Below are 115,343 nucleotides of genomic sequence, written 5' to 3'. Positions count from 1 at the left end.
TCAGGCGACGCGCACATGGGTTTCAGGCGTCGGCGACGACGTCAATCCCTGCAGCCGCACCGCCCCGTGCAAGACCTTCGCCGGCGCCATCTCGAAGACCGCGGCCGGCGGCGAGATCGATTGTCTCGATCCGGGCGGATTCGGCGGCGTCACGATCACCAAGGCCATCACTTTGCAGTGCGATATCGCCGCCAATGGAGGGGTTCTCGTTGCCGCCACGAACGCGATCACCGTCAACGCCGGACCCAATGACCAAATCGTCCTACGCGGCCTCGATATCGAGGGAGTCTCGGGCAACTCTGTTGCGATCGGTGGACTCAATGCGATCAATTTCTTGGCAGGCAAGTCGCTGACCGTGCAAAAAACCAACATTCGCAATTTCGTGCAGAACGGAATCAATTTCGCGCCGAGCGGGGCGTCGCAGCTCAACGTTGTGGATACTATGATCAACAATGCGGGCGCATCCGCCACATTCGCCGGAATCCAGATCAGGCCGACGGGAACCGGCGCCGCCAAGGTCGACATCGAGAAGACGCAGGTGTTCGGGGGCCTCTTCGGAATCGTCGCCGACGGATCCGCCACCACCGGCAAGATCAGCGGCGGAGTGCGCGACAGCATTGTCAGCAACAACGGGCAAAACGGCATCACCGTGAGCAATGGCACCGCGGCCAATATAACCTTGCTCATCGATAATGTGCTCGTTTCCGGAAATGGCAATAATGGCTTGGTGGCCAATGGCGCCAACGCTGGCATGCTGGTGGGACGCACGTCGGTCATCGGCAATGGAGGCGGTCTCTTCACCTCGAATGGGGGCGCGCTCGTCTCCTATGGCACCAACCAAGTCAACGGGAACAACGGCAATGACGGCGCATTCTCGAGCACGACATCGATGAAATAGCGAACCGTCCACCCGGCGCCGGCGACAATCCTTGCGGCTTTTCGCCGGCCGCCTGAGTGACCACGCAGACGGATCGAGGCCAAGAATGCAGGTAATGGGACACGATGCACGCCTCCTCGATTGAAAACATGCGTCGGTGCGTCCAGTGGTATCTGCCGACTGGAAAGGCCCGGGTCGTCGACCTGGGGGCGATGAATGTCAACGGCTCGTATCGCGAGCTGCTGCCGTCGACGATGGACTATGTCGGCGTCGACCTCGAGCCGGGACCAGGCGTCGATGTCGTGCTCACCGATGTTTATCGGCTTCCTTTCGAGGACGGCTCGGTCGATGTCGTCCTGTCCGGTCAGATGCTCGAGCATTGCGGCCAGTTCTGGCGGATATTCAGCGAAATACATAGGGTTCTCAAGCCCGACGGCTTGGCCTTCTTGATTGCGCCGTCCTCTGGACCGGTCCACCGCTACCCAGTCGACTGCTATCGCTTTTTCGTCGATTCCTTCGCGGCTCTCGCTGATTGGTCGGGACTTCGCCTCGTCCACGCGTGGACAGACGAGCGCGGGCCTTGGCGTGATGTCGTTGGCGTTTTCCAAAAAGGCGCGGGCCTGCAGCCGGTCACGGCGCCGTTTCCGATGGAAGTGGCCGCAAACGCCCGACAGGAAGCGCATTCAGACCCGGCCGTGGAAGTCCAGGCCGGCGCGCGTCCTTATCTCGACGTGTTGCGTGATCTGCATGCGCTGGTCGATCCGGGCCTATATCTGGAGATCGGCGTGCGCAGGGGCGCGAGTCTCGCCCTCGCCGCTTGCCCGGCGATCGCTGTCGATCCCGACCCGCATCCCGATTTCGGGATAGCGAATGAGGCAGTGAAGTTCTATCGCTGCACGAGCGATGACTTCTTCTTCTTCTTTGGCGGACAAGCCGTCTGCGCCCCGGTCGATTTGGCCTTCATCGATGGAATGCACTTGGCCGAATATGTCTATCGCGACTTCATGAACATAGAGCGGGTGATGAGTCCTGGCGGGGTCGTGGTCATCGACGACATAATGCCCAATCATCCCATTCAGGCGAGCCGCGAGCGGCTCTCGCAAGTCTGGACCGGCGATGTCTGGCGCTTTGCCGACCGCCTCGCTATCGAGCGTCCCGATCTTCGGCTGACCCGGCTCGACACTGCGCCGACCGGGCTGCTCATAATCTCGGGCCTCGATCCGAAGAACAGAGTTTTGTGGAACGACTACAACCCCAAAATGCGGCGGCTCTCCGATGAAGCGGGAACGCCGGCGCCGGATCATGTGATCGCCCGTAGGGACGCGCTTCCTCCGACGCTTGAGACTCTGCGCATGGCGATCGGTCGGTGAAGAGCGTTCCCGACCTCAGCATCCTCGTCTGCGTCTATAATATGGCGCGTGAATTGCCGCGCACGCTTCACACGCTGTCGGCCGCCTACCAGCGCGGCGCCGCGGCGATCGAGTGGGAAGTCGTCGTCCTGGACAATGGATCCGAACCGCCCATCGACGAAGATGCGCTGCAATCGATCTTGCCTGGCGTAAAAGTGGTGCTGCCCGATGTGGTCAAGCGTTCTCCGGCCGCTGCGATAAACCAGGCGATGGGCCGCCTGACTGGGCGTGTCCTGGGGTTGTGGGTCGACGGTGCGCGCATGGCCTCACCCGGCGTCGTTTGCCGAGCGCTGGAGGCGTGGCGCGCCGACCCCACACGCGCGATCGGCACGCTCGCCTTTCATCTGGGGCCCGACGTGCAGATGCGGACGATGGCTCAGGGCTACGACGCGGCCGCCGAGGACGCCCTGCTCGCCTCGGTTCCATGGCGGGACGATGGCTACGCCCTGTTCGACATTTCGGTGCTCGCAGGATCGTCCGAGGCCGGATGGTTCGGCTGCATCAACGAGACCAACGGCTTGTTCGTGGACCGTGAGCGGTGGGACGCGCTCGGGGGGCTAGACGAAAGATTCGAGGCGCCGGGAGGAGGTTTCGTCAACCTCGACCTTTGGGAGCGGGTGATCGCACAATCCGGCGGCCATCCCTGGATGATTCTCGGCGAAGGCACCTTCCATCAAGCGCATGGCGGCGCGGCCACCAATGGTTCGGCCGAGGATCGCGGGGCGATGCACGCCGAATATATCTCCGTCCGCGGGCGGCCGTTTTCCCCGCCGAGCTATCACCCGCATTTCGTCGGGACACTCGACGCGGCGCGCCATCACAGGGGTTTCGCGCGCCCGCTCGATTCTCTGCGCCACGTCCATTCGGTTCGCGGCCGCCATTTCCGAGTCGATCTGCCGACAGAAGCGCTCGGCGCGATCCAGAAGGGCGTCTTGCGCACGCGCTATAGGGGGTTGCTGCTCACGAAGACTCCGTTCGACCTCGCGCTCTACATGCAGGCGATCGAGCAATTACGCCCCGCGACGATCATCGAAATTGGGACTTGCGAGGGTGGAAGCGCCGCATGGCTGATCGACCAATGCCGAAACCACGGTCTGGCGGAAACGAGGCTGATCACGATCGACAGCGCTCCACCATCACTCGAACTGGCGGGGGTCGGCTTCCACCGGGGCGATAGCCTCTCTCCCGACGCGACCTTTCCGACCGATGCGATCGCTGCAGCGCCGCACCCCTGGATCGTTATCGAAGACGGCGCCCATGCTTTCGAAAGCACGATTGCCGTGCTCGATTACTTCGACCGCTATCTTCGGGCAGGCGACTTGCTCGTTGTCGCGGATGGATCGGTCGCCGATCTCGAGGGCGAAATCTACCGCAAGCTCGACGACGGCCCCAACCGGGCGGTTGCCGAGTTTCTCGGCCGGACAGGCGGCCGCTATACGATCGATGCGGCGTTTTGCGATTTCTACGGCCGCAATCTCACCCATGCGCCCAATGCATGGCTCCGGCGCAAATAGGGCGCGCCCGCGAATAACCGAATCGCAGAGGATGGCTGGCTGCCACTGGGGGAGTTGACCTCGAACAGGATCCACGCCGGCCGCGGCGCTTTGAGATGCCGCCGCCAGATCGAGTTCGAGACGATCGGCGTCGCAGCGACATGTTCGCGGCGACGCCCAGGCGATCGCTTCGGTGATCTCACCCGCCGTCTCGTCGACGTGGCGCAGGATTCGATCATCACCACGGTCGATTGCGGCACTGACCTGCCCCCGAAGTTTCATCCAGCGGCGAGTTGAGTCCCGGCGGTTGATACGCCCGCGGGCGTGGGGTGAGCAACAGGCGATCGGCGGAGCTGGTCCGGGTTGCGCAGCCGATCGCCTGTTGCGGTGAGCGCGGCTGCGTAGTCCGCCGGCGTCGCATAGCCGAGGGAAGAGTGTGGGCGCTGGTGGTTATAATCGTGAACCCAAGAGCGAACTTTCTCTCTCGCATGGTCGAGGCCGAAGAACAGCGTCTCGTTGAGCAGCTCGTCCCGCATGCGGCCGTTGAAGCTCTCGCAGAAGCCGTTCTGCATCGGCTTGCCCGGCATGATGATACGGTTTCCGGCTGATTACTTCGGCTTGGCGATTTTTGGCCACCAATGGAAGCCGGCGCGGCTTTTGATGATGTCGCGCTCGCTCGCGAGCGCGGCGCATCTTTCGCCGATGATCGCGTCGAGTTCCTCTATCGTTCCGATGTGCTTGTTGACGATCGGCTCGTCGACGAGAGCCCATAAGGTCTCGGCGGGTTGCAGCTCCGGCGTATAGGGCGGCAGAAAAACCAGTCGCACGCCATCCGGCACGCTCAGACCAGCCTCGCCGTGCCAGCCGGCGTTGTCGATGACGAGCACGATCGTGCGATCGACGCCGGCCTTGGCTTCGCGCGCGAAGGTCTCGAGCAGCGCCGCGAAAAACGGCTTCGAGACGCCGTCGTGCACGTACCAGAAGGTCTCGCCGCTCGCCGGCGAGACGAAGGCGGTCACATAGAGCCAGTCGAAGCGATGATGGCCATGCGCGATCGGCCGCTCGCCGACGGGCGCCCAGACGCGCCGCGTGACCGGTTTCAGGCCGGCCTGTGCTCGTCGCTGGCGAAGACCTCGACCGATCGCTCTGGATGCTTCGCGGCTTCCTCCGCGACGGCGTCTTCGAGGTTTTTTTGAACGCCGCCGCCTCCTCGGGCGAAGCCACCTTCGGATTTTTGGGGCGTGGAGCCTGGATCGACATGCCGCAGGCTTTCAGCGCTTCCCAGCCGCGCTGAACCGCAACTTTCTCCAGCCCCAATTCGCGCGCGAGAAAAGCCGCGACTTTCGCGCTCGTCCACAAGCCTCCGTCGTCGGGGGGCTCGTTCAGCCGAACGCGCAGCTCGGCGAGCAGATCGGGCTTCAACACCGTCGCCGTCGAGCCGTTGCGCCGGCGCAAGTCGCCGAGAGACTCCGGTCCTTCTGCGTTGTAGCGCGCCGCGAGTTGCTCGATCCAGCGCTGGGCAAAGGACGTCATCTCGGCGACTTCGCCGAGCGTGTGGCCCTTGGCGAGCAGCCAGATCGCATGGAAATGCCGCGCCTCGCGCGCGTTCGAACTCGAAACATACCGTTCACGCAACGCATCGACGCTCAAATGCGCAGCTATCGTCGCCATGACCCGCCTCCAGCGATTCATGGCGATACAGCTTAGCTACTTCGATTCGCCCCGGGAATCCCCGTCGCCGAGTCAATCAGCCGGAACCCGTATGAAATGCCATTCGACCTTGTTCGCCTCCGACCAGGACAGGACGGCGTTCGAGGTGAACTCCGTCCCATTGTCGGAAACGATTATGCCGGGCTTGCCGCGCCTTTCGATCAGCGCCGACAGCTCGCGCGCCACCCGCTTGCCGGAGATCGACGTGTCCGGGATCGCCGCCAGGCATTCACGCGTTACGTCGTCGACGATGTTGAGGATGCGGAATCGTCGTCCGCTGGCGAGCTGGTCGTGCATGAAGTCGAGAGACCATCGGGCATTCGGCTTCGCCTCGACGACAATCGGCGCCCTTGTTCCCACGGCGCGGCGGCGCGCGTGGCGCTTCCTCACCGTCAGCCCTTCCTCGCGGTAGAGCCGATAGATGCGGTTCTTGCCCGAGCGCTCGCCCCGATGCCGAAGCAAGACGAACAGCCGCCGGTAGCCGAAGCGCCGACGCGCATTGGCGAGATCGCGCAGCTCGGCGCGAAGCTCGGCGTCGGCCGGACGCTTCGACGTGTAGCGCGCCGTCTTGCGATCGATGGCGACGATCCGGCAGGCCCGACGTTCCGACAGGCCCGACGTTCCGACAGGCCCATGACGGCCCGAAGGTGCGCGACGGCTTCGCGCTCGAGGCGGGCCCTACCATTTTTTCCCAGGAGCTCGCGAAGCGCCGCCGCATCGAGCATCTGATCGGCCAAGAGCTTCTTCAGACGCGCGTTTTCCTCCTCCAGCGCCTTCAGCCGCTTGGCCTCGGAAACGTCCATGCCGCCGAATTTGGCCTTCCAATTGTAGAGCGTCGTCTCCGAAACCGCGTATTTGCGCGCGAGGTCCGCCGCCTTCGCGCCGGCTTCCTGCTCCCGCAAAATCCCGATGATCTGCTCTTCCGTGAACCGTTTCTTCTTCATCGTGTCCGTCCTGCAATCGGCCGGACTCTAATCGATACTGGTGGGATTTTTCAGGGGCACGTCAGCACCGAGAAGGGCATTCGCATGCGGGCGATCATCGACGCCGGCCAGGTCGTCGCCTCGCTCACCGTCGGCAATTCGATCGACAGAGCGCGTATGCCGGATGCCGGGTCGCCTCGGCGCTCGACATGGGGGTCACGCGAGATCGTATTCGTAGCGCAAATAGCCCGCATCCTCTCGCGTCGTGGCGCGCAGGCCGGGCGTTTCGGCGAGGCGACGGACGGCCGCTGGCGCGGAGTCGAAGGCGATGGTGACGCGCCGACCGAGCGGCGCGAAGGACCAGGGTCTCGCGTCCGGAATGGCGCCGCCCCTGCGCAGGAAGCGCTCGACGGCGTCGCGATTGGAATCCGGGGCGCGCAGCACGACGCTTCTTCCGTCGAGACCAGGAAACTTGCCTCCGCCGTCAGCGCGGTAATTATTCGTCACGACGATGAATTCTTGCGCGGGGTCGACTGCGCTGCCACCGTAGCGCAGATCGACGATGCGCGCGGCGTCCGGGCGGAGATTGCCGCTCGCGTCGTAGCGCGCCGGCGCCGAGAGGTCGATGCGATATTGGAGGCCGGCTATGACATCGAAATGATAGGAAGGTGTGCGGCGATCGATCAGGAGTTGCGGCCCCGTTGCATCGCGATCGACGCGGCGGAAGACGCGCGCCGCGCATTCCAGCCACTCGCGCAGCGCGGCGCCGGTAACGCGCACGGCGACCAGCGCATTGGGATAGGGGTAGATATCGGCGACATCGCGCAGCGCCACGGGCCCGGGGCCGAGATCTATATAGGAGTCGGGTGTGTAGCCCGCCCGAAACGGCGCGATCGCGGAGAGCAATGGAAGCCCCGCATGAGGCGTTCCCTCGAGCAGCGGGCGCACATAGGCGAGCTGCGCGGCATTGACGAGCGCGCCGACGGGATCGATCCCGATCCAGACGAAATAAGAGAAAAGCGGAGTCGCGATCTCGCCGATCGGCTCGTCGACCCAACGTCGCGTCGCGTCATGCTCGGCCGCGACGATCGTCGCGATCGTGGGATCGGCGTCAGCGAGCGCGATGACTTTGCCCGTCTCCCGCTGATAGATCGGCCGTGCCTCTGTCCGAAATCGGTCGACGGTCCAACGGTCGCCGTCGCGCGCGAGCGTCAGATCGATGACGCCGAGATGGCTGCCCCAGAAGCCCGGCATCACCGCCGGGACTCCGGCGAGCGTCCCGCGCTCGGCGTCGACGCCCTCGACGCCGGTGTAATCTGGTCCAGGAAAAACGCGGTGGGCGTGTCCCATCATGATCGCGTCGACGCCGGGAATAGCGGCAATCTGAAGACAGGCGTTCTCGGCGCCGGCCGCGGCGCGGGCGTCGATTCCGGAATGGCAGAGCGCGACCAGAATATCGCATTGCGCGCGCAAAATGGGCACATGCCGGCGCGCCGCAGCGACCATGTCGCCGCAGCGCAGGCGCCCTTCGAGGTGGGCCTTGTCCCAGATCATGATCTGCGGCGGCGCGAAGCCGATGACGCCGATCCGCAATTCGCGCGAGACGCCGCCGTCATCCATGAGCCGCCGCGTGAGAATGCGGAAGGGCGGCAGAAAGGCCGAGCCATCGGCGCGTTCGATATTGGCGCCGACATAGGGGAAGGCGGCTCCGGAGAGCGCGCGCTCGAGAAAGTCCAATCCGAAGTTGAATTCGTGATTGCCCGGCGTCGCCACGTCATAGCGCATGTGATTCATCGCGCGGAAGACGGGATGCGCGCCCGGGCCCAGTCCCCCCAGCCGCGCGACATAATCGCCGAGCGGGCTGCCCTGAAGAAGATCGCCATTGTCGAAAAGCAGCGCATCTTGCGTTTGCGCGCGCGCCTCGGCGACGAGGCTCGCGATCTTGTTCAGCCCGACGGTCGGGTCGGGCCGCGCGTGATAATAATCCCAGTCCAGCACGAACATATGCAGGTCGGAGGTCTCGAGCAGACGCAGCTGGACGCGCGTCGCCGCGCGCGCAATGGTGGGAAAATTCGCGGTGAGCGCCGCACCCCCTGCAAGAAGCTCGCGTCGCGTGATGGGCATGAGCGTTTCCCCACGGGCTTGCGCGTTCCTATTCCGCCGCTGCCGGCAATCTGTCGCGCGTCGCGGCGAGCAGCGCGCATTTGAAGCCGTCGATGATGACGTCGGCTTGGCGATGCAGCAGATTATGCGCGATCAGCCCGATGAGCGCCGTGCCGATGCCGACCGCCGTAGCGACGAGGGCGGCGGCGATGCCGCGGCTGACCGCCGCCGGATCGGAGACGCCGCCCGACGACAGCGCGTTGAACGTGTCCATGATGCCGAGGATCGTGCCGAGCAGACCGAGAAGCGGCGCCGCGGTGACGATGGTGTCGAGCATCCACAGACGCGCGCTGACTTTGGCGTCGACACGGATGAATAGCGCCGAGGACAGATCCTCGACGCGGGCGCGCGTGCAGCCGGGCTCGTTCTGCGCGGCGACATATTCGGCGAAGCTGCGGCTCAACTCGTCGGGGCCGAAGGGCTTCGGCGTCGTCGAGGTTCCGAGCGCATGGGCTTTTATCGCGGCGCTGATCCTGCGGGAGCGCAACGCCAGCAAAGCATAATAGACGAGCCGCTCGATGAGCACGAAGGCGAGCAGAGCCAGGCATCCGTAGAGAATGTCGATGCAGATTTCGTGAAAGAAGGCGTGATCGATCTGCATGGTCAAAAGCCCATCGAGAAGGTCGCCGTCGCCGAGAAGCCCTGGCCGACGTAGTAGGTCGGCGCGCTGGTCGGTATGACATTGCCGTAGCGGCCGATCGTCGGCCGTGCATTGGCCTGGACGCCGTTTATACCGGAAAGCGAGTGAGTGCTGGTGATATTGTAGAAATTCACGCGCAGCTCTGGGCGCTTGCCGAAGGCGATGTCGTCGAAGCGATAGCCGATCGCCGCATCGAGACGACCATAGGCCGGGATCGATTCGTCATTGGTGAACGTCGAATATTGCCGGCTGATGACCTTGACGCCGAGATTGCCGAACAGATGATCGTCATCATAGTCGAGGCCGAAGGCGGCCGTCCATTGAGGCGCGCGCGGCAGGTGCTTGCCCTTCGTCGGCAGAATGTCCGCGACCGAGGGAAGGCCCGCGCCGACCGGGGCCGTCGCCGTCGTGGAGAGGTCGTCGAGCAGGCGGGTTTGCAGATAATTGGCCGACATATAGGGACGGAAATTATAGATGCGCCGCGTGCCCGCCTCGAAGGAGACGCCCCAGAGATCGACCGCGCCAGCGTTGATCGTCGTCGATTGCGAGGCGGTGGAGCCTGGAAAGAGCGCGAAGGTCGAGACTTGGCGGTTGACGTAATGCGCGCCATAGAGCGCGAGCGCGGTGGCGAAATCCTTGCCCTGGTAGCGATGGCCGACCTCGACCGTGACGCTCTGTTCCGGCGCGAGCCGATTATAGGGCGTGATGCGGCCATTGGAGTTGGAGGCCGAGTCGGCCAGCGCGAAATTGGGCGTCGCTTTGAACGATGTGCCGACCGACGCGTAGATCTGATGATCGTCCCAAAAGCGATAACGGAAGCCGGCCTGCGGCAAGGCGACGAGATCGCTCTGCGTGACGAGCGGTGTGACGCCGGGTAGGAAATTATAGACGGAGCGATGGATCGAAGAGACCTTCACGCCCGATTCGATCGAGAGCTTGTCGTCGAGCAGGGACCAGTTGTCGCCGACGAAGCCCATATTGGTGACAGTCTGCGTGAGCTGGTCGCGCCGTTCCAGCGTTCCGACGCCGGGCAGCGAGATCGCGCCGGAATCGACATAGGGATCGACGACGCCGCCGCTCGCATTGAGAAACGCATAGGGCGCGGTCTGGCGGTGGTTGGCGTATTCGAACCAGTAGCCGAGCTGCAGCTTGTGATTTTCGAATTGGAAAGTGAGCTTGTTGATGAGGCCGGGCCGTAGCGTCTCGGTGACAGAAGGATTGTAGAGGAGGCCGCGATCATTGGCGATCACCGCGCCATTGCCATTGTAATCCGCTGCGCCGACATTGAAGCGACCGTAGAAGAAATTATTCTCCGTCGCGCTGGCGGTGCCGCCGCCATTGCCGTAGCCATACCAGAAATAGGGAATGGCGTCATAAGTGATGTTGTTGTCGACCGCAAAGGTCGACGGCGCGCTGACGATGAGATTTTTGAACGGATTTATGCGCAGCTTGTAATAGAGGCCCGCCTGATTGGCGGTGCGGTCCCAGCTCGCCGGCGGCGAAGCGGCGGAGGGCGCAAAGAAGCTGAGAGGAAGCGCGGAGTTGAAGCCGGCGGATTTCGCGCCCAGCAGATTATAGGAGCCCATTGTCGGGTTCTGATAGAAATTGTTGATCGCGTCATTGTAGATCACCGATAGGCTGACGCGATTGCCTTGGCCCGGCTCCCATACGCCCTTGAACTCGACATTGTGCCGGTTGTTGGCGCCGGGTCCGACCCAGTGATTCTCGCTGTAATGCGAGTAGGACAGATAGGAGCGGAAGTCGCCGATCTGGCCTGTCTCGACGCGCGCGAACTCCCTGCCGAGATTGTGCATGCCGTAGGAGAAATCGACGAAGCCGCCGCGGCGCTTCGAGGGATCGCGCATATAGATGTTGATGACGCCGCCCGAGGCGCCGATATGCGGGCTGTCGAGATCGGGCGAGCCTTGCGCGATCGATATCTGCTCGATGTTCTCGCTGTCGACATATTCCTGCGGGAACAGCGCGTAATTGCCCGAGTCGTTGACGGGCATGCCTTCGATGGTGAGACCGATCTGATCGCTATTGAAGCCGCGAATGGTGATGTTGCCGCCATTGAGGCCGGAATTATCCGGGCTCGACACATTGACGCCTGGCAGCATGTTGATGAGCTGATAGGGATTGGACGTTGGCGACATCTTCGCGATGGCGTCGCGCGTCACCGTGGAGCGCGATTTGACCGCCTCTTCCTCGATCATGAAGCCGCCGCCGAGATCATTGCGCGTGACGCCGTCCGGAGCCGCCTCCGCGGCGCCATTGCCATAGATGTCGACGCGGCCGAAGTCGGTGGGCGCCGCGGTGAGGCCGCTCTGAGAGCGGCTGTCATGCGCCGGCTTTTGCGGCTGAGGAGCCGATTGCGCGAGAACGAGGGTCGGCGTCGAGGCGCCGGCGAGCAGGGCGAGCGTAAGGACACGGAACTTCATCGGTGGACCTCTGTTTCGACTATCTCGGATGGAAGACGACGACGCCGCTGAGCGACCCTCCGCCCGCTGCAGAGGCGCAGGCGACGGCGCGCGAGCGCGCCGCAGAATCGAGGATTGCGGAGCCGGAACTGCTGGTGACGGAGGCCGAGCCGCCCGAGACCGCGATGCCGACCGAGCCCGAGGGCTTCTGCAGCCGCGCGTCCTTGGTCGCCGGATAGGGCGCGCCGGCGAGACAGGCGCGGAAGGCGGAGACATTGCCGGAAGCGCGCGAGCTTCGCTCGGCCGCGGCGACTTCTCCCCGCCGCGCGGCGGCGGTCTTCTCGCGCGCTTCTCTTTTCGAATCGGCCTTGGAGTCGTCGCTGTGCTCCTTGCGCGGGCGCTCTTCCGTTTTCGGCTTTGGTTTTTCAGGCTTTTGCGGCTTTGGACGCGCGGCGACTGGCGCGGGCGCATCGCTTGGCTGCGGCATCTCCTCGAGCGTCTGCGGCTGCGGCGCGTCAATGGGCGTCTCTTGAAGTGGCTCCGGCGGAGGCGGCTCGGACGCTTCCGCCTCGACCGGCAGATCGAGCGCGATCTCCATCGTCTGCGCGCCCGGATCGGCCGGCGCGACGAGAGTCGCCTCGGGCGCCATCGTCAGCGCCAGAGCGAACAACGCCAGCGCGCCGGCGAGGCCGGCGGCGTTGCTCGCGACGTCGAGTCCGTCGAGCGCCTGTCCGGGCCGCACTATTTCGGCCTCGTGACGATGGAGGCGCTCGCGACCTTCGCCGCCTTGAGGGCGTCCAGGACGGAGACGAGATTTTGAAGTCCCGCGCCTTCGTCGCCGCTGATGATGACGGCGAGCGGCTTGTCCTCGCTCGCAAGGCCGCGCAGGCGCTCTGGAAGCTCGGCGAGCGAGATCGGCTTGCCGTCGAGATAGGTTTCGCCGGCGCGATCGATGCCGATCGTCACGCGTTGGCGCTCGACGACCTTGTCTGGATGAGCAGAGCTCGGCGGTGTGACTTTTAGCCCGAGTGCTGGAAGCACATTTATGCTGATCAATACGAAAAAGACCAACAGGAACATCATCACGTCGATCATCGGAATAATTTCGATGCGCGCGTGTCTTTCGCGGCGCTCCGGCCAATTCCGCATCGACGGACTCCCTGGGCAGTGATCGACTTCGAACTACTCATGAGGGAGGGTTTGATTCAGATTCATGACTATAAACGTCATCTAATATTCAAAAAGCTGACGTCTTTTCGCCTTAAATCATGCAGACCCGAGCCTTACCTAAGGAACAACCCGTATCCGCGCGATTGTTGCGCTTTTGCCACAGGCGCCGAGAAATCGAATCTGCGCGCATGCGTCACGCTCGACGCACCGCTTCGAATGCCGACGGCGGCGCGAAGCTCGGACGATGGGCGGGCGAAAAATCTCGCGAGCCCGGCTCGATCAGGACGGGTCTATCCTGAATTCCAACGATGAAAATTACTCGGTGCGGGTCGAGCAACCCCGGGTCCGGGGCGCGTTTCGGAATCGAGACGGCGCCGCGCGTCATCAAACCGTATCGAAGCGACGATACGCACGGCTTTTTACGGGCTTGCGAGTGGTTGTGACGACGCGAACACAAATCGATCCGGCGCCCCGGACGCGGATCGAAGCAAATGCATTTCCGGCGCTGATCGCAATCGTCGTCGCGTCCGGTTTCGCGGGGCTCGGTTACGAGATCGTCTGGACCCGCATGTTGAGCCTGACGCTCGGCACCGAGATGCTGGCGGTGCTCGGCGTCATCGCGGGTTTTTTCGCGGGCGTCGCCCTCGGCGCGTTCCTCCTCGACCGACTCATCCGCGCCGCGCGTTCGCCTTTTCTCGCATTTGCGTTGTTAGAAGGGACCATCGGACTCTGGGGTGTGGCGAGTGTCGCATTGCTTCGCGAGGCCACGCAGTTCGCGCCGCCCTTGCTCGGCGTCGACCCGAATCCTGCCGCGCTCTGGGGCGTCGGCTTCGCTCTGCCGGCCCTGCTTCTTCTGCCTGCGACGACCGCGATGGGCGGAACGTTGATTGCGCTCGTGCGCATGACCGACGCCCTTTCGGGCGATCCGCGGTCCTCCGCCGGCGTCTATGGCGCCAACACCGCCGGCGCCGTGATCGGCGCGCTCGCCTCGGCATTTGTCCTAATGCCGAATTTCGGCCTGTCGAAGACGCTGCTCGTCCTCGCTTGCGTGAACGCCGCATGCGCCATCGGCGCGCTCGTCCTGCACCGAAATGTCGGGAAATTTGCGTCTCCGCCGCCGACCCGACCGCCGACTGAGACGCCCGCCCGTCTGCTCGCGACGCTCTTTGCGACTGGCTTCCTCGGCATTGCCTTCGAAATGATCGTCGTGCGGCTCGCCGCGCAAGCGCTCGAGGACACGATCTACACTTTTGCGAGCCTGCTCGCAGCCTATCTCTCGGGCTCCGCTCTGGGCGGATTGTCGTGGCAGAAATTTGGACGGCGGCTCGGCGAATCGAGCGCCGCCTGGCTCCTGGCGGCGACGGCGGCGGCCTGCCTTTCGACCACCATCCTCGCGCCGCACGTCCTGCGCGCGGCGGAAAAGGCCGGCGAATTCGGCGCCTCCGGGGAGTTTGTTGTTGCATTCGTCCTTTTCGCCGTTCCGTCTTTCGCAATGGGCGCGTTGTTCGGCCATCTGGCGCAACAGGCGCAGGATCTGCGCGGCTCGCTCGGCTGGGCCGTCGGGGTCAATAGTCTCGGAGCGGCGCTCGCGCCCTATGTGACCGCACAAATTCTGATCCCCGCATTCGGCGCATGGCAGGCGTCGATACCGATCGCGCTCGGCTATCTACTCCTGATGCGTCCTCGTCGAACGTCGCTCGCGCTTGTCGCCGCGCCGATGATCATCGGCGCGCTGCTGCTCGTCATCCCTGCGCCATCCTTCGTCCATCCGCCCCAGGGCGGACGGATACTCGCGACGCGCGAAGGGCCGACAGTCACGGCGAGCGTCGTCGACGACGACGCCGGCGTGCGTTACCTCGACGTCAATGGGCGCTTTCGCATGGGCGGCACGAGCTCGGCGCGCTCCGATTTTCGACAGGCGATGCTGCCACTTCTTCTGCATCCGGCGCCGCGCCGGGCGCTGTTTCTCGGCGTCGGCACCGGCGCGACGCTCATAGGCGGCGCAATGACGCCCGGCGTCGAAGCGCAGGGGGTCGAGCTGTCGCCCGAAGTCGTGGAGCTCATGCCGTGGTTCGCGAATGAAACGCAGCGTGCGCCGACGCCGAGAGTGACCGTCGCAGATGCGCGTCGTTACATTCTCGCCGATCGCGCCCATTATGATGTGATCGTCGCCGATCTGTTCCATCCGGCGCTGGACGGGAGCGGCGCTCTCTACACTACGGAGCATTTTGCGGCGATCCACGAGAGACTGGCGCCGGGCGGGCTGTTCTGCCAGTGGCTGCCGCTATATCAGCTCGACCTTCCGTCTCTGCGCGCGATCATTCGCAGCTTCCTCGCCACCTATCCGAGCGCCTCCGCCTGGCTCAATCATTACAGCGTGCGCACGCCCATGCTCGCTCTCGTCGCACGCCGCGACAATGAAGCATTCGACGTCGACGCTCTGTCCGCGCGGCTCGATCAGCCGGCGACGGCCGCTGTGGCGAGGCCGCTCGGCTTCACCGGATCGGTCGATTTGCTCGGACAATATCTGGGCGGCGCGCGAGCGCTCACGGCCTTTGCCGGCGAGGGACCGCTCAATGTCGACGACGCCCCTTTCGTGACCTTCGACGCGCGCCGCAATGTCCGCGCCACGACGGCGCCCCCTTGGACCACGCTGCTCGCGGTCATACGCGAAATCTTGCCCGACGCCGGCGAATTATCTCTGGCGAGGCGAGACGAGCCGCTCGATGACCGTCTCCTCGCCTATTGGCGCGCGCGAAATCACTTTCTGGAGGTCGGCGCCGCTCTGCCCGGCGAGCCTCGCGGGCGTGCGCTCGTCGAGGCCGCGGCGCCAGGACTGCTAGAGACTCTTCGAATAAGCCCGGAATTCGATCCCGCCTATGCGCCGCTGATCGGCATGGCGCGACTTTTATACGCATCGAACAGCGAAGAGGCGACGCGTTTGCTGCACGAGATTGACGCCGCCGCGCCGCATCGACCGATCGCGCGCGAATTGCTGGAGCAGGCGAGCGGCGGAAAATAAGCAGGCGCCGTTCTACGGAGCGAATTTGATCCGGTAGCCCCAGCAGTCGAGACTGTCGGGGATTGCGTTGAACGCTACGGTCACTCTCACTCCGCCCTGGTTTCGCGGCACTTCATGATAGAGATAGCTCGGGAAGAGAATGAGATCGCCCGGTTCCGCCTCTGGAACCACATATTTTCCCGCATTGAACGGCCCCATCGCCGCCGAACGTGTGTGATGCCGAAAATTGAATTCGAATCCGCCGGGAGGCCGCACGAAAGCGGTGCGGCTGCCGGGATGCGAGGGCGTCAGATAAAATACGCCGGACGCAAAACTATTGGCGTGCGAATGCAAGGCCTGACTACCGCCGGGCTCGAGGACATTCGTCCACATTTCTTTGACTGTCCATTCGAGTCTCTCTCCGAAGAGGAGCGCGCCGAAATCGACGAGCTTGGGAGTGGCGAGCTCCGACATTCGCCGGAACAGCTCATCGCCGCGCGGATCGGCGATCTCCGTATGAAAGAGCTGATCCGAGCGGAGATTCTTCTCTATGCGCGAATTGCGGATCGCATCGACGGCGGCCTCGACGAGAAGCGGATCGAGGAGACCAGGGCAGCGCATGAGCGGAATGGGAAAAAGCGGCTCGATCTCGTCCATGCCGTCACACTCCGCTCATCTCCGCGCTCTTTCCCGCGCGGGCTTTTTTTCGGCGCTCTTGCCGGGCGTCTCCGCTTTCTCAGGCGTCTCGTCCGGCCGAAGAACCTCGATCGCTTCTCCCGGCCGCAGCGCGTGCCGCAATTCCGTCACCTCGTCGCTCGCGCGCGCCGCCCAATAGAGGCAGTCGTCGAACTCGCCATTGCCGGCCTCGACCATGGACTGATGCAGATGCCGCTCCGCAATGTAGCGCGAGGGATGATCGGCAGGCAGAGCGCTCGCCAGAGCCCGTACCTTGTCCACCGCGGAGACGCAATCCTCTTTCGTCGGCTCGGCGTCCGCTGGCTCCGTCGAAGCCTCGGCGACTGCCGCGACGGGCGTCGGAGGCGCGATCGGATCGGCGGCCCGCTCCGGTCGGCCGTCCATGTTCGGGCGCGCCGGAAAGAGCAGAGCGGCGACGCCCGCGCATGAGAGAACGACTACGACGAGGAGAAGCAGAGGCCGCATCGAGTGAGAACCAATGAGCGAAACGAGAAAGCCGGCGGCGAAGTTTCGCCGCCGGCGCTTTGGCTACGGTAGGGCCGAGCTCAGTCGCGCTCGGCGTGATGCTCATGCTCCCAATGATGACCGGCGAGGCGCCGCGCGAGCTCGGCGTTCTGCTCGACGAGCAGTTTCGGCGAGCCGATGGGGCGCAGGAAAATCGGATTCGCATAGAACCAGAGATTCGACCAGGCCTGAACGTCATGGGTCACTTTCTTGACCCCATTGACGGATTCGAGATGCGCCGGGCAGGAGCTGTCCGTGCAGCTGACCGTCGCATTGTTGGCGTCCAGCAGAGGATTGCCCGCGCTGTCCGTCACATTGGGGGTCGCGACCGGGATATTGGCGCCGCGGGCGCGAATATAGCCGGGCTCGGAGCCCATGGTGAAGCTCGTCACGAAGGACAGGCGCGTCGAGCCGTCATGCTGCTTCTTGACCTTCATATTCCGCCAATTGACCTGCTTTGCGATTGCCGCGGTGGAATTATAGACGATCGACGCGCCGGCGACGCCCGCGGCGTTGGCGACCGCGTAATTGGGCGAGGTCGGAGGAACGACGCCAGTGATCTTGCCGGTGATGAGATCGACGTGATCGATCGACGGCTTGTTGAGCGGCTGATGCTGGCCGATCTGCGCCAGCAGCGGATTGTCGAAGCTATAGGGGCTGTTGTTCGTCGCCGGCACCGTCAACTCTACTTCGAGAAGGATGGTCTCGCCTGGCCGCGCGACGAGCGTCTCGCCCATCGTCTTCCAGTCGCCATGCGCGCGCGCACGGAACACGAGATCCGGACCGATGACGTCGCCATTCACCGAATAGCTATTGCCGGAGCGCATTCCGTCGATGATCGACTGATTGCGGAAGCCTTCGGTTCTCGGAACATAGAGCTTGGTGTATTCGCCCGGAATGAAGTCGGCAGTGGTGTAGCGGTCACGCGCGCCGAAGGCGCCGCGCTGATGCCAGTCCGAGCTGATGAACATGAAGAAGTTGCGGCCCTCTCCGAGCAAGCCGTCCCAGAGTCCGCCGACTTTCGCCGTGTAGACGCCGACCATGCCATAGGTGCCGCCGCCGACCGCGTTGGAGCCGTAGGAGCCCGAGCCGCCCGTCAATCCGCCCTCGGCCATATGGCCGGGCGATTCTATGCCGAAGGCGACAGTCGGCGCCGCATTGTTGAAGTCGCGGAAATGCTCGATATTGTAACCCTTGTTGCCGGAGGCCGCGAAGGGCCCCTGGCGCTCCGTGTGCGTCGGGATCGCATAGGATTGCAGCGGATAATTCGCCTGCAGCCATTTGACGCCTTCGAGCGCCTTGCCGTGCCCGGCGGTTCCCGAGTTGTTGACATTGTCCTTGCCCGGCCACAGCGGGCTGTTGCCGGCGTCGATGGGTCCGATGCTGTCGGTGTCGGCGCGATCGAAGCGGAATTCGAACTCCGCCATCTTGTCGGCATTGCCTCCATGACGCGGATGCTGTCCGGCGATCACCGCGACATCCGTGTGCTCATGGCCCGGCACGACCCATTCGAGACCTTCGACGAGCACCTTGTCGTATAGCGCCGAGCGATTGACGATAATCGGATATTCGACCTCGCCGATCGACTGCCAACGCCACATCTGCGCGTTGGAGCCACTCCCATTCGCCGAGCCTTTCAGGCTGCTGATGGTGATGCCCTGGATCGTCTGGCCGAGCGTCTGCGACCAGGTGGTCGTTGTGTCGCCGGGGAGATTGGCGCTGGCGTCGCTGAAGCGGCAATCGCGATTGCCGGAGCCGCCATGATTGCCGAGCGTGAACCAGTCGAGATCGAAATTGGTCCCGCCGGCCGCCGCTGCTCCGGTTCCGACCGCGCGATCGATCGTGTAGCCGGCGGCGATGGAGCCGTCTGTGCAGGTGTTGTGATTATGCATGTCGCCCGCGACATACGGATTGCCCCTGCGCGCACCCTCGCCATGTTCTCCGGCGGCTGCCGAATGACCGAAAGCGAGCGAAACAGACGCGGCAGTCAACAAAACAGCTGATTTCGAACGGTGCATGCCAATCCCCCGCAAAAACCTAGCCGCGATTATGCAGCGCTTGACCGGCTCGCGCGGTGAAGTGGAAGATTTTTGGGTTCGAGATAACCGCGCGCGCAGCGCCAGCGGCTCTGGCGGCGGGCCGGAGTTTCGAACGGCGAAGGCTTGCGGGTTGAGGGAAAAGGGTTCGGATTTCGGGGGCGCTCGCCCCGCGCTTCATGTCGCGAGGCGCGGGATGCGCGCGAGCGCAATGCGGAGGAATTGCCGGTCGGGACAGCTGGTCGGCAGATGGATTTTGATGGCGGTCTTCATCTCGACGACGCGCGCGGCGATCTTCACGAGGCGCAGACGAAGAGTATCGAACTGAGCCGTGCGCCAAGACGAGCGCTTGGGCGCGGCCATGCGCAGGCCCCACATGATCCAATAGGCGCCGGCGTGCAGGAACAGGCGAAGCTGATTGGCCGTCGCTTTCATGCATGAGGTTCGGTCGGCGCAAAGATGCGTCTTCCAGGATTTTATATGGTTCTCGGCCTGGCCGCGCCGGCAGTAGACATCTTCATAGAGACGGCGGGCGTTGCGGGCCTCGAGATTGGTGACGACGAAGCGCGTGTCGACGCCGTCGGGCCCGGCTTCGGTTCGCGCGATGATACGCTCGACGCGGCTCCAGCTCTGCGCGCCGTCGAGGAATTCCTTGTAGCGCCGCGCCTTGCCGGCCGAAGGCGCCGCTTCGAACACGGCCTTGGTTTTGGCTTCGAGCCCGAGGATATGCGACCTCAGCGTCGTCGTCGGGGCGACGCCGAAGATGAAGTCGAGGCCATTGGCGCGGCAGAAGTCGATCGTCTCGGGCGTGCAATAATGGCTGTCGGCGCGCAGCAGAATTTTCGTTCTCGGCCAATTGGCGCGGATGCTGCGCAGCAGGCGGCGCAGGAAGCGTTCGGCCTCTTTTCCGCTGGGGCGCTTGGCCGGCCGCAGCATGGCGGACACGAAGCGGCCGGAGCCGTCGAACACGACGATCGGCTGAAAGCCATATTCGTCATGATGCGCATTGAAGAGGCGGAGTTGCTGGCCTCCATGGACGGCGTCGAAAGTGTCGTCGATGTCGAGCGTGATGCGCTCTGGAACGCGATGGAACGACTCGCAATAGAGATCGGCCATGGCGCGGCCCATGCGCAGCAGAGCGCGAGCGTCCGGCAGATTCTCGAAGCGCGAGATCGTTGATTGCGAGGCGAGCTCGCGCTCGGAAGGCGCGAGCCCTTGCGCCATCTTGAACATCGGATCGCCGCGCAGCGCCGAGGCGTCGTTGCCGTCCTCATAGCCGGCGCCGATCATGAGGAGGCGAAAGCGAATGATGTCGGCGAGCGTATGGGTGACGAGATCGGGATCGCGCGGATCACGGATGCAGCCGGCGAGCCGCTCCGCGACGCGCAGGCGCTGCTCGATCTCACGCAGCAGCAGCACGCCGCCATCGGATGACAGCAGGCCGCCGTCGAATTTGGCGACGACAGCCTTGCCGGAAACAGGTGACAGGCCGGAAAGCGGCAGGGTAAAATCGTTCATGGCGGGGCGTGGCGGCTTCGAAATGGCGCGAGTTGGATTCGACACCCGAACTCTACGCCAAATCAAAAGGCTGTACCACCCCCGCCAACCTACGCTGAATTTTCCGGGCTAGACGAGCCCCCCGGCGTCACGAGACGCATCGGCGCGCGGAATATGGGAGAACGACAACGACAGTCGTGTGACCATTTGATTACAGAGACGCGCTTTTCGAGTGAGTCGAAAAGACTTTTTTTTCGTCGACGCGCGGATGACAAAACGCATGAGCCGATGCATAAGGCGCCAATGGCGTATTCGGGAAACGTATGGCTTCGATGGTGAAGACTCTTTCGTTTGCTCTCGTTCGGCGTTGGTTCGACGACGGGGATCGCGCTAGCCAGGCGGCCGCTCGCGATCCGGGATCGGCCGGCCGGACGTCTCCGAGGCGACTTCGAAGTGAACCTCTCGTGCATTTCATGATGATCGGCGGGCTCGTCTTCGCCGCCGACGCCGCGCTGCATCCGCCGCCAAAAGACGAGCGCGTCATCACCGTCGGCAAAGCGCTGCGTCAGTCCTTCATCGACAATTTCGACGAGGACAAGGCGCGCACGCCGTCGGACGTCGAGCTCCAGAAGATGATCGACAGTTGGGTCGCGAGCGAGATTCTCTATCGAGAGGGCAAGGCGCTCGGCGTCGATCGTGGCGACGATATGATACGCGATCGTATCGCCTATAAACTTCAATTGCTCATCTTCGACCAAGTTCGCCTGCCACAGCCGACCGAAGAACGATTGCGCGCCTGGTTCGAGCAAAATCGCGCGCGCTTCGACGAACCGGAGCGTGTCGGCTTCTACCTCACGCCCGCGACCGACGCCGTCGAGGCGACGCGCTGGCTCGAAGACATCGTCGGCGGCCGTGAATCGGAAGAGCTTCGTGATCGCACGCGCGCCATTCTCGCGCGCCCCGTCACCAGTCTCGGGCCCGCCTTCGGCGAAAAATTTCGCGACGCCCTGCTCGCGCTACCTCAGGAAACATGGGCAAAGCTCGAATCCAAAGAAGGATGGCATGTCGTCCGCATCGACTCTCGGCATCCGGGCGAGCCGGCGATTTTCGAGAATGTCCGCGACGAGATCCTGCGGCTGTGGCGCACGGATGAAGCGCGCGCGCGCGCATGGGAGGCGGTGAACCGGCTGAAGGCGTCCTACACAGTGCGGATGGAGCCGTGAGACGCTCGATAATATTGCTGGCGGCTTGGGTCGTCGCTGCGACATTGCTCGCGCCCGTCGCGCTCTACGCGCACGAATCCTCGCTCGGCGTGCTCGAATTGCGCGAGGTGCGCCAGGGCGCCTATGTCGGCCGTTGGACAATGGAGCCGACGATCGGCGGCGCTCGCGTAGATCTGCGCGCGCCGCCACATTGCTTCTTGCGCATACCGGAGCTCGATTGCGGCCAAAAAGGCCTCGTCGGCGCATTGACGATCGGCAATCTCGGCTCGCGCATGTCGGCGGCGCTGATTAAGATCATCCCGATTCAAGGCGAGACGCGCAGCTACACCATCACCACCGCCAATCCCACCGTGTCGATTCTCGGTCCCGAGGCTCCGACGCTCGAGAGCTGGATCGAACTCGGCGTGACCTATCTGAACTACGGCGTCGACCATATTCTGCTCGGCGCGGATCATCTGCTGTTTGTATTTGGACTGATCTGGATCGTGGGGCCAAGCCGTCGACTCGTCACGACGATCACCGCATTCACCATTGGCCACAGCGCATCACTCGCTGCCGCCGCCTTCGGGCTGATCGGCGTGCCGGAACGGCCGCTCAACGCCTGCATCGCGCTCAGCATCGTCTTCGTCGGCGTCGAGATCGTGAAGCAGCGCCATAGCGAAGCCGGATTGACGGCCCGCTACCCTTGGGCCGTCGCTGGCGGCTTCGGCCTCGTCCATGGCGTCGGCTTCGCCAGCGCGCTCGCCGGTCTCGGGATCGAACGACGGCTGCTGCCGGCCGCGCTCGCTTTCTTCAATGTCGGCGTCGAGATTGGACAACTCGCTTTCGTGCTTTTGACGCTGGCGCTCATCTGGGCGCATCGTCGCCTCGGCGCCGTACTCCCTGGTTCGCGCGATCTCCTTCCCGGCTATGCGATCGGTTCGATCGCAGCCTTCTGGTTCATCGGCAGACTTCTCCGCGTTCTCGCAATCGATTGAGGACAGCCCTCGCCATGTCGCTTCGCCTCCGATCCTTCGCATTCAGCCTGCTCGCCGGATTCGCGCTCGCATCGCCCGCTCTCGCGCATGATGGAGAGGGATTGGCCGGCGGCCTCGCGAGCGGCTTTCTGCATCCACTGAGCGGCGGGGATCATCTGATCGCTATGGTCGCCGTCGGGCTCTGGGGCGCGCAACTCGGCGCTCCGGCAATCTGGCTGCTTCCGATCGCCTTTCCTCTGATCATGGCGGTTGGAGGCGTGCTCGGCGTCATGCATATTCCCTTGCCGGCGCCGGAGATGATGATCGCACTATCGGCCATACTATTGGGCGCTGCGGTCGCGACACGCCTTCGACCGCCGACCGTCATCGCGGCGCTCGTCGTCAGCCTGTTCGCGATATTTCATGGCCATGCACATGGCGCGGAGCTCCCCGGCGCGACCGATCCGATGGCCTATGGCGTCGGATTCGTCACCGCGACAGGCTTTCTGCATGGCTGCGGGATCGTCATTGGCGCCGTGTCGCAATGGCCGCTCGGCGCGCGTCTCATCCAAGGCCTCGGGGCGATGATCGCCCTTCTCGGCGGCTATTTTCTGACGCTCGGCTCAGGCGGCGCAGGATGAGCGGCCAGTCGAAGTCGGCCGTCGCCGGCGCCCTCTTCTTCCTTCTGTATGCGAAGACGGCGAGTGCGCATATCATCGGCGCGCGGCTCGGCGACTTCTACGCGGGCGCCGTGCATCCGTTGACCGATTTGAAAGATGTGATCCTCTGGTTCGCATTGGGCATTCTGGCAGGATCGCTCGGCGCGTCCAACGCGAGGTCGGTTCTCTTGCTTTTTCCGTTCGGCCTCCTGGCCGGACTGACGACAGGAATGACGATGAACGCGACATCCGAGGGCGCGCTCGTCGCCGCTGGCGCGCTCGTTCTACTCGGACTGTTGCTGGCGTTGGAGCTGCGCATTCACGGCGGGCTGCTGTGTGCGATCGCATTGGGCTTAGCGGCGGCGCGCGGCGCGGCCAATGCCGGCGCGGTCGGACCGGAGACCAATCGCTTGCTATTTGCAGCGGGCCTCGCGGTCGCCGGCTATGTCATCATCGCGCTCGTCATGGCGTCGACGCTCGCGTTTCGAGGTGCCGGAACCGCCACGCAGACATGGCGGCGCGTCGCCATTCGCGTGCTCGGAAGCTGGATCGCCGCGCTCGGACTGATGATGGGCGGTCTGACCTTGGCGTCGTGACTCATGACGCCTCGATTCGACAATTCGTGAATTTTGCGTGGCTGGAGCCCGAGCTAGGAACCGCTGAAAGCGGAGCCGGCGGGCAAAGGTGATGAACGAGCCATGTGCAGCCCTTTTGAACGGCCGGCAATAGTGGCCTCTCCCTAAATCATGTCGTCCAGACCATAGATGCGCTGCGGCGCAAACCGGATATCTCAATTCGGTCCTTCGCCACTCGTCGTCCTCGGACAGCCATTCGCAGATTTTCCTGGCGGCTCGTCGGCGTCCGCGCGCCCGTCGCCTGAAGAGGAATGAGCGTCTGGGGCGGCGATGGTAGAAAAATAAAGCAAGGGACACGGATAATCCGCATGATTAGATGCGATATTTCCGAGACTGCATCAAATCGATTGGCGCAGGAGGTATTGCAACGCGATGCGATACTCGAGGGAAGTCAGCGAGACGGCATCGTATTGCTTGCCGTGAGGGCGCAAAGCGTGGCGACGTTGCCGCCCGAGTCAGCATCTTCTTCCCGAGGGCAGCGGGCTTTGTGCATGGCGAGAGCCGCCCGACATTCCGGATATCGCTCTCGCCCATCCGCCTATCCGCCGAACCCGCGCGTCACGTCCAGGCGATCGTCGAGCAGGCGCTGATCGCGCACCGCTGGGTGAAGCTCAGCCGCCGATCGACGAAACGATCGATTTCGTCGATGTTGGCTGGCGCCTCGTTGCAGCGCGCGCGCCTCTCGTGATCGTCAGCGGCAATCGACGTGCTTTGGAGTCGGTCGTCGCCGATCTCGTCGACGATGCCATTCGCGCAGTCCCACAAGGCGGGACAATTTAGAAAGCCGGGGGCGGCCGTAGTCGGCGCTGGATGCGCGACAGCGCGGTTGACACATTCAAAATTTAATGTAAAACGTTAATCACGTAACCCATAACATGCAGGATCATGTCACGCTTGATTGTTGCCCCACTCCTCGCGTCATTGGCGGCCTGCGGTCATATGCCCGTATCGACACTATGGGCGCTCCGCAGTTTCGACGCCGCCAACGTAGATTCGAAAACTTTGCGCGCCGCTATCCGCATGCCCGAGGCGCTGGAGCCGCGTCCTGGCGGCGTGACTTTGACGGTAGGCTGGTGGCGCGATGGAGAAGAGAACAATAGGCATGAAGCGAAATTCGCTCTCTTGGAAACGACGGCGCCAGAGGACATAGCGCCGTTGACCGGCGAGAAGACGGCTGGAACACGTCTTTACGCCTATCGAGTCGACCCGGCGGATCACGCTCGAATCCGAGCGCTCCAACAACGATCCCTAGAGGAGAAGGCGCGCAATCCTGGCGCGACGCATGGATCTTTCGGAGTTGGCGCGGACTCCTGCCGGCGCGGCGAATTGCCGGATGGGCCCTTGCTGACGACGAGCTATCTACGAACGCGATCGTCAGGAGACTATCTCACCTTGCTGAAGGACGTCGATCTGCGAACGGCCGTCACGACGGAGAAGCCGCTCGCCGCGCTTCTCCCACCTTGCGAGAAATTCGCATTGAGGGCGACGCCGAGCATCCCCGCGAATTGACCGCGAATATCGACATACGCGCGCGGCCGGCGTCGGACGCGCCGTAACTCTCGAGCCAATTCGGCAAAGGGCGACGTCGAAGCGATCCTGCTTCGACGAACATTCGAGCTTTGTCATTTTCAGGAGAACCGCATGAAACGCCAGGCCTTCACGATCGCAACCTCTTTGATCGCCGCTTTCGGAGCGCGGGCCGCTGATCTGCCAATCCACCACGGCGCGCCGACCTACGTCCCGCCTCCGGCCTTTCTTTTCGAAGGCGGCTACATCGGAGCCCATGTCGGCGCGCTCGGCTTCGCGGATCGGTCGGCTCCGCTATTGCCGACGACCAGTGGTGCGCTGGCTTACAATACGTCCCATGGGGGCAGTTTCCTCGGAGGCGCGCACGCCGGCTACGACTGGCATGTCAACTCCCTGGTCTTCGGACTGCGGGTCGATGTCTCCGGCGCTCATGCGACAAATTCAGGAATTCTTCCATTCGGAATCGGCGTCAGGAATATGGTCGACGTCGATGGGGTTGTGCGCGGACGTCTCGGCTACGCGTTCGACAGGCTGCTGCTCTATGTGAGCGGGGGCCTGAATCTCGCCCATGTCCGACACGAGCATTTTTCAGGTTTCGCTCTTTCACGCAAGGATCACATCGTCGGCGCGCCGACGATCGGCGTCGGCGCCGAATACGCATTCGACGACCATTGGCGCGGGAACGTCGAATTCCGTGTTTCGGATCTCTCCACAGGGAAAAGCGCTTCGCTTCCGTTCAATCCGGCCCTGGGGATACGTCATGATGCAGCGACCGGCGCCGTGACTGTCGGTGTGAGCTATCGATTCGGCAGGTAGGCGATCTGCGCGAACGCTCCCGGTCATGCGCCTCCGACATTGGCCGGGAGTTCATCGTCGAAGCTGTGGGCGATCGGCGCGCGGCGGTCGCCGATATCTTCTCCGCGGTCCGCAGACGCTTTGTTCCCGCGCCGATTTTCCTGCCGTTCGGCCGTCGCCATCCGCATGGAAGGGTTCGGCGACACGGCGCTGGGCATGGTTTTGCTTGCTATCGTCAGCAATGGCGCAGTGTCACACGGTCGCCGATGATTCGAGCGTTGCGCTTGCGGAGGCGCCCTGGGCCTTGCGGAACCGCCGCGCTTTGCGTTTCTTCCACCAGATGGACGCTTCCGCGCAATGTCAATTATTGGGAGGACGACAAAGAAGTTCTGGCTATGAGTCAGATCGACGAATGAGCCATAGGGCGCGCCATTGTTCTCATAGGACGTATCCACCCTATAGAGCACGGACTTGTCCGCGCTGAGCGGGCCGGTGGCGCCGATGGTGGTGCGATAGAGCGCGAGCGAGCCGATCTGCTGGGTGATGGAATAATGCGGCTGCTCTTGCGGTCCCTTGGTGGTGATGTTGACGATGCCGCCCGGTTCCGAGAGTCCATAGAGAATGGCGGCCGGACCCTTGAGCACCTCTATGCTCGCCACATTGCCGAGTTGTGTCGAGGAAAATATATCGATGTTGCCGACGTTGTCGACGCGAAAGCCGTCTCGATAGATGCTCCCGGCGTTGAAGCCGCGAAGCAATATTCCATTGGCCCGCGAGAAGCCCGAGGAGGCGCCGGGGCTACCGACAGAGACCCCGCTTACGTTGCGCAACGCCTCGGCGAGCGTGATCGCCTGCTGATCCTTGAGCACCTCTGTGTGATCGCCTGCACATTGACCGGCGTGTTCATGACTGGCGTGTCGGTCTTGGTGCCGACCGACACGACCGACACGACCGGCGTGACGTAGCTGTTCTGCGGCGTGAGGCTCGGCTTGCCGGAGCCGCGAGTCGCCCGGCCGCGCCGCGCCGATGTCGATCGACGGCAGCTCTTCCGCCCCCGCGTCATTGCGCATGCTATCGTTCTGCGCCAGCACGATCGACACATCCTCGCCGTCGCGGGAGAAGCGATAGGAGAGGCTCGTGCCAATGAGGAGGCGATCCAATGCTTCTCGCGTCGAAAAAATTCCAACCAGTCCCGGAGAGCGCAGGCTCTCGGTGAGCCAGGCGTCATAGAGGAGTTGCAGGCCGTTTTTACCGGCCACGGCGTTGAGCGCTTTGGACATGGCGCCGGGCGGAATCTGGTAGGTCTGCACCACGTCGGCGCGCTGCTCGGCGGAAATGGCGGCGCGGGCGGGTGAGCCCGGCGCCCCCGCTGCGATGGTCGCGATCGCCGCCGCGATCGCGTCGTTGTCCCCATTCCGCGCTCGCCCTGAACCATTCTGCCCGCCATTGCCGCATCCCCGTTTCGACCGAGTGGCGAAATGCCCCTCCACTTTGAAACACGTGATCGCCGGTGCAAAGAGGAGGTCGAGAACGAAAAAAAATCCAGTTATATTCTTTGATTATAATCATATACTTAGTTAGATAGACCGCATGCAGGCCGAGCGAGATTTCGATCTGCCGCAAGGCGGCGAGCGGATCGTCGATGCGGAAGACGCCCGTCACCCGACGTGCCCTCAGCGCCGGATTCACGAAATAGACGAGGCCGCGGCGATAGCGTCCGAGCGCGTCGACGACCTCGCCCAGCGTTTCGTTTTCGAACATCAGCTGGCCCCGGCGCCAAGCCGAGACGCGGTCGAGATCGGCCTCCGTCGGCGCCCGAGCCGCGGCGCCTGTCGCATAGGCGCTCTGCTGTCCTTCCTCGACGAGCACGGAGCGTCCGCCGCTCGCGATCGCGACGCTCTGCTGTCCGACCACGACTTGCGCGGCGTTCCGGTCCAGCGAGGCGTCGAAGGCGGTGCCGAGCGCCGTGACCGTCCCGCCTGCCGCTTCGACGACGAAAGGGCGTGAGGCGTCGGGAGCCACGTCGAACCAGGCCTCTCCTTCCAGCAGGAGGATGCGCCGTTCCGCGCCGGAGAAGCGCAGGGCGACCGCGGTCCTGGAATTGAGCTCGATCCTGGAGCCGTCGCCGAGCGTGATCCGCTGGGATGCGCCGACTCCGGCGTAATGATCCGAAATCAGATAGAGCGGCGCGTCTCCGAGCAGCAGCAGGGCGAAGATCGTCGCCACAACGGCTGCGCCCGCGAGCTTGCGCTTCGTCCGGCGCTTCTTTCGAATCGGCCCGGCGCCGGGGTAGCGCTGCGCCATATGGCCGAAAAGCCCGCCACTTCGTCGAAGGCCGCGCGATGCGCGTCATCGACCGCGAGCCACTGATCCAGCGCGGCCTTTTCTTTTTTCGTGAGCGGCGGGCCGTCGTTTTGTCGCAGCCACCAGTCGATGGCGGCGTCTTGGACGCTTCGCCGCCCGTCGTCATACGTCTCTTCCGTCATGCTTCGGCCATCCCCCCTCGCCCGTGTCGAGACGCCGGAACTCGCCCGATAGATCGTTTCATCTATCATCACGCGCGAGCAGGTCGAAACGGGAGGTCGTCCGAGCCGAAATTCATCGCAACGCCGCGAGGCAGCGCTGGACGGCGAGCCGCATGTGTTTTTGCGCCATATTCTGCGACATGCCGAGCGACAGGCTCTCGAATAGATAGAGAAGGAAGACTTCGCGGCAGCGTGGCGGCAGCGCGTCGATCGCCGCATGGAGAAGCCGCCATTTCTCGTCGGTTTCGACGCTCTCGTCGGGGCGCGCCTTGTCGCAGGGCGCATCCAGGGGGAAGTCGCCGAACTCGATGTGCTTTGCCTCGGTTCGGCGTCGGCGCGTCAGATCCCGTGCGAGATTGAGCGCGATCCGCCGCTGCCAGGACGGGGGATCGGCCATTGTCTCGAATCGCTCATGACGCAGGACGCGAATGAAGGTCTCCTAGAGGATGTCGCTCGCATCCTCGGGGCAGACCTTCCGCAACAGAAAATTCGTGAGTTGACGCCGATTGCGCTCGAAGAGCGCGCCCATCGACGGGCGTTGGGACTTGAACATGCGGGAATCCGATCGGACACGTCGCCGAGATAAAGCCGTTCTCGGCAGAGCTGGCGGCGCCCCCCCTTCCTCGCCCGGGAGGCAAAGCTGCCTGTCCGTCCCGATTGTCCAGAGCCCGTGCGGATTGCCGGCGCTCGGCGCCCCCACGGACGCCGGGAGAACGCCGTTCAGCACGAAAAACAAGGCGGCGACCGCTGCGATGATCGCGCGACGTCGACTGGTCGGTCATATCCAAAGGCTAGACATGCGACAATGTGTGATAGGTCGAGCCCGCGTGTCAATATTCGCCGCAAACCGGCGAAGACAACCGTGAATTCAGCGTCCTCGCCGAAAATAGAGGGCGGGCTTCGAAACAAGACCCGCGCTCGCGCGCGGCCGAATTCTTTCGCCGGATATTGCGATTTCGGTTCGATGCGCCGCTGTGCGCTGTGGGGCGGCGGTAGATCACGCAGCGCTCCGGCCTCGATGCGGGGGGAAGACGCCCCGGATCGGTCGCGATGCCGCTCTCGATGGCGAGCTTGTCGCATATTGCGCGGATATCGGAGATCGGCTCGCGGACCGCCGACGGAAAAACGCTCCGACTATGCTCTTTCGCGCCGAGTAGACGGAGAACGTCGACGGTATGGCGTTGGCGGGTCGAATGAAGTAAGGCTGCTATCCGATCGCGGAAATCGCTGTCGACGAACATTTCGTCACCTGCGCCTGCGGGAAAGAGCAACCAGCACTGATGTCCTTCTTCGAAACAAGCCCAGCACTGGCTCGAGCCCTCGCCGAACGGCAGTATATCGATCCCACGCCGGTTCAGTCCGCGGTTCTGGCCGGCGACGCCGCGGGGCGGGACATCCTCGTATCAGCACAGACTGGTTCCGGTAAAACAGTCGCTTATGGATTGGCGATCGCCTCGACCATTCTCGACGACGTCGGGATGGTCGAAGCCACTCTTCCGCTCGCGCTGGTCATTGCGCCGACGCGCGAGCTCGCTCTACAAGTCGCGCATGAGCTCGAATGGCTCTACCACTACGCCGACGCGCGGCTCGTGACTTGCGTCGGCGGCATGGACGCTCGGCTCGAGCGCCGGAAGCTCGCCGAAGGAGCGCATATCGTCGTCGGCACGCCCGGGCGCTTGCGCGATCACATCGAGCGAGGGGGACTGAATACTTCCGGCTTGGCCGCGGTGGTGCTCGACGAAGCCGATGAAATGCTCGACCTCGGTTTCCGCGAGGATCTGGAGTTCATTCTCGATTCCGCGCCGGCCGGCCGCCGCACGTTGATGTTTTCGGCGACCATGCCGAAGGGCATCGCCAATCTCGCCCGACGCTATCAGAGCAATGCGCTGCGGATCGAGGTCGCCGGCGGTGAGCGCGGCCATGCCGACATAGAATATCGCGCGATCAGCGTGGCGCCGAAGGACACGGAACACGCCGTGGTCAATCTGCTGCGCTTCGTCGAAGCGCAGACGGCGATCGTGTTCTGCAACACGCGCGAGTCCGTCCGGCACTTGCAGGCGACATTGCTCGAGCGGGGGTTCTCGACGGTGCTGCTGTCTGGCGAACTCAGCCAGCACGAGCGCAACCAATCGATGCAGGCGCTGCGTGATGGCCGCGCGCGCGTTTGCGTCGCGACCGACGTTGCTGCGCGCGGCATCGATCTGCCCAACCTCGGGCTGGTCGTCCACGCCGAGCTGCCGAACGACGCCGAAACCCTGCAGCATCGCAGCGGGCGAACCGGCCGCGCCGGCCGCAAGGGCGTGAGCGCGCTGCTGGTGCCGGCGTCGCGGCGCAGCCGCGCCGAACGATTGCTGCGCGACGCTGGCGTGCGGGCTCGGTGGACTCGGCCGCCGACTATGGACGATATACGCCAGCTCGATCAGGAGCGGCTGTTGAGCGATCCGCTGCTGACCGCGCCGCCCGACGAAGAAGATCTGCGAATGGCGAGACTTTTGCTCGCAGAGCGTTCGGCGGAACAAATCGCCGCGGCTCTCGTCAAGGTGTGCCGGTCTCGCCTTCCCGCTGTGGAAGATGTGATCGACCCCGGCGAGGAGCCCGAACGCCCGGACGCGCGCGAGAAACCGGCCAAGGCTCGGCGCGAAAGACCGACGCGCTCGGTTCTGGCTGGCGGCAAGGCGTGGTTCCGGCTCGATATCGGTCGTTCCAGGAACGCCGATCCGAAATGGCTGCTGCCGATGCTCTGCCGGAAAGGCAATATCACGCGGCAGGACATAGGGGCCATCCGAATCTTCGAGCACGAAACGAAGGTCGAGGTCGCAGAATCGGTGGCGCCGAATTTTCTTCGCGATATGCGGCGCCCAGGCGGGGACAATATCCGCGTCGAGCGGCTGGCGGGCGATGCGGAGCCGTCGAGCTTCGATCCGCCAGCGAAGAAAGCCGGAAAGGCCAAGAAACGCCCGGCCGCCGAGCGTCGCACCCGATCATAGCCTCGCGCCGGCAGCCGAGGCGCTCTCGCCGGAGTCATCGAGCCTCGGGGCTCGATGCGAGGGGTCGGCGCACTTCTGAGCCGACACTGTGTCCCGTCGAGCCGGTCATCGGCGACCTGGCGTGACCAATGCTACCCTGGAGCCGAGTCTCCGCTATCATCGGAATTTTCCGATTGCTTTCGCGGAGGCGATACCCCTGAAGGTATGAAAATTCGCGCTTGCCCCTGTGTCCCGGCAATAACGCAGAAAGTCGTCTGCGCTGACGTCGATCAAGATGACCGTCCATCCGCTCTTCTGCCAATTCACGATCTCCTTCGCTTGGAGAGCCTGCCATTTTTCGTAAGAATCGGCTGGGTAGTTGTCGACCAGGCGCCGTAAGGCCTCGTGATCCGCCGCAGTGACGCGAGCGAGATAGGTCGTTGGCATGTCGTTTCTCACATTCGGGTGCGAATATCCGCCTATAATGCGCTCCAACCGCCCGGGAACGCAAATAAATGCCGGATTCTACCGACCCTTCATCGAGCCGGCGTCGGTTGTTTGAAATGCGGGGTTTCACGATTTATCGCGGCGGCGGGCTGGCCCGAGTGGTTCCCAAAAAGCTAGCGCCGGCGGCGTCTTGTCGATGAGCAAAAAGATCGCGCTCGGTAATTTCCTGGCGCTTTCAGGCCAGCTCGAACGTCTTACCGACAGAGATGCAGTATCCGATCGGATGCAAGGTAGACTCGTCACCGAGAGATGACGATGCCTCGGATCCGACCACTTCCAAGCACGACATCACCGTGATGGGGCGTGCTGACGGAGAGCATCGGGTTCGGGGACGTAACGGGGATGAGTGAATCCGCAAATCAACGAGAAGCGAGCCGAATGACCGTTGCGTCGACTGCCGAGTCGCAATGGCGCCGGCGCCCTCTATGCCCGCGATTATGGAGCCGGATTCGGTCCGCCGTAGCAGACGGTCTTCCAAACTGATCATGGCATGGACGTTGAGCGCCGTCGATCGATGGTGCGGCGCCCCAGCATTCACGAAACGTCTACCGCTATGCGATGCGGCTGTTCATGCGGCGCGGCAACGACGTTTTCGTCGACGGAATTCTAGCGGAGCATGCGAGGATCCCGTTTTTTGAACAGCTGCTCTCTTACGTAGCTATGCGCCGAGCTTTTCATCCGCGTGATTTGGCGATCTGATCGAGAGGGAACTCATGATATCGAGCCAACAGTCGGTCGGATTTCGTCTGTCGCGTCAGCAAGAGCGGTTATGGCGCGCCCGAACACACGACGAGGCGCCGGTATGCGGACGTGTCCGTGTCGAGGGACCAATCGATCCGATGCGTATGCGTGAACAATTGCGCAAATTGGTGACGCGTCACGAAATTCTACGCACCCGAATAGAATTATTGCCGGGAACGACCCAACCGATCCAGATTATCGAGGAGACGCGGATCGACGTCGACATCCACGATTTCGGTTCCGTTTCACGAAAGGACCGGCTTCGAGTCTTGGCTCGCGTCCAGAAGGGGCGCGCTTTCGACGCCTTGACGGAAATGCGCTCCATATGGAGATTATTCGATTTTCCGATGTTCTGCATTACGTGTTCATAGCCGTTTCGCCTCTTTGCTGTGACATGGTCGGTCTCCAGAACATCGTTCACGAATTGGCGACAAGCTATGACGAGCCGTGCGAAGCCGTCGTCGGGGCCTCCGAGCCATTTCAATACGCCGATTATTCCGCTTGGCAGGAGGAGTTGCAGTCCATCGATGACGACGCGGGAATTCGCTATTTGCGTCTTCGCGAGAGTTCGAATTCTTCGCCGATGCGATTGCCCTTGGAGAACGCGCTTCGGGACGATGGGACGCTCGAGCCGAAGTCCGTGGAGCTGCGATTGCCGAGGCCGCTGGTCAATGCGGTGTCGCGGCTCGCGGAGCGTGCTCTGGTATCCGCCCACGGCCGTTCTCTTGGGCGCCTGGATTGCTTTGCTTCATCGGCACGCCGATACGCGGGAAATCTCCCTCCATTATTCAAGCGAGGGACGCAGCGGTCCCATGGCGCAGGCGATCGGAGCCTATGCCCTCGATCTTCCTCTGACAATTCACGTCGAGCCTCAAGAGGAATTCGAGCAATTTTTATCACGGCTGCAAGCTGTTCTCGACGAAGACCGCGAATGGCTCGATTACGCCCCTGTCGTCGATACAGGAGCGAGCGGGGCGTCGATCGAAAGGCTCGGATTCGAATATGTGAGCGCTTTGGCGCTTCTGCAGGCTGGTCCCGTTTCAATGGCCTTGGAAGCGGCGACGACGCCTTCTCCCCCCTTCCGGCTCCGTCTGAAATGCCGGGCCGAGAAGGACAAGCTCGAAGTCGAGTTGCATTACAATGCAGCCCAATTTGTCGCGGCCGCGATCGAGCGCTTGATCGAGCAGTGGTCGGATTGCTCGAAGATGCTTCGAGAGCTCCCCGCTGCGACAATCGCGCGATTGAAGTTGATGAGTTCCGCCGAACAGGAGCGCTCAACGCACGAATTGCGCTCAGCTGTGGGAACGCAATCTTTGCAAGCGCCAGGGCTTCATTCGCTGATGGGACGGCAAGCCAAGCTCGTTCCTGACGCGCCTGCGCTCACCTGCGGAGACGAGTCCTGGACCTCATGGCCTTGTTGTCGCGGCGCGATCGATCCCGGAAGCCTGCGTTCTCGCCGTGCAATGCGAGCGGGCGGCTCGGTTGCAACTCCTCGCCGAGAGCGTGGGAGAAATTCAGGACATCGACGCCGAGCGCGGCCGAGAGGCGCATGATTGGATTCTCGAAAGCGTCGCGCTCGCAGGCGACGTTCTATTACTATGCGGGACAAATCCTGCGCGCGGCTCCGCTCGACGAAGATCATCCGTTGAGTTGAGCGGTCCTGCCGAGAAATCGCGTTCCGCTTCGGCCAGGATGATCGTTGCTGGCGGAGCGATTTTGGCGCGATCCCCGAGGCTATTCGGCGTTCCGTGTCGCTTTGGACCATAGCCTCGCTGCGATCGGCGCCAGCGCCGTGACGATTGGACTCGACGACCGAAAAGCGTTGCAGTCCAGCCGCGCGACGTAGTACGTGCCTTCATCATCGGGATGAGCTCTCTCCTGCATCGAGACTATCTCATTCGATTGCAGACAGCGCAGAGCTATTCGAATAGAACCGAGCGAAGGAACGAGAGTGACGCCAGGGGCAAGCTAGCACGCATAGATTTGCGCCGGAGCCCTTGCGATTTATTGCGAGATAAGCCTGAACGAAGCAGGGAGGCCGACATATGGAAAATCGACAGATATTCGGCTTGATCCTGCTCGCCGGCATGATCGGGCTGGGCATCGTCGTCATCAGCCCCTTCTGGGCGCCGCTCGCCTGGGCCGCCATTCTCGCTCACGCTACCGACTCCGTCTATCGGCGCAGCCTTCACCTCTGCGGACAGCGGCGGAATCTCGCGGCCGCGGTCACGACGATCCTGTTGATCGTCCTCATCGTCGTTCCGGTGTCGCTGCTGCTGGTCGATCTGCAGCGCGAGCTCGTCGGCGCCTATCGTGACCTGTCCACGAAATATGCGGATGAGCCGCTGGTTTTGCCCGAGGCGATCGTGCGCGTGCCGGTGATCGGCCCTGTCCTGACCGACCTGCTGAATGAGGTCGTCAACAATCCCGAGTTTCGCAAGCAGCAGCTCAACGAATGGCTGGAGCCTTGGACTCGTCAGCTCGCGGGAATCGTCGGCGCGGTCGGCCGTAGCATCGCGCAATTCGGCGTCACGGCGATCGCGCTGTTCTTCTTCTATCGCGACGGCGACCTCATGCTCGAGCAGATCCGCGCGGCGCTTCGAAAAGTGGTGGGGGAAACAGCTGATCGATATTTCCGAGCGGTCGAGACGACGTCCAATGCGGTCGTCTCGGGCCTGATCGTCAGCGCGCTGGCGCAAGGTTTAATCGCCGGCGTCGGCTATGCGTTCATCGGCGCCGGACCGCCGGTTCTGCTCGGCGCGCTGACCACTCTGACCGCGCTGATTCCCTTCGTCGGAACGGTGGCGATCTGGGGACCGCTCGGCGTTTGGCTCCTTCTCACGAACCAGATCGGCGCCGGCCTGGGGCTGCTCGCCTGGGGCGCGCTCATCGTCAATCCGGCCGACAATATTCTCAAGCCTCTGCTCATCAGCAACGCCGCCGACATTCCTCTCGTCGTCGTCTTTCTCGGCGTGATGGGCGGCCTGCTCACCTTCGGCTTTGTCGGATTGTTCCTCGGCCCGCTGATTCTCGCCGTGCTGCTCGCCATATGGCGGGAATGGCTGGAAGCTGAAGTTCCGGAAACGGAACGCTGACCTCCGCTACCGCCGTGCTCGTCGATTCTCGCAACGAATGGAATCCGATGGGGGAGCGCGCCTCCGGCGTCGAATGGGCTTCGGCGCCATTTTGGGGACGCCTGTCATCGAGAGCCGATACCCGACACCGATGCATGTCACGCCGGCGCGGCGTTCTGGAAAGCCGGCCCACCGCGACGGCGGGGCGAGAATTTGGATTCCGCGATATTGAAGGCGCTCGTGTCGACGGCTATGTTTTGAAGGGCTCCTCGGGTCGACGAGCTGGCGCGCCCCGCGCAATGATCGCCTCGCACCGACGAATCGCTCGAGCCCGCTCGATCCGTTTCCGACATCCAGAGCCTCCGCTCGCGAGAGCGCACTCGAGGCGAGCCTGCCAGCTGGAGAGCCGACCGATGACGAATGGTCACGAAACCGGGCGAGACGCCGAGACGAAGCGCGACTCCGGAGTTGCCGAAGGCGGATGGCTCCAGACGGTCGAGCATGAGGTCGAGGAGGTCGCTCACGAGGTCGAGGAGCTCGCCCAGCAGCCGCCGCCGGCCGTGTTCCTACGGGTTCTGAGACTCGACCTTCCCTATATTGTGATGCTGCTGGCCGCCATCCTCGGGATCGGCATGGCGACCTTCACTGGAGAGATGACCCCGATCTATTGGGAAATCTTGACGCCCCTCTACGCCGCCATTTGCATCCACACCGGCTGGCGTCGGGTGGAGGATCGCGAGGCGCGAATCAAGCTGGTTTGGACTCAGGCTGCGCATTGGCTGTCGGTTCTCGTCGCGATGTATGTGGTCTATCTACCGCGCGTGCAGGATGTGATGAACAACAATGCCGCTGGCATCACGCTGATGACCATTCTGGCGCTCGCCACCGTGCTCGCCGGCATTCATGCCTCGGCGTGGCAGATTTTCGCCGTCGGCCTCGTGCTGGCGATCTCGGTTCCAATCGTCGCTTGGATTCAGCAGTCGGCGCTGATTCTGACCATCGTCATCATCGTGCTCGTCTTCGTGCTTCTCGTCGGCGCCTCGCTGTGGTGGACGACGCACAAGGAGAAGCGCAAACTATCGGATACGGCGAGCTGAGAAGGCGGCGGCGCGCTGCGCCTCGTCCAATTTGGTCTCGCGGAATGCGAAGCGATCACGCGGAAATAATATCATTTCAAAGAGCGAGACGGATCGGCCGCAATTTCGATCGTCGCGGTCATTCCAGGCTCTAAGGCGATTTCCGGATTGGCCACATCCACGGCGATCTCGGCGGTTTCGAGATCGCCCGCTTCCGCCGGCCTGCGCCGCACGGCGCGCACGACGCCCGAGAAGCGGCGATCGGGAACAGCTTTTGCCGTGACGGTCGCGGCGTCTCCTTCACGGATGAAATCGGCGCTTTTCTCGGCGGCTCGAATGTCGATGCGCAGGACGGAAAGATTCACGCCTATGACGAAGGGCGGAGCGCCGCCGGGCGCGACGTCTCGACCGACCTCGATATTGCGAGCGACAATGACGCCGTCCGCCGGCGCGACGATCGCCGCTTCGCTCAGCGCGTTTTCGGCGGCCGTCATCGCCGAGCGACGCGCCGCGAGCATGGCTTGCGCGCGCCGAGCCGCTTCCTCCGCCCGCTCGAGAGACGCGCGAGACATGGCCAGCGCCTTGCGCGAGACGCGCCGCCCGGCTGTCTTGCGATCGAGATCGTCGCGCGCGGTGGCGAGCTGCGCATCGCGCTGTCGAAGCGCCTTTTCCGCCGCGACGACCGCGGTCCGCTTCGCGTCGACGGCTGTCTCCAAGGGACGCGCGTCGAGCTTCGCGCAGATTTGCCCGGCCGCGACCTTCGTTCCTCGATCACAAAGGATCGTTTCGACGACGCCAGCCACGCGCGCCGACGCCGGAACGATCGACGCCGGCTGGACCACGCCCGACGCCGTCACGACAGGCGCCGTCTCGCGTGGCGCGAGACGCAGGGCGCGATAGGCCAGTCCGCCGCCTGCCGCGAGAAGCGCAAGCAGGCCGACGGCCGCCATCCGCCGCCAACCGCTTCGGACTGCGCCACTGGTTGGGGCGAAGGCGGCGCGCGCCCAGCGACGCAAAATCGTCGAGCCGAAGGCCGCCTTCTCGATCTCGACCACGAGGAACAGCGCGGCGCTCGCCGCGAGGATGCGCGCCCATGTCGCAAGATCGAGCGCCTCGGTGGCAAACCAATCCTGCATGAAGGGCGCATAGGTGAACAGCGCCTGGAGCGCGATCGTCAGACCGACGGCGACGAGCACGGCGCGGCTGCCGAACAAGCCGCGCCAGCATATGGAGGGCTCCGACAGAAAGCGAGCGTTGAAGAGATAGGTCGCCTCGCAAGCGACGAGCGTGTTGACCGCGACCGTTCGCGCGCGGTCGAGCCCCATGCCTGCCGCTTTGGCGTATTCGTAGAGTCCCAGAGTGGCGATGAGCATCAGGATCGAGACCAGCACGATCCTCCATACATAGTAGCGCGACAGGATCGGCTCCGTCGCGGCGCGCGGCCGACGCGTCATGATTCCACGCGACGGCGGCTCGAAGGCGAGCGCTATGCCGAGCGTCACGGCGGTGACGAGATTGACCCAGAGAATCTGCACTGGCGTCACCGGCGGCATGTCGCCGATCGCGATCGCGAAAATGACCGTCAGAGCCTGGCCCCCATTGGTGGGGAGGAGGTAGAGGATCGTCTTCCGCAAATTCTCGTAGACGACGCGCCCCTCGCTGACCGCGTCGACGATCGAGGCGAAATTATCGTCCGCCAGCACCATCTCCGCCGCCTCCTTGGCCGCTTCGGTCCCCTTCACGCCCATGGCGATGCCGATGTCGGCGCGCTTGAGGGCCGGCGCGTCATTGACGCCGTCTCCTGTCATGGCGACGATCTGGCCCTGGCTCTGCAGCGCCTTCACGAGGCGCAGCTTGTGCTCCGGGCTGGTGCGGGCGAAGATCGTCGTGCTCGCGACCACTTCGCGCAGTTGAACATCGGACAGCGCGTCGAGATCATGTCCGGTCAGCGCCGCCTCGGCGCGCTCGAGCCCGAGCTCCCGTCCGATGGCGACCGCCGTCGCGGCATGGTCGCCGGTGATCATCTTCACGCCGACGCCGGCCTGCGCGCATAGCCTCACCGCCTCCAGTGTTTCTTGGCGCGGCGGATCGATCAGGCCGATGAGCCCGAGAAAGACGAGGCCCTTGTCCACATCGTCGAAGGCGAGCTGCTGTCGGCCAGCCTCGGCGCGCTTCTGCGCGACGCCCAGCACACGCTGGCCTTTCGCCGCGATCTCGTGAATGCGCGCGATCCAGAACGCCGCGTCGAGCTGCTGCTGGCCGCTCTCGGCGTCGCATTGCCAGAAGCACATCTCGAGAAGGCGCTCCGGCGCCCCTTTCACGAAGATCGAGCCTTCGCCCCGATGGTCGTGATGCAGCGTCGCCATGAAGCGATGCTGCGATTCGAAAGGGATCTCGTCGGTCCGCGGCAGCTCGAGCGCTTGGGCGCGCAGCTCGACGCCCGCCTTGACCGCCGCTGTCAGCAGAGCGCCTTCCGTCGGATCGCCTTCGACAGTCCAGACCTCCCTCTCCTCGCGCAGCACCGCATCATTGCAGAGCGAGGCGGCGCGCAGCGTCGCCAGCAGATCGGCGGCGTCCTCGCAAGAGACGTCCCGCCCGACGTCCTGCCCGCCCCCCTGCCCGGGCCGCGCGAAGCCGCCGTGAGGATCATAGCCGGAGCCGGACGCCTCATAGGTCGCGCCCGCGGTCGCGACAGTGCGGACAGTGAGCTCGTTGCGCGTCAGCGTGCCGGTCTTGTCGGAGCAGATCGTCGTCACCGCGCCGAGCGTCTCGACCGCCGGCAGCCGGCGGATGATGGCGTGGCGGCGCGCCATGCGCTCGACGCCGATCGCCAGCGTGATGGTGATGATCGCCGGCAAGCCTTCCGGAATGGCCGCCACGGTGAGGCTGACCGCCGCCATGAACATCTCGGCGGCCGAGAAGCCCCAGGCCAGAGTCCCGATCAGATAGACGGCGAAGGCGACGACGAGAATGATGAGGGTGAGCCATCGCGCGAACTCGGCCATGCGCTGCAATAGCGGCGTCGTCAGCTCCTCGACCTCCGAGAGCATCGCGCTGATCCGGCCGATCTCCGTCGCGGCGCCCGTCGCCACGACGACCCCGGAGCCTTGGCCATAGGTCACCACCGTGCCCGAATAGGCCATCGACGACCGATCGCCGAGCAGCGCATCCGGCGCGACGGGCGCGACGTCCTTGTCGACCGGCAACGACTCTCCCGTCAGCGCCGCCTCTTGTATCTGCAGCGACTTCACACGGATAAGGCGCAGGTCCGCCGGCGCCTTGTCGCCCGACTGGACGAACACGACATCGCCCGGAACCAAAGTCTCGGCGTCGACGACATGCCGATGGCCGTCGCGAATGACCGTCGCGTGAAACGACAGCATCCCGCGAACCGCCTCCATCGCCCGCTCGGCCTTTCCTTCCTGAATGAAGCCGATGATCGCATTGATGACCACCACGGCGACGATGACGGCGGTGTCCACCCAATGTCCCAGAAAGGCGGTGACGACGGCGGCGGCGATGAGCACATAGATGAGGATATTGTGGAATTGCAGCGCGAAACGGACGAACGCGCCGCGCCGTCGGCCGGTCGGCAGACGATTTGGTCCATATTGAGCGAGCCGCTGCTTCGCCTCCGCGTCGCTCAGCCCCGTGCTGGACGATTCGAGCCGCGCCAGAGCTGTCTCGAACGAGACGGCCGGCCAATCGACTTGACGATCGACGGCGCTCATCTGCCGAGAGCCATGAGATCGAGGAAGAAAAGCCGAGCCGTGTCGAGCGGGGTCGCGCACGGACAGAAGCGGCGAGACATAATTTTCCTCCCGATCTCGAATATTCAGCGAGGGCCTCGACGTGACGAAGGTCGACGAGGACGAGATGGGGCTGACGCCCTCGAGCGTCAACGCCGCCACGCCTCGATCGGAAGATCGATCGCCTGAAGCGCAGGAAACGAGACCGCGCAACGTCTGGCGTCGAACCAAATCGTCGTCTGCATCAATGACGACAAGCGCTATCTCTGGCGCGCCGCCTGAACCAAAGAACGCCCGAATCCAAATTCGTGGCCGTTTGCGCTCGGATCAGCCAAGCGCCGCGCGGCCAGCTGCATTCGCCAGAGATAAGTAAAGCGATCGGCCGCACCAATCGCGAAGCCACAGCGTATGAGGCAAGCTCCTCTAGGGGCCCGAGCATGGGCAGGATGACCATGTAACAGCATCAGGGCGCGGGAACCGAATGCACGGTCATTCGCGGACCAGTTGGTCGGAGGTCGGTGGCGCCGAGCTTCGCTCCCATCCCATTTGTCAATCGGCCGAAACACCCGGCTGGCGTCGATTTTTGCGAAGGCGCGGTCTCGAACGTCGGCTAGCAATTTCGAGATGAATGGCAAAAAGCGCGACAGCGAGAAGCTGCGTTTTCTCTATTGATCGAGTGATTATTCTCGCCAATGCAACAACGGCTTTAAGAAAGTGCATGTTCCCGGCGGCTGTAAGAAGCTCTATCGACTCTGACGCCGAGCGTCCACGCCCACTCCTCATTTGCTTCGTGAGGAAAGGGATCGTCAATTTTCCTGAAAGGGAGCGTTCCAATGAACTATCGCAATGTTCGTCATCATCCCGTCACGGATTTCGTCGCGTGCGGGATCGCTGTGATCATATCTGCTACGCCGGTGTCCGCCGAGCCAGCTCATGCGCCGGTCACCGCGTATCTCCAGTCATCCGGCACGCCCTATCGGGCCGCCAAAATCGACGGCGTCGACATGTTTTTATCGAGAGGCCAGTCCCACAGATGCGCCCGGCCATCTGCAATTCGACACGGCGATGCGGGCCTTCTGTGGGGCCTCGCAGATTTCCACTCGATCGCCCACTCCCGTCGCACCGGTGTCGTCGACACCATTACCTGGGCGGTCGCAGTAATGACGCTCTATCTCGACGTCCATGCTCCGCAAGGCGCCAATGCCGGCAAGATCGTCGCGGTCTGCGCGGAAGGAGGGCTCGGGGGCGGGGCCGTGGTGCGCAATGCGATCACCTTCCTGCATCAGGGAGGGATGATCGCAGTGGACGTTCCCCCGGGGCCGGCCGAGCGCATCGCCTGCTCGTCGAAATGTAACTTAGAGGTCCGGGTTCGTGCGGCGGCTATGAAGGCGACGCCGACGCGTGGCGCGGCTCTGAGCGTTCCGTTGTAAGCGCCTCATTAAGCGCGGGAAGCGGCGCCAATATCGGCTTGGTTATGCAGCGAGCGCAGCATTCGAGATATTGGTCGCATGGTTCTCTTTGATGCGGAGGCTTCCGCATTTGAACTGGCCTTTCCGGTGCGGGAGCTCGCTATCGGCGATAGTGAACGAGGCGGCTCGGTACCGCTTCAATCCGAGCGTTGGACCCAAGCGGCGCTTGATCGCTCGATGATCCTGTCGTTCCTCGTATCGAGCAAATATGCCGGTCTCCCGCCGTTTGCACCAGGGCAGAGGCCGCTACTGCAGACAAAGACTTCATGCGCTTTGCTCGTCTCGCGGGGCAGTCACGCGCTTGCCCATATTCAGCCATAACGTAGCCACTCCTCCGCACACTATAGCGCTGTTTTGCCTGTCGCCGCGCAATGGCGCGCGATTCGTTCGATAGATTGACAAACGCCCGATCGCTGCACACCGCACCGAGGTGGCTGCCGAAAGGAGAGTGACGATGACTTACGTGCGCATCACGGGAGCCCCGATCCAGAATTTCGGTCGTAATCCGCTGGAAATGCGTGACACGGACCACTACGAGCAGGAGTACGTCGAGGCGTTCGTCGAAAAATGGGATGAACTTATTGATTGGGATGCGCGCGCGGAGAGCGAAGGCGGATTTTTCATCCAAGTGCTCCAGGCTGCGGGCAAGCAACGCATCCTCGATGTCTCTACCGGCACGGGATTTCACTCTGTCCAGCTGATACGAGCGGGATTCGACGTTACAAGTGTCGACGGCAGCGCGAATATGCTCATCAAGGCATTTGACAATGCGAAACGTCGCAACTTGATCTTAAATACGATCCAGGCCGATTGGCGTTGGCTCAACAAGGCTATCCAGGGTAAATACGACGCCATTGTCTGTCTCGGCAATTCGTTCACTCATCTTTTCGACGAGATGGATCGTCGCCGCGTGCTCGCGGAATTTTATGCGGCTCTGAGATATGACGGCTTGCTGATTCTCGACCAGCGCAACTACGACGCCATGCTCGACGTCGGTTACGACTGCGCCCATAAGTTTTATTATTGCGGCGATCGAGTGGTCGCAGAGCCAGAACATGTCGACCCGGCGCTCGCGCGATTCCGATATGTATTTCCGGATGGGCTCGAATTTCACCTCAACATGTTCCCGCTCCGCAAGAACTACGTCCGCAAGCTGATCACCGAAGCCGGATTTCCGCGAGTGCGCACCTACGGCGACTTTCAGGAACAGTATGGTGAGCATGACCCGGATTTCTTCATCCACGTCGCGGCAAAAGACGCCGCCAATGCGAATGGGAGTGGCTCCGGTGAATAATGTGCAAAGAGTCGCGCGAGCCGTCGAGGCCTACTATGATAGCAAGGACGCAGACGAATTCTACCTTCACATATGGGGAGGCGAGGACATTCATATCGGCCTCTACGAATCTGCAGCCGACACGATCACGGACGCCAGTCGTCGGATAGTCGCGGCGATGGCGGACAGAATCATCATGCCACTCGACGAGACGCATGTGGTGCTCGATATCGGCTCCGGATTTGGCGGCGCCGCTCGTTACCTCGCGAAGCGGGTCGGATGCCGCGTTGTCTGTCTGAATATCAGTGGGGTCGAAAATGAGAGGAACCGCACGACCAATTGTGAGAGAGGCGTCGACCATCTGATCTCCGTTCTCCATGGCGCCTTCGAGAATATCCCAGCAGACGACGCCAGCATCGATCTCGTCTGGTCGCAGGATGCAATTTTACACAGCGCTGACCGCGACCGGGTGATCGCCGAGGTCTCTCGCGTTCTAAAACCTGGCGGCGAATTTGTGTTCACGGATCCTTTGCAGGTTGACGGCAGTCCGCCGAACGTCCTGCGAGCGGTCTATGATCGCATCCTTCTCGACTCGCTCGCGTCACTGAGCTTCTATCGCGCCACGACCTTGCGGCACGGGCTCGCAGAAGTGTCGATCGAGCTGATGCCATGCCAGCTTCTCAAACATTATGTGGCAGTGCAAGCGCAGCTGAAGGCGCGCTATCAGGAGATGATCGACGTTGCATCGCGAGAGTATGTTGATCGCATGCTCGTCGGCTTGCAGAATTGGGTCGAGGCGGCCGAACTCGGCTATCTCGATTGGGGAATTATGCACTTCCAGAAGAGGTGAGCGGCGCGCATTCGCTGGGCCGAGTCGATTCCACGGGGACCATGATGGCCACCATTGCCTGCGACCGTCGGCCATCCGCTTATCGACTGGCGATTGGATAGCGCGAAACCCGTCGGAGTGCCGTTGAAATGCCCCCCAATTATCTCGCACCAGAGCCGACGACGAATCTCAACTCGTCGAGGATCGACCCGGAAGATGCGCCACTCAATCGTTTCCATTGGCGCCTGACATTCTACTCAGGTGGCGGCCCGTTTCTGGATGGCTACATTTTAAGCATCATCGGCGTAGCAATGGTCCAAGCTACGCCGGAGTTGGGGTTGTCGACGTCCTGGCAAGGGCTGATAGGGGCCTCCGCTTTGATAGGTATCTTCTTTGGAGGCTTTCTTGGTGGTTGGCTGACCGACAAATTTGGCCGCCAAGTTTTGTACACTTTAGATCTGATTCTCATCATAGCCTGTTCGATAGCGCAGTTTTGGGTTCAAAGCGCATTCGCGCTTTTCATCCTGCGTTTGCTCATCGGTGTCGCGGTGGGCGCAGATTATCCTATCGCTACTGCGCTGCTGGCAGAGTTTGCGCCGCGACGCTACCGTGGACCTCTGCTCGGCGGCCTGATTGCGATTTGGTTCGCAGGCGCAGCGGTTGCATATGTGATCGGAGAAACATTGCTCCATTCGGGTTCTGATGGATGGCGCTGGATGCTGGCGAGCGCCGCTCTACCTGCGACGATGTTCGTTATCATGCGCCACGGCACACCCGAATCTCCACGTTGGCTGTCGCAGAAAGGTCGTCATGCGGAGGCGATCGACGTGATTCGAGGAGTGTATGGAACTGATATAAAATCATACCAGATCCCTTCGAGTAGAGAAGGTGAGCCTTCCGACGTGCGGGCGCTTTTTCGTTCTGGTTACGGCACGCGTCTGTTTTTTGTAACCGCCTTCTGGACCTGTTCGATCATTCCACTATTCGCAGTCTATGCGTTCGGTCCGATGATCCTCGAGTCCCTTGGGCTCGGTGGGGCGATGGCGAATTTCGGATCGGCTTTCATCACGGCCCTATTCTTGGTCGGCTGTCTCGTTGCCCTTCTCGTCGTGAATAAGCTCGGTCGCCGCAAATTGATGCTCCACAGTTTTCTGTGGTCCGGCGTAGCTCTTTTGCTGCTGAGCATTTCGTCGGGAAGTCTGCCATTCGTGGTCTTATGCTTCTTTTCTGCGTACGCACTATTCATTGGCGGCGCACAGGTGCTCACGTGGATTTATCCTAACGAGCTGTTCCCCACGGAGATCCGTGGCACTGCCGTCGGATTGGCGTCGTCATTGAGCCGCATCGGCGCCGCTGTCGGAACGTATTTGGCGCCATTTTCAGTCGACGCGCTTGGAATAGGCGCCACAATGCTGATTGCGGCAATCATCACTCTCGTCGGATTTGCAGTGAGTCTGCGGTGGGCGCCTGAAACCGCGAGCTTGGGCCTCGACCAAAGTGCGACTCTATGAGGCGTTGCGCTGTAATGAGGCGAGGTGTCGCGTGCGTAGGTTCGTGATGTTGTTGAGGCGTCCATCGATACGTCGTGCATCGGACGAGCTATCGTCAACTCGAGGAAATCACGCCAGCGTCTTGATCGGTAACCCTCCGCCGGCGGCCGCCTGGCGCTGAGGATTTCGTGCGGAGTAGTCTTGCGCTGTGGCCCTTTGGCCATCCGTGATAGTGTCCATTATCGATAGTGGACACGATCGCCGCTTGGCGACGGCAGTTTGCGTCGGCGCCTTCTGAGCCGGCGATCTTGCCCGTCACGATCGTTCCGTCCGAACAGCCAGCGCTTCTGGAGGCGCTGGGACGCATGGAGATCATGCTTCTCTCTGGCGAGAAGATCGTGGTCGGCGCGGATGTCGAGGCTCACGCGCTTGCGCGCGTCATCAAGACGCTGCGGCGATGATCCCGGTCTCGGCCGATGCGCGCGTGTGGCTGGTCACGGGCCACACCGACATGCGCAAGGGCTATGCGAGCCTGTCGCTGATCGTTCAGGAGACGCTGCGGCGCAATCCCAACGGCGGCCATCTATTCGTCTTTCGGGGCCGCCGCGGCGATTTGATCAAGGTGCTCTGGCATGACGGCCAGGGCCAATGCCTGTTCGTGAAGCGCCTTGAGCGCGGACGTTTTCTGTGGCCTCAACCATCGACGGGCGCGGTGACGATCAGCGCGGCGCATCTCGGCTATCTTCTGTCGGGGATCGATTGGCGCGCGCCGTAGTACACTTGGCGCCCCGAGGCGCCGGGCCGAAGATTTTCACGCGCGCGAACGCAGCTACGCCTTGCCTGCGCGCCGTTTTATGATTTGATCATTGATGATGAGCTCCGCTGATTCTCTTCCCGACGACGTCGAGGCCTTGAAGTCGCTGCTTCGCGAGAGAGACGCGGAGCTTGTGCAAGCGAGAGCTACGGCGTCAAACGCGGACGCGCTGATCGCGCATTTGCAGCTCGCGATCGAGAAGCTGCGACGCGAACTCTACGGCGTGCGCAGCGAGCGCAAGGCGCGGCTCATCGAGCAGATGGAGCTAGAGCTGGAAGAACTCGAGGCCGACGCGAGCGAGGACGAACTCGCGGCCGAGAAGGAGGCTTTGAGGACGACCGCGGTCCGCGCCTTTTCCAGGAAGAAGCCGTCGCGCTAGCCTTTCCCGGCGCATTTGCCGCGCGAGCGCGTCGTATTGCCGGGACCGACCTCATGCGCCTGCTGCGGCTCGACGCGTCTCCATAAGCTCGGCGAGGATGTGACCGAGACGCTCGACCTCTTGGTGATGATCCTGTTTGAGAAGTATGGACAGCACCAGCCACTGAACCGGCAATCCGTGCGCTACGCGCATGAGGGCGTTGACTTGAGCCTCTCGACGCTCGCCGATCAGGTCGGCGGCTGCGCGCAGTTGCTGCGTCCGCTCTGCGACCTCATCCGCGACCACGTCTTCGCCGGCGCCAGAGTGCATGGCGACGACACGACCGTGCCGGTGCTGGCCAAGGGCAAGACGCGCACCGGGCGGCTGTGGCCTATGTGCGCGACGATCATCCGTTCGGCGGCGCCGATCCGCCGGCGGCGATGTTCTTCTATTCGCGCGATCACACCGTTGAGCATCCCGAGCGCCACTTGGCGCGCTTTGCCGGCATCCTGCAAGCCGACGCCTATGCCGGGTTTAATCGGCTTTACGCGCCGGACAGGCCGCCGAGATCAATCGTCGAGGCGGCATGCTGGAGCCATAGCAGGCGCAAGTTCTTCGTGCTCGCGGACATCGCCGCTCATGCGCGGAACAAGGCGCTTGGCAAGCAGACGGCGATCGCGCCGCTCGCCTTGGAAGCGGTCAAGCGCATCGACGCGATCTTCGACATCGAGCGCGAGATCAACGGGTTTGCCGCCCACGAGCGCTTGGCCGTGCGCCGCGAGCGCGTTGCGCCTCTGGTCTGCGATCTCGAAGCCTGGATGCGGGCCGAGCGGGCGCGGCTGTCGCGTCATGCCGATGTCGCCAAGGCGATGGACTACATGCTCGAGCGCTGGGACGCCTTCGCGCGCTTCCTCGACGATGGGCGCGTCTGCCTGACCAACAATTGCGCCGAGCGCAGCCTGCGCGGCGTCGCGCTGGGCAGAAAATCCTGGCTCTTCGCGGGGTCCGATCGCGGCGGCGAGCGGGCGGCGGCAATATATACGCTCATCGCGACCGCAAAGCTCAACGGCGTCGACCCGCAGGACTGGCTCGCCGACGTGCTGGCGCGCATCAACGATCACAAGATCACCGATCTCGCCGCGCTGCTGCCTTGGCGGTGGGCGCAAGCGCGGGAAAGCCGTAAACTGGCGGCATGACCGCCATCGCCCGTCTCAAAATCACCCTCGATGACGTGGACCCAAAAGTCCTGCGGCGCATCGAGGTTCCGCTCGGCATAAAGCTCGATCGCTTGCATCTTGTCTTGCAAGCCGCGCTCGGCTGGACCAACAGTCATCTCTACGAGATCCGAGCCGGCGGCGCCGGATGGGGCTTGCCCGATCCAAACTGGCCCGACGGACCGCTCGACGCACGCAAGGCGAAGCTCATCGACATTCTCGAGGACGCGGGCGTCAAGACGCTCCGCTATCTCTACGACTTCGGCGACGGCTGGGAGCACACGATCAAGATCGAACGCCTCGTCGATGCAGAACCCGCCGCCCTTTACCCGAGGTTGATCGAGGCGAGCGGGCGCTGTCCGCCCGAAGACGTCGGCGGCCCCTGGGGCTATGCCGAAATACTGGAGGCGATCGGCGACAAAAAGCACGAGCGACATGCTCAAATCCGAGAGTGGCTCGGAGAAGAGTTCGATCCAAAAGCCTTCGATCCCGAACCACTCGAAGCGGAAGTCGCCGCCCTCGCCAAAAGCTGGTCCCGCCGGACGGTTACGTTTGATCTCTGCGTTGCCGAACATGTTTACCCTCGCCATCATAGGAGACGGGGTGGTTCGCGCTTGAAAAGGTCATAGGAAACTTGATCGCCGATCGGCGTCGCGTCTCTCGCCGATTCATGTGTAAACAAGCGAGATTCTGCGCAGCGCGATGGATGACGCCATCTGCTGGGCGAGGCGGGTCCGGCGTTTTGCCGTCGGATCACGACCGCGTCGTGCGTGCCGGTCGGCGAAGGGATGACGATTGTTTCTTCCACCAAATATAGACGCCAGTCACCGACAGCATGACAACGACCATGCCGAAAGCGCCGACGAGAATGCGATAAGGCATGCCGAACACTGCCCCCATATGGAGCGCAGCGAGCCAGGAGGTCAGCGTGACGCCGCTGCGGTCGCCCGTCGGCAGGCTCAGCGCCACGAAGTCGCCGGTGTAGGCGTCGAACAAAACGGACGTCGTCCCCAGCCTGTCGCCGAGATCCAGGCTCGATCGCACGCGGTATTGAATTAAGCCCTTGCCGAGCTTGTAATAGAGCGCATCGGCGCGCTCCACCTCGAAGCCGCGTGCGCGCGCCTGTTCGGCGATCAGCTTCACGCCGATCGCCTGCGCCTCTTCCCATTCGAGCGGCTTCGTCGCGTCGTCGCGCTTGGGCTGCGCAGGCCATGCCCATGGGGGCGGCGCATAATCGAAGAAGAACTTCGTCACTCCTGTGTAGACCCCGTTCAAATTGAAGAACACGCTCGACCAGGCGAAGACGAGCAGCATAGCCCATAACCAGAGCCCGCTCGCACGGTGCAGATCGAAATTGATCCGGTAGAAGGAGACGCGCCATTTGACGAGCCAGGCGGGCGTCCAGCGGGCGAGATAGCCGCGACGATTGCCGGGGCTCGGGCGCGGCAAGGTCAGATAGGCGGCGACGAAGCAGTCGAACGTCCACAGCAGCGCGATGATTCCGAGAATCCAAGCGCCCGTCTCGCCGATCGCCAATTCGTAATGAAGGCGGTAGACGAAGGGCATCACCTCTGCGAGCGCGGTCGGCAATCCTCCGCCAGGACGTTGGCGACCGAGTTCCTCGCCCGTCACTGCGTCCAGAATGAGCGCGCCGAAATCGAGCGGCGGGGCGCCGGGCTGCGGCTTCATGCCGATGCGGGCGGCGCCCAACTCTCCGCCGAGATAGACGGTGACCGCGTGCGCTCCCGGCGCGAGACGCTCCGCGCGCCGAGCCAGCATAGCCGGATCGAGCGTCGGGCCGTGCGGGCCGGGATATATCTGCGGCGCCAGCCAATGGCTCAGCTCCGGCAGGAAGGCCAGCATCGTTCCGGTCAGTCCGACGACGATGAGGAAGCCCGCCATGGCGAGGCCGATCCACCGGTGCAGCAGCACGAATATGCGCCGAGCCTTCGGCGAAGCGACTTCGGAAACGCGCTCCGGAGCCCGGTTTTCGATTGCCCGTGTCACGCTCAGAACTCCAAGCGCAGAGAGCCCATGAAGGTCCTCGGCGCGCCGGGATAGATCGCGGTTCGGCTCGTCGCCGTCGAATAATAGGTCGTGTCGAGAAGATTGCGCACATTGAGCTGCGCCGTCGCTTTCTTAGCCCAAGGGACGAGGAAGGCGGGAAGCTCATATTGGATCATCGTGTCGACGCGCGCATAGCCCGGAACCTGGAAGCTGCTGTTGTTGTCGCCTTGCCGCTCGCCGACCGCGAAAACGCCCGCCGCCAGTGAGAGGCCGGTGAGCTCGCCGCCCGCCTCATATTTCACCCAGACGCTTCCCTGATGGAAGGGAACGTCGCGCAGGCGCCGCCCCTCCCTGCCGCCGAAGGCCGCTGGGCCGCTCGAATCCTTCGAGACCCACGCATGGTCATAGGCGTAATTTGCGATGACGCTCCAATTCTCGTCGAGGCGGCCGTTGACGTCGAGCTCGACGCCCTCGCTTTCCACTTGGCCGATCACCTCGGAAAAAGTCGTTCCCGGTATGCTCTGAACGACATTGGACTTGACGATATCGTAATAGGCGATGGTCGCGGTCAGCCGCCGGTCGAGCAGCTCGGCCTTGATGCCGCCTTCGAACTGCCTGCCGGACTGCGGGGCGAAGACCGCGACGCCGGAGGGCGGAAGCGCATTGGTGACGCCGAAGGAACGCGAGTAATTGCCATAGAGCGACAGCCACGACCAGGGTTGGATCAGCAGACCGATGCGTGGGCTCGCAGCATTGTCGGTCGCCGTCCGCATGGTGGCGAGCGCTTCGCTGAGCGTCGATTTGGTGTCCGTGGTCGAGGAGTCGGCCCAGTCGACGCGACCGCCGAGCAGCAGATGCACGCGATCGTCGAAGATCGATATCTTGTCTTGGCCATAGAGCCCGCGCCACTCGTCGCCGCCGCCATAGCTGTAATTGGTGATCGCCTTCATATAGGAGCCGAGCGGCGAATAGGCCGGCGCATAGATATTGATCTTCCCGAAATTGGAGTTGTTGTACCCAGAAACCTCCTCGCGATAGCGGTAATAGTCCCAGCCGAGGAGAATGCTATGGGTGAACGGCCCGGTCACGAATTTTCCAGTCAGGTCGAGATTGGTCGCCAGCGAGCGCCGGTTGGGCAGATTGCCGTCGAAGACCGCCTTGGTCGCGACGCCGGTCGATTCGTTGAGCCCGCTGATGGACACGAAGCGATCCTTGAAATTCACCGTGTTAAAGGCGAAGCGATTGGTCAGGCTCCAATCGGGCGCGATCTCATAGGTCCAGTCGAGACCGATGAGGAATCGCTCCTCGCGGCTCGGATTATAGGGCGTGACCGCAGGATCGCCGAGGAAGCGGCTGATCGGAATGGAGGCCGGCCGCGTCCCGATCGCGACCAATTGCGGCGCGCTGTCGTAGGTGAAGATCGAATTTTGATATTCGCCTTGGAAATTCACGCGGAAATTCTCGGTCGGGCGCCAGCTCAGCGAGGGCGCCAGCAAAACGTCCTGGCCCCAGACATAATCACGGAAGGAGTCGCTGCGATTGTAGGAGGCGACGATGCGATAGAGCCATTCCTTGTCGGGGGTCAGCGGGCCGGTCGCGTCGAGAATCGTGCGCGTGAGGCCCCATGAGCCGAATTGCTCCTGAACGGAGTAATAGGGTGTATCGAGCGGCTTTTTGGTGATGATATTGACCATGCCGCCGGGCTCGAACCTGCCGAAAAGCATGGAGGCCGGCCCTTTCAGAATTTCGACCGACTGCAGATTGGCCGTCTGCAGCCGCGCGAAATAGCGCGACATCTGCAGATTGTCGCGGAAAGTGAGCGCGCCGGCTTCGAAGCCGCGGATGATGAAGCGATCGTAGCCGCCCTCCATCGCCTGAACGCCGCTGACATTGCCGGAAACGGCGTCGGCGAGCGAGATCGCCTGCCGATCGTCCATTGTCTGGTGGGTCACGACTTGCACGGCGAAGGGAGCCTGCATGAGCGGAACCTGCGATTTTCCAGAGAGCGAAGGCGTCTCGAAATCCACCGTATAGCCGGTGACTCTGCCGCCGAGGCCCGCGCCCTCTCGGCTGGAACCAGGCCGCTCCTTCGTTTTGGCGCGTCCTTGCGCCTCTGCGGCGATGTCGATCGTCGGTAACGCCTCCTGCGCCAGAGCTGCTTCTGCGAGAAGAAATGCGGCGAGCGCGCCGGCGGACGCGCCGCGCAGCGATTGGCGATATGACATGATAGATTCTCCTGGCGCGGCAGTGCGCGCAAATCCGAAAGCCCCGAAATGCGACTGTCAGCGAGTCGGTTGATCAGAAGACTGTCGGAGGCGCGCGCGCAGACCAGGAGCTCGCCCACCCTGCGAGCATTCGCGCGAAAACGACATCGCCGCGGGTAGGACTTTCGTCGATGCGCCCGGCGCTTCGACCGTCGCCGTCACGCCGGCGACCGCGACGAGATCGTGGCACGTCCCGCGATCGCCGGTCAGACAGAAGGCGCAATGTCGGGGACCGCGCTCCGAATTGGCCGGGAGCCCGCCGTCTCGCTCGCCGCATGTCGCCTCGACGGCGTATTGGGCGAGGAAGTGGGACGCGGAGGTTTCGGCCCGCGCATGGAAAGAGAGCAAGAGCGCCTGAAGCGCGAAGACGCAGACCCCGATCCACGCCGCCAACGCGCCGGAGTTCGCCCGTCGCGCAGGGCTGCCTCGCGTCATCTTTCTTCCTCCCCGGGTGCGCCCGGAGGCGCCGCCGCTCTCCCCTGCCCGATGCAATGTCTCGCCAACGTTTCCGAGCCGCCGTGCCCGCAAAAAAAACCGCGCCTGTTGCAATTTCGACACAGACGTGGCCATATCGCGCCGGGGAACGGCAAGGAGCGGCGCCGATGCGGATCCTCGTGGTCGAAGACCAGAAGGAGCTGGCGTATCAGATAGCCAAAAAGGTGTCTCAGGCCGGTTTCGCGGTCGATAGCGTCGGAACCATAGGCGACGCTCTAGCGCTGCTCGAAGACGAGCCTTTTTCCGCCGTTCTGCTGGACCGACGGCTGCCCGATGGCGATGGTCTATCGCTCATGAGGATCGTGCGCGAGAAGCAGCCCGAGAGCCGCGTGCTGATGCTGACCGCTCTCGACGCGATCGACGATCGCGTCGAGGGGCTCAACGCCGGCGCCGACGACTATCTGATCAAGCCTTTCAGCCTGGATGAGCTGCTGGCGCGCATCCGCGCCAGCCTGCGCCGCGCGGGCGGAGCCCCCGCCCCGCGCGTGTCGATTGGCGCGCTGACCTTCGATCTCGACTCGGGCACGGCGCAGGTCGAGCGACGCGCCATCCAATTGCAACGCCGTGAGACTGCGCTGCTGGAGGCGCTGATCCGTCGCGCCGAGCGTGTGGTGCGCCGGCATATGCTGATGGCCGAAATCTATGGCCTCGAGGAGGAAATCCAGCCGCATGCGCTGACCATTCTCGTCTCGCGCCTGCGCGCGCGACTAGACGAGGCCGGCGCGGGCGTCGAAATCCACACGTCGCGAGGCGTCGGATATATGATCGCCGAGAAGCGCGAATGAGAAGGCGTCGGTCGCTGACGCTGCGGCTCGTCGCATATCTCTCCTTGGCGCAATTTCTGGCGGCGTTCGGACCGTGGTTCGTCGTCGCCTTTCTGACCTCGACTCTGCACGTCGACAATGATGCCGCTCTCGAGCACTATACATTCTTGCGCATACGCGATCTCGTCGTCGACTCGATCGTCCCTGCGCCGGACGGCGGTTCGCGCATCGAGCCGACGCCGACGCTGCGCGCGCGCCTCGTCGAGAATCCCGCCCTTCGATTCGCCGCCGCGCCGCGCGAAGGCTCCGGCGTGATGGAAGGCTCCGCGCCGGAGCTTCTCCCGCGCCTCGCGCTCGCGAGAGACAATGGCATGCGGCAGATGCGCTTTTTGTCGAGCGCCGGCTCGGAGCCCGCGCATTGGGGAATGGTCGAGCTGTCGACGACGCCCGACAAGAAGATATTCGTCGCCGCGCAGGGCTTCGAATTCCGATGGCCGGACCTGTTTCATTTCGTGATCGAGGATCGCTTGTTCGGCGCTGTTGTCTTCGCGGTCGGATGGGGCCTCTCCGCTTTGCTGATCTTCATCGGCGTGCGGCGCGCGCTCATCCCATTGCGCCGCGCGACGACGCAAGCGGCCCGCATCGATCTCGATTCGCTCGGCCAAGCAATCGACGACTCCGACATGCCCGAGGAGGTGCGCCCGATCATCTCGGCGATGAACGGCGCGCTCGCGCGTCTCGACGCGAGCGTGACGCGCATGCGCCGCTTCACGGCCAATGCCGCGCACGAACTGCGAACGCCTGTCGCCGTCATGCGGGCGCGTCTCGAGAATTCAGAGGAGCCGAGCTTCAAGCTCGATCTGATGCGCGACGCGACCCGCATTCAGGCGATCATCGAGCAATTGCTGATCAATGCGCGGATCGAGGAGAAGCACGTCTCGACCGATCAGAGCGTCGATCTCGTCGATGTCGTCAGTCAGGTCGTCGCCGATCACACGCCGCTGGCGCTGCGCCTCGACCGCAGAATCGAATTCGACTGCGACGCCGATCACGTCCTCGTCCTCGGGGACCGCCGCGCGATCGAATGCGTTGTCGCTAATCTGCTTGATAATGCGTTGCGCGCCGAACCGAGAGGCGGAACCGTGCTGGTCCGCGTCGACGTCGACGCCGAGGTCAGCGTGATTGATCACGGCGACGGCGTGCCGCTCGAGGACCGCGAAACGATCTTCGAGCCATTTTGTCGGAGAACAGAAACAACTCCCGGTTCGGGTCTCGGCCTCGCCATAGCTCGAGAGCTAATGGAAAAGCTGCGCGGACATATCTTCGTCGACGACACGCCAGGTGGCGGCGCGATCTTCAAGCTGTCGTTTCCGGCGACGTTTGCAGAACGACGCCGCTCGAGCGGAACTGTGCGAGTCCTTACCTCAGCGTAGCGAATTTGGCTTCGTTCCATTCTCGGTCCAAATCGCGGTCGAGGAACTCGGCCATTCGGTTTCCGGCGCCAATATAGTCGAGACCGTCGATCGGGTGCGCGCGCTCATGCCAGCCCTCTCACAAGCGTTGCCCGCGGATTTGCAGATCGACATCGTTCAAGATAGAACGCTGACGATCCGCAATTCACTCCACGAGCTTGAGCTCGCCCTGCTGATCGCCATCATTCTGGTCATCGTGGTCGTCTTCGCATTTCTTCGCGACGGGAGGGTCACGCTAGGCTCAGGACTCATTGATTGAGATAGAAGGCGACAGCGGCGGCGATGCATATGGCGGAGAAGAAGGCGTGCGCGCATCGATCGTAACGGGTGGCGATGCGCCGCCAGTCTTTGAGCTTGGCGAAGAGGTTCTCGATCTTATGACGTTGCCGGTAGAGCGCCTTGTCGTAATCGAGAGGCTTCTTACGGCTCTTTGTCGGCGGAATGCAGGGCTCGGTCCCGCGTTCCGCGAGCGCTCGCCGAAACCAGTCGCTGTCGTAGCCGCGATCTGCGATCAGGGCCGAGGACGGCGGCAGCGCGTCGAGCATCAGCCTCGCGCCTTTGTGATCGCTCATCTGCCCTTCGGTCAGCATCATGACAAGCGGCTTGCCGGCGCCGTCGCAAACGACGTGGAGCTTGGAGTTCAGCCCGCCTTTCGTGCGGCCGATACAGCGGGAAAGAGCCCCTTTTTTAGGAGGCTCGCCGCCGTCCGATGCGCTTTCAGATGAGTGGAGTCGATCATGATCCGCTCCGGCTTCGGCCCTTCTCCCGCGAGCGCGGCGAAGATACGATCGAAGACGCCGAGCCGGCTCCAACGGATGAAGCGATTGTAGAGCGTCTTGGGCGGCCCATACTCCTTCGGGGCGTCCTTCCATTGCAGGCCATTCTTGATGACCTAGACGATCCCGCTGACCACGCGGCGGTCGTCCACCCGCGGCACGCCGTGCGCCAAGGGAAAGTGAGGGGAAATTCGCGCCATCTCCGCTTCGCTCAGCAAAAACAAATCACCCATCAAAGCCTCCATTTCGGAGACCTTGAATCACGCCTCACTCCAAATTAATAGGTCCTGAGCCTAGTCGCCACTAGCCCGAAAAATTCACTGGAGGTTGGCGGGAGTGGTGCAGAGCTTTGATTTAGCGTAGAATTCGGTTGTCGAAGCCAACTCGCGCCATTTCGAAGCCGCCACGCCCGCCATGAACGATTCTACCCTGCCGCTTTCCGGCCTGTCACCTGTTTCCGGCAAGACCGTCGTCGCCAAATTCTACGGCGGCCTCCTATCCTTCGATGGCGGCGTGCTGCTGCTGCTGCGCGAGATGGGACTGTCAGGAATCTTGTGTGCGGGGCCGGGTTTCCATCACGCCGCGACGAAGCGATCGTCGAACATGATGGCGAATTGATTTTTCGCCTCGCACCATTCGCGCGGCGCCATTTTCCACTCCCCGGCGACTTGGCGCAAGACGAGATAGAGGAGCTTCATCGCCGCATCGTCAGTCGGAAAATGCCCTCTCGTCCGCACGGCGCGCCGCAGCTTCGCGTTCAAGGATTCTATGGCGTTCGTCGTGTAGATGATCCGCCGTACCGCGATCGGAAAGGCGAAAAACGGGATGACCTGCTCCCAATTGCGCCGCCAGCCCTGCGCGATCGACGGATATTTCTTGCCCCAATGGCCGCCGTCGAAGGCCTCCAACGCCTCTTTGGCCGCCTCGGCGGTCGGGGCGCGATAGATCGTCTTCAGCGCGGCGGCGATCGCCTTGCGGTCCTTGTATGAGGCGAATTCCATCGGGTTTCGAATGAGATGCACGATGCAGGTCTGCACGGTCGTCTGCGGAAACACCGCATTGATCGCCTCCGGAAAGCCCTTCAGGCCGTCGACCACGGCGATCAGTATGTCGCCGACGCCGCGGTTCTTCAGCTCGTTCATCACCCGAAGCCAGAATTTGGCACCCTCCGAGGTCTCGATCCAAAGCCCCAGAATGTCCTTCGTTCCGTCCGGCGTGACGCCGAGCGCCACATAGACGGCCTTGTTGCGGACCAGGCCTTCGTCGCGGATTTTGACGCGCAGCGCGTCGAAGAAAACCAAGGGATACATCGCCTCGAGCGGCCGGTTCTGCCATTCGGCGACGGTCTCCAGCACGGCGTCGGTGACTGTCGAGATCAGATCGGGCGAGACTTCCAGGCCGTAGAGCTCGAGCAAATGGCCCTGGATCTCGCGCACCGTCATGCCGCGCGCATACATCGACACGATTTTCTCGTCGAAGCCGGGAAAGCGGCGCTGATAGCGCGCGATCAGCTTGGGATCGAAGCTCCCCTCCCGGTCCCGCGGGACCCTGATGTCGATCTTCGACGTCTCGGTCAGCACGGTCTTCTTCGAATAGCCGTTGCGGTGGTTCGCCTTGCCCGCCGCCGCTTCGCTCTCGAGATGGTCGTCCATCTCCGCGTTCAGAACCCGTTCCGCCAGCGCCTTCTTCAGCTCATCGAACAAGCCATCCTTGGAAAAAACCTCCTTCGGATCGCGTCCCGACAGCAATTGGTCCAATGTGCCCTTCTTGATCGCCATAGCCCGCCTCCTGCGGTTCTACTATGGCCCCACACACAAGATTCCTGACAGTCCCCGCGAGATCGAGCAGCGCCTGCGCGTCGCCGAACGGCTCGCTGACTGCATCCACGATCCGCGCGATCCCGATCTCGTCACCCATATGCTCGCTGACATCATTCGCTTTCGCCTGCTCATGATCGGCGCCGGCTATGAGGACGGCAACGACGCCTCGGCTCTGCGCAGCGATCCGATGTTCAAGACGGCGCAAGGCATCGCGCCTTCCGAGCACGAGCTCGCTTCGCAATCGACGATCTCGCGCTTCGAGAATCTGCCAGACGCTCGCGCTCTGCTGCGCATGGGCTGCGCCTTGGTCGATCTCTATTGCGAGTCGTTCCATCGCGTTCCAGAGCGCATCACGCTCGACATCGACGACACCTTCGACACCGTCCACGGATGCCAGCAGCTCCTCAAGCTTCGCTTGCGTCCAACGTTCCGATTGAAACGGTTCCGAACCGCCTCGAGCACTATCGTCGGGATTGAACTCATGCACCGGATCCGGAAAAGCGAGTTCAAACTTGGAAGTCTCGGCATCAACGAGAACCGTGCGCCCGATATCTGGAATGCCACGCTCGCTGCATAGCCCGGCCGATACCGGCGCCGTTTCTCGCCTTTCATGAAACGGTTGCACCAGAACCGTCGTGCGAATAGCGTTCTCCGAGATTCCATCTCATCGTCGCGCTCGACGGTTCGCTCCGAGACGGTCACCCCATTCTTGACTGCTATGGCGAATATGAGGCTCGGCGGGAAAACACGCAGCAGAGGCGCTGGAATCAAAGGATCGAATTCGAACATTTCTTTGACTTTGAAGCCGCGCTCAAAGAAGGCCTTCTCGAGTGCGGGCGGAGTGGTCTCGAATTTCGAAACGGACAGATAGCTCCATGCGCCAGAGCAACTCCATCGGAATCGTCGATCCGCAAGGCGTTGCGCGAATCGAAGCGGGGAATTCGCATGTGGCACGGAAACGATTAAAAATCCACCTGGCTCGATGACCCGTGCCAATTCATCCAGGCACTGATATGGCCGATCGAGATATTCGATCACGCTAAGGCATATGCAACCCGCGAAAGATCCATCTGCAAAGGAGAGTCGATCGAGGTCCGCCACCGTTTCGAATTGCGTCATATCGGAAAGGCCGTATCTCTTAGCGAGCCGTCGGGCGGAGTTTATCATGGGCGTCGAAGCGTCGAGACCTGTAAAATGCCTCTCTCGATTAGCCAAGAGGCGCGAGAAAAAGCCGCTGCCGCAGCCAGCATCCAGCCAACGGCCAGGCCGCGCAATCGCCGGCGCGATCTTGCGTCGAAAGAAGTCCACGCGTCGCTGGAATCCTCCCGAAAGATATTTGTCATCCCAGGCATCTGCGAGATCGTCGTGGAAACTCACCGCATTCAGAAGTTCGCTTTCGTTGCGATCGCTCCAATGCGCTCGGCGTTCGACGCTCGGGGTGAGTTTTGACACGCTGCGAGATTTCGACAAATAGTACGAGACCATCTCTCTTATACACGATTTTGTCGGATGTTTCATTTGCATCGCGTGTCTTCCGTCTCTACTAGATTCTCGTGCAAATGTTTCATGAAGCGCGAGAAACGGCGCCAGTATCGGCTGGGTTATGCGGCGAGCCCGGCTTTCCAGATATCGGGCGCACGGCTCTCGTTGATGCCGAGACTTCCAAGTTTGAACTTGCCTTTCCGGATCCGGTGCATGAGTTCAATGCCGGCGATGGTGATCGAGGCGGTTCGGAACCTTTTCAATCCGGGCGCGGCAATTTCGTCTTTCTGATGTAAGGCGACAGCGTAACGCTCCTTCTGGGAGATTCGGGTCGGCTGCGCACTGACCCGTTATGCCGCCTGCCTCCGCCGGCGTCACCCACTTTCGGCGATAGCTCCCGTCTCCTGCCGTTTGCGTCAGAGCTCTCAGCGAGTGTCGCCCCCGACGTTCGGTCGAGGAAAGCAGATGGCGCGAATGGAAGAGCGCCTCCCGCGCGCCTATCAGAGCCTGACAAAGGCTGCCCTTGAAATCGATCATCGCATTATTCCGCCTGCTCTGCTGAAGCCGAGTATCAATTCACTCCGTCAACGCGGCGCTCTTGTTTGAGCCGCGCTCGGCCAAGCGTGTTTGCACCTCGGAAAAATCACGGAAAAGACCGATGATCTTCCAAATGCCGGGCGCAATGACGGCGATTGAATATCCAATACTGGTTGCTATGACCGCACCAGCGCTGCCAATCCTCGGAATGAGAATGATCGCTAGAGGTAGATTGATAACCACCATCCCGAGCTGGCCGAACAGCACCATGCGGTGGATCGTCGCCATGTAGAAAAAACCTGTGAACCCATGCGCGACCGCGGAGACGGTCCCGTAAACCGCCATGCTGGTGACCAGCAAAGGCGACGGATTGATTGCTCCTCCCATCCAGGTGGCGAGAATGTTGTCCAATACAACAACGATGACGCAAGACACAAGCGCATTAAATATTATAATAACAATATTTGAGATTATAAAATGACGGCGCACCCACCCAAAATCACCTCTCGCGAAAGCCTCGCCATAAGCTGGCATTTGGGCAAGCAAATACATATCGGTTACCAATGACGGAGCCGTGAGTATTTTCTGAACTATAGAGTAATCCGCTACGGATTCGATGTCTAGTAGTTGCGCTACAAGCACTTGGTCTGACTGAACGGCGAGGGCCTGCAATGATATAAAACTTAGGTAAATCGACCCAGAGGCATAGAGGCGTCGGCACACGGACCACTCGACAAATTTCCAATGAGGTCGGATATCCCTCCCCTCATTCATGAAAAAATATACAGAGGCAACAATATTTACAAGTGGGCGTACGCCTAGTGTTGCAAATACAACTATTCCCATGCTAGACTGAAGGTATATTGCTATAATCTGCATACATATTGTTAATATAATAGATATAAATTCCCACTGCTTCGCGACGTCGCCTTGTTGAAGCGCCGCGCGAGCCTGAGTTGCGACAGCTGTTGGAAATGACATTGCCCCTAAATATAGAATTACATTTGCAACATCACGCGCTTCCATTTGCAGTGGCTGGCTTGATATATTCAACGCCCAGCCAAAATTGATATGCGGACTTGCATAAATTGCGGCAATTACGAGAATAAGACTCGCGCTAGAAGCGACGGCATATGTCGTGGAAAGAAGTTTTCGAACTTCGATTCTGTCATCTGCGCCGTGGGCGTGAGCGATTAGCGCCGTTGCGCCGGCGGTAACCCCGCCGTCGGCGAGAGAGAACCAAATCATTAGCGAACTGAGAGTGGCCCAAACACCATAACGATCGGGTCCGAGATAACTTACCATGAACGGTAGGATAAAAAAATTTGCTAGGGTTCCGGTTCCCCGGGTGAAAATCGACATCAGCGTGTATCTAAGCATGCGAAAGCCGCGTGTATCCCTGGAACGCACCGCTTTCAATACCTCAATAATGCGTTTCATCGAACCTCGAAGAGTTTCTGTCAAGCGATCTTGGTAGCTCCCGACCATGACTTGGTCCCTGACCTGCTTCAGTTGGGGCGCATTTTTTTTTGGTGTGTCGAGCATGTGAGAATGAGGCGGCTCACGCTGCGAGGACATAGATCAGCTGTACTGAATGCGATTTTCCGCTCGCCCGCGACTGGCCCTTTCGATTCATGTGCATGAACTCGATCGCAGAGTCTGTTGCGGCGGCAGATCGAAATGATTTGAAGCTCAACATCGGCCCGGGCGCTTGCTTCACCACAAGGTGGTCCCGTTCGACGATATCATCGAGGTATTTGATGCGGCGGATTTCGAGTGGGCGACAGGGTCGTGCCCCCTCTGGTGGTGTAGCAGTTCGGGTGCAAGCCGCTCGCGAAGCGCGCTTTTCATAGCGCCGTAGCGAGCGGGCGGCCTGCGCCGCCGCCTTCGATCATAGCCCATATAGGCTCCCGATCAGATATTGTGACAAAGGCCGATCGGGTCTCCGAGAGAGTGTTGACATTTCAGAACCCCGGGCTATATAGCTAGACAGCCTAGCTAGGAACGCACGCATGGAATGGTCGCTGCAGGACGCCAAGAACCAGTTCTCCAAGGTAGTGCAGAAGGCGCGCGAGGAAGGCCCGCAGACCGTCACTTTGCGCGGTGAACGCGCGGTCGTCGTGCTGTCGACGCGCGACTATGACGCGTTGCGCCCCGGCAGGCCGTCGTTGGTCGACGACCTGTTCACTGGCCCGAGCTGGGACGGCGAGTTCGCCGAGGCGGTCGTGCAACGCGCAAAGACGCAGAGCCGCAGTCCTGCTTTCTGATGTATCTGGTCGACACAAATGTCGTTTCCGAGGCCCGGCGCGGCGCGCCACAGGCGATCTCGTGGCTACGCTCCGTCGATCCGCTCGGCGTATATCTGAGCGTCCTGACGCTTGGTGAGATCATGCGGGGGATCGCGCTGAAGCAGAAGTCGGACCCCAAAGCCGCCGGACATCTCGCCGAATGGCTACGCAAGCTGCGAAGCGACCATGCCGATCGCATCCTGCCGATCACCGACCAGATCGCCGTCGAATGGGGCCGGATCGCGGCAATTCGGCCGCGGGGCGATGTAGACGGATTGATTGCTGCGACGGCGATCGTTCACGATCTCATCGTCGTTACCCGGAATATCGCCGACTTCGACGACACCGGGGCGTCGATAATCAATCCCTGGGACCTAGCATGATCCGCCGGCCGACACTCAGCAATCCCGTTCGGCTGGATAATGCTACGGTCAGCCGCTCTGGTGCAAACGGCGCGAGACTTACATGGTTGCTCGATACGAGGAGCGATATTGCCGGGATGAGCACGACTTCGAGTGTCGACGATCTTTGCAAAGGCCGGGATCTCGGTTGCAAGATCATCACTTTCTGCGTGTGTGGTGTCTGCGGGCACGAGTTCAGTTTTCGTTCATGGACGAACTCTTATGGAGCAGGATCAGAGAGTAAGCTTTCAATTTGAAATTTGCAGAGTTCGATCAACTTCGCCGCGCTAGCATTCAGGCCATACGAAACAACGAAGCGATCACCCTTCCGAGCGAGCCCGGCGCAGAATTCAAGACCTCTTTTTTCAAAAAAGAAATCTCCGGATTCCGAGACGATCTCCCACGATCTATCAAAATGAATAAAGCGGTGGACATAGAATATCCCAGATGCGCTAGTTCGCTTTGAACGAAAGCTTCTTCGTGTTACATTAATACGACGATGAAGCAGGCACAGCCAGCCTTCGCCGAAGGGCACAAGTTGTGACGATCCATTATACGCCCGCAAATGTGGCTTACCTTTGCTTTCGATGACGACTTTAGCCTCGCCTTCCAATCGCAATAGACAGAATGGGCTGACGCGATAGATCGCATTCATAACGCCATCAATATCGACAGGCATCCAATTTTTTTCTTGCGCACATTGGAACGGGGACCTGAGGAATGTCACATCCGCCAGTCGATCTCCGACGACGCGCGACATTGTCATCGTGCAGCGACCAGTCACGGTATTATGAGCGCTTCCAGTTACATAGACCTCCCCGTCTATTTCGCTTAATCGAGCATCCTCAATGCCATTCCGTGCCGGATGGTCATCAGTTGTTGTTGTATAATCGGATAAATCATGAAGTTTTAACCGTTCGATGACTTCTAGATTGTCATTAAGAGTGAGAAGCCAGTTTTCATTGCGCAAATCCGATCCACGAAAGCCGATAAACCGGCCGCAACAACTTGTTATCCAATTATGTGTCCTTACAATTGCAATCCATCCTGATGCAGTAGAAATTATACTTGGATTGTCCGCCGATAAGGACGAAGGGATCCGTAAATCAATCGATTTTACGCCAAACAAGTGTGATAAAACAATAAAGTTAGGAGTTCGTGCCCAATAGAGAGGGTAATCAATAATGCCGACCAGGCGACTTAAAATTACTGTGTGCCAAGTTGTCTTAGAAAGCATCGCTGGTCGAGCCTCCGTTGGTCACTACTTTTACCTATAGCCGAGAGGGCTTTTCGATCCCGAGTCGCAGCGACAGAGACATTCGAAGCCATCGGGCGAACCACGAGGTAAGGCGTGGCGCTGCTCGTCGCCAAATCGACGAGTTCTACGTTTGTTCTAATACGCATCGCTTGGCTGAAAGATCGATAATTTCGAACAAGGAGAGGCGAGAAACTGCCTCGTGTGCATTCAGTCTACGTATTGACGAGCTTGCTTTTCAGCAATCACGGGGGTTGCGCCGCCGCACGAAGACGCGCCCATAATGAGCATTCGCTCAATGGTTTTTGGCGACGGGCGGTGACCCTGTTTAAAAAGCTGATAGTTGGCCGGGACGAAAATATCGTCAATATTTTTTGGCGCCTCTGGGAAGTATGATAGATATTCATCCCGAACAAAAAACGCGTTAGCTCCTGTCGCTGCGTTGCAGCATAATAATGTATAAGAAAAACTAGCTAACAGACCTGATAGCAGCTCCAAAGAAGCGCCAGAGTAGTCGCTGTGGTCCCATAAATGATTTGCGTCGTATGCAATAGTCCATTTAATTGGCGGAGGGAATTTTGCATTATATTCAACTATAAAAAGCTTGGGGGAAATTCCGCTTTCTAGTAGTTCCTTTACAAAATAGTAATCATTACCATCTAAATCGACACTTAAAACATCTGTAGCGCTAATCGCCAGCTTTTCGAAACCCTGCTGCATGAGCGGCGTGACATTTTCCAGCGTTACAAAAGCCTTTAAGAAAGCGAATCGTTGCGGGTTCAGCTTATGATTGAAGCACAAATCTTCGCCGCCGATCCAGAATCCGCGCCAACCCATCGCGAGAAGAATTAGAGTGTTATTTTCTAGTCCGTCGCCTACGCCGAGCTCGACAAATGTTCCCTTCGTAACACCAAGACGTTTAACAATTTCGAGTGTGATTCCATCCTCATCCGTTTGAGAGAAATACTTTGCCCCGAAGCGACTTAGTGGGTTTTTCGTTGCGCTCAATGATTGAGTCCATTGTGTCCTCACAAGATAGTCATGCAGCGTATCTTGTTTCTTATAAATTGGCGCAAGTAGCCAATCCCGCACGAGACGGAGAAATTTGAACATCCCCGTTTGCTGCATGCGATAGGCAAATTTGAACATCTCCGTTTTCCTCCATAAGCCGGCGAAGGCCCCGGTCAACGTCGATGCTGACGCATGAACGCGGATTCACCAGAAGAATGCGATTTCGAGAATGCTCCCGCCGACAAAACTATCTATCGGTTCACGGGAGTCGGGAGAGTTCTGGTATTCAGTCACGTCTGAGTAGAACGGTGACATTGGGGTCGAGCGCGATGGCGATTCCGTAGAGCTTGGTCAGGGTCCATTCGACACCCCGGCGCGTGGCGTAGCGCAAGCGCATTCCAATTCGCTTCAGCGCGCTGTCAGCATCGACCACCGTGAATGGGTTTTCGGCGCGTACCATTGTCCAAGGCTTGCCGACCAGAAGCTGCATCAGCACTTGCCCGGAGAGCGCGGAGCGATGTGTCCAATCGCCGTTTTGGGTCACGCAACCGAGTGGGCTTTGGGCATTGGGGAAGCGCGCTAATACATGTCCTCCGGATTTCAGCAGCTTCGCCAAGGAGTCGAACAAGACGAGAAGCTGCTCGCGCGTCAAGTGCTCCATGACGTCGAATGCGACAACGATGTCAAAATTACCTGTGTCCTCCGTCAAGGCGTCGGACAAATCGAGCGCATAGACGCGCACGCCGCGTTCCGCTGCGCTCGCTCGCGCCTCGGCGAGCAGTTCCGTGCCGGATATTCTAGCTCCCTGGTCCGTTGCATAACGGAGGAAGCCGCCGTTGCCGAATCCCAATTCAAGTATTCTCCGGCCAGACAAGTCTAGCCCTCGGAACTCACCCTTGTAATAGCGCCTCTCATAGGGGCTGCAGACCATGAACTGCGAAGGATTCCACTGCTTCCATACGGAATATCCCGCATAGTCGTCCGTCATGTGTCGTCCTTGTTTTCGAGGCTGAAGGAAGTTCTGGCGTCAACGTTTCATGAAGCGCGAGAAACACCGACGTTGCCGGCTGGACAGCGAGCACGGCATTCCAGATATCAGGCGCATGGTTTTGCTGCATCGCGTCACTCGGTCTTTGGCCATAGCTGGCGGTGGCCGATGTGCGCGGCCCATATCGGCCCGTCAGCTGGATTGGCGCACGGCGTACGCGCCGAGGAGAGTGGCGAGCCGGTCGCAGAACCGATCCCAACGATATTCGGCGGCGCGCGCATGCCCCCGCTTGATGAGCGTGTCGCGCAGATTGGCGTCACGCCAGAGTTCCACGGCCTCGGCGAGGTCACTCGCGGACTTGGCATCGATCACCAAGCCCGCGTCACCGATGATTTCGGGCAACGCGCCTCCACCCCTATTCGCCACGACGGGCACGCCCGCCGCCATGGCCTCGAGTCCTGGGATGCCGAATCCCTCGTAATCCGAGAGGGCGACAAGGGCAATGGCTCCGCGGATCCAGCGGCCCATCGACAGGTCGTCGATGCCGCCGTCGATGAGCATCACATTCCGCGCCGCAGAGGCGTCACTTCTGAATTCCTGTTCTACTGGACCAATCACCAGGAGCCGGATATCCGACGCCTGGATTGCGAGCTGCTCGGCAAAGCGCAATAAGTTGTGGCCGCCTTTTTTCCGGGAGATGCCGCCCACTGCAATGAAGTATTTCACGCCGCTCAATGGCGACGCCACGTCGGGCTCCATACGCGATATATCGAAGAAGTGCTGCTCGATGCCGTTGCCGAGAACCTGGACGCGGGTCCGATCGGCTCCGAACAATTCACAAATGCGACTCTTCGAAAATTCCGACACTGTCAGGACGACCGAGGCCCGCGATACGATCCGTGACCACATTGCAAACCGCATGAGCGTTCGTGGATCGAAGCGCTTTTTGCGGTCGGGCTCGAAATGATAGACATCGTGTATCGTTACCGCCGTGTTCGCGCGGCGCGCGCTGACGAGAACCTCCCGCGGGCTGTAGATCCAATCGACCTCGCCGGAGTACGAGTCGAGAGAGGGCCAGTTCAAGCTCAGGGTCGCAGCAGCATAAGCGCGTCGTGATATCGGCAAGCGGCAACTCCGGACATGGGCGAGTGGTGCTATCGAAGGCGCCGATTGGTCCAGGGCCCAGTAGTCCTTTGGCACCCAGAATGTCAGGTCGACGTCTTTCCTTCTGGCCAGTTGCCCGACCATGTTGACGGCGTGCTTCCCGACCCCGGTCGCATAGCCGTGGTAGCGTTCGCTGGCGTTGAACACAGCGACGCGCAACGGTTTCGCGCGTCCGTTGGACACTCCGCGGTGCTCAAGTATCGCCATTGTCTCCCGTCTCGACACCAAGTCGGGCCTCGCTCGCCTCGGTCATTTTGCCGACCCGTAGTCCGACGAGAGCACGCTCCGGTTCTTGCCGCGGATTGCTCTCGAGCCGCGCTTCGGTGTCGGAATGGCCGCGCGACGCATCGTGCTGCAGCTCTCCGAAATTGTAGCTCTCGCCGTTGTAGACGATGACCTTGCGGCTGCCCGGGGAACGCGTGGGCTGCGGACTCGCCGGCGACTCGATGATGGCGAGCCGAGTATGTCCGAGCGCGAACGTCTCATCGACGAAGCTACCCTGATTGTCCAGGCCGCGATGGGCGGAGGCCGCAACCTCGGCGCGTTCTACGCGGCGCTGCATAGCTCGTGCATGGGCTCGTTCGCGCAAAGAAAGCGCCGACCGCCGTTCCGATTACGCGGCAGCCGAGCCGCATGCATCCATCCGCGGAACGTCGATGCCGGGCTCAAATCGGCTTCCTCAACTTGAACAAAGCTTCTCCGCCACGCTTGCTCAACTTATTGGCATAGGCCGCCTCGAGGAGGTAATTGAGCCGATGCAGTATGCGGTCGCCGAAAGGCAGGCAGATTCCATAACGACGCATCTCAGCCAACTCGAACCCGGCCGCTGATGCAGCGGCAAGTATCTCGTCCTTGGAGAAAGCTTCGACCTTGTAGATCACGCGTCGCAACGGCGACCGCGCGTAGAGGGTGCTGATCCAGGCGCCTGGATGGTCTGTCAGAGTGGACTGCAAGATGAGCACGCCACCACGCCGGAGGCTGGTGAAGGCGCGCGCCAGGAGTTCTGGGAGGCGACCAGTGTGCGCAATCAAACCAAGGCAAAGGATCACGTCAAATCGATCAGCGCCCGCCTTTGTCAGCAGTTCGAATCCGTCTTCATTAGTCCATGTAATACTGCCGGCCGGTGGTCGCTGCTTGAAACTTCGCTGAGCCAATTGCAGCATTCCCGGGCTGATGTCATTCACGAGCAACTCGTCGAATGCGAGGAATGAGGCAACAGCATGGGTGATCTCGCCTGAGCCCGCCGCAATGTCGAGGAGCGCACGCGGTTTCTCTCCAAACAACAATTCGACAGTGAGTTGGCGTCGCAGTTGAAATTGAACCGCGGCACCAGTGTGTGTGTTTGGGTCAAAGTTGGTCGCGTAACTTTCCGCCAATCGTTCAAAATGCCCCGCCACAGCCTCTTGGCAGGGGGCGGCTTCGGCCGGTTGCTGGCTGGAAAAAACAAGGCCTTCAGGATTTCTCATCGTGTCCTCTGTCAGCGGCGCTCACTGCCGGTCAAGTTATAACTCTGGTGCAAACGACGGGCGATGGGCATGGCCGTTCGATGCGAGGAGCGGGGTGAGTATGATGTCGACCTTTGACGTTCTTTTCAAAGGCCGGGATCTCGATCGCGAGATCATCGCTGTCTGCGTGCGTCGGTATTGCGCGTGGCGATCACTCTGTGGAGCAGTTCCACCTGAAGTTTGAACTTTTCACTGGAACTTGGGTACGCGCGCGGCAATTGTCGTCGTCCGGCCGTGATGAGGCGCGAGCGCAGTTCCGCAGAGCGAGCGAGCTCGATCAAGCGAGCAGCGATTTGGTCGACATCCTGTGGTGGCACGAAGATCGCCGCGTCTCCGCACAGCTCGCGCGCGAAATCCATATCGGACGTCACCAATGGTCGCTCGAAGAAAAAGCTTTCAGGGTAGACGGCGGTCGAGGCCTCGCGCAATGTCGGCAGGAACACTGCGGAAGCGGCTCGATAGGCGAGCGCCAGCTCGTTGAGCCGCAACGTGCCCACGGCAACGAGGCGATCCGCGACCCCAAGCCGGTTCGCCTCGGCGGCAATCGCGCGCCAGTGGGGACTCGACGGCTCCAGTGTGAAACGGAACTCAAAGTCCAACTCAGGATCGAGCCGTCGCATCGCCGCCGCGACCGGGGGCGTAATCTCGAGATTCTTGTGGAGATAATATGCCGTTGGAATCAAGATTCCGAAACATCCAATGGGCGGATCCTCTCCGGGACTGTGCTGCGCGAGAAGCGGATTGACGCAGTTTCCGATCACGGAAATTCGGTCTGGATCAATTTGGAGGCGGCGTGCCAACCTGTCGGCAACCACTTGCGTTTGGACTGCAAAATGATCGGCTTGGCGAAGCGCAATACACCGTAGCCAATCGGTGAGCTTCCCGAGGAGCGTCGGCGATGTGAGCGGGCCGTCGGGTTTATAAATGAGAGTGGGAAGCGCAAAGCCGACGACATGGTAGGCGCGCGCGCGAAAGTATGCCGGCCCGCTAACCGTGAATACGATATCCGGCGCAAATGCGGCTTCGATATGGGGCAGCTTATAGCGAAGCCACACGCGGTCAAAATTGTGTCTTTTCTGCACGAAGAACACACGAGCATCGAAAGCGACTTCCGGCGGAAGGAAAGATTGGAGTGGGATGGGCACAACCGCCTGCCAATCGATATCGGACTGTTGTCGCAAATTGACGAGGAGGGCGATAGCGCCTTGAACCCCTCCCCCCCAGGCGAGCGGCGTGCAATCTACGAGAACTTTCATTCCAGAAACCTTGGGAGAGCGGGTTGGAGTGTAGGTCTTGCAGGCGAAAATCAAGGGGCGCTCGACGTGCGGCGTTTGGTCGATGAGAAAATGCAGTCACCACCTGCTCACCTCCGCCGACGAAGAGCGGCGTAACCACCGAGGAATCTCGCTATTGGCGCCTTGTGGGATTTGCGAGGGAATACCCGCCCGCATACCGCGGCGTCACTTGGCCGTCGGCGGAGGACAGTCTTGGCATGAGGTAGAAGTAAACGAAGCTGGTCATCAACAGCATGCACGGCAGAGAAATTGCGCCGAGCGTGAATGACTGTACCGAGACGAAATTGGCGATCGCCAGCAACGCCAAATTCGGCAGGTCAGTTTTCGATCCAATCAGATCGGAAAGTGCTTTAAGAGCGGTAAGAGACTGAACAATCCCGAACCGGCCCCGATTGAGATCAGGAGTCATGCCTTCGGCTCAGCGAGGCGGACGTCGCTCAAACCTGCCAGCTTTCGGATGACTGCGACAAAAGCGCGGCCGCAGGCCTCGTCGCTGTATCGTTGCGCGGCCGCCAGCGCCGCCGCCGACATGGCGGCCCGCAATCGCCGATCGGTTACGATGCGCGCGATTCCATCGGCTATGGCTGTTCCGTCGCGTTCGGGAACGATCAGGCCTTCGACGCCGTCCTGAACGACCGAACCACTCGATTCTGTCGTGACCACCGGAAGGCCGTTGGCCAGGGCCTCATAAATCGATGTCGCGGACCCTTCGGCGAGCGAGGGCAGACAGAATACATCCGTGCGCGCGAACTCCTCCGCCATCCGTTCGCGGTCGAGCGCGCCGAGGAAGACGAGGTCTTGTGTCTCCGGCCGCGCTCGGACAATCGGCGACACCCGACCGGCGACAATGATTGCGATGTTCATTCCCCGCTGCTTCAAGATGCGCGCCGCCTTGGCGAGATACGGAATGCCCTTGCGCAGGCCCGCCGCGCCGGCGAACAACACTCGCCCCGGCTCCGGCCGGGCCTCGCGCAGCAGGACGCCGCTGGCGCCGTAGGGAACGAGCCTCACCCGTGCCGGATCGAAGCCGGGCAAATCTCCGAGATCGCGCGCCACGGCCCGCGAGGGGCAAAGGTAGAGATCGGATATGGCGACGAGGCGGCTCATTCGTTTGCGGTAGAATTCGATTACTGACGGGGAAGTGCTGTCGCTTTCCCAACCCGGCCATCGCGAGCGTTCCTCGTGTTCGATCTCGAGATATTTGGGCGTGACGACAAAATCGGAGACGATCCGCGCGCCGCGGCGCTTGGCAAACGCCAGGAACGAGCCGCCATTGCCGTGATAATTGACGACAATGTCGGCGCCCTCGAGGCCGCGCAGGCGATTGGGCCAAGCGAGCGCCTCGTCGATCAGCGGGTAGGCGCGTTCCGCATGCAGAAAGGACATCGACGTCGAGACGAGGTTGGGCAGCACGCTAGCGCGCAAGCGTGCGCTAGGCACACCGGGAACTGTCCGGCGCGCGATGGCCCCTCGAAGCCGCGGCGCGAACCGAGCGGCGAATTGCGCCAATGAGCCAGCATCGCCCTCCGGCCAGGCGGCGTCGGTCACGAGACTATGCAGCAAATTCGCGGCTTCCAAATGTCGCGCATAGACGAAGTTTCGTCGCGCGCCCTGCTGGATCATCATGACTCGCCGTTCAGTCATGATCGCTCATGGGCCTCGTGGCCATCGCCTCGATCTGAAACCAGCGGCGATCGAGTTGCCCCCAGACCCGGCAACAGAAATTAAACACGGGGCGTCCGAGTCGTGCGAGCTGCCTGCTCATCCTGGGCGGCCATTTGTGGATATAGGGCCGGGAATATTCGACCTCATAACCAGCCGCCTTGAGCAGATTGCCGATGCTCTGCGGGCTCCAGGAATAGACATGCTGATTGATGTCCTTCGTCTTGTAGCCCCAGCTGATGTTTTCGCAGGGAACCACGATGTGCAGCTTGCCACCGGGTTTCAACAGCGGTTTCAAGGCCCGCAACTCCTGCCAGGGCTCGAGCGCATGCTCCAACGCATTGTCGGAAATGACGACGTCGATGCTCTCCTGCCCGATCGCCGCGAGCGCTTCTGCCGCGTTGGCGAAAGCCCGCACGCCATTGCTCACTGCGGTCTCGCGCGCCGTGGCGTTGGGTTCGATGGCGAATCGCTCGGCGCATTCGAGATTGGCGAGCAGGAATCCCCCGCCGCAACCCAAATCCAGCACCCTCGATGCAGGCTCGATCGATTTGCGAAATTTGTCGATATTGGCCCATCCGCCAAATTGCCCTCCATCTTTCTGCCACTCGAAATAGGCTGCATCGTAATGCGTTGATACTGTCGGACGCGCCGTTGCTGGTTCGCTCATTGAATGTGCTCGCTTACTGTTCCATGATTCCGACTCCACGCGACTGCGCGGACTGCATTGTGTTCAACCTGTCCCGCAATCAAAATCGGTCCTGATCTGGGCCTTTGAAGGCGATAAAGCCTAGTTCATAATTTTCCCATGGATCGCCGCCGCTCGGAGATTCATAGCGGCGCCGCGATTTGGAAAAATGGGCGTCGTAAAACACATCGTCGAGAAAATTCGGGTGGACGCCGCCCCACATCGTGCGCCACGACTGCGGAAATCGCTCTCGATGGCGTGCCGAGCCGTTCGGCGCCACAGCAATGAATACGCCGCCCAGCCGCAGGCATTTCCATGCCAGATCGAAGACCTTCGACGGCGCCGGAACATGTTCGAGGACATGGGCCGAAAAAAAACAGTCGAAGCTGTTGTACAGCGGATGCTCTTCGTCGATTGCAAAGGGGTCGTCGACGTGGCGAACGCCTAGCTTCGCGATGCCGTAATTGCGGCGATCCTCGGCGATTTCATAGGACTCGACGTCATATCCAGCGCGGGCGAATTGATAGCTGCCGTAGCCCCAGGAACAGCCGAAGTCGAAAACCTTGTCGCCTTCCGCGACGCCGTGTCGCTTCAAAAGTCCGACATAGCGGGAAAAATCCCGCTCCGAGCCGGCGAAGTTCGCGGCGGTCAACGCTGCGATTTCCGTGTCGGAGGGACAAATCATGGCGGTCCCTTCCTGGTAATGGAAATTGTAAAATATCTTGTTGAACTCTTCCGTGTCCGTCGGGCCGCGGAACTGGAGACGGCACTCGTCGCAGCGCATGAGCCGCGTCACTAAGAACTTCCTGTCTATTTCTTGCGCGGCGGCAGAACCGCAGTTGGGACAGATCCATCCCGCCGGATCAGCAAAGCGTAACGTGCTTCGCAGAAGATATTGCAGTCGGCTCATTTGCAACCCTTTGGCGCTCCGTTGCAGCCGTTTGATCATGGCCGACAGACGACGCTCTATCCGTGTTTGTCTTCGCGGGTCGCGAACACCGCCAGGGTTTGCGCCGCCCGGTAGAGGTCGGGCCCGCTCGGCCTCGTGCTCATATAATAGACGTCGGGAAATTTCGAGCGTAAGCTCAGAACATCGTCATGGATGGAATAGGAGTAATACACCCCATCTCCTTCGCTGAAATGATACCCCCGGAAGCCGGTGCGAATATAGTCACAAATCCTCCAGAGGCCGAACGCATTCAAAATCTGTTTCATCGCCCGACTTTTGAAACTGCCCTGCCCGAAATTATTTGCGTCGGAGATAAATACGGCTCTGCGCGCCACCCTGCACATTTCGGCGACAGCGCGCCGATGATCTTCGATATGATGGAGTATCCCGAAAGCGCAAACGACGTCGATGGAATTATCAGCGAACTCCAACGCCAACGCATTGCCCGCGACGAGCTGGGTCTCCGTCAGTCCCTTTGCATAGGCGATTTCGCGAAGCGCCTGAGACGGCTCGATGCCCTTCAATTCGAGACCGGGCCGATCTTTCAGATAGAACAGCGCGCGGCCCGTTCCTGAGCCGACATCCAGCAGACTCGTGAAAGCATATTGGTCGATCATCGCGGCGAGCCAGCCGAGAGCCTTGGCGTGCTCGTCTCTCGGATCGATGTGCAGCGCATCGTAACCGGCGGCGGCGGCGGCGTAATATTCGGCCAGCGCCTGCTTCGCGCCGGCAACGGGGTCGGTCATGTCGTCGTTCCTGAATGGGCCGGCAGAGCCTACCTGGGCGATTCACTCGCGGCCTGCGCCGTTCGCGCGATGTCGTCGACAATTCGCGCTCGTCCATGCTCAGCCGCGCAACGTAATTCTCGAGAGCAATCTCTTTCCCGGCCAGGCATCGCCTCGATCGCTGCTGCGCAGCGATCGAGATTCGAAAAGCGCCGCCAAAATCGATGTCGGGGGCCACTAGAGCGCTTTCCGATCGAACGGAATCGTTCGATCGATCAGAATTCGCTCCGACGAAAGAAAGCTAGAGCGACATCGCCCCTCTTCAGGACGCGGAGGCCGCAGGCTTCGACGCCGATGCGATGGAAAAGCGCGGCTTATATGCCTCCAGCCCGATACAGAACGGGGCGAAGCCGAAACGCCGCATCAGCAGCTTGTCGAACAAGGGCGGCAGCGGACGCAGCGGCAGCGCTACGGCCCAGCCGAAGAGCGGATGAATGCGTCCAATCTGCCACATGAGCCAGGCGCTCGACTGGCTGATCGGGCCGGAGATGAAGCTGAACTCTTCGATCGTCAGGCCCGATAGAGCGCAGAGTTCCGATAGCATCGCCCGGTTATAGCCGGCGCGCACATGGCGCCCGTCCTCGACGTCCGGGAATGGACCGTAATCCATGAAAGTTTGCGGAATCCTATGGAGATGCGGCGTCGTCAGCAACAGTCGTCCGCCCGGTTTCAGGCAGTCGACCATGGATTTCATGAGCGCCAGGTCGTCGAGGATGTGTTCGATATTCTCGCAACACAACACGACGTCGAAGACGCCGATAAAATCGGTTCGCTCATGCAGCTTGCGGACGTCGCAAATCTCGAATGTCGCGCTCTTGGCGTTGCAAAGCGCCGCGCGTTTTTGCGCCACCCTCTGATTCCGCTCGTCCCAGCTCAATCCGAGGCTCCTGTATCCCCGTCTGGCCGTGCCGATGGTGAAGGCGCCCGAGCCGCAGCCGACATCCAGCAAGCGATCGGCGTTGCGAGTGACGCGCAGCCGCCGCGTGATCCATCGCATGCGATCCCAGACGAGTGCGTCGCCATGATGCAGCGTGGCCTGGAACCCAAATAATCGCACGAGGAGAGAATTGAACATTTCGTGTTTCCTTACAGGAATTCCGGGCGCTGACGCGCTTTGTCCTGTGCATCATGCAAAAATTTGCTGATCAGTCCTTCGACTTCACGACCGAATCGCCCGGGGCCGAATGCTCCGGCGAGTCGTCTCGACTCCGCTTCGGCTTCCACCAGCCGCGCATCATCGAAGTCGGCCGCCTCGTGCAAGGCTCGCAAAAGCTCATCCTCGTTTCCCGCGACAAAGCGCACCGCGTTGCGCGCGCCTGCGAGATCGTCCGCGCTGCCGACGCGATCGCTCAACAAAAGGCTGCAGCCGCAGGAGGTTGCTTCATGCACGACCAGCCCCCACGCCTCGGCGAGCGAGGGCAATACGAAGACTCTCGCCATTCGGAACCTTTCGGCCAATTGCTCTGGTTGCACGAAATCCTCGGTGACGATGTTATCATGTGAAGGAATGAGATGCTTCAGTTCGCCGTTACCGCACAAGCGCAACGTCCAATCTGGGCGTGAACGGGAAAAACGAATAAAGGCGTTGGCAAGACCAAGCACGTCTTTGCGAGCGATGAACTGGCCGACGAAAAGAAAGGTTTTGGGCCGCGACGCGAGATCGCCCCCGCCATGGAACAGAGTTTGGTCCGCGCCATACATTCCGCCGCGCACCAGATCGGCCGGCATCCCGAACCAGCGCATCAGCCTTTCGCCTTGGCGACCCGGGACAATCATGGCGTCAAAATGGCGTCTGTGAAAGATACGAAAGGCGATGGCGCCGAGAACGAACTGCCGGAAATCTCCACGCCAGTTGGCGTCGCTGAGGCCGATCACCCGGCCGCCGCGGGCCTTCACCTCGCGGCCGAGCGCTACGAACGCTGGATAGGCCCATCCAGACTGCACGAAGATTTCAGGGATGGCGAATCCGAGCTCGTGCCAGGTCACTGGTTGCATGGCGTCGACCCACGAGATCGGGCAATTCAGCGCCTTTTCCATGCCCGTGATCGGTACTTCTGGCGGCGAGCCGACGACGATACAATCCTGGCCCAAGCGATCCACAGCGCCGCGAATGAGCCGCGCGGCGTATTGTGGCAAGCCCATCCATGAAAATGCGATCTGCGTCACGCGCGTCATATCCGCTCGAGCCTGCGAGCGACTCTCATGCCGACATACGGATGGTGGCACGGGGTTCGTCCGGGCGTCGGGCCTGAAGGGCGACCTCGGTATGGCCATCGTCGACGAAACGCCTGCGATCCTCGACCAGATCGAACATGGGATCGTTGCTGTCATGAAACTCGCAGGGACGAATTTCGACGAAGCCCGCCTCCCGAAGAAGATTGCTCATCAGTTCCCGATCATACATCCAGCGATGGCCGCTGTAGCCGAAGAAAGATCGCAGAGTTCCGACCAGGCCGCGTCGACGTTGCAACAAGCCGATGTGACATGCCCCGATGAAAGCGTCCGCGGCCTCGCCTCGGCCTTCGCACCGATCACGCAGATAGCGTTCGGCCCGCGAAGCGAGATCGGGCACGATCATGCGGAACACGCCGCCCGGACGCAGCGCCTTATACGTGTTAGCGATCGCCCGCGACACGTCTTCCCGTGCAAGGTGCTCCAGCACATGACTGGCGTATATCGCGTCCACAGAGCCGTCGGGCACGGGCAAGCCGGCAACGATATCTCCGTAGGCGACATTGCACGGAAACAGGCGGAGGTTCAGAGTGTCGGCCACCAAGCCAACTCCTGGCAGACGTTCCAGGCGAAGACGCGGGGAGGCGTCGAAACTGATCCACCCTTCCGGGGCGCTGAGGCCGCAGCCATATTGAACATAGCGCTTGTTCAAGATCGCCTCCGAACGCATCGATTCAGACAGAGGTTGCAGGAATTTCGGCCAATGTAGCGGGCGATCTCGGCTTCGAGTTCGAGCACGGATTTGAAGACGCCTCGCCTGATTTTTCGAGGCGTGATGGACGAGCCCATTTTGTGCAGACATCGAAAACACATCTGTCGGCGACCTCAGTCCACGACCGGACCAGGAAATGGATTGCCGCTTTCATTCTCGACTCGCCGGGATCGCGACCGGCGCGCCGATGCGTAGCGATTCCTCGATCGCGAATGTCGCTTCTGTGACGGCGACGAGTTGAGCGAGCGGAATGGGCGTCTCGCGCTTGCCGCGAGTCGCCTCGAGAAACGCCGAGACGAGGCCGTGCTGGCCCTTGTTCTGCGCGCTTTTCGTCGTCTTGCGCTTGCCGCTCCGCGTCACGGTGAGGCAACGAAAGTCATCGAGTTGGATCACGCGCCCCCCGGCGAAGACTTCGATATATTCCTTCGGCACGCCCGCGTCGCCGATCGACGAATAGACGATCGTGCCGCTGGAGCCGTCGGCGAAGCGGACGAGGATCGAGACCGCATCGGCATGATCGCGCGTGGCGATTGCTTGCGTCTCGATCGGTAGGCTTCCGGATAGGAAGGTCAAAGCATCCACGAAATGGCATACTTCGCCGATCACGCGGCCAGCTCCTTCCTCGCGCTGTATCCAACTATCGGCCGGGATAGCGCCCGCGTTGATGCGATATAGCATCACGAGCGCCCCCGTTCGCGGCTCGAGCGCAGCTTTGGCCTTTTGCAGCAGCGGCGCGAAGCGGCGATTGAATCCGACGGTGAGCACACCCGGCCCGATTTCAGCCGCGCCTAGGACCTCGGTCAGGCCGGAGCTGTCGATCGCCAGTGGTTTTTCGCAAAACACGTGCTTTCCAGATCGCAAGGCGTCGCGCGCAAAGCTGGCATGCGTGTCGTGTCGCGTCGCGATGAACACAGTGTCGGTATCATTGTCCTCCAAGGCCGCAGCCGGCTCTGTCGCCGAGACGGCAAAGCCATGCTTCTCGGCGGCGCGCCTGGCGCTGACGCCTGTGGCGGTCACCACCGTGGTCAGCGTCGCGCCGCCCGCCTTGCGCAGCGCCGGCAGCAGCATGCCTTGGGCATAATTTCCGAAGCCGAGGAAAGCGACGCCGTTTCCGCCGCTGGCGCGGAGCGCCGGTGGAGCGAGACGCAGACGTCTTTCGATCGCTCGGCCTGCCGCTTCTGGATATGTGATCAGAATGGCGAGATGAGGCTCGTCGCTCTCGAGCAGCTCATACGCCTTCTCCGCCTGCGCGATCGAGAAGCGATGCGTGACGAGCCGCTTCGGCGTCACTTTCCCATCGGCGACGAGCGCGAGAAACGCCTCCATATTGCGCTGTTCGGTCCAGCGCACATAGGGCAAAGGATAGTCCAACCCGTTCTGCTCATAGGCCGGATCATGCCGGCCCGGACCGTAGGAAAGTGATAGCTTCAGTTCCAATTCGCGCTTGTAGAACGGCTCACGATCGATGGTCATGCCGACCATTCCGACAATGACGATACGGCCTTTCAGTCGGCTGATCTCGGCGGCGAGATTGATCGGTTCATTGGACTTGCTGGACGCAGTGACGATCACCGCATCGGCGCCATATTCATTGGTGAATCCGGCCGTCGCTTCGATCAGGTCGTCGCTGACGGCCACGTCCGCGCCTAGCTCCTCCGCTAGTTTCGCGCGCGCCGGATTGGGATCGAAGCCCAGAACGCGACAGCCGTTCGCCTTGAGCAATTGAACTGTGAGCAGCCCGAGAAGGCCAAGGCCCATGACCACCACTCGTTCGCCGAGCGTCGGCGAAGCGAGGCGTACACCTTGCAGTGCGATCGAGCCGAGCGTAACGAAGCTCGCGTCCTCATCGTCGATGCCTGCGGGAATGGCCGCGGTGAGATGCTTCGGCACCGCATTGAACTCGGCGTGATTGGCTTGTCCTGCGCCCGCGCATGCAATGCGATCACCGACGGCATAGGCGCCACCGCGTCGTCCGATGTCGACCACCTCGCCGGCGAGGCTGTATCCCAAGGGAATCGGCGTATCCAGTTTGGCGAACACTTTCTCGATCGTCGGCCGTAGGCCGTCGCGTCCGACATTCTGCAACACGCGACGCACGAGGTCCGGACGCGCGATCGCCTTGCCGACAAGCGATGCCTTGGCGAGATCGATCAACTGCTTTTCCGTGCCGGAGCTGATCAGCGACACTCTGGTCGCGACGAGCACGCCACCTTCGATCGCCCTCGGCGCTGGAACTTCGGCGACCCGCAATTCGCCGGTTCGGTAGTTCTGTTCGACCTGCTTCACGAGATCTCCGCTGCTTCTACTCGTCCGCCGAATGCGAAACGACGCTCAACTCCGTCGTGACTTCGTCTTCGGCCTCGAGTTTGACGCGCAATCGCGTCGTGTCGAACTCCAGACCCATATCCGGCCACCAGACCGCAGGCTCGATTTCGATCGGCCTGGAACAGCTCATTCGGATCGCCACCGCGCCGCGCGTTATCGACGCGACGGCGCCGGCGATTTCGACCTGCGCGTCCGGATGCAACAGGAAACCAATGCTTGCCACTCGCTTCGTGCGACCTTCGATTCGATCCGTGATTGTTATTCGGCTCGGTTCGACGGCGAACCTGCGAATGTGGATGGGCGCCTGCGCCAATCGTGCAAAACCGTCGTGCTCTCCCGTGAGCATGAAGCCATCGTCAGTCCGGCTGTAGGAGAGGATGGCGACTTCAGGCCGTCGTCCGCAACGGAACGAACCAAAAAATTCGGCCTGATCCGCGCCGTCGAAACACAATGTGTTGTGGCTCGCCGCCGTCCGAGAAATTTCGCGCCGCTCGCCGGTGACATATTCGAACACACCCTGATCGACGACGATACGCGCGCCGCCGACCGACCATTCGAAGCTCGCTACGTCGCCATGCGCATGTGCGGGCAAATCGTCTGGACCGATGCGGCCGCAATCGGCGAGAAAATAGCTTTCCGCGCTGCGTAACCCGAAGTAGCCGGCGTCTCGAAAAGCAAAGACATCGCGGGACGACGGCCGTCCACCGAACAGCTTTTCGTAGACAGCCAGGCATTCGCCCGGCGCATAGGCCATCGACAGGCCCGCGTCGTTGAACAATGCGACCGAGCCGTCCGGATGTGTAAGATCTGCGACGACTTGGGCCATGTGGTGTAGAGCATCGTCGAGCTCGCCGTTCAACGGATCGCTGCCGAGCGCATGTCGGCACTCGAGCAGATCGGCAAAGACCTGGCAGTGGTAGGATGGCGAACGCTCATAATGCATCCCATCCGGCAGGATCTGGGAACGTAATTCCCGCCGTAGCAAACGCAAGCCGCACGCGCGCCAGCGATCCGCGTCGCGACCCGTGAAGAAAGCGGACGCCCAGATCAGCGCTTTGATGTTCTTTATGAGGTGATTTCCACCGATGTCAGTCTCGAGATTGGCTTCCAGAAATCGCAATTGTCTGGCGAGCGAAGCGATCATCATCGCGCTCTCGTCGACGGTCTGACGCGCGCCGCGGGTGGTCGCTTGCTGCATCCAGACGACGACGCGCAACGAAAGCGCATAGCTGTTCCAGCTGTCCTTCCAATAGTCGCGCGCATAGGGAGGATTGGCGTTCGTCCACTGGCTGACGAGATCGAAGAACAGCTCGTCGTCGACGTCCTCCAGATACTCCATGTAATGGAGATTCATTCGCCAGAGCTGGCCGCCTCGATCGCTGCGACGCATTCGCCAGTCGACGATGGCCGGGGACGCATGCGACAGGCGAAGAAAGGTGAAGCACAAGGATCGGCCGATCCGCGCGACCATTCCTCGCCTCGGCTCGAAAAGAGGCGTCGGCGGCTTATCGGCGAGCGGCGGCGCTGTGGCCGGGAGCGGCGCCGACAGTCCGACATGAGCGACGCGTCGTCTCAAATCGAGCTCCAAGCGGCGCGCCAATTTGGCGAGCGGCACGTTCCGCCCGAAGGCGATCGCCCGCGCCATCTTGTGCAAAGCTCCTTCTTTCATCGGCGGGCCAGCGTCTCGAGTTGCACGGCGACTCGGCGCTGCGCCGTTTCGGCTCCGATCGTTTCCGACAGAACATCTAAATAGCGCGCCGCGAGCATTGCCCGATCGTAATGCTCGCGCACATGCGCGCAGCCTGAGGCGCCGAGCCGAGCAACGAGATTGCGATCATCGGCGAGCCGCAAGACTGCAGCGGCCAGCTCATTCGCGCTCTGCGGGGTGATCGCAATTCCTGCTAGGGCCTCCTCGAGCAATTTACGCGCTTCTCCCTCCACGCCGAGAACAATCGGACGGCGCATAGCCATGGCTTCGAACATTTTGGAAGGCAGCACGGTCTTGAATAGATCGTCTCGGCGCAGAAGGATGAGGCTGACATCCGTCGCCGCCCATATGCCCGGCATGGTCTCCTTCGGCTGCTGCTCGAGCATCACGACATTGTCGAGCCGCCTCTCTTCCTTCAGGCGGAGAAGCCGTGGTCGTTCCGCCCCTTCGCCGACGAGGAGGAAAATAATGCCCGTCGTCCCTCGCAGCAGCTCGGCCGCCTCCAGGATCGTGTCGAGACCGTGCGCCATGCCGTGCGTTCCGACATAGGCCGCGACGAATTGGCCTGACAAGCCGAGCCGCTCTTTCGCCGCGAGTACGTCGTCGCTCGCGTTGAAACGATCGAGGTCGGCGCCATTCTTGATCACCGTTATCTTTTCCGGCGCGCCGCCACGCGCGGCGATGTGAGACATGAAGGAGTCCGTCACGGAGACGATCCTATCGGCCCGACGGTAGGCCAGCGCCTCGAGCTGCTCGAGACAGTGAATGAGGAATCCATTGCGCATCGCGCCGACTGTCACAATGCTCTCCGGCCACAGGTCGCGTATCTCGAGCACCCAGGGTGTCCGCTTCAACGCACGAGCGACGAGGCCGACGAGGCCGCAAAAAAATTGCGGTGAAGTCGATATGACGACATCCGGGCGCTGGAGCCAGACGAACGCCACGCTCGCCGATAGTGCGTAAGAGAGGTAGTTCAACGTCCGACGCAGGAAACCTTCATTGGCGGCGATGAGCGTGAACACGCGCACCACGCGTACGCCGTCGATCATCTCCGTCTGATAGAGCCGATTGACATATCCGGGATAAACCTTGCCGCGCGGATGGTTCGGCGCGCAGGTGACGACGATGACCTCGTGCCCAGCGCGCGCCCAAACGCGGGCATGCTCTGCGGTTCTGGAGGCTGGCGCGTTTACCTCGGGCGGGTAGTAGTGCGTAAAAAAGACGATCCGCACGATCAGCTCATTTCCTCGTCAAGCAGGTAGAGGCAAGCGCTCGTGAGCGAGAAACGCGTCTATCTCCTCTGCGATGCGTTCAGCCGCGCGCCCGTCCCACAAGGGTGGGATACGACCTTTCTTGCCGCCATTGTCGAGGATATCGTCGACCGCGGCATTCAGCTCATCGAGCGTGGCGACGAGTAGATTTGTGCCCTGCTCGATGGTGATCGGCCGCTCGGTGCTATTTCGCACCGTGAGACAAGGGGTTCCTAGAGCCGTCGTCTCCTCCTGAACGCCGCCGCTGTCGGTGACGACGAAGCGCGCTTCGCGCATGAGCCCGATCGCGCGCAGATAGCTGAGCGGTGGGGCGACGATGATGGGAGAGGAGCGTAGAAATCCGCCGAGATCAGCGCTCTCGATCATCGAGCCCGTGCGCGGATGCAGAGGAAACACGAGCGGAATCTTTTGCGCGATCCTGGCCAGAGCCTCGAGAAGCAATGCGAGCTTGTCCGGATCGTCGACATTGGACGGACGATGCAGTGTGACCAGCGCGAAGCCGCGGCTTGCCACATCTTCGGCGATCGCGGGCGCCACGCCGATTTCCGTGAGAGTCTCACGCGCGGGCGCCGCACGATGTAGGCACGCATGCAATGTATCGATCATCACATTTCCGACGAAGACGATGCGTCCCGGAGAAACGCCTTCTCCGATCAAATTATCGACGGCGGAATGTTCGGTCGTGAAAAGGAGATCGGAGAGCCGATCTGTGATGAGACGATTGATCTCCTCTGGCATAGAGCGATCCTTGCTGCGTAGCCCGGCTTCGACATGAGCGATCGGAATGCGCAGCTTAGCGGCGACGAGCGCGGAGGCGACCGTCGAGTTGACGTCGCCGACTACGAGCAGGAGATCTGGCGTTTTATTCGACAGCTCGGACTCCATTCCCAACATGATGCGGGCCGTCTGCTCCGTGCCGGTTCCGGACCCCACTTCGAGATTTACATCCGGCAATGGAATGCCGAGTTCGTCGAAAAACACGGCGTTCATGGCGACATCGTAATGTTGCCCCGTATGGATGAGCCGCGCCACGAGGCCCTTGCGCGCCGAGATGGCGCGTATGATAGGCGCGATCTTCACGAAATTGGGGCGCGCGCCGACAACGCAGGCGATCGTTCGCGGCTCGAGTTCCAACATGGCTATTCCATCTCTGAATCGGCGCGACGCGCAGATGGCGAATGCTGTCCGCGTCACGCCAGGACGACATTGGCGCTCGTCACGCCCCCGCGCCGACATGCGTTTCGCGTATCGACGATCAATTTTGCATGAGAGGCGAGAACGGCGTAATCGACATCGTCGTGGTCGGTCGCGATCAGGACCGCGTCATAGCCGCCGATCTGCACAGGATCCCAGATTTCGGACCTACGCCCGGCCAAAGATTTGTGCTCACGCGTTTCCGGGATCATATTGACGTAAGGATCATAGAAACGCACCTCCGCTCCACGCGCTTCGAGCAATTCGATGAGTCGCAGCGACGGGCTTTCTCGGATGTCGTCGACGTTCTTCTTATAGGCGACGCCGAGCACCAAAATGCGCGACTTGTTCAGGCCGCGCCCGCGAGTGGCGTCGAGAGCCCGCGCCAGCTCATTGACGACATGCTGCGGCATGCTGGAATTGATCTCTCCGGCCAGTTCGATAAAGCGCGTCACGACGCCATATTCGCGCGCTTTCCAGGTGAGATAGAAAGGATCTATCGGAATGCAATGTCCGCCCAGCCCTGGCCCGGGATAGAATGGCATATATCCGAAAGGCTTCGATTTCGCGGCCTCGATCACTTCCCATACGTCGATGCCCATTGCGCCGTAGACCAGCTTCAGCTCGTTGACGAGCGCGATATTGACAGCGCGGAAGATGTTTTCGGTCAGCTTGACGGCCTCGGCAGTTGCGCTCGAGGAGACCTCGACGGTCCTCGGGACGAATTGCTCATAGAGCGCGACGGCCAATCTGCGCGCGTCGGCGCTGTCGGCGCCGACGACCTTCGGGATGCGCGACGTCGAAAATTCCAGATTGCCCGGATCCTCTCGCTCGGGCGAGAAGGCGAGATAAAAGTCTCTGTCGCATGAGAGTCCGCTGGTTTCCAGGATCGGCCGCAGCACTTCATAGGTCGTTCCGGGATAGGTGGTGGACTCCAATATGATCAATTGGCCAGGTCTCAAACGGGACGCGATCTGCTCTCCCGTCGCGACGACGAAGGAGAGGTCCGGGCCGAGATGAGCGTCGAGCGGGGTCGGCACGCAGATCAGCAGGGCGTCCGCTTCGGAAAGGCGATCGAAATTGGTTGTCGCCTCGATCAGATTCTGTTTCACGAGCGGGCGAATGCGATTGTCCGAAATATGCTTGAGGTAGCTTTTTCCCTTCGCCAGCGCCTCGGGCTTCATGGGATCGACGTCGAACCCCAGCACACGCGATCCGACTTCAGCGGCAGCGATGCAGATCGGCAGACCGACATAGCCTAGTCCGATCACGCCGATCAGCGCGTGCCTGCGCCTCAGACGTTCTTCGAGAGCATCGATAGGCGCGCGCTGTTGCATTTTCGTGGTTAGCATCATGCCGTCCATCGCGGTTAAAGGTGAGGTCGTGAAACGGTTTTTGGCCTTTGGGAAAATTCGAGAGAGGCTCGAATGCGGCGCAGAATGTGACGAGAGACGTTCGTTTGCCCCACGCTACCGCACTTCGGGTGAACCGCTTCACCCGACGCTCGATTTTGTCGTCACCCCGCCGAACGAAGGCGCAGTCGCGCTTATCGTCTCGCGCAACGTGAGGCCATGCGACCCTTCACAGGGTAGAGAAAGCCAAGGGCGCCGAGTCGCGCGCTGTTCTCGCGTCGCGTGGAGCAACGAGACGGATTCGAGCTGATCGGCGATCAGCAGCCGCCGGAACGTCACCGGCCATCGGACGTCCGATTGCAGTCAATGTCGCAGCGAAAAATTCGAACGAAGCGAGGATCGCCAGAAAGATGTGAGAACCGACGAAATCGATCGCGCGCCCGACGGGCGGCAGGTCGGCCGGTTCGGCGTCGCTGAAGGAGACAGCGGATATGTGCCGCTTCAACAAAGCGATTTGCGCTCGCGGCGCGCGCTCGCGGGAGCGGATGATAAAGCGCGCTTGGACAGCACAAGCCAATGTCGCGTCTGCGATCCCGAAATTGTCTCTCGAGAGAGCGACCGCCTGGATGGCGACGAGAGCAAGCTCGATGAACAGCGAACGAGATTGACGCATCAATGCCGCCTCGAATCTAAATTCAAATGCGCGCGAACGAAATTATTTGCGAGGCAAGCTCGCGGATCGAATGGTTCAAGTAGCGTCTGTTCTGGAGCCGGTTATAGGGCACAATCGGCCTTGGCGCTCGTTGGATAAATTACCGAACTCGCCTCATTCATGACGACGGCGTTACGAGGCCGGCGTGTAGCGTAGAGCGCTGAAACGGCGTCGGATGCAGTTGCTTACATCAACTCTTCCCACCTTTGCGTTTCCAGTCGTCCAAGGCAAAAAGCGTTGCAGCCGCTTTCGATGTCGACAGATTTCGTCGGACGGCGACGTCATACCGCTCGCCATCGCGGTGCGCCGGCTCGGCGTCGCGTGGACGCGAGCGCTTCCCGTTCGAGCGGGATCGTTCCAGCGGTCAGAATCCGCTCCAAAGGAAAAGTTGGTCTCGAGAATTCTGTCGAAAATTCGATACGCTGGAAATGCAATCGAACCGATTGCGGCGCGTGCCCGAACTCCTTGATCGCTCACGACTTCGACAGGATCCGTCGTCAGTGGGGCCTGAAGCCCTTGCGATTCTCCGGCGTTCGATCGGGCAGTTGTCGCCAAATCCATGCCGCCGCAGCCCATGATATCTGCGCGGCGGCGACACCCGCAGCGCTCGCCAGCGCATCATAGAGACTCGGGGAGCGATTTGGAACATACGCCTGCAACAGTTCGAAAACGCCGCTGGCGGCTGCGAGGCCGAGGCAAATCAGTAGCCGCTGGCGCCTAGAGACGTAGCCGAGAGCCACACAAAAACTAACTGCCGCATAGATCGAGAAATGTTCGGCTCGGCCCGGCAATTCGGTGTGCGGCCGCAGAGAGCCGGGAATGAGTGACAGCGCCGCGATTGCGAGCGTCCCAATGAATACAAATATCCGCGCCAAGGCGCACGGCGCCCCGGCAGATGCGTTCTCCCCGTCGTTCTCTCTATCGCCGACGTCGTATCGTGTGGATCGACGCATCACCTCGTGTCGTCCGGTTCGCGATTCGACCGCGCCAGGCGCTCTCGGACGATCGCGACAGGTCGCGGCGTGGTGGGTAGGCGCAATTTCGGGGACTCCAACCTCAGATGATCGATGTGATGTCTGGTCTGCGCCGTCTCGTCAAGGCTTTGAGACCTATGCTTGGGTTCGCGAGCACTGTCTTGTTCTCGGCCTATGAGGTCGATGCGTTGCCCACTTGGCCGGCGCTGAAAAGGAAGCGAACGAGACAACGAGACCGCGCATGGCCAGATAGATATTGGTCGTCAGGCGGTCGCGCGAGCGCCTCGCCGCTGGCGGACTATCAGGAATTTCGTGTGCGGGGCTGAATTCCCGTCATGTCGAGACGAAGGGATCGTCGAGATGATGGCAAATTGATTTTTCGCCTCGCACCATTCTCGCGGCGGAACTGTCGCGAAATATCTGCGGCGGAACCTTCGAGTATGATCGTTGGAAACGCTCACCAACGAGTCATCACATGATCGCCTCGACTTGCTTTTCGACGCTACCGCACTTCGGGTGAGTGATCACTCTGCCCATCATGGATCGCGAGACACGCGCCTAACTAGCCGGCGAGACGACATAGCGCGGCGAACGTCGACCGATCTATCCGGTCGTGTTCGTACGGCTGGGAAGATTCCGATGGGGTTGTCCAGCGGATACATGGGTAACAGACCTAACCGGATACATGGGTGACAGTTTTTGGGGTGTCCCGAGGTTGCGGCGGATCGGCGTCGGCGCGCGCGCCGATGGCGATCCGCCGCAACCTCGGCGTGTGTTGGTCGATCACGCAGAGCGGATGATCGAAGAAGCGGACGAGGAACTCGCCGCTCTCCGTCTCCTCCACAGCGACCGCTTCGCCGATCAGCGCCTCCGAGACGAACACCGTCTCGCCGCGCCATTTGATCTCGCCGTTCGACCGCACCTGCCTCACCGCCGCCTCCGCCGGATACTCCGGCTCGGGTAGACGATCCGGCAGGCGGCGCTCCGACGCCGTGTAGAGGCTCGACGGCGTCTTCTGGCCCAGAGCTTCGTGCGGACGCTCCTCGTTGTAGTCGCGCAGAAACCGCGCAAAGCGCGCCGCCTGCTCCGCCAAATCCGGCGAAGGCGGACGCATCGCCTCCAGCAGCGTCAGATGAAACCGCTCGTGCCTTCCGTTCTGCTGCGGTTGGCCAGGATCGATCCGCTCGTGCCGGATGCCCAGCTTGATCCACCATGCCGATAGAGCCGTCAGCCCGCACACCCCCGCCGATGCGAAAGGCGGCCCATTGTCCGAACGGATCGCCGTCGGCAGGCCGAATTCCGCGAAGGTCCGCTCGAAGGCCGGCCGCGCTTCCTCCGCGCGCGTGCTCTGCGTCGCCGAAAGCCCGAGCAGAAAGCGGCTGAAGCCGTCGGTGATCGTCAGCGGCTCCACCCGCGAGCCGTCGCCGAGCCGGATCCAGCCCTTGTGGTCCACGCCCCACACATGATTGGCGCGCTCCGGCGTCGTCAGCTCGTAGAGCCGCGGCGGACCGCGCCGGCGAAAGCGCCGCCCGCCCACAAGGCCCGCTCGCTTCAATATCTCGCCCGCCGTCGACGCCGACGGCCACTCCAGCGTCGGCTCCCGCGCCGAAAGCTTGGCGATGATCTTGCGCGGTCCCCAGCTCGGACGATCTTGCCGCAGCGCGACAATCTGCTCCGCCAGCGCCGTCGGCGTCGCTCGACCGTGGCGATACGGAGCCCGCGAGCGTTCCGAAAGCCCGGCCGCCCCTTCCACGCAATACCGCTCCAGCCATTTATAGCCCGTCTTGCGGCTGATCTCGTATCGCTCGCAAAGCTCCGTCATCGTCCACAACCCAGAATGGCTCTCCGACACGAACCGAAGCCGTTCGTCCATTGCGCAGTTCTCTCGCCAAGGCATCGGCTGGCCCTCCCAGCCGAGAGAAAACTGTCACCCTTCTTTCCGGTCCGTTTTGTCACCCTTCTATCCGGGCTGGACAGGTAGCTGCGCTAGGGCCTGTTGGGATTCAGGATTCCTATTTTTAGCTTGGCGTGATTCAAGCTTTGGATGGATCGATTCGCATTGACGGACGCCCAATGGGCGAAGATGGAGCCGCTTTGCCTCGGCAAGGCCAGTGATCCCGGCCGCAGCGGCAGGGACAACCGCCTCTTCGTGGAGGCAGTGTTGTGGATCGCGCGCACAGGAAGTCCCTGGCGCGATCTGCCAGCGCTTTTCGGCAACTGGAGCACCGCATACACGCGTTTTCGTGACTGGGTGAAGGCTGATGTCTGGCAGCGAATATTCGACGCTGTCTCTGATGAGCCCGACATGGAATATGTGATGGTCGATGCGACGATCGTGAAGGTCCACCGCCACGGTCAGGGCGCAAAAGGGGGACTTCGAGCCAGGCCATAGGCAAATCCCGAGGCGGCGTGACCACGAAAATTCTGGCGCTCACCGATGCGCTCGGCAATCTCGTGCGCTTTCGTCTGATGCCGGGGCAGCGTTTCGACGCCGTCGATGTGCCGCCGTTGATCGAAGGATTGTCTTTCGCCGCGCTGATCGCCGACAAGGCCTTCGACAGCAACGCCATTATCGCCGACCTCGACGCTAAGGTCGTGATTTCACAACACCCGCGCCGCAGTCAGCCGCGCAAAATCGATCTGGAAATATATAAATGGCGGCATCTGATCGAAAATTTCTTCGGCAAGCTCAAAGAGTTCAAACGCATCGCGATGCGAGCCGACAAGACAGATCAGAGCTTCTGCGCCATGATCCATCTCGCTGCCGCCGTGATAAGCTCACGCCGAATCCCAACAGGCCCTAGGAAGAAGGACGAGGTCCGTCGACGTATCGTCAATCGGAAGGACCGTTGCGCGGCGCTCGCGGGCGCAACAGCGGGTCGACAGGATCATCGATGGGCGGGGAATCGTCGTTGAGAAGGGCGATCACGGGCGAAACTGCGCAAGGCGGGACCGTGTCGATGACGGCGCTTTATCATTCAAAACGGCGCAATAAGCGCCGCGCTCGTCAGGCTTGTATCATGTCCGATAATCCGCTCGAATCCTCAACCGAGGTCTCCTGCAGGAGCCTTGCGATCATTACCTCGAAGGCGCGCGGAGGGCGAATCGGATTTTGCGGCGAATTGTCGAGCTTCATATCCCTCATCGTCAAATGCCGGGCCTCGGCGGCTACAAGCCGATTTTTGTGGGATTCATTTCAGGAACGGGCTCATGCCGAAAGCGGTTTGCCGAGGGGCGGCCGAAATCAAAAACTCGACGTGTGAGCGAACTGCCCGGAGCTTTCAACGTCCCCGCTTTCAAGAGGGTCCGGGAATCGGCGTTCAAGCAGTGAGGTTTTCAACCTGCCAGGCGAAAACTGCCTCTCGACTTGTGCCCCATGCCGGGCTATGACGAATAGCGTCTGATTAAATATTTGCAGTTACTCGACGCGAAACGGGACGGCCCCGCTTGGAAAAAGGTCGTAGGACCCCACTCTGCAAGCTGATCTCGCGCGCCGCGCTCGGCGGAGCCATTTGGCGCGGGCGCAATGGATGACCGAGTATGGCTATCGTCATTTCCTTCGCGGTGGCGTGTTAAATCAGGGCACTTGGGAGCTCGAGCTCATCGCAGCCATTTCTTGCAGTTCAGGCGTCTTTGTCCCCTGCCCTTCTCAGAGGCTCCGACGCTGGCTCCCAAGTCTGTCGGCCCCATCTTCTTGCCGAATCTTGCCCGACCCGACGGCTTCGGAGGCCCTTCTGTCGATCTCGAGGGGCTCATGGCGTATCCCTGTCGGCGCAGGCCACCTCGTTCGCACGTGATTTTGCGGGCTACGTTTTTGACGAGGTGAACATTCATCTGCGCTGATCTGCCCCATCGAGGCCCGCTTTTAGCCACCGAGTTGCACGCGGACAACTAAAGGGCTGCGCACTGGCGGAATTCGATCGAGCGACATCGTCGCCAAAGGCGGCAAAGCAAATGCGTGCATTCTCTCGACGTGAAGCTTCGAAAGGCTTGGGTCACCGCGGCGTCGAGCGCATCGTCTGCCGGAGCCGCGACGCGCCCGAGAGCTGATTCGATCTTCGCGAAGAATTTCTCGATCGGATGGAAGTCCGGCGAATAAGGCGGCGGAACATAAAGGGCCTTCGAGCCTGTCGCTTCGATCGTTTCCGGAACGCTCATGATTTGGCGAGCGCGGATATTATCCATAAGCGATCTCTTTCGCGGAGAGCGTCGGCGTTCCCCAATCGGGCCGACGCTTGGCGGCTCTCCCCGTCCAGCGCACGGCTTCGACACCGCATCAAATTCCTCTCGACGATGAAAGCGCGTTTTCCTGGGTCGAGATCGAGCTGTCCCCGAAGCATTCGTCTCGGGCAGAGGCGACATTTTCCTTGTCTGCTCCGAGGATGGCCTGTCTTCTTTTTGCGCGTGATCCCATGCGCGGGACGAACCGCCAGACGCCCCTAGCCAGCGCCGACGCTCCCCTGAGCGTCTCGCTCAACTCCATGATCGTGACGTCGGGCTTTTCCTCTCTCTGCGCGAGGATGCCTTTGGCATGCGGGGGCAATCGGCTATCCTGTCGCGACCCGTGAGAGTCTCTAGCGTAGGGACTTAAGTTGCACGCGTGCAACTGCCGAGGCCGGGATGGTGCCCGAGCACGCTCCCCACACGGCTGGCCGGAGCAGTTCTCGATGACCTCGCCGAGTTGTCAGTGTGCAACTGAACGAGTGATCAGCGTGTTGGCGCTCACAGCGTTGCATGTGGCAACCGCAGCGGCAATGTCTCGTTAAACAAAAAAACCTTGCGGCTCAAAGCGAATCGGGCCTTACTCCCGATCAGCGCATTTTTGGGCTAGCAGCTATTATTTCCACAGATGCAGGGAATGCGAATGCCGACGTCGACTATATGCCAGGAGCGCGGTCTCAATGACCTGCGGGCGCTGATCAACGCCGACGCGGCAGAATTGTCCATGCGTCTTCGCGCACAGCAGATTCGCGACTTCCCTCCCTCGGCTCAGAAGACGATTCGTCGATTTTCTCCCTCGGAGGCGGCAAAGTTCATCGGCATCCACGAAGGATATTTGCGCCAACTCGTCGCGGAAGGAAAGGGGCCGCCCGTTCAACCGAATAATCGTCGCACCTATTCGATCGAAGACATCGACGCTCTGCGGGCCGAGCTCGACCGCAGCGGCAAAGGGGCGCGGCGGTATGTGCCTCATCGGAAGGGCCGTGAGGCGTTGCAAATTATTTCGGTCATGAATTTCAAGGGTGGAAGCGGCAAGACGACGACGGCTGCGCATCTCGCTCAATTTCTAGCGTTTCGTGGGTATCGGGTATTGGCGGTCGATCTGGACCCGCAGGCGAGTCTCTCGACATTTTTCGGCCATCAGCCAGAACTCGACGTCGGCGAAAGCGAGACGATTTACGGAGCCATTCGCTACGATTCCAATCGGCGAGAAATGGCCGAAATTGTCCGCGCGACGTACATACCAAATCTGCATGTCGTTCCCGGTCAGTTGGAGCTCATGGAATTCGAGCATGAGACGCCAAAGGAATTGATGGAGCGGCGAGGAGCAGGCTCTCTCTTTTTCGCAAGAATAGGAGAGGCGCTTTCACAGGTGAGCTTTGCTTACGATGTGGTCGTGATCGACTGTCCGCCGCAGCTCGGTTTTCTGACTCTCTCTGCGCTCTGCGCGGCGACGGCGGTCTTGATAACGGTGCATCCGCAGATGCTCGACGTGATGTCGATGTCGCAATTTCTGAACATGACCGGGAGCTTGCTCGACGTTGTCGCCAATGCTGGAGGCGCGACTCAATATGATTGGATGCGATATCTCGTGACGCGCTACGAGCCGAGCGATGGCCCCCAGACCACAATGGTCGGGCTCATGCGTTCGATCTTCGGCTCCCGAGTCCTGACCCACCCGATGGTGAAAAGCACAGCGATCGCCGACGCCGGTCTGACGAAGCAGACGCTCTACGAGGTGGAGCGTCAACAGTTCACGCGCGGCACTTACGACCGCGCTGTCGAGGCCTTGGATCTCGTCAATGGCGAAATCGAAAGTCTCTTACGTCAGGCGTGGGGGAGGCACTGACAATGGCGCGGAAAATCAGCTTCGATGCTCCTTCGGACGACGCCCGGACGCACGAATCGGAGACCCGCAACGCGCCTTCGCATCCGGCTCGTCCGCTTCTCGGCTTGGAGCGCCCCATCAAGCAGTCCAGCGCTCTCGGCGCCATCTCACAGTCTCTAGGGACATCTCTGAGCGGGTGAAACGAGCCGAAGAGATCGAACAGAAGCTCGTCGAGGGTCGAACAGTCGTCGAAATCGACACGGCCCTCATCGACGCTTCCTTCGTGCCGGATCGCATGGAGTCCACTCTGGAGCAAAACGCCGCGTTTCGAGAGATGATCCGCGAGCACGGGCAAAATGTCCCGATTCTCGTTCGCCCAAAGGCGCCCGATCGGTTCGAGGTTGCGTTCGGGCATCGCAGATTGCGCGCCGCGCGCGAGCTCGGGATCAAAGTTCGCGCGGTCGTGAGAGAGCTGACCGACGAGCAACTGGTCGTCGCTCAGGGACAGGAAAACAGCGGGCGGACCGATCTTACGTTCATCGAGCGCGCCCGCTTTGCGGAGCGCCTCGAGCATCGGAAATTCTCGCGCGAGATCATAATGGCGGCCCTCAATGTCGACAAAGCGGCGCTCTCTCGCCTCATCGCCATTGCGACGCGGGTTCCCGGATCGGTGATCGATGCGATCGGGCCGGCTCCTGGATTTGGCCGCGTTCGGTGGCAGGAACTGACGGAACTTCTCGAAGAGGGGGACAATCGCGCGCGCGCGCGAGCCATAACGGAAGAGACCTCGTTTCGAGAATTGGACACCGATAAGCGTTTCGAAACGCTCTACAGCCGGCTGCGAGTCAAGGAAATGCGCAGTCGAGCGGAAGCCTGGAGTGCGGAGGACGGGACTCGCGCCGCCCGCATCATGCGCTCGGGTAAGAGACTGACACTCACTTTCGACGATCGTGTCGTCCCACAGTTCGGGGATTTTGTCAGGGAGCGATTGCAACTCCTCTATGAGGAGTACAAGGCAGGCGCAGGCCGAACGAGCTGAGTCTATTCGCGCTGCGTATCCGGCGCGGTCCAACGCGTTCATGAAACCAGATTGGAGATCTCGCAAAAGAAAAAGGCCCCCGTCACGTCGCCGTTCCGGAAGCCCCTTCTTTGTGTTGGCGCTCGAAGAATCACACTTCCGCGAATCACTGTCAAGCATTTTGGCGCCGTTTCGGCGAGCGGATTTCTTTTGCCTGAACGAGGCAAAGGATCATGCAAACACGTCCAACGACGCCCTTCGGGCGGCGGCCGTTGTCGCTCGCCATGGTGGCGAGCCAGACCGCGACCGAGGACTTCGCCGCAAAGCCCGGCGCATCGGAAACCGTCGTCCACAAATGGCGACTGTTTCGGGCGCTCACCGAAGCCAAAGAGCCGCTCGGCGTCACCGAGCGCGCGCTATCCGTATTGCACGCCCTGCTGAGCTTCCATCAGGAGACGGCTCTCACTTTGCCGGGGAACGATTCGACGTCTGCCGAAGCGAGCTCCGCCAACGCCGGCATCGTCGTGTTTCCCTCCAACAAGGAGCTGTCGATCCGCGCTCATGGCATGGCGCCGGCGACTCTGCGGCGACACCTCGCCTGCCTCGTCGACGCCGGCTTGATTATCCGCCGAGACTCCCCGAACGGCAAACGTTTCGCCCGAAAAGGGCAGGGGGGAGCCATAGAGGACGCTTTCGGCTTCAACCTCGCGCCGCTCGTGGCGCGCTCGAGCGAAATCGAGAACCTCGCCGAGGAGGTGCGGGCCGAGAACCGCGTGATCGCGCTGTTGCGGGAAAAGATCACGCTCACCCGACGCGACATCGGCAAGATGATTGAGACCGGATTGGAGGAGGGCGTTTCGGGCGACTGGGACGGCGCGCACCAACGCTATGCAGCGCTTTCCGCTCGGTATGGGCGTGGGCTTTCACGCGGCGATCTGGAGGCTTTGGCGGGCGAGCTCGCTGCGCTGGCGGCCGAAACCCACAAGCTATTGGAAGCACACATAAAAATTCAAAATATAAGCGGCAATGAGTCTCAAACTGAGCGTCACATACAGAATCAAATCACAAACTTTTCTGATCTTGAACCTGGCCTTCCAGAAGACAGGGCCGATCCGTCCGAGCCAAATCTCGAAAAGGGCGGGGGACCGATCGATCGTAGGTCTGGAGGATCCTCGGATCCGTCTCGAACTGTCGATTCCAAACCGCCGCTTCGAACCTATCCTCTCGGCATGGTGCTGGACGCATGTCCCGATATCGTCGATTACGCCATGGGCGGTGAAATTTCCTCGTGGCGGGATTTGGCGAGCACCGCAGTGACGGTGCGCTCTGCGCTCGGCGTTTCGCCTGACGCCTGGGCGCAGGCCTTGGACGTTTTGGGAGAGCATGACGCATCGATCGTCATCGCCGCGATCCTGCAACGCGGCGATGAGATCAAGAGCGCCGGCGGCTATCTGCGCGTCCTGACCGAAAAGGCGAGGGCAGGGGAGTTCTCGCTCGGGCCGGTGCTGATGGCCCTGTTGCGTGGCAAGGCCGCAAAGGCGGCGCGAGAACGTAAGAGGACGGGGTGATGCAGGATGGGTTTTCGGACGAGCCTCGACAGTCCGCTAGATCACGACGCTTCGGCGCTGAGCAGCCGGAGTTTTTCCGCGCGGTCGAGCAGGCTTTTGACGGAGGAGGGGAACCAGCGGGTTCCGCCGCTCGGCATGCGCTCATACATGGCCTCGAGCTGCGCCCCGATTTGGGCAAGAGTCAGATTGGGGCAGGTCGGGCTCGATCAAGCCCTCGGCGACGAAGCATTTGACCGCGCGTTTCAGGCGCTCGACGGTCTATTGGGGCAGGGACCAACCATCAAACATGACTCCTGATGATGGCCATCCCTTCACACTTTCATATAACAGCCCAAGCCCTGTATCGCCTTCGTCCAGTCAACTCGCGAAGGTTCGATGAGAGTTCGTCTATCATCGTGGTCGCGGCTTGCTGCGACATTCGGAGTTCTTTGGCGACGAAAGGGACGGTGACGACCGGCGACGCCAGACACAGGTCAACGAGCCGCGGCAGCCTTGAATTCGTTCTGCGGTCTTTGCATTTTCTGAGCAGGAGCTCGCGTGCGAGCGTCAATCTGTCGAGTTCCTTCGAATCCGCCTTGGCCATGAGTTCGACCGCGTGTGCGAACGCCATGAGTCGTGATCCATAATCACTTTGACGACTCGTCCGATATTTGGTGTGACGAAATCCCGCATGCAGCGCTGATAGATGATGCAGCGTTTTCCCCCGGCGCCGTAGCAAGGTCGCGACGAGCAAGGGCCCGAGCCATGGGCTATGCTGAAGAGGTTCGATCTCTTCCCAAGCATCAAGCGCGACGCCTGCGGCCATCAACGGCGGAAGATTGGCTGTCTCGCCCAGACGCGCTCGCCACTCGGTGAGTCGGGCCTCCTCGTCCCAATCATCGTCGTAGACCAAACCAGAGTCGTCCCGTTTCCGCTGGGCCGGCTCGATGCACTCTGTCAAACGCGACGTTCGCGCCAGTAGTTTGTCGATCTCATCGAATTCCCCCGTTGAAGATCGCTCCCCGTTCTCGAACTCATCCTCCGCCGCATCTTCGTCCTCGATGGCGGCCGAGTTGGACGCGGTCGCCTCGAAGGGAATGCTGTGCGGTCGCGACACGCCACGCAGACTGGCGAGTCCTTCGATCGTCAGCGCCCATCCCGGTTCGCGATCGGCGATGCGACGGCGCGCGAGCAGAACGGCATGAGCCCGCACGAGTTGGTGCGTCGGAGTGTGCGTGTCCGTCCCGGCGTCATGAAGGACGAGATCCTCGAGCTGCACAAATTCGCCGGCGCGCCACAAGGCGGCGCAGGCGTCGTGGAAATGCGCGCGAAGAATAAACGCCTCGGCGACGGGATTGGACCGAAGCCGCTCGTCGAACCGCGCCAAGGCATCCGACGCATTCTCGAAGGGCATTTGGAGGCGAACCGATGCATTAGAGTTGGGAAGATCGAAATTCATTTTCTTTCTGTCCGAATCGGTCACTATTTCAAGCTAACTCAACTTTAAATTGTTTGATAGTGAATGCTTTTTCGGCCACTGGCCCTAATTTCGGATCACGTCGCCGCGGCCGCCGAATTCAAGCCTCGGGACGGCTCCGAAAGCGCGTTTTCGGCTAGCAAACCGACGAAAAGGGCTATTTTTCGGCCTTTCGCTGCTCGCCACCAATGTGGCGGCGGCGAACTTTGGCCTTTGGATGCGTTTTTAAACGGTCGATTTGTAAGGCCTTATAACTCTGGAACGAATGTTCCAATATCTAGGCTCAGGACCTATTAATTTGGAGTGAGGCGTGATTCAAGGTCTCCGAAATGGAGGCTTTGATGGGTGATTTGTTTTTGCTGAGCGAAGCGGAGATGGCGCGAATTTCCCCTCACTTTCCCTTGGCGCACGGCGTGCCGCAAGAGCTGGCCCCGCTTATTTGGACAGCGCCCCGCGGAAATAAGGTGGATCACTGCCGGGGTTTGCCGAACGCGGGGCTTTCGCGATTTTGTCGCGGCGTCGGGAGGGCGTAGCCCGACCAGAGGCGCGACAAAATCGTGGCGACGATCATGCCGCCATCACGGTCTCTCCACGACCAAAATAAGCCTCGTCTGGCGTGCGGGCGTCGAGGCTCGAATGCGGGCGCCGCTCATTGTAAAAGGCCAGATATTCGGCGATCGACGCGCGCGCCTCGGACACGCTGTCATAGGCGCGCAGATAGACCTCTTCATATTTGACGCTGCGCCACAGCCTCTCGACGAACACATTGTCGCGCCAGGCGCCCTTGCCGTCCATGCCGATGGCGATTTTCGCATCGAGCAGCACGCTCGTAAAGTCATGGCCGGTGAACTGGCTGCCCTGGTCCGTGTTGAAGATTTCGGGTCTGCCATGCTTTGCCCGCACCTCTTTCAACGCCTCGACGCAAAACTCCGCCTCCATCGTGATCGATACGCGATGCGCCAGCACGTGCCGGTTCGCCACGTCGACGACCGCCGCGAGATAGACGAAGCCGCGCCGCATCGGGATATAGGAGATGTCCGTCGCCCAGACATGATCGGGCCGCTCGATCTTCACGCCGCGCAGGAGATAAGGGTAGATCTTGTGCCCCGGCGCGGGCTTGCTCGTGTTGGGACGCCGATAGATCGCGGCAATGCCCATCCGCTTCATCAGCGTCGCCACATGGCGGCGACCGACGACGACGCCCTCGCGCCGCAAAAGATCGCGCAGCATCCGCGCCCCGCAAAGGGATGTTCGAGATGCAATTCGTCGATCCGCCGCATGAGCTTCAAATCCTCGGCCGAGACGGGCTGCGGCTTGTGGTAGACCGAGCTGCGCGCGACGCCGAGCGCTCGCGCCTGACGGGCGATGGGGAGATCGTGGCTGCGGTCGATCATCGTTTTACGCTCAGCAATCCCGCTTTGGTGAGCGCGCCGGACAAAAAATCATTGGTCAGCGTCAGTTCGCCGATCTTGGCGTGAAGCGCCTTCAAATCGACCGCCGCTTCCTTCGCTTCCGGTTTTTCCTGACCGAAAACGCCCGCCGCACCTTCGAGAAGCTGGCCCTTCCAAGTCGTGATCTGGTTCGGATGAACGTCGAACTGCTGCGCCAGCTCGGACAGGGTCTTCTCGCCCTTGATCGCGGCCAAAGCCACCTTCGCTTTAAACGCCGGAGAATGCGTCCGGCGGCTCTTCTTCGTCATCGAATGCTCCTGATTCGCAGCGAGAATCCTCGCCGCTGTCAGGCAGAAAATCCACTCAAGCTGCTGTCCGAAATTGCGAGGCCGGCTCTGTTGGAGCCGGCTCGGCGTCTTCGATCGTATCTTCGCCGCGCTCGCGGGAGAAGGGCCGAAGCCGGAGCGGATCATGATCGACTCCACTCATCTGAAAGCGCATCGGACGGCGGCGAGCCTCCTAAAAAAGGGGCTCTTTCCCGCTGTATCGGCCGCACGAAAGGCGGGCTGAACTCCAAGCTCCACGTCGTTTGCGACGGCGCCGGCAAGCCGCTTGTCATGATGTTGACCGAAGGGCAGATGAGCGATCACAAAGGCGCGAGGCTGATGCTCGACGCGCTGCCGCCGTCCTCGGCCCTGATCGCAGATCGCGGCTACGACAGCGACTGGTTTCGGCGAGCGCTCGCGGAACGCGGGACCGAGCCCTGCATTCCGCCGACAAAGAGCCGTAAGAAGCCTCTCGATTACGACAAGGCGCTCTACCGGCAACGTCATAAGATCGAGAACCTCTTCGCCAAGCTCAAAGACTGGCGGCGCATCGCCACCTGTTACGATCGATGCGCGCACGCCTTCTTCTCCGCCATATGCACCGCCGCCGCTGTCGCCTTCTATCTCAATCAATGAGTCCTGAGCCTAGGTGTTTCATGATATCTAATGACAATTTGCAACAGACGCCCACGAGCCAGTCCAAAAACCTGAAGGAACTCGCCGTCGCCCGCGACCGGGAGATAGCTCGTTCGCGGGATTTCGAAGCTGTAGAAATCCCGCGTATCTACCTTCAACGCCTCCGAGACGAGGGACTGCTCACGCAACCCGGACGGACGCACTCGCCAACGGCCAAATCAGCGCGCATCGCAGTCTCGCCGAGGCCTCGAAATCCGTTCCTACCGTGGTCATAGGACTGCTGTCGGCCCTGCAGTACCATGAGCTGACGACCCAGCTTCCGTCCCAGGTTTGGATGCTCCTGCCCTCAAAGGCATGGCGCCGAGGCAACCGCCCGCCACACTGAAGATTCTCCGCGCCAGCGGTGAGGCGCTGAAGGCCGGAGTCGAGCAGCGGCTCGTCGATCGGGTGGGTCGTCCCCATTACATCGCCTGCGAAAACAGTGACCGACTGTTTCAAATATCGCGGCAAAATCGGCCTCGACGTGGCTATCGAGGCGCTACGGGACTGCCTGACGAAAAAGCGGGCCACGCGCGACGAAATCTGGCGTTATGCCGCCATCGATCGCGTCCAGAATGCATGAGGCCCTATCTGGAGGCCCTTTCATGACGCGCGAGTCGCTCAAGAATGTCCCGGCCTCGGCGCGAGACCGGCTGACCCAGCGTGCGCGGGCCGCCGGCGAGAATATTCAGCTGATCCTGACCCGCTACGCGATCGAAAGGCTCCTGTACCGGCTCAGCGTTTCGCAACATTGAGGACAGTTCGACCTGAATGGCGCCTTCAGGTCGAAGTCGTCGAGGACGGCGTCGCCTTTCTCAGAGGTCTGAAGCCGATTGCGTGGGGTTTGGCTAATCGCCATTGAAGGAGATGTGCTTCCATCCGAGCGGAGCGACGTGCGCGAGAAGCTCATCGGGGCAAGCTTTGCCCTTCGAGCGCAGCTCATCGACGGCGCGTCCGAGGTGCATGTGCGCAACCTTCACGATCGTCGGCGACGCCGTCGAGCAGAACGATTATACGCACCTCGAGCCGGAGCGCATGCTCGGAAGAATAGGATGGCGGCTTGAATTCAGTGCGCGAACTGCATGAAAAGCAAAGGCTCTGCATAGGCGTCACGCAGTTTGACTATCGAGATGCGACCGCATCACCAGTTCCCAATAGGCTCGTCCTTGCGAAACGAGCTCGTCGTGCGTGCCGCGCTCGACGATCCGGCCCTTCTGCAAGACGATGATTTGATCGGCCTGCCGCACCGTCGAGAGGCGGTGGGCGATCGTGATGGTCGTGCGTCCCTGCGACAGTGTCGCGAGGGCGGACGCCATGGCGTGCTCCGTCTTGGCGTCGAGGGCGCTGGTCGCTTCGTCGAGCAGCAGGATCGGCGGATCGCGTAGGATGACGCGCGCGAGCGCCAGCCTTTGCTTCTCGCCGCCGGAAAAGCGATAGCCTCTCTCCCCGACCAGCGTCGCATAACCGTCGGGCAAGGCCGTGATCGTCTCGTGGATCTGGGCGATGCGCGCGGCCCTCGCGAGCTCATCGTCGGACGCCTCTGGACAGCCGAAGCGCAGATTCTCGGCGACGGTCGCATGGAGCAGATAAGGTTCCTGCGTCACGACGCCGAGCATGTCGGCGAGCGTCTCGAAACGAAGCGCGCGAATATCGACGCCGTCGAAGGAGATGACGCCCGTGTCCGCGTCATAGAGTCGGGCGAGCAGGTAGCCGAGCGTGGTCTTGCCCGAGCCGGTCTCGCCGACGATGGCCACATGGCCGCCGGCCGGAATGTCGATGGAGATGTCGTGCAGGGCGGCGGTCGTGGCGCCAGGGTAGAAAAAGGAGACATTCTCCACCCTGACCGCGCCGCGCATGTCGGCCCGGTGGAGCGCGACCGTGTCGGCGCATTGCGTGATCTCGACCGGTCTGTCGAGATAAGCGAATATCCGCGCGAAGAGCGCGCGGGTCGTTCGCATCTCCCGCCCGATTTCTAGAAGCTGCTCGAGCGGCCATAGCAATTGCTCCTGCAACGCGATCATGGCGACGAGCGTGCCGATGGTAATCGGCGTGCCGGCCTGCATCAGCAGTCCGCCGACCAGTAGCGTCAGCGCCGGAAGCACGGAGAGCGCGAGGTTGATGAGCGCCCATTGCCATTCGCCCGCCGTATGCGCGCGAGCTTCGAGCTTCGCCACCTCTCGGGAGAGGTGCGAGAAGCGATGCGACAAATGCTCGCCGCGGTTCATCGTTCTGGCGAGGATCACGCCGGAGATCGAAAGCGTCTCCTGGATGGCCGACGACATGTCGGCGATGCGCTCCTGCTGCTCGAAAAGGAGCTTTTCGCGCATTCGCGCGACCCGATTGCTGATCGCCACTGTTCCGGGAACGATCAGAAAGACGAAGAGAGCCAATCGCCATTCGAGCAGCAAAATCGCCACGGCGGTCATGACCACTGTGGCCGAAGATCGCGCCAGTTCGTTCGCGCTGGTGGTCACGAGCGATTGCAGCCCGGAAATATCGCTGGCGATGCGCGACTGAATCTCGCCTGCGCGCGTCGCCGTGAAGAAGCCGAGAGACAAGGATTGAAGGTGCGAATAGACCCTCACCCGCAGATCATGCATGATCGCTTGCCCAATCCTGATCGACAGAATCACTTGCGCCGTGCTGAGGCAGGTCGATAGGACAGCGACGAACAGCAGGCCGACGACCAGCGCGACGAGCTGATGCAGATCGGAACGGGGTAGAGCCTCGTCGATGATCGCGCGCAGGAGAAAAGGCGACGACATGCCCGCGCCCGCGCCGAGGAGCATCAAGGAGGCGACAATTGCGATCTTGGCGCGGTAAGGCCTGAACAGTTCGAGAACGCGGCGCAGAGACACATGCGTTGCGGCGACTTTCTCGTAATCGTTCTCGGGCCGATCCATTGCAGGTGAAGCGGTCATTCGATCGTCCGTGCTTGCTCGATCAGCATCGTGGCGGCGCCGTCATTCGGCAGGCGCGTCGCCGCCGATGCGATCGCGCGCTCGGGCGAGCGGCAGAACGATCTCGAAGATCGCGCCGCCGGCCGCGGAGGCTCTGTATTGCGCGCGACCGTGATGCGCTTCCGCTATGGCGCGCACCACGGAGAGGCCGAGGCCCGCGCCGCCATGGCGACGCGAGCGTGAGGCTTCCGCCCGGCTGAATGTATCGAACGCATGGGGCGCGAAGTCGGGCGCGAGGCCCGGCCCCTGGTCCTCGACGGCGATCGCGATGTCGTCCTCCTCCGCTCTCGTCGAAACGCGCAAAAGCCCCGGCGTCGCGTAGCGTTTTGCGTTGTCGAGAAGGGCGAGCAGCGCCTGCCGCAATCGAACCCCGTCGCAGGCCAGGACGATTCGGCGGGTATCGAGCTCGATCGCGAAGCCGGCCTCGACGAGTGCGGGCCGCATGGCCTCGACGGCCCGCCGAATCTCCTGCTCGAGATCGGTCGGCTCGAAACGCATCTCCAGCCGGCGGCTCTCCGACAGAGTGACGATGCGCAGATCGTCGACGAGGCGCGACAGGCCTTCCACTTGCGACAGGAGATTTTGGAACAATTCGTCGCTCGGCGCGAACACGCCGTCGGCGAGACCATGCAGCCGGCCACGCAGGATCGTCAATGGCGTCCTGAGCTCATGCGCGATCGCGGCGTTCCAGGAGGCCATCGCGGCGACGCTATCCTCGAGGCGTTGCGCCATCGCATTGAAGTCGTCCACCAGTCGAGCCGTTTCACCGAGCGATCTGTCGCCGGGCGAGGCCCGCGCCGTGAGATCGCCGGCGGCGATCCCGCGCGCGCCTTCGGCGAGCGAATTGAGAGGAACGAGAATCCGCTTCGTCAGGCGGAGCGCCGCGAAGATCGCGATGACGAGAGCAAAGAGCAGCAGGGCCGCGATCAGCACGAAGTCGGGCGCCTCGGGAAGAAGCGGCGGCGGCCCGGGCGGCGGCGGGTAGTAGGTCAGATAGACGCCATAGAAGACAAAGGAGCCGACGAACACGATCATCACTGCGACGGCGACGACAGCGCTCATCGACAGCGTGATCTGTCGGCTCAAACGATAGCGGGTCATGGCGTCGCCAGCCGATAGCCGACGCCGCGCACGACATTCATCAGGCCGGTCGCGCCGGCCTCGTCGAGCTTGCGGCGCAGATTGCTCATATGACTGTCGACGGTCCGCTCCAGGGCGTCGCCGCCGGGCAGGCAGGCGTCGACCAGCTCGCCGCGGCTGAACGCGCGCGAGGGCGATTTCGCCATATGGGCGAGGAGCCGGAATTCCGTCAGCGTCAGGGGCAGTGGCGCCGCGGCGTCGCCGTCTCGTACCCTGGCGAGAAAGCTTTGAAGATCGATCTCGAGCTTGCCGATGCGCAAGACCGGGCTGTCGGCGCGCGCATTGGTTCGCCGCAGAACCGCTTTCACGCGCGCGACGATTTCGGCGGGATTGAACGGCTTCACCACATAATCGTCCGCGCCGAGACGCAATCCCTGAAGACGCTCTATGTCCTCGTCGAGCGCGGTGATCATGATGACCGGCGTGTCGCCGCGACGCCGCAGTTCGGCCAGCGTCTCCCAGCCGTCGACATTCGGCATGTTCACATCCAGCAAGACGATGTCCGGCTTCAGAATCGCATGTTGATCGAGCGCGATCCGGCCATCCGCCGCGCTCACGGTTCGCAGTCCTTCCCGCGCCAGATAGGCTTCCAGAATCGCGGTGATGTCCGGTTCGTCGTCGGCGATGAGAACGAGCTCGTTCATCGTCGAACGCTCGCGGGCTTGCTGACTGGGCTCACATCGGTCCTCGCGGGTGGGACAGCGCCTTCGCGCGCTCTGGCCGCCCCGACATATGGCCGAAATTCCGGCCGCTGCAAACGCTCCCGACGCCTCGAGAGCGCGGACATCCGCGGTCTCCATCAAATCTCCATCAAATCTGCACGATTCTCGAACGGCGACGGCGTAGGTCACGATCGAACCCGAAGCCTCCGCAATATTCTCGAAAGCGCGCCCATGAATTTTCGCCCGACGATCGCCGCCTTCACCGCCGCCGTGGCGCTCACCGGATGCGACTTCATTTCGAGCGACCGAAGCAAGTCGTCGCCCGTGCGGCCCGAGGTGGGCGTCGTCACCTTGCATCCTCGAAATGTCGCCATCGCCTCCGCGCTGCCCGGCCGCATCGTCGCTTCGCTGGTGGCGGAAGTGCGGCCGCAGGTCGCGGGGATCATTCAGAAGCGGCTGTTCCAGGAGGGCGGTGAGGTCGCCGAGGGCGCGCCACTCTATCAGATCGATCCGGCGCCTTATCGCGCCGCGCATGACAGCGCCGTCGCCGCCTTGCAAAAGGCCGAGGCCGCCGTGCCCAGCGCTCGAGCCAAGGTCGAGCGCTATCAGGGACTGAGCAAGAAGAACGCCGTCAGCACGCAGGATCTCGAGGAGGCCGTCGCGGCTCTGGCCCAGGCGCGCGCCGATGTGGCGACCGCTCAGGCGAATGTCGCGAGCGCGAAGATCAATCTCGACTATACGACGATCAAGGCGCCGATCGGCGGCCGCGCCGACAAATCCTCGCTGACGCAAGGCGCGCTGGTGACGGCCGGTCAGGCCGATACGCTCACCACCATCCGCACGCTCGATCCGATCTATGTCGACCTCGCGCGATCGAGCGCCGCCTTGCTCGATCTGCGACGGGCCATAGACGAGGGCCGCATCCGATTGTCGGAGCGCGAGGTCGATGTGAGGCTGAAGCTCGAGAATGGCTGGGTCTATCCGATGACTGGACGGCTCGAATTCACCGAGGCCAAAGTCAGCCAGACGACCGGAACTGCGACAGTGCGGGCGGTCTTCCCCAATCCGTCGCGGCTGCTTCTGCCGGGAATGTACGCCCGGGCGATCGTCGAGGAAGGCGTCGCGCCCGGCGCGTTCCTCGTCCCTCAGCGCGCGGTCGTCCGCAACGTCGGGGGGCAGGCGACGGCGCTGGTGCTCGGCAAGGACGACAAGATCGAGGAGCGCGTGCTCTCCGTCGGCAGGACGGTCGGCAATAATTGGCTGGTCACGGCGGGGCTCGGCGACGGCGACCGCGTGGTCGTCGAAGGCTTGCAGCTCGTGCGCGCCGGGCAACCGGCGACAGGCGTCGAGGTCGTGATCGACGACGCTACCGGCGAGCTGCGCGAGCGCGAGCCGACGACGGCGAAAATCCAGGCGAAAGGCTGACGCGCGTGATCTCGGCATTTTTCATCGCCCGTCCGATCTTCGCCTCGGTGATCGCGATCGTCGTCATGCTCGGCGGCCTGCTGGCGCTCCTCGGCCTGCCGGTTTCGCAATATCCGGAGATCGCGCCTCCGACGATCCAGATCACCGCCACCTATTCCGGCGCCGATGCGCGGACGGTCGAGAATTCGGTCACCAAGATCATCGAGCAAGGCATGACCGGCCTCGACCATCTCGACTATATGACCTCGACGTCGACATCGACCGGCCAGGCCGACATCTCCCTCACCTTCACCAACGCCGCCAATCCGGATGTGGCGCAGATGCAGGTGCAGAACAAGCTGCAGCTCGTCACCGCGCTGCTGCCGACCATGGTCCAGTCCAATGGCCTCACCGTCACCAAATCGTCGAGCGCCTTTCTGATGGTCGTCGGCTTCGTCTCGACCGACGGCAAGATGACCGGCACGGATCTGTCGGATTACGTCAAGAGCGCGCTCAACGACACGCTGAAACGGGTCGAAGGCGTCGGCAACACGCAGCTCTTCGGCGCCGGCTATGCGATGCGCATTTGGCTCGATCCGGACAGGCTCGCCGAATATGCGCTGAACCCGGGCGATGTCGCGAGCGCGATTCAGGCGCAGAACGCGCAAGTGTCGGCAGGACAGCTCGGCGGTCTGCCGGCGCGCAGAGGGCAGCAGCTCAACGCCACCGTCACGGCGCAGAGCCGCCTGCAGACGCCGGAGCAATTCCGCGACGTCATCATCAAGAGCGCGGCCGATGGATCGCTGGTTCGCATCGGCGACATAGCGACCGTCGAGCTCGGCGCCGAGGATTATGTCAGCGCCTCGACCTATAATGGCGCGCCGGCCACCGGCCTCGCAATCAATCTGGCGACGGGCGCGAATGCGGTCCGCACGGCCGCGTTGGTGAAGGCGGCGATCGATCGGCTCGCGCCGACCTTTCCCGAAGGACTGAAAGTCGTCTATCCCTACGACACGACGCCTTTCGTCAAAATCTCGATCGAGCAGGTGACTCACACGCTGATCGAGGCGATCGTGCTCGTCTTTCTCGTCATGCTGGCCTTTCTGCACAATATTCGCGCCACGCTCATTCCGACGCTCGTGCCGGTGGTGCTGCTGGGAACTTTCGGCGTTCTGGCGGTGGCGGGATATTCGATCAACACGCTCACCATGTTCGCCATGGTGCTGGCGATCGGACTCCTGGTCGACGACGCCATCGTCGTCGTCGAGAATGTCGAGCGCATCATGCATGAGGAAGGGCTGTCGCCGCGCGAGGCCACTGTCAAATCCATGACGGAGATCACCGGCGCGCTCATCGGCATCACGACGGTCTTGTCTGCAGTCTTCGTGCCGATGGCGTTCTTCGGCGGCTCGGTCGGCGTCATCTACCGCCAATTCTCCGTCACCATCGTTTCGGCCATGGCGCTGTCGGTCGGCGTCGCGCTGATCCTGACGCCGGCGCTCTGCGCGACGCTTCTGCGTCCGCCGAGGCCGGGCGTTCAGAAGGCCGGCTTGTTCCGTTGGTTCGATCGCGAGATGGAACGCGGCGCCGACGCTTATCGAGATGGCGCGGCCGCGGTTTTGCGGCGCCCTAGACGAGGATTTGCGGCTCTGGCCGTGATGACGATCGCGGCCGCCGCGCTGTTCACGCGCCTGCCGAACTCGTTCCTGCCGCAGGAGGATCAGGGCTATCTGATGGTCAGCGTGCAACTGCCTGTCGGCGGGACCAGCGACCGCACGGAACGCGCGCTCGATCGGGTGACGCGATATTTTCTCGACCAAGAGAGCAAAGCCGTCGATGGCGTCATGACGGTGAGAGGCTTCGCCTTCAGCGGCCTCGGCCAGAATGTCGGCATGGCTTTCGTCGGCCTGCGCGACTTTTCGGAACGCAAGGCGTCCGATCTGTCCGCGGCCGCAGTGACGGAGCGCGCGACGGCGGCGCTCGCCTCAATCCGAGACGCGCAGGTTTTCGTGCTGGCGCCGCCCGCGATCGAGGGATTGGGCACGAGCAGCGGCTTCGATTTCTATCTCGAGGATCTGACCGGCGCCGGCCACGAAAAGCTCTTGGCCGCGCGAGACCATTTGCTCGCCGACGCCGCGCGAAGCAGGCTCTTGAACGGCGTGCGGCCGAACGGCCAGGACGACACGCCGCAATTTGCGATCGATGTCGATCAGGAAAAAGCGAGCGCCCTCGGCGTCGGCCTTTCCGACGTCAACGCCACGCTGTCCACCGCCTGGGGCGGCGCTTATGTGAACGACTTCATCGATCGCGGCCGCGTCAAGAAAGTCTATCTGCAATCGGCGGCCGATTTCCGAATGCAGCCGGACGATCTCGACCGCTGGCATGTCCGCACAGCTTCGGGCGAGATGGCGCCCTTCTCGTCCTTTGCGTCCGGCCGCTGGGCTTTCGGCTCGCCGCGCCTCGAACGCTACAATGGATCGCCCGCCGTTCAGATACAGGGCGAAGCCGCCAGCGGCGCCAGCTCCGGCGACGCCATGACGGAGATCGACCGTCTCGTCGCCGGCCTGCCGCCCGGATTCGCCCATGAATGGACCAGCCTGTCCCGGCAGGAGCGTCTTTCGGGCAATCAGGCCACGGCGCTCTATGCGATCTCCGTCCTCGTCGTCTTCCTGTGCCTCGCCGCACTCTATGAAAGTTGGACGGTCCCTCTCGCCGTCATGCTGTGCGTGCCGATCGGTGTGCTCGGCGCGCTCGTCGCGGCGCTGATGTTCGGACAGGCCAATGACGTCTATTTCAAGGTCGGCCTGCTGACGACGATCGGTCTCGTCGCCAAGAACGCCATTTTGATCGTCGAATTCGCTATCGACCACCAACGGGTGGGCATGGATGTGACCGAGGCGACGCTGCTCGCGGCGCGCCAGCGGCTGCGCCCGATCGTCATGACGTCCTTTGCCTTCATCCTCGGCGTCGCGCCGCTCGCTTTCGCCAGCGGCGCCGGTTCGTCCGCCCAAAACTCGATCGGCGTCGGCGTCATGGGCGGCATGATCGCGGCCACGGCGCTCGCCATCTTCTTCGTTCCTCTGCTGTTCGTCGGCGTTCATCGCATCTTCGCAGGCGCGCCCTGACGTGCGCGTGCAGTAACCTACGGGAGCGCTGAACGACGCCCCCCAAACGCTCGACAGCCCACCTGGCGGCGGTTTGTCATCAAATGGAAATATACTTCGCATGTAAGTGGTCTATCTCAGCGAAAGGCGAACGATGCTCGGTGGCGACGCAGTGGGCGGAGAGCGCGCGCAGCGGTCGCTCGTTCGATGGTGGGCGTCGGGGGACGTCCGTCGGCGGCTGTCTTGCTCTTTACGTGGCGTTGGACTGGGGTAGCGGGCATGTCGGATCAGGGTTCGCCGACTCGTGAGTGGAGTGGGCGGGAGGCGGACTGGCTCGCAGTCGCCCGACCGCTCGAGGTCAGATGGCTGGTTGCTGTGACGGTGATGGTTCCGGCGCTTCTCGCCGTGGGGGTCTACTTGCTCCGCCATGCGCCGTCGTCGAGCTATTCGAGGGCGCAGGACTCCATCATCGACGTCCGCTTGCTTCCTCCGCGTGAGCACGTCGACCGCACGCAGGAGCCGCCGCCGAGGAACGGGACGGCGTCCGCTATGCTGCCCGAGCGATTTGTGGAACGTTCCGAGCCGACCGATGTCGCCCCGAACTCGAGGCCGACGCCACGGGAACGGACCGTCGATACGCCGTCTGCGACAGAGGCTCCCGCTGCGTCCCCGACCCCGATACTCGCTTCGGACAATCGAGCAGCGGTCGCCTTCCAAAAGGCTCTGCTGGCCCATATCGCCCGGTTTCGGCGGTATCCGGAAGAGGCTCGGCGGGCGGGACAGCAGGGAACGGTGCAAGTGCTCTTCGCCATGCGGCGGGACGGCGCCGTCACCGACGTGCAGATTCGGACCAGTTCCGGCCAGAGCGCTCTCGATGCGGCGGCCGCCGAAACGATCCGGCGGGCGCAGCCGCTGCCGAGAATCCCCCGTGAACTTCCCGACCGGCTGACGATTCTCGCGCCGATCGCTTTTGATATGCTCTGACGCCGGGACCATTCGTCGCAGGAATGGCGAGCGCAGATCGGAACCGCTGCACGGCGGCGTCGTTGCGGATCGGAGAGTTGAGAGTCATGCGCATCGATTTGTCGGCCAAACGGGTTTCTGCGAGTGGGCGGGGGGCTTCCATGGGCGAGGCCGATCGCATCCGCGCCGCGAGGGCGTCGTTCCTGCCGTCGTTTTTCGTAATGGCGTGGGTCGCCGCTTTCGCCTATGCGGCGTCGGCCCAGGACGAGGGCGCGCGGCAGGAGTCGTTTCGCTTCTACGACATTCCCGCGCAGTCGCTCGCGAGCGCGCTGGAGGCCTATGGCCAGGCGGCTGGCGTGCAAGTGCTTTTCGAGAGCCGCTCTGCGGCCGGACGCCGATCTGCGCCTCTGCACGGCAGCTTCACGGCGGACGCCGCGCTCGAGCGTCTTCTGGCGGGAACCGACGTCAAAGTTCGCTATGTCGGGCCCAATGCGATCACGCTCGAGCCGCTTGCGGCCCTCTTTGATTTGCCGCCTGCTCATCCTCTCGCGTCTGCTGATATGTCTCTAGATCCGTTGCAAGTTCAGGCGTCGAGGGACGGCGACCAAGAACTGGCGCTCTTGCGAGATTATAGTGACGCCGTCCGCAGCGACATCGAGCGGGCTCTACGCAGAAATGCGCGGACGCGCTCGGGAAACTACCGTATCGGTGTCAAGCTCTGGGTGGATGATGCGCGCAGGGTCGAACGCGCTCAACTGTTCCAGTCGACCGGCGACAGCGAGCGGGACGCTGCGGTGAGCGCCTCTCTCCAAGGGCTTCTCATCAGCCGGGACGCGCCGACGCATCTGCCGCTGCCTGTTCGCGTCCTGGTCGTCGTCAAATCGCTCAAATAGACACGGCGGTTCCCGATGACCGTCGAGATCGTGTCGCCGCAGCGGCCGAACCGCGTCCGCATAAAGGATATTCGGCGACGCCTGGAGCGGGGCTGTCATAAATTCGTCGTTCAACGTCGTTAGTGACTGCATGCTCTCGAGGTCTCGAGAGCCGGCGTCGTTGGGGCCCGAGTTCCGTGATACAGACCAATCGTGCGCGTTTGTGCAGTCAGCTCGTCGAAAGCTACGACGAATTGCTGAGACGACTCACGAGGCGGTTGGGCTCGTCGGATTTCGCATACGAAACGCTTCACGAGACATTCCTGCGATTGGACCGGGTGGGCGAGGCGGCGGACGTTCGAAGCCCGAAGGATTATATTTTTCGCACGGCCGTCAATATCGCCAAGGATCACAAGAAAGCCGGGCGCAATCGCGTGAGCGCTGCTGCGGTGGATGCGATTCTCGACATTTGCGACGAAGCGCCAGGACCCGCCCAGATCGCCGAAGCGCGCTCCGAGATCGAAGCTTTCACGCGCGCGATGGCAGAGCTGTCGCCGCGTCGCCGCGAAGTGCTGAGGAAAATCGCCGTCGAGGGTCGGACGGCGCAAGAGGTTGCGACCAGTCTGGATGTCACCACCAGAACCGTCGAGGCTGATCTCAGATATGCTTTGACGCATTGCGCGGATCGCTTGAGTCGCAAACGCGTGCTTCGGCTGGGGGGGCCACGGCCGAAGTCATGACGCCGCGGCTGCGCCGTGGCGACGCGCCCTGAGAGAAGGGCGCGCTGCGCGCCGTCCAAAACTCTCTGGCAAAATCGTCTCTCTTTTCTCCATCGCATTTCGGGATAGGCGCGCGCCAGTCGTCTGATGTTCAGAAGGACAGGACTCTTTCGCGCGCGTCGGAGCGGACCTTCGACGACGAGAGCGGACGTCGTCTCGTTCGCGACGGCTTCGGTCGAGTCGACGACCCGATCGGACGGTTCCGCGCAGGACCGAAAAATGCGATGCGAGAAGATTGCTCCAAACCCATAGAATCGCATAAAGCTACGCGACGCTCTCGCGTTCTGAGGGAGGATTCTGGCGTGGCCGGCGCCGACGACGAGCCTCGAACCGTGAATGAGCCGGCCGATACGTGCGAGCCTCGCCTCCTGCTGGACGAAGCACTCGGCTGGGTCGCGCGACTGAAAGCCGGCGAGCCCTCTGCCGCGGATCTCGAAGAATTGCAGCGTTGGCGCGCGCAGAGTCCTCTTCACGAAGGGGCGTTTCGGGACGCCGTACGCGTCTGGCGTCTCGTCGGCGTAGCCGGCCGGGAGCTGGCCGCCGAAGGGAGCGAGAAGACTGCCTCGCCGCCGCAAATAATGTCGCCGCACCGGGCGCTGTCGCGTCGCGCGTTTGTCGGGGGCACGATCGCCGCCTCGATCGCCGGGGTCGCGCTCCTGCACCCGCCGCTCGATCTATGGCCATCACTCAAAGAACTCTCCGCCGATTACCGCACGGGCAAAGGCGAGCGGCGAATGGTGGCCCTCGCTCTGGACGTTTCCCTGGAGATGAACACCCAGACGAGTATCGCGGTGAAACCGACGGAGGCGGCGTTACAGATCGAGCTGATTTCCGGGCAGACCGCGGTCTCCGTAGACCTGCCGCAGTCGCGGCGGCTCGTCGTCCTCGCAGCCGGGAGCAAGATCACGGCGAACCAAGCGCGCTTCGACGCGCGCTGCATCGATGGCGTCGTCTCGGTGAGCTGCCTCGAGGGCTCGGTGAGCGTCGAGCAGGGCGAATTCATGTTGCGCTTCGGCAAGGACGAGCAAGTGTCTTACGGCGCCGACGGCGTCATGCGATCCTCGCGCGTCGATCCGCGTCGAGTGACGGCTTGGCGGGAGGGGCTGCTGCTCTTTCACGACACACCGCTCGCCGAGGTCATAGAAGAGGTCAATCGCTACAGGCCGGGCAAAATCATCATCGCCAACGCCGATTTGAGTAGACGCATCGTTGACGGCGTTTTTTCGCGTCGATCGGCTCGAGATTTTCGTGGAGCAGGTTCAGCGCCTGTTCGGAGCCCGCGCGCTGGCGCTTCCGGGCGGAGTCGTGCTTCTCGGTTGACCGGCCGCCGCACCACGGTGCGTAAAAGCGGTCCTCTCGAAATTCTCGTCGATCTGATCTCGCGAGGGGAGGGCTCCGTATTTTTTCGTAATTTGATTTTCGGGTCCGGGCTAGCCGAGTCGTCTTTCGAACGAGGGGGCGCGTTTGATCGCCGCTCCGGGCGGCGATCAAACGCGGGGAGCGCGCTTCCTGCGTTGGTGAGGAACCGAATGGTTTTGTCCAGTAGTGCGCCGAGCGGCCGCGTATATACGCGGTTTCGAAGCGATGTCGGTCGTGACTTTGTCGCGGTTCTAGTGATGTGCGGCGGCCTGTCGGCGTCGACCGACGCTTGGTGCATGGGCAAAGCGCAGAGCGCTGCGGCAGGAGGCGCCGCTGAGGCGACGTCCCCGGGAAAGGCGGCCGCAGAGACGAGAGCGCCCAAGCCGCCTGCCTCCGCGAAGGCGGAGTCGGAGAGTTCCGCGTCGTCGGCGCGTTTCGATATCGATGATTTCGTCGTCGACGGAGCCGATCGACTGACGCAACTCGAGGTCGAGGAAGCGATCTATCCATTCGTCGGCCCAGGTCGCACTGCCGCCGATGTCGAAAAAGCGCGCGCAGCTCTCGAAAAAGCCTATCACGATAAAGGTTTTCAGACGGTCGCCGTATCCGTTCCGCAACAAAATGCGCAAGGCGGCGTCATTGTCCTCAAGGTCGCCGAGCTCAAAATCGGCCGCTTGCGCGTGAAGAGCGCGCGCTTCTTCGACATCGACCAGATCAAGGCCAAGGCGTCCTCTCTGAAGGAAGGAACCGTGCCGAATTTCGGCGAGGTGACGAAAGATATCGTCGCGCTCAACCAATGGCCGGACCGGCGCGTGACGCCAGCCTTACGCGCCGGCGTCGCGCCAGGCACGGTGGATGTCGATCTCGAGGTCGAAGACAAGTTTCCGCTACATGCGAACATGGAGTTCAACAATCGCCGCTCGCCCAACACGACGCCTCAGCGGATCATCGGCACGGTGCGCTACGATAATCTTTGGCAGCTCGGTCATTCGCTGAGTTTCACCTATCAGGCGGCGGCGCAGAAACGCTCCGACGCCGAGGTCTTCTCCGCCTCCTATCTCGCGCGCGTGCCGGACGTCGATTGGCTGGCGGTGCTCGCATATGGGCTCACCTCGACGAGCGACGTCGCCACCGTCGGCGGCGTGAATGTCGTCGGGCCGGGCCAGACTGTCGGATTGCGCGCTGTGATGTCGCTGCCGGCGATCGAGAATTTGTATCATTCCTTCTCGGTGGGGCTCGACTATAAGCATTACGGCGAGGTCGTCAGGATCGGAACCGAAACTTCATTCTCCTCGCCGATCACCTATAATCCGCTCGTGGCGACTTACAACGCTACCTATCAGACCGAAAATTTCACGACACAGCTCAACGCGTCGTTCACTCTGAACATGCGTCCCGCGAGCAGCAACGCGACCGCATTCGACAATAAGCGCGCCTATGCGTCGGGAAACTTCACGCGCTTCAACCTCGATGTCTCGCATCTGCAGGAGCTGCCGGGCGCCTTCCAAGGCTATGGCCGGATCGTCGGCCAGAATCGCCGACGGGCCATTGGCGTCGAGCGAGCAGATCAGCGTCGGTGGTCTCGACACCGTGAGGGGCTATCTCGAATCTGAGGTTCTCGGCGACACCGGAGCCGCCGGCACAGTGGAGCTGCGGCAGCCCCAACGTCGGCGAAATTCTGCAGGATGCGGTCAAACGCGAAGCCGGCGCAGATCGCCTGCCGGTAAGCCTGTTCAACGAGTGGCGGCTGTTTCGGCTTCGTCGACAAGGGGGTCGTCGAAGTCATTCATCCGCTGGCCGAGCAGCAGGCGCATTTCAATTTGTGGAGCTACGGCTTCGGGGCGCGCGTCAAGCTGCTCGACCATGTGAGCGGCATGTTCGTTTATTCGATGCCGATGATCAGCCAACTCTATACGCAGGCGAAGGAGCCGCGCCTGAACTTCCGTGTCTGGGGTGAATTCTGATGACGACGATGACGTTCGACATGCCCATTCGATCCGAGCTGCGAAGCCGCCAATCGGCGCTCGAGTTCGCGAGCCGCCGCTTCCGCATCGCCTCGATGCTCTTTTGCGTCGCTACGATGATGACATTGTGGTCGTCCTCCGCATTCGCCTGGTGGAACGACGAGTGGCAGCTTCGCAAGAAAATCACCATCGACGCCAGCGCCTCCGGAGCCAATATCACGGATCCGATCGGCGCGACGCCGGTGCTGGTGCGACTGCACATAGGCAATTTCCGCTTTTCCCTCGGCCAAAGAGGATGGTGGCGATCTGCGCTTCGTCGCCGGCGACGACAAGACGCCGCTCAAGCATCACATCGAGAAATTCGATCCGCTTCTAGGGGAGGCGTTGATATGGGTGGCCGCGCCGAATGTGCAGCCCGGCGCAAAGACGGACATATGGTTGTACTATGGCGACAAAAAGCCGTCTCGACCGCTGATCCCAAAGGCGCCTATGATGCGGACGCCGTGCTCGTCTATCATTTTGCGGAACGCGGAACGCCGGCGCTCGACTCGTCAGTGTGGGGCAACAATGCGTCGAGCGTCGGTCAGCCAGCCGATGGCGCGATCATCGGCGGCGGCTTGCGGCTCGACGGCCGCACGCCTCTTATTCTTCCCGCGTCTCCGCCCTTGGCGCTCGCCGCTGGCGGCGCTTTCACCTTTTCGGCTTGGGTCAAGCCGGCGACGCTCGCGTCCGATGCGGCGCTCTACAGCCGCCGCGACGGCGCCGATGCAGTGACGATCGGCCTCGACAATGGCGCGCCTTATGTCGAGGTGACGACAGCGGGCGCGGTCACGCGCAGCGCCGTCGGCGCGCCTTGGACTGCGAACGCTTGGCGGCATCTCGCCGTTGTCGCTGGCGCGGGGCGCCTCTCGCTCTATGTCGACGGCCGTGTCTATGCGACGCTCGACGCCAGCGTTCCAGAGCTTCGCACGAGCGCTGCGATCGGCGGCGAAGCGGGCGCTCCTGGCTTCGTCGGCGATATCGACGAATTGCAGATCGCCAAGAGCGCGCGTCCGGCCGGTTTCATCAATTCGCTGCGATCGGACAGGGGCCGGATCCATCCAAGCTCATCTCCTTCAGCGTCGACGAAGAGACCGCGAGCTGGTT

General features: G+C 61.8%; 91 protein-coding genes and 11 pseudogenes (1 of these 102 running past the window's edge). 47 read left to right on the top strand and 55 right to left on the bottom strand.

The features are described from left to right. The 3 genes from IY145_RS24415 to IY145_RS26390 form a co-directional block, all read left to right on the top strand. Positions 1–898, top strand: partial view of a right-handed parallel beta-helix repeat-containing protein gene (locus IY145_RS24415; RefSeq protein ID WP_196410860.1) — the 3' portion only. Its footprint begins 77 nt before the window's first position; only the last 898 of its 975 coding nucleotides appear in the window; the start codon falls outside the window, past its left edge; the stop codon is at positions 896–898. Positions 899–1,026: 128 nt separating this feature from the next. Further along, entirely contained in the window at positions 1,027–2,247 is a 1,221-nt protein-coding gene (locus IY145_RS24410) for a methyltransferase domain-containing protein (RefSeq protein WP_196410859.1), read from the top strand. Next, positions 2,244–3,800 carry a CmcI family methyltransferase gene (locus IY145_RS26390; RefSeq protein ID WP_196410858.1) on the top strand — a complete coding sequence of 519 codons (1,557 nt, stop codon included), beginning with the start codon at positions 2,244–2,246 and terminating at the stop codon, positions 3,798–3,800. Before IY145_RS24410 ends, IY145_RS26390 begins: the two co-directional genes overlap by 4 nt. A gap of 257 nt (positions 3,801–4,057) precedes the next feature. Here IY145_RS26390 and IY145_RS26005 read toward each other — a convergent pair. Both IY145_RS26005 and IY145_RS26000 read right to left on the bottom strand, forming a co-directional pair. Continuing rightward, positions 4,058–4,369, bottom strand: a pseudogene (locus tag IY145_RS26005) (integrase core domain-containing protein); the annotation flags it as partial. Positions 4,370–4,387: 18 nt separating this feature from the next. Further along, positions 4,388–4,882: an IS630 family transposase gene (locus IY145_RS26000; RefSeq protein ID WP_210332602.1), complete on the bottom strand. Its 495-nt coding sequence runs from the start codon at positions 4,880–4,882 to the stop codon at positions 4,388–4,390. Between the two features lie 47 nt (positions 4,883–4,929). Here IY145_RS26000 and IY145_RS25995 point away from each other — a divergent pair, with 47 nt between their 5' ends. Then, on the top strand, positions 4,930–5,073 hold the full coding sequence (locus IY145_RS25995; protein WP_210332595.1) for a hypothetical protein: 144 nt from the start codon (positions 4,930–4,932) through the stop codon (positions 5,071–5,073). Here IY145_RS25995 and IY145_RS26670 read toward each other — a convergent pair. The 7 genes and pseudogenes from IY145_RS26670 to IY145_RS24370 form a co-directional block, all read right to left on the bottom strand. Beyond that, positions 5,025–5,312, bottom strand: a pseudogene (locus IY145_RS26670) (hypothetical protein); the annotation flags it as partial. The gene IY145_RS25995 and the pseudogene IY145_RS26670 sit on opposite strands and share 49 nt — an antisense overlap. A 228-nt stretch (positions 5,313–5,540) precedes the next feature. Next, positions 5,541–6,433: pseudogene (locus tag IY145_RS24395) on the bottom strand (IS3 family transposase); the annotation flags it as partial. A gap of 195 nt (positions 6,434–6,628) precedes the next feature. Beyond that, complete coding sequence (locus tag IY145_RS24390) at positions 6,629–8,536, bottom strand: bifunctional 2',3'-cyclic-nucleotide 2'-phosphodiesterase/3'-nucleotidase (protein WP_196410856.1); 1,908 nt, start codon at positions 8,534–8,536, stop codon at positions 6,629–6,631. A gap of 28 nt (positions 8,537–8,564) precedes the next feature. Further along, positions 8,565–9,176 (bottom strand): MotA/TolQ/ExbB proton channel family protein, encoded by a 612-nt coding sequence (locus tag IY145_RS24385; RefSeq protein ID WP_196410897.1) that lies wholly within the window; start codon positions 9,174–9,176, stop codon positions 8,565–8,567. A 2-nt stretch (positions 9,177–9,178) separates the two neighbouring features. Then, a complete protein-coding gene (locus tag IY145_RS24380) occupies positions 9,179–11,656 on the bottom strand; it encodes a TonB-dependent receptor (protein ID WP_196410855.1) in 2,478 nt (825 codons plus the stop codon). Between the two features lie 19 nt (positions 11,657–11,675). Continuing rightward, positions 11,676–12,377 (bottom strand): hypothetical protein, encoded by a 702-nt coding sequence (locus tag IY145_RS24375; RefSeq protein WP_196410854.1) that lies wholly within the window; start codon positions 12,375–12,377, stop codon positions 11,676–11,678. After that, on the bottom strand, positions 12,377–12,784 hold the full coding sequence (locus IY145_RS24370) for a biopolymer transporter ExbD (protein WP_196410853.1): 408 nt from the start codon (positions 12,782–12,784) through the stop codon (positions 12,377–12,379). Before IY145_RS24370 ends, IY145_RS24375 begins: the two co-directional genes overlap by 1 nt. A 460-nt stretch (positions 12,785–13,244) precedes the next feature. Here IY145_RS24370 and IY145_RS24365 point away from each other — a divergent pair, with 460 nt between their 5' ends. Further along, on the top strand, positions 13,245–15,827 hold the full coding sequence (locus IY145_RS24365) for a spermidine synthase (protein WP_196410852.1): 2,583 nt from the start codon (positions 13,245–13,247) through the stop codon (positions 15,825–15,827). A gap of 12 nt (positions 15,828–15,839) precedes the next feature. Here IY145_RS24365 and IY145_RS24360 read toward each other — a convergent pair whose 3' ends face one another. The 4 genes from IY145_RS24360 to IY145_RS24345 form a co-directional block, all read right to left on the bottom strand. After that, positions 15,840–16,463, bottom strand: coding sequence for a 2OG-Fe(II) oxygenase family protein (locus IY145_RS24360; protein ID WP_196410851.1), 624 nt, complete (start codon positions 16,461–16,463; stop codon positions 15,840–15,842). Positions 16,464–16,478: 15 nt separating this feature from the next. After that, positions 16,479–16,886 carry a hypothetical protein gene (locus tag IY145_RS24355; protein ID WP_210332886.1) on the bottom strand — a complete coding sequence of 136 codons (408 nt, stop codon included), beginning with the start codon at positions 16,884–16,886 and terminating at the stop codon, positions 16,479–16,481. Positions 16,887–17,047: 161 nt separating this feature from the next. After that, positions 17,048–19,024 carry a hypothetical protein gene (locus tag IY145_RS24350; protein ID WP_196410850.1) on the bottom strand — a complete coding sequence of 659 codons (1,977 nt, stop codon included), beginning with the start codon at positions 19,022–19,024 and terminating at the stop codon, positions 17,048–17,050. Between the two features lie 195 nt (positions 19,025–19,219). Further along, positions 19,220–20,560: an IS1380 family transposase gene (locus IY145_RS24345; protein ID WP_196408705.1), complete on the bottom strand. Its 1,341-nt coding sequence runs from the start codon at positions 20,558–20,560 to the stop codon at positions 19,220–19,222. A gap of 452 nt (positions 20,561–21,012) precedes the next feature. Between IY145_RS24345 and IY145_RS24340 the strand changes: the two genes are divergently transcribed. The 6 genes from IY145_RS24340 to IY145_RS24315 all read left to right on the top strand — a co-directional run bounded on the left by IY145_RS24340 (position 21,013) and on the right by IY145_RS24315 (position 26,355). After that, on the top strand, positions 21,013–21,762 hold the full coding sequence (locus IY145_RS24340; RefSeq protein ID WP_196410895.1) for a peptidyl-prolyl cis-trans isomerase: 750 nt from the start codon (positions 21,013–21,015) through the stop codon (positions 21,760–21,762). Between the two features lie 8 nt (positions 21,763–21,770). Continuing rightward, a complete protein-coding gene (locus tag IY145_RS24335) occupies positions 21,771–22,739 on the top strand; it encodes a HupE/UreJ family protein (protein ID WP_196410894.1) in 969 nt (322 codons plus the stop codon). Positions 22,740–22,753: 14 nt separating this feature from the next. Further along, positions 22,754–23,359 carry a HupE/UreJ family protein gene (locus IY145_RS24330; RefSeq protein WP_196410849.1) on the top strand — a complete coding sequence of 202 codons (606 nt, stop codon included), beginning with the start codon at positions 22,754–22,756 and terminating at the stop codon, positions 23,357–23,359. Next, positions 23,356–23,973 carry a HupE/UreJ family protein gene (locus IY145_RS24325; RefSeq protein WP_196410848.1) on the top strand — a complete coding sequence of 206 codons (618 nt, stop codon included), beginning with the start codon at positions 23,356–23,358 and terminating at the stop codon, positions 23,971–23,973. Before IY145_RS24330 ends, IY145_RS24325 begins: the two co-directional genes overlap by 4 nt. Positions 23,974–24,951: 978 nt before the next feature. Next, positions 24,952–25,521 (top strand): hypothetical protein, encoded by a 570-nt coding sequence (locus IY145_RS24320; RefSeq protein ID WP_246722425.1) that lies wholly within the window; start codon positions 24,952–24,954, stop codon positions 25,519–25,521. Positions 25,522–25,653: 132 nt separating this feature from the next. Then, positions 25,654–26,355: an outer membrane protein gene (locus IY145_RS24315; RefSeq protein WP_196410846.1), complete on the top strand. Its 702-nt coding sequence runs from the start codon at positions 25,654–25,656 to the stop codon at positions 26,353–26,355. A gap of 23 nt (positions 26,356–26,378) precedes the next feature. Here the strand turns inward: IY145_RS24315 and IY145_RS24310 are convergent, their stop codons facing one another. The 4 genes and pseudogenes from IY145_RS24310 to IY145_RS24300 form a co-directional block, all read right to left on the bottom strand. After that, a complete protein-coding gene (locus IY145_RS24310; protein WP_312030664.1) occupies positions 26,379–27,647 on the bottom strand; it encodes a TonB-dependent receptor in 1,269 nt (422 codons plus the stop codon). Next, complete coding sequence (locus IY145_RS24305; RefSeq protein WP_246722424.1) at positions 27,583–28,638, bottom strand: FecR family protein; 1,056 nt, start codon at positions 28,636–28,638, stop codon at positions 27,583–27,585. Before IY145_RS24305 ends, IY145_RS24310 begins: the two co-directional genes overlap by 65 nt. 71 nt (positions 28,639–28,709) lie before the next feature. Next, a pseudogene (locus tag IY145_RS25990) lies at positions 28,710–28,820 on the bottom strand (iron dicitrate transport regulator FecR); the annotation flags it as partial. A gap of 112 nt (positions 28,821–28,932) precedes the next feature. Then, positions 28,933–29,256 (bottom strand): sigma-70 family RNA polymerase sigma factor, encoded by a 324-nt coding sequence (locus tag IY145_RS24300; protein ID WP_312030663.1) that lies wholly within the window; start codon positions 29,254–29,256, stop codon positions 28,933–28,935. A gap of 883 nt (positions 29,257–30,139) precedes the next feature. Here IY145_RS24300 and IY145_RS24295 point away from each other — a divergent pair. After that, entirely contained in the window at positions 30,140–31,846 is a 1,707-nt protein-coding gene (locus tag IY145_RS24295) for a DEAD/DEAH box helicase (RefSeq protein WP_196410845.1), read from the top strand. A 156-nt stretch (positions 31,847–32,002) separates the two neighbouring features. Here the strand turns inward: IY145_RS24295 and IY145_RS24290 are convergent, their stop codons facing one another. Beyond that, entirely contained in the window at positions 32,003–32,272 is a 270-nt protein-coding gene (locus IY145_RS24290; RefSeq protein WP_196410844.1) for a hypothetical protein, read from the bottom strand. Between the two features lie 1,613 nt (positions 32,273–33,885). On the opposite strand from IY145_RS24290, the gene IY145_RS24285 reads away from it, so the two are divergent. The 3 genes from IY145_RS24285 to IY145_RS24275 all read left to right on the top strand — a co-directional run bounded on the left by IY145_RS24285 (position 33,886) and on the right by IY145_RS24275 (position 37,244). Continuing rightward, positions 33,886–34,626, top strand: a complete 741-nt coding sequence (locus IY145_RS24285) for a hypothetical protein (protein WP_409455329.1) — start codon at positions 33,886–33,888, stop codon at positions 34,624–34,626. 492 nt (positions 34,627–35,118) lie between these two features. Further along, positions 35,119–36,168: an AI-2E family transporter gene (locus IY145_RS24280; RefSeq protein WP_196410842.1), complete on the top strand. Its 1,050-nt coding sequence runs from the start codon at positions 35,119–35,121 to the stop codon at positions 36,166–36,168. 392 nt (positions 36,169–36,560) lie between these two features. Continuing rightward, the gene (locus tag IY145_RS24275; protein ID WP_196410841.1) at positions 36,561–37,244 is read left to right on the top strand and encodes a hypothetical protein; all 684 of its coding nucleotides are present in this window, start codon (positions 36,561–36,563) and stop codon (positions 37,242–37,244) included. A 71-nt stretch (positions 37,245–37,315) separates the two neighbouring features. Here IY145_RS24275 and IY145_RS24270 read toward each other — a convergent pair whose 3' ends face one another. Further along, positions 37,316–40,954, bottom strand: coding sequence for an HAD-IC family P-type ATPase (locus IY145_RS24270; RefSeq protein WP_196410840.1), 3,639 nt, complete (start codon positions 40,952–40,954; stop codon positions 37,316–37,318). An 851-nt stretch (positions 40,955–41,805) separates the two neighbouring features. On the opposite strand from IY145_RS24270, the gene IY145_RS24265 reads away from it, so the two are divergent. The 8 genes and pseudogenes from IY145_RS24265 to IY145_RS24230 all read left to right on the top strand — a co-directional run bounded on the left by IY145_RS24265 (position 41,806) and on the right by IY145_RS24230 (position 49,048). Further along, positions 41,806–42,402, top strand: coding sequence for a hypothetical protein (locus IY145_RS24265; protein WP_196410839.1), 597 nt, complete (start codon positions 41,806–41,808; stop codon positions 42,400–42,402). Positions 42,403–42,895: 493 nt separating this feature from the next. Further along, positions 42,896–43,735: a class I SAM-dependent methyltransferase gene (locus IY145_RS24260; RefSeq protein ID WP_196410838.1), complete on the top strand. Its 840-nt coding sequence runs from the start codon at positions 42,896–42,898 to the stop codon at positions 43,733–43,735. Continuing rightward, positions 43,728–44,564: a class I SAM-dependent methyltransferase gene (locus tag IY145_RS24255; RefSeq protein WP_312030661.1), complete on the top strand. Its 837-nt coding sequence runs from the start codon at positions 43,728–43,730 to the stop codon at positions 44,562–44,564. Before IY145_RS24260 ends, IY145_RS24255 begins: the two co-directional genes overlap by 8 nt. 128 nt (positions 44,565–44,692) lie before the next feature. Further along, positions 44,693–46,054, top strand: coding sequence for an MFS transporter (locus tag IY145_RS24250; protein WP_196410837.1), 1,362 nt, complete (start codon positions 44,693–44,695; stop codon positions 46,052–46,054). A 287-nt stretch (positions 46,055–46,341) separates the two neighbouring features. After that, positions 46,342–46,494, top strand: coding sequence for a hypothetical protein (locus IY145_RS24245; protein WP_196410836.1), 153 nt, complete (start codon positions 46,342–46,344; stop codon positions 46,492–46,494). Beyond that, on the top strand, positions 46,491–46,808 hold the full coding sequence (gene tnpB, locus IY145_RS24240; RefSeq protein WP_196410835.1) for an IS66 family insertion sequence element accessory protein TnpB: 318 nt from the start codon (positions 46,491–46,493) through the stop codon (positions 46,806–46,808). The genes IY145_RS24245 and tnpB overlap by 4 nt, the downstream gene beginning before the upstream one ends. A 94-nt stretch (positions 46,809–46,902) precedes the next feature. Then, positions 46,903–48,401: pseudogene (gene tnpC / locus IY145_RS24235) on the top strand (IS66 family transposase). Continuing rightward, on the top strand, positions 48,398–49,048 hold the full coding sequence (locus IY145_RS24230) for a plasmid pRiA4b ORF-3 family protein (RefSeq protein ID WP_196410834.1): 651 nt from the start codon (positions 48,398–48,400) through the stop codon (positions 49,046–49,048). Before tnpC ends, IY145_RS24230 begins: the two are co-directional and overlap by 4 nt. A 124-nt stretch (positions 49,049–49,172) precedes the next feature. On the opposite strand, the gene IY145_RS24225 is transcribed toward IY145_RS24230, so the two are convergent. Further along, positions 49,173–50,351 carry a PepSY-associated TM helix domain-containing protein gene (locus IY145_RS24225; protein WP_312030660.1) on the bottom strand — a complete coding sequence of 393 codons (1,179 nt, stop codon included), beginning with the start codon at positions 50,349–50,351 and terminating at the stop codon, positions 49,173–49,175. A 77-nt stretch (positions 50,352–50,428) separates the two neighbouring features. After that, entirely contained in the window at positions 50,429–52,651 is a 2,223-nt protein-coding gene (locus IY145_RS24220) for a TonB-dependent siderophore receptor (protein WP_196410833.1), read from the bottom strand. Positions 52,652–53,292: 641 nt separating this feature from the next. Here IY145_RS24220 and IY145_RS24215 point away from each other — a divergent pair. Genes IY145_RS24215 through IY145_RS25985 form a run of 3 tightly spaced genes read left to right on the top strand, consistent with a single transcriptional unit; the run spans position 53,293 to position 55,680 of the window. Further along, the gene (locus tag IY145_RS24215; RefSeq protein ID WP_196410832.1) at positions 53,293–53,970 is read left to right on the top strand and encodes a response regulator transcription factor; all 678 of its coding nucleotides are present in this window, start codon (positions 53,293–53,295) and stop codon (positions 53,968–53,970) included. Next, entirely contained in the window at positions 53,967–55,382 is a 1,416-nt protein-coding gene (locus IY145_RS24210; protein WP_196410831.1) for a HAMP domain-containing sensor histidine kinase, read from the top strand. Before IY145_RS24215 ends, IY145_RS24210 begins: the two co-directional genes overlap by 4 nt. Continuing rightward, positions 55,330–55,680, top strand: a complete 351-nt coding sequence (locus IY145_RS25985) for an efflux RND transporter permease subunit (RefSeq protein ID WP_246722422.1) — start codon at positions 55,330–55,332, stop codon at positions 55,678–55,680. The genes IY145_RS24210 and IY145_RS25985 overlap by 53 nt, the downstream gene beginning before the upstream one ends. On the opposite strand, the pseudogene IY145_RS24200 reads toward IY145_RS25985, so the two are convergent. Then, positions 55,670–56,430 (bottom strand): annotated as a pseudogene (locus tag IY145_RS24200) (IS5 family transposase). The gene IY145_RS25985 and the pseudogene IY145_RS24200 sit on opposite strands and share 11 nt — an antisense overlap. A gap of 181 nt (positions 56,431–56,611) precedes the next feature. Here IY145_RS24200 and IY145_RS24195 point away from each other — a divergent pair. After that, positions 56,612–56,815, top strand: a complete 204-nt coding sequence (locus tag IY145_RS24195; RefSeq protein ID WP_196410830.1) for a hypothetical protein — start codon at positions 56,612–56,614, stop codon at positions 56,813–56,815. Here IY145_RS24195 and IY145_RS24190 read toward each other — a convergent pair. After that, the gene (locus tag IY145_RS24190; protein WP_196406422.1) at positions 56,773–57,975 is read right to left on the bottom strand and encodes an IS256 family transposase; all 1,203 of its coding nucleotides are present in this window, start codon (positions 57,973–57,975) and stop codon (positions 56,773–56,775) included. The genes IY145_RS24195 and IY145_RS24190 overlap by 43 nt on opposite strands. A 55-nt stretch (positions 57,976–58,030) precedes the next feature. Between IY145_RS24190 and IY145_RS24185 the strand changes: the two are divergent. After that, positions 58,031–58,420 (top strand): annotated as a pseudogene (locus IY145_RS24185) (transposase); the annotation flags it as partial. Here IY145_RS24185 and IY145_RS26665 read toward each other — a convergent pair. Next, entirely contained in the window at positions 58,333–59,325 is a 993-nt protein-coding gene (locus IY145_RS26665; RefSeq protein ID WP_409455331.1) for a class I SAM-dependent methyltransferase, read from the bottom strand. The pseudogene IY145_RS24185 and the gene IY145_RS26665 sit on opposite strands and share 88 nt — an antisense overlap. Between IY145_RS26665 and IY145_RS25980 the strand changes: the two genes are divergently transcribed. Together IY145_RS25980 and IY145_RS24175 are read left to right on the top strand one after the other, a co-directional pair. After that, the gene (locus tag IY145_RS25980; RefSeq protein WP_246722421.1) at positions 59,212–59,466 is read left to right on the top strand and encodes a hypothetical protein; all 255 of its coding nucleotides are present in this window, start codon (positions 59,212–59,214) and stop codon (positions 59,464–59,466) included. The genes IY145_RS26665 and IY145_RS25980 overlap by 114 nt on opposite strands. Positions 59,467–59,576: 110 nt before the next feature. After that, positions 59,577–59,795: a hypothetical protein gene (locus tag IY145_RS24175; RefSeq protein ID WP_196410828.1), complete on the top strand. Its 219-nt coding sequence runs from the start codon at positions 59,577–59,579 to the stop codon at positions 59,793–59,795. Positions 59,796–60,075: 280 nt separating this feature from the next. On the opposite strand, the gene IY145_RS24170 is transcribed toward IY145_RS24175, so the two are convergent. Next, positions 60,076–61,476 (bottom strand): lipopolysaccharide biosynthesis protein, encoded by a 1,401-nt coding sequence (locus IY145_RS24170; RefSeq protein WP_196410827.1) that lies wholly within the window; start codon positions 61,474–61,476, stop codon positions 60,076–60,078. 572 nt (positions 61,477–62,048) lie between these two features. On the opposite strand from IY145_RS24170, the gene IY145_RS24165 reads away from it, so the two are divergent. Continuing rightward, positions 62,049–62,303, top strand: coding sequence for a type II toxin-antitoxin system Phd/YefM family antitoxin (locus IY145_RS24165; protein WP_196410826.1), 255 nt, complete (start codon positions 62,049–62,051; stop codon positions 62,301–62,303). Further along, a complete protein-coding gene (locus tag IY145_RS24160; protein WP_196410825.1) occupies positions 62,303–62,707 on the top strand; it encodes a type II toxin-antitoxin system VapC family toxin in 405 nt (134 codons plus the stop codon). The genes IY145_RS24165 and IY145_RS24160 overlap by 1 nt, the downstream gene beginning before the upstream one ends. Before the next feature lie 238 nt (positions 62,708–62,945). Here IY145_RS24160 and IY145_RS24155 read toward each other — a convergent pair whose 3' ends face one another. From IY145_RS24155 to IY145_RS24045, 23 genes are all read right to left on the bottom strand, one after another. Beyond that, complete coding sequence (locus IY145_RS24155; protein WP_196410824.1) at positions 62,946–63,962, bottom strand: hypothetical protein; 1,017 nt, start codon at positions 63,960–63,962, stop codon at positions 62,946–62,948. 228 nt (positions 63,963–64,190) lie between these two features. Next, complete coding sequence (locus tag IY145_RS24150; protein WP_196410823.1) at positions 64,191–65,129, bottom strand: hypothetical protein; 939 nt, start codon at positions 65,127–65,129, stop codon at positions 64,191–64,193. 148 nt (positions 65,130–65,277) lie between these two features. Beyond that, a complete protein-coding gene (locus tag IY145_RS24145) occupies positions 65,278–65,979 on the bottom strand; it encodes a bifunctional 2-polyprenyl-6-hydroxyphenol methylase/3-demethylubiquinol 3-O-methyltransferase UbiG (RefSeq protein ID WP_196410822.1) in 702 nt (233 codons plus the stop codon). Between the two features lie 192 nt (positions 65,980–66,171). Continuing rightward, positions 66,172–67,350 (bottom strand): glycosyltransferase family 1 protein, encoded by a 1,179-nt coding sequence (locus IY145_RS24140; protein WP_196410821.1) that lies wholly within the window; start codon positions 67,348–67,350, stop codon positions 66,172–66,174. Continuing rightward, the gene (locus IY145_RS24135; protein ID WP_196410820.1) at positions 67,337–67,705 is read right to left on the bottom strand and encodes a hypothetical protein; all 369 of its coding nucleotides are present in this window, start codon (positions 67,703–67,705) and stop codon (positions 67,337–67,339) included. Before IY145_RS24135 ends, IY145_RS24140 begins: the two co-directional genes overlap by 14 nt. A gap of 103 nt (positions 67,706–67,808) precedes the next feature. Continuing rightward, positions 67,809–68,609: a class I SAM-dependent methyltransferase gene (locus tag IY145_RS24130; RefSeq protein ID WP_196410819.1), complete on the bottom strand. Its 801-nt coding sequence runs from the start codon at positions 68,607–68,609 to the stop codon at positions 67,809–67,811. Positions 68,610–68,761: 152 nt separating this feature from the next. After that, positions 68,762–69,904 (bottom strand): glycosyltransferase, encoded by a 1,143-nt coding sequence (locus tag IY145_RS24125; protein WP_196410818.1) that lies wholly within the window; start codon positions 69,902–69,904, stop codon positions 68,762–68,764. Between the two features lie 151 nt (positions 69,905–70,055). After that, the gene (locus IY145_RS24120; RefSeq protein ID WP_196410817.1) at positions 70,056–70,352 is read right to left on the bottom strand and encodes a hypothetical protein; all 297 of its coding nucleotides are present in this window, start codon (positions 70,350–70,352) and stop codon (positions 70,056–70,058) included. Continuing rightward, the gene (locus IY145_RS24115) at positions 70,349–71,587 is read right to left on the bottom strand and encodes a glycosyltransferase family 4 protein (protein ID WP_196410816.1); all 1,239 of its coding nucleotides are present in this window, start codon (positions 71,585–71,587) and stop codon (positions 70,349–70,351) included. The genes IY145_RS24120 and IY145_RS24115 overlap by 4 nt, the downstream gene beginning before the upstream one ends. Further along, positions 71,580–72,314: a class I SAM-dependent methyltransferase gene (locus IY145_RS24110; protein ID WP_196410815.1), complete on the bottom strand. Its 735-nt coding sequence runs from the start codon at positions 72,312–72,314 to the stop codon at positions 71,580–71,582. The genes IY145_RS24115 and IY145_RS24110 overlap by 8 nt, the downstream gene beginning before the upstream one ends. Positions 72,315–72,354: 40 nt before the next feature. Next, positions 72,355–73,242 carry a bifunctional 2-polyprenyl-6-hydroxyphenol methylase/3-demethylubiquinol 3-O-methyltransferase UbiG gene (locus IY145_RS24105; RefSeq protein WP_196410814.1) on the bottom strand — a complete coding sequence of 296 codons (888 nt, stop codon included), beginning with the start codon at positions 73,240–73,242 and terminating at the stop codon, positions 72,355–72,357. Between the two features lie 17 nt (positions 73,243–73,259). Continuing rightward, the gene (locus IY145_RS24100) at positions 73,260–73,988 is read right to left on the bottom strand and encodes a class I SAM-dependent methyltransferase (RefSeq protein WP_196410813.1); all 729 of its coding nucleotides are present in this window, start codon (positions 73,986–73,988) and stop codon (positions 73,260–73,262) included. Positions 73,989–74,289: 301 nt separating this feature from the next. Further along, on the bottom strand, positions 74,290–75,102 hold the full coding sequence (locus IY145_RS24095) for a bifunctional 2-polyprenyl-6-hydroxyphenol methylase/3-demethylubiquinol 3-O-methyltransferase UbiG (RefSeq protein WP_196410812.1): 813 nt from the start codon (positions 75,100–75,102) through the stop codon (positions 74,290–74,292). 11 nt (positions 75,103–75,113) lie between these two features. Further along, on the bottom strand, positions 75,114–76,193 hold the full coding sequence (locus IY145_RS24090; protein ID WP_196410811.1) for a glycosyltransferase: 1,080 nt from the start codon (positions 76,191–76,193) through the stop codon (positions 75,114–75,116). Positions 76,194–76,227: 34 nt separating this feature from the next. Continuing rightward, positions 76,228–76,911 (bottom strand): methyltransferase domain-containing protein, encoded by a 684-nt coding sequence (locus tag IY145_RS24085; RefSeq protein WP_196410810.1) that lies wholly within the window; start codon positions 76,909–76,911, stop codon positions 76,228–76,230. 210 nt (positions 76,912–77,121) lie between these two features. Further along, positions 77,122–79,257 carry a bi-domain-containing oxidoreductase gene (locus IY145_RS24080; RefSeq protein WP_196410809.1) on the bottom strand — a complete coding sequence of 712 codons (2,136 nt, stop codon included), beginning with the start codon at positions 79,255–79,257 and terminating at the stop codon, positions 77,122–77,124. 16 nt (positions 79,258–79,273) lie between these two features. Next, complete coding sequence (locus tag IY145_RS24075) at positions 79,274–80,941, bottom strand: alginate lyase family protein (RefSeq protein ID WP_196410808.1); 1,668 nt, start codon at positions 80,939–80,941, stop codon at positions 79,274–79,276. Between the two features lie 20 nt (positions 80,942–80,961). Continuing rightward, positions 80,962–82,236, bottom strand: a complete 1,275-nt coding sequence (locus IY145_RS24070) for a glycosyltransferase family 4 protein (RefSeq protein WP_196410807.1) — start codon at positions 82,234–82,236, stop codon at positions 80,962–80,964. 18 nt (positions 82,237–82,254) lie between these two features. After that, positions 82,255–83,412 (bottom strand): non-hydrolyzing UDP-N-acetylglucosamine 2-epimerase, encoded by a 1,158-nt coding sequence (wecB, locus tag IY145_RS24065; RefSeq protein ID WP_196410806.1) that lies wholly within the window; start codon positions 83,410–83,412, stop codon positions 82,255–82,257. Between the two features lie 53 nt (positions 83,413–83,465). Continuing rightward, complete coding sequence (locus tag IY145_RS24060) at positions 83,466–84,824, bottom strand: nucleotide sugar dehydrogenase (protein ID WP_281433704.1); 1,359 nt, start codon at positions 84,822–84,824, stop codon at positions 83,466–83,468. Between the two features lie 226 nt (positions 84,825–85,050). Beyond that, positions 85,051–85,329 carry a hypothetical protein gene (locus tag IY145_RS24055; protein ID WP_196410805.1) on the bottom strand — a complete coding sequence of 93 codons (279 nt, stop codon included), beginning with the start codon at positions 85,327–85,329 and terminating at the stop codon, positions 85,051–85,053. Between the two features lie 701 nt (positions 85,330–86,030). Further along, positions 86,031–86,486, bottom strand: coding sequence for a VanZ family protein (locus tag IY145_RS26660; RefSeq protein WP_409455330.1), 456 nt, complete (start codon positions 86,484–86,486; stop codon positions 86,031–86,033). A 694-nt stretch (positions 86,487–87,180) separates the two neighbouring features. Then, positions 87,181–88,380, bottom strand: coding sequence for an IS481 family transposase (locus IY145_RS24045; RefSeq protein WP_196410803.1), 1,200 nt, complete (start codon positions 88,378–88,380; stop codon positions 87,181–87,183). A gap of 171 nt (positions 88,381–88,551) precedes the next feature. On the opposite strand from IY145_RS24045, the pseudogene IY145_RS24040 reads away from it, so the two are divergent. Next, positions 88,552–89,291: pseudogene (locus IY145_RS24040) on the top strand (IS5 family transposase); the annotation flags it as partial. Positions 89,292–89,467: 176 nt separating this feature from the next. Beyond that, positions 89,468–89,770 carry a hypothetical protein gene (locus IY145_RS24035; RefSeq protein WP_196410802.1) on the top strand — a complete coding sequence of 101 codons (303 nt, stop codon included), beginning with the start codon at positions 89,468–89,470 and terminating at the stop codon, positions 89,768–89,770. Positions 89,771–90,783: 1,013 nt separating this feature from the next. On the opposite strand, the gene IY145_RS24030 is transcribed toward IY145_RS24035, so the two are convergent. Continuing rightward, positions 90,784–91,050, bottom strand: a complete 267-nt coding sequence (locus tag IY145_RS24030; RefSeq protein ID WP_196410801.1) for a hypothetical protein — start codon at positions 91,048–91,050, stop codon at positions 90,784–90,786. Between the two features lie 321 nt (positions 91,051–91,371). Here IY145_RS24030 and repA point away from each other — a divergent pair, with 321 nt between their 5' ends. From repA to repC, 3 genes are all read left to right on the top strand, one after another. Further along, the gene (gene repA / locus IY145_RS24025; RefSeq protein ID WP_196410800.1) at positions 91,372–92,577 is read left to right on the top strand and encodes a plasmid partitioning protein RepA; all 1,206 of its coding nucleotides are present in this window, start codon (positions 91,372–91,374) and stop codon (positions 92,575–92,577) included. Further along, complete coding sequence (gene repB, locus IY145_RS24020) at positions 92,531–93,595, top strand: plasmid partitioning protein RepB (protein WP_246722420.1); 1,065 nt, start codon at positions 92,531–92,533, stop codon at positions 93,593–93,595. Before repA ends, repB begins: the two co-directional genes overlap by 47 nt. A 212-nt stretch (positions 93,596–93,807) precedes the next feature. Next, positions 93,808–95,142: a plasmid replication protein RepC gene (gene repC, locus IY145_RS24015; protein ID WP_196410799.1), complete on the top strand. Its 1,335-nt coding sequence runs from the start codon at positions 93,808–93,810 to the stop codon at positions 95,140–95,142. A 319-nt stretch (positions 95,143–95,461) separates the two neighbouring features. Here repC and IY145_RS24005 read toward each other — a convergent pair whose 3' ends face one another. Continuing rightward, entirely contained in the window at positions 95,462–96,580 is a 1,119-nt protein-coding gene (locus IY145_RS24005) for an RHE_PE00001 family protein (protein ID WP_196410798.1), read from the bottom strand. A gap of 585 nt (positions 96,581–97,165) precedes the next feature. Then, positions 97,166–98,297, bottom strand: a pseudogene (locus tag IY145_RS24000) (IS3 family transposase). A gap of 91 nt (positions 98,298–98,388) precedes the next feature. Here IY145_RS24000 and IY145_RS23995 point away from each other — a divergent pair. Continuing rightward, positions 98,389–98,951: pseudogene (locus IY145_RS23995) on the top strand (IS5 family transposase); the annotation flags it as partial. A gap of 644 nt (positions 98,952–99,595) precedes the next feature. After that, positions 99,596–99,745 carry a hypothetical protein gene (locus IY145_RS23990; RefSeq protein ID WP_196410796.1) on the top strand — a complete coding sequence of 50 codons (150 nt, stop codon included), beginning with the start codon at positions 99,596–99,598 and terminating at the stop codon, positions 99,743–99,745. Positions 99,746–99,838: 93 nt separating this feature from the next. On the opposite strand, the gene IY145_RS23985 is transcribed toward IY145_RS23990, so the two are convergent. The 4 genes from IY145_RS23985 to IY145_RS23970 form a co-directional block, all read right to left on the bottom strand. Further along, positions 99,839–99,970: a Tn3 family transposase gene (locus IY145_RS23985; RefSeq protein WP_312030659.1), complete on the bottom strand. Its 132-nt coding sequence runs from the start codon at positions 99,968–99,970 to the stop codon at positions 99,839–99,841. 129 nt (positions 99,971–100,099) lie between these two features. Continuing rightward, positions 100,100–101,911, bottom strand: a complete 1,812-nt coding sequence (locus IY145_RS23980) for an ABC transporter ATP-binding protein (RefSeq protein ID WP_210332884.1) — start codon at positions 101,909–101,911, stop codon at positions 100,100–100,102. 42 nt (positions 101,912–101,953) lie between these two features. Further along, on the bottom strand, positions 101,954–103,051 hold the full coding sequence (locus IY145_RS23975; protein WP_196410795.1) for an ATP-binding protein: 1,098 nt from the start codon (positions 103,049–103,051) through the stop codon (positions 101,954–101,956). Next, the gene (locus IY145_RS23970; protein ID WP_196410794.1) at positions 103,048–103,734 is read right to left on the bottom strand and encodes a response regulator; all 687 of its coding nucleotides are present in this window, start codon (positions 103,732–103,734) and stop codon (positions 103,048–103,050) included. Before IY145_RS23970 ends, IY145_RS23975 begins: the two co-directional genes overlap by 4 nt. A 249-nt stretch (positions 103,735–103,983) precedes the next feature. Between IY145_RS23970 and IY145_RS23965 the strand changes: the two genes are divergently transcribed. From IY145_RS23965 to IY145_RS23930, 8 genes and pseudogenes are all read left to right on the top strand, one after another. Next, positions 103,984–105,177, top strand: coding sequence for an efflux RND transporter periplasmic adaptor subunit (locus IY145_RS23965; RefSeq protein ID WP_196410793.1), 1,194 nt, complete (start codon positions 103,984–103,986; stop codon positions 105,175–105,177). Between the two features lie 8 nt (positions 105,178–105,185). Continuing rightward, positions 105,186–108,281 (top strand): efflux RND transporter permease subunit, encoded by a 3,096-nt coding sequence (locus IY145_RS23960; protein ID WP_196410889.1) that lies wholly within the window; start codon positions 105,186–105,188, stop codon positions 108,279–108,281. A gap of 186 nt (positions 108,282–108,467) precedes the next feature. Next, entirely contained in the window at positions 108,468–109,244 is a 777-nt protein-coding gene (locus IY145_RS26385) for an energy transducer TonB (RefSeq protein ID WP_312030658.1), read from the top strand. Positions 109,245–109,330: 86 nt separating this feature from the next. Beyond that, positions 109,331–110,116 (top strand): STN domain-containing protein, encoded by a 786-nt coding sequence (locus tag IY145_RS23950; RefSeq protein WP_196410792.1) that lies wholly within the window; start codon positions 109,331–109,333, stop codon positions 110,114–110,116. A gap of 122 nt (positions 110,117–110,238) precedes the next feature. After that, complete coding sequence (locus IY145_RS23945; protein ID WP_312030657.1) at positions 110,239–110,835, top strand: RNA polymerase sigma factor; 597 nt, start codon at positions 110,239–110,241, stop codon at positions 110,833–110,835. A gap of 341 nt (positions 110,836–111,176) precedes the next feature. Beyond that, positions 111,177–113,846 (top strand): POTRA domain-containing protein, encoded by a 2,670-nt coding sequence (locus IY145_RS26380; protein ID WP_312030656.1) that lies wholly within the window; start codon positions 111,177–111,179, stop codon positions 113,844–113,846. After that, positions 113,746–114,102, top strand: coding sequence for a ShlB/FhaC/HecB family hemolysin secretion/activation protein (locus tag IY145_RS26375; RefSeq protein ID WP_312030655.1), 357 nt, complete (start codon positions 113,746–113,748; stop codon positions 114,100–114,102). Before IY145_RS26380 ends, IY145_RS26375 begins: the two co-directional genes overlap by 101 nt. Positions 114,103–114,292: 190 nt before the next feature. Beyond that, a pseudogene (locus IY145_RS23930) lies at positions 114,293–115,343 on the top strand (DUF2341 domain-containing protein); the annotation flags it as partial.

The organism is Methylosinus sp. H3A, from assembly GCF_015709455.1.
GTDB lineage: Bacteria > Pseudomonadota > Alphaproteobacteria > Rhizobiales > Beijerinckiaceae > Methylosinus.
Note: the sequence above shows the minus strand (reverse complement) of the source record. Positions and strands in the feature narration are given on the sequence as shown.

Excerpts from the sequence above, each read along its gene's own strand:
- IY145_RS24410 (WP_196410859.1), top strand. The coding sequence starts at position 1,027 with ATGCGTCGGTGCGTCCAGTGGTATCTGCCGACTGGAAAGGCCCGGGTC.
- IY145_RS25995 (WP_210332595.1), top strand. The coding sequence starts at position 4,930 with ATGCTTCGCGGCTTCCTCCGCGACGGCGTCTTCGAGGTTTTTTTGAAC.
- IY145_RS24390 (WP_196410856.1), bottom strand. The coding sequence starts at position 8,536 with ATGCCCATCACGCGACGCGAGCTTCTTGCAGGGGGTGCGGCGCTCACC.
- IY145_RS24385 (WP_196410897.1), bottom strand. The coding sequence starts at position 9,176 with ATGCAGATCGATCACGCCTTCTTTCACGAAATCTGCATCGACATTCTC.
- IY145_RS24380 (WP_196410855.1), bottom strand. The coding sequence starts at position 11,656 with ATGAAGTTCCGTGTCCTTACGCTCGCCCTGCTCGCCGGCGCCTCGACG.
- IY145_RS24370 (WP_196410853.1), bottom strand. The coding sequence starts at position 12,784 with ATGCGGAATTGGCCGGAGCGCCGCGAAAGACACGCGCGCATCGAAATT.
- IY145_RS24360 (WP_196410851.1), bottom strand. The coding sequence starts at position 16,463 with ATGGACGAGATCGAGCCGCTTTTTCCCATTCCGCTCATGCGCTGCCCT.
- IY145_RS24355 (WP_210332886.1), bottom strand. The coding sequence starts at position 16,886 with ATGGACGGCCGACCGGAGCGGGCCGCCGATCCGATCGCGCCTCCGACG.
- IY145_RS24350 (WP_196410850.1), bottom strand. The coding sequence starts at position 19,024 with ATGCACCGTTCGAAATCAGCTGTTTTGTTGACTGCCGCGTCTGTTTCG.
- IY145_RS24345 (WP_196408705.1), bottom strand. The coding sequence starts at position 20,560 with ATGAACGATTTTACCCTGCCGCTTTCCGGCCTGTCACCTGTTTCCGGC.
- IY145_RS24340 (WP_196410895.1), top strand. The coding sequence starts at position 21,013 with ATGATGATCGGCGGGCTCGTCTTCGCCGCCGACGCCGCGCTGCATCCG.
- IY145_RS24330 (WP_196410849.1), top strand. The coding sequence starts at position 22,754 with ATGTCGCTTCGCCTCCGATCCTTCGCATTCAGCCTGCTCGCCGGATTC.
- IY145_RS24325 (WP_196410848.1), top strand. The coding sequence starts at position 23,356 with ATGAGCGGCCAGTCGAAGTCGGCCGTCGCCGGCGCCCTCTTCTTCCTT.
- IY145_RS24320 (WP_246722425.1), top strand. The coding sequence starts at position 24,952 with ATGCCCGTATCGACACTATGGGCGCTCCGCAGTTTCGACGCCGCCAAC.
- IY145_RS24315 (WP_196410846.1), top strand. The coding sequence starts at position 25,654 with ATGAAACGCCAGGCCTTCACGATCGCAACCTCTTTGATCGCCGCTTTC.
- IY145_RS24305 (WP_246722424.1), bottom strand. The coding sequence starts at position 28,638 with ATGGCGCAGCGCTACCCCGGCGCCGGGCCGATTCGAAAGAAGCGCCGG.
- IY145_RS24300 (WP_312030663.1), bottom strand. The coding sequence starts at position 29,256 with ATGGCCGATCCCCCGTCCTGGCAGCGGCGGATCGCGCTCAATCTCGCA.
- IY145_RS24295 (WP_196410845.1), top strand. The coding sequence starts at position 30,140 with ATGTCCTTCTTCGAAACAAGCCCAGCACTGGCTCGAGCCCTCGCCGAA.
- IY145_RS24290 (WP_196410844.1), bottom strand. The coding sequence starts at position 32,272 with ATGCCAACGACCTATCTCGCTCGCGTCACTGCGGCGGATCACGAGGCC.
- IY145_RS24285 (WP_409455329.1), top strand. The coding sequence starts at position 33,886 with ATGGCGCAGGCGATCGGAGCCTATGCCCTCGATCTTCCTCTGACAATT.
- IY145_RS24280 (WP_196410842.1), top strand. The coding sequence starts at position 35,119 with ATGGAAAATCGACAGATATTCGGCTTGATCCTGCTCGCCGGCATGATC.
- IY145_RS24275 (WP_196410841.1), top strand. The coding sequence starts at position 36,561 with ATGACGAATGGTCACGAAACCGGGCGAGACGCCGAGACGAAGCGCGAC.
- IY145_RS24270 (WP_196410840.1), bottom strand. The coding sequence starts at position 40,954 with ATGAGCGCCGTCGATCGTCAAGTCGATTGGCCGGCCGTCTCGTTCGAG.
- IY145_RS24265 (WP_196410839.1), top strand. The coding sequence starts at position 41,806 with ATGAACTATCGCAATGTTCGTCATCATCCCGTCACGGATTTCGTCGCG.
- IY145_RS24260 (WP_196410838.1), top strand. The coding sequence starts at position 42,896 with ATGACTTACGTGCGCATCACGGGAGCCCCGATCCAGAATTTCGGTCGT.
- IY145_RS24250 (WP_196410837.1), top strand. The coding sequence starts at position 44,693 with ATGCCCCCCAATTATCTCGCACCAGAGCCGACGACGAATCTCAACTCG.
- tnpB (WP_196410835.1), top strand. The coding sequence starts at position 46,491 with ATGATCCCGGTCTCGGCCGATGCGCGCGTGTGGCTGGTCACGGGCCAC.
- IY145_RS24230 (WP_196410834.1), top strand. The coding sequence starts at position 48,398 with ATGACCGCCATCGCCCGTCTCAAAATCACCCTCGATGACGTGGACCCA.
- IY145_RS24220 (WP_196410833.1), bottom strand. The coding sequence starts at position 52,651 with ATGTCATATCGCCAATCGCTGCGCGGCGCGTCCGCCGGCGCGCTCGCC.
- IY145_RS24215 (WP_196410832.1), top strand. The coding sequence starts at position 53,293 with ATGCGGATCCTCGTGGTCGAAGACCAGAAGGAGCTGGCGTATCAGATA.
- IY145_RS24210 (WP_196410831.1), top strand. The coding sequence starts at position 53,967 with ATGAGAAGGCGTCGGTCGCTGACGCTGCGGCTCGTCGCATATCTCTCC.
- IY145_RS24195 (WP_196410830.1), top strand. The coding sequence starts at position 56,612 with ATGAACGATTCTACCCTGCCGCTTTCCGGCCTGTCACCTGTTTCCGGC.
- IY145_RS24190 (WP_196406422.1), bottom strand. The coding sequence starts at position 57,975 with ATGGCGATCAAGAAGGGCACATTGGACCAATTGCTGTCGGGACGCGAT.
- IY145_RS25980 (WP_246722421.1), top strand. The coding sequence starts at position 59,212 with ATGCCTCTCTCGATTAGCCAAGAGGCGCGAGAAAAAGCCGCTGCCGCA.
- IY145_RS24175 (WP_196410828.1), top strand. The coding sequence starts at position 59,577 with ATGTTTCATGAAGCGCGAGAAACGGCGCCAGTATCGGCTGGGTTATGC.
- IY145_RS24170 (WP_196410827.1), bottom strand. The coding sequence starts at position 61,476 with ATGAAACGCATTATTGAGGTATTGAAAGCGGTGCGTTCCAGGGATACA.
- IY145_RS24165 (WP_196410826.1), top strand. The coding sequence starts at position 62,049 with ATGGAATGGTCGCTGCAGGACGCCAAGAACCAGTTCTCCAAGGTAGTG.
- IY145_RS24160 (WP_196410825.1), top strand. The coding sequence starts at position 62,303 with ATGTATCTGGTCGACACAAATGTCGTTTCCGAGGCCCGGCGCGGCGCG.
- IY145_RS24155 (WP_196410824.1), bottom strand. The coding sequence starts at position 63,962 with ATGCTTTCTAAGACAACTTGGCACACAGTAATTTTAAGTCGCCTGGTC.
- IY145_RS24150 (WP_196410823.1), bottom strand. The coding sequence starts at position 65,129 with ATGTTCAAATTTGCCTATCGCATGCAGCAAACGGGGATGTTCAAATTT.
- IY145_RS24145 (WP_196410822.1), bottom strand. The coding sequence starts at position 65,979 with ATGACGGACGACTATGCGGGATATTCCGTATGGAAGCAGTGGAATCCT.
- IY145_RS24140 (WP_196410821.1), bottom strand. The coding sequence starts at position 67,350 with ATGGCGATACTTGAGCACCGCGGAGTGTCCAACGGACGCGCGAAACCG.
- IY145_RS24135 (WP_196410820.1), bottom strand. The coding sequence starts at position 67,705 with ATGCAGCGCCGCGTAGAACGCGCCGAGGTTGCGGCCTCCGCCCATCGC.
- IY145_RS24130 (WP_196410819.1), bottom strand. The coding sequence starts at position 68,609 with ATGAGAAATCCTGAAGGCCTTGTTTTTTCCAGCCAGCAACCGGCCGAA.
- IY145_RS24125 (WP_196410818.1), bottom strand. The coding sequence starts at position 69,904 with ATGAAAGTTCTCGTAGATTGCACGCCGCTCGCCTGGGGGGGAGGGGTT.
- IY145_RS24120 (WP_196410817.1), bottom strand. The coding sequence starts at position 70,352 with ATGACTCCTGATCTCAATCGGGGCCGGTTCGGGATTGTTCAGTCTCTT.
- IY145_RS24115 (WP_196410816.1), bottom strand. The coding sequence starts at position 71,587 with ATGACTGAACGGCGAGTCATGATGATCCAGCAGGGCGCGCGACGAAAC.
- IY145_RS24105 (WP_196410814.1), bottom strand. The coding sequence starts at position 73,242 with ATGATCAAACGGCTGCAACGGAGCGCCAAAGGGTTGCAAATGAGCCGA.
- IY145_RS24100 (WP_196410813.1), bottom strand. The coding sequence starts at position 73,988 with ATGACCGACCCCGTTGCCGGCGCGAAGCAGGCGCTGGCCGAATATTAC.
- IY145_RS24095 (WP_196410812.1), bottom strand. The coding sequence starts at position 75,102 with ATGTTCAATTCTCTCCTCGTGCGATTATTTGGGTTCCAGGCCACGCTG.
- IY145_RS24075 (WP_196410808.1), bottom strand. The coding sequence starts at position 80,941 with ATGGCGCGGGCGATCGCCTTCGGGCGGAACGTGCCGCTCGCCAAATTG.
- wecB (WP_196410806.1), bottom strand. The coding sequence starts at position 83,412 with ATGTTGGAACTCGAGCCGCGAACGATCGCCTGCGTTGTCGGCGCGCGC.
- IY145_RS24060 (WP_281433704.1), bottom strand. The coding sequence starts at position 84,824 with ATGATGCTAACCACGAAAATGCAACAGCGCGCGCCTATCGATGCTCTC.
- IY145_RS26660 (WP_409455330.1), bottom strand. The coding sequence starts at position 86,486 with ATGCGTCGATCCACACGATACGACGTCGGCGATAGAGAGAACGACGGG.
- IY145_RS24045 (WP_196410803.1), bottom strand. The coding sequence starts at position 88,380 with ATGGACGAACGGCTTCGGTTCGTGTCGGAGAGCCATTCTGGGTTGTGG.
- IY145_RS24035 (WP_196410802.1), top strand. The coding sequence starts at position 89,468 with ATGACGGCGCTTTATCATTCAAAACGGCGCAATAAGCGCCGCGCTCGT.
- repA (WP_196410800.1), top strand. The coding sequence starts at position 91,372 with ATGCCGACGTCGACTATATGCCAGGAGCGCGGTCTCAATGACCTGCGG.
- repB (WP_246722420.1), top strand. The coding sequence starts at position 92,531 with ATGGCGAAATCGAAAGTCTCTTACGTCAGGCGTGGGGGAGGCACTGAC.
- repC (WP_196410799.1), top strand. The coding sequence starts at position 93,808 with ATGCAAACACGTCCAACGACGCCCTTCGGGCGGCGGCCGTTGTCGCTC.
- IY145_RS24005 (WP_196410798.1), bottom strand. The coding sequence starts at position 96,580 with ATGAATTTCGATCTTCCCAACTCTAATGCATCGGTTCGCCTCCAAATG.
- IY145_RS23990 (WP_196410796.1), top strand. The coding sequence starts at position 99,596 with ATGACGCGCGAGTCGCTCAAGAATGTCCCGGCCTCGGCGCGAGACCGG.
- IY145_RS23980 (WP_210332884.1), bottom strand. The coding sequence starts at position 101,911 with ATGACCGCTTCACCTGCAATGGATCGGCCCGAGAACGATTACGAGAAA.
- IY145_RS23975 (WP_196410795.1), bottom strand. The coding sequence starts at position 103,051 with ATGACCCGCTATCGTTTGAGCCGACAGATCACGCTGTCGATGAGCGCT.
- IY145_RS23970 (WP_196410794.1), bottom strand. The coding sequence starts at position 103,734 with ATGAACGAGCTCGTTCTCATCGCCGACGACGAACCGGACATCACCGCG.
- IY145_RS23965 (WP_196410793.1), top strand. The coding sequence starts at position 103,984 with ATGAATTTTCGCCCGACGATCGCCGCCTTCACCGCCGCCGTGGCGCTC.
- IY145_RS26385 (WP_312030658.1), top strand. The coding sequence starts at position 108,468 with ATGGTGGGCGTCGGGGGACGTCCGTCGGCGGCTGTCTTGCTCTTTACG.
- IY145_RS23950 (WP_196410792.1), top strand. The coding sequence starts at position 109,331 with ATGCGCATCGATTTGTCGGCCAAACGGGTTTCTGCGAGTGGGCGGGGG.
- IY145_RS26375 (WP_312030655.1), top strand. The coding sequence starts at position 113,746 with ATGGCCGGATCGTCGGCCAGAATCGCCGACGGGCCATTGGCGTCGAGC.